At 63.8% G+C, this 115,343-nt stretch carries 105 protein-coding genes (2 of these 105 only partly in view); 41 read left to right on the top strand and 64 right to left on the bottom strand.

The window, feature by feature from the left end; genetic code table 11:
* On the bottom strand, positions 1-949 hold the 5' portion of the coding sequence (locus NE850_RS07745) for an LLM class flavin-dependent oxidoreductase (RefSeq protein ID WP_007177139.1). The gene continues 407 nt to the left of window position 1, outside the view; only the first 949 of its 1,356 coding nucleotides appear in the window; its start codon is at positions 947-949; its stop codon lies off the left edge, out of view.
* 337 nt (positions 950-1,286) lie between these two features.
* On the opposite strand from NE850_RS07745, the gene NE850_RS07740 reads away from it, so the two are divergent.
* The 8 genes from NE850_RS07740 to ssuD all read left to right on the top strand — a co-directional run bounded on the left by NE850_RS07740 (position 1,287) and on the right by ssuD (position 9,455).
* Complete coding sequence (locus NE850_RS07740) at positions 1,287-1,598, top strand: hypothetical protein (RefSeq protein ID WP_232064341.1); 312 nt, start codon at positions 1,287-1,289, stop codon at positions 1,596-1,598.
* Positions 1,599-1,757: 159 nt separating this feature from the next.
* On the top strand, positions 1,758-2,576 hold the full coding sequence (locus tag NE850_RS07735) for an ABC transporter substrate-binding protein (protein WP_007177141.1): 819 nt from the start codon (positions 1,758-1,760) through the stop codon (positions 2,574-2,576).
* A gap of 94 nt (positions 2,577-2,670) precedes the next feature.
* Complete coding sequence (locus tag NE850_RS07730) at positions 2,671-3,411, top strand: amino acid ABC transporter permease (protein WP_007177142.1); 741 nt, start codon at positions 2,671-2,673, stop codon at positions 3,409-3,411.
* Positions 3,408-4,151, top strand: a complete 744-nt coding sequence (locus NE850_RS07725) for an amino acid ABC transporter permease (protein ID WP_007177143.1) — start codon at positions 3,408-3,410, stop codon at positions 4,149-4,151. Before NE850_RS07730 ends, NE850_RS07725 begins: the two co-directional genes overlap by 4 nt.
* 204 nt (positions 4,152-4,355) lie before the next feature.
* The gene (locus tag NE850_RS07720) at positions 4,356-5,606 is read left to right on the top strand and encodes an SfnB family sulfur acquisition oxidoreductase (RefSeq protein ID WP_007177144.1); all 1,251 of its coding nucleotides are present in this window, start codon (positions 4,356-4,358) and stop codon (positions 5,604-5,606) included.
* A 3-nt stretch (positions 5,607-5,609) separates the two neighbouring features.
* A complete protein-coding gene (locus tag NE850_RS07715; protein ID WP_165188339.1) occupies positions 5,610-6,872 on the top strand; it encodes an SfnB family sulfur acquisition oxidoreductase in 1,263 nt (420 codons plus the stop codon).
* Entirely contained in the window at positions 6,872-8,242 is a 1,371-nt protein-coding gene (locus tag NE850_RS07710) for an LLM class flavin-dependent oxidoreductase (protein WP_007177146.1), read from the top strand. The genes NE850_RS07715 and NE850_RS07710 overlap by 1 nt, the downstream gene beginning before the upstream one ends.
* Positions 8,243-8,291: 49 nt before the next feature.
* Positions 8,292-9,455, top strand: coding sequence for an FMNH2-dependent alkanesulfonate monooxygenase (gene ssuD, locus NE850_RS07705; RefSeq protein WP_007177147.1), 1,164 nt, complete (start codon positions 8,292-8,294; stop codon positions 9,453-9,455).
* Positions 9,456-9,570: 115 nt separating this feature from the next.
* Here ssuD and NE850_RS07700 read toward each other — a convergent pair whose 3' ends face one another.
* The 7 genes from NE850_RS07700 to NE850_RS07670 all read right to left on the bottom strand — a co-directional run bounded on the left by NE850_RS07700 (position 9,571) and on the right by NE850_RS07670 (position 15,578).
* Positions 9,571-10,407, bottom strand: coding sequence for an ABC transporter permease (locus NE850_RS07700; RefSeq protein ID WP_007177148.1), 837 nt, complete (start codon positions 10,405-10,407; stop codon positions 9,571-9,573).
* Positions 10,400-11,590 (bottom strand): ABC transporter substrate-binding protein, encoded by a 1,191-nt coding sequence (locus NE850_RS07695; protein ID WP_007177149.1) that lies wholly within the window; start codon positions 11,588-11,590, stop codon positions 10,400-10,402. Before NE850_RS07695 ends, NE850_RS07700 begins: the two co-directional genes overlap by 8 nt.
* An 18-nt stretch (positions 11,591-11,608) precedes the next feature.
* Positions 11,609-12,403 carry an ABC transporter ATP-binding protein gene (locus tag NE850_RS07690; protein ID WP_007177150.1) on the bottom strand — a complete coding sequence of 265 codons (795 nt, stop codon included), beginning with the start codon at positions 12,401-12,403 and terminating at the stop codon, positions 11,609-11,611.
* Entirely contained in the window at positions 12,400-13,503 is a 1,104-nt protein-coding gene (locus NE850_RS07685) for an acyl-CoA dehydrogenase family protein (protein WP_310698594.1), read from the bottom strand. Before NE850_RS07685 ends, NE850_RS07690 begins: the two co-directional genes overlap by 4 nt.
* Positions 13,500-14,069 (bottom strand): carboxymuconolactone decarboxylase family protein, encoded by a 570-nt coding sequence (locus NE850_RS07680; RefSeq protein WP_007177152.1) that lies wholly within the window; start codon positions 14,067-14,069, stop codon positions 13,500-13,502. Before NE850_RS07680 ends, NE850_RS07685 begins: the two co-directional genes overlap by 4 nt.
* Positions 14,070-14,193: 124 nt before the next feature.
* Entirely contained in the window at positions 14,194-15,213 is a 1,020-nt protein-coding gene (locus tag NE850_RS07675; protein WP_035517178.1) for an AraC family transcriptional regulator, read from the bottom strand.
* A 164-nt stretch (positions 15,214-15,377) separates the two neighbouring features.
* Entirely contained in the window at positions 15,378-15,578 is a 201-nt protein-coding gene (locus tag NE850_RS07670; RefSeq protein ID WP_007177154.1) for a hypothetical protein, read from the bottom strand.
* A gap of 337 nt (positions 15,579-15,915) precedes the next feature.
* Here NE850_RS07670 and NE850_RS07665 point away from each other — a divergent pair, with 337 nt between their 5' ends.
* Positions 15,916-17,013 (top strand): alpha/beta hydrolase, encoded by a 1,098-nt coding sequence (locus NE850_RS07665; protein ID WP_310698593.1) that lies wholly within the window; start codon positions 15,916-15,918, stop codon positions 17,011-17,013.
* A 280-nt stretch (positions 17,014-17,293) separates the two neighbouring features.
* Here the strand turns inward: NE850_RS07665 and NE850_RS07660 are convergent, their stop codons facing one another.
* From NE850_RS07660 to NE850_RS07600, 13 genes are all read right to left on the bottom strand, one after another.
* Positions 17,294-17,686 (bottom strand): DUF3331 domain-containing protein, encoded by a 393-nt coding sequence (locus NE850_RS07660; protein ID WP_007177156.1) that lies wholly within the window; start codon positions 17,684-17,686, stop codon positions 17,294-17,296.
* A 51-nt stretch (positions 17,687-17,737) separates the two neighbouring features.
* Positions 17,738-17,905 carry a hypothetical protein gene (locus NE850_RS07655; protein ID WP_007177157.1) on the bottom strand — a complete coding sequence of 56 codons (168 nt, stop codon included), beginning with the start codon at positions 17,903-17,905 and terminating at the stop codon, positions 17,738-17,740.
* Complete coding sequence (locus NE850_RS07650) at positions 17,892-18,848, bottom strand: helix-turn-helix domain-containing protein (RefSeq protein ID WP_007177158.1); 957 nt, start codon at positions 18,846-18,848, stop codon at positions 17,892-17,894. The genes NE850_RS07655 and NE850_RS07650 overlap by 14 nt, the downstream gene beginning before the upstream one ends.
* A 288-nt stretch (positions 18,849-19,136) precedes the next feature.
* A complete protein-coding gene (locus NE850_RS07645; RefSeq protein ID WP_405044805.1) occupies positions 19,137-19,826 on the bottom strand; it encodes a response regulator transcription factor in 690 nt (229 codons plus the stop codon).
* Positions 19,801-22,002: a PAS domain S-box protein gene (locus NE850_RS07640; RefSeq protein ID WP_310698592.1), complete on the bottom strand. Its 2,202-nt coding sequence runs from the start codon at positions 22,000-22,002 to the stop codon at positions 19,801-19,803. Before NE850_RS07640 ends, NE850_RS07645 begins: the two co-directional genes overlap by 26 nt.
* A 220-nt stretch (positions 22,003-22,222) precedes the next feature.
* Positions 22,223-22,606, bottom strand: a complete 384-nt coding sequence (locus NE850_RS07635; RefSeq protein WP_007177161.1) for a response regulator transcription factor — start codon at positions 22,604-22,606, stop codon at positions 22,223-22,225.
* Between the two features lie 182 nt (positions 22,607-22,788).
* Entirely contained in the window at positions 22,789-23,928 is a 1,140-nt protein-coding gene (locus NE850_RS07630; protein WP_007177162.1) for a HoxN/HupN/NixA family nickel/cobalt transporter, read from the bottom strand.
* A 96-nt stretch (positions 23,929-24,024) separates the two neighbouring features.
* A complete protein-coding gene (locus tag NE850_RS07625) occupies positions 24,025-25,056 on the bottom strand; it encodes a DUF4331 family protein (protein WP_007177163.1) in 1,032 nt (343 codons plus the stop codon).
* A 316-nt stretch (positions 25,057-25,372) separates the two neighbouring features.
* Positions 25,373-26,656, bottom strand: a complete 1,284-nt coding sequence (locus NE850_RS07620) for an MFS transporter (protein ID WP_310698591.1) — start codon at positions 26,654-26,656, stop codon at positions 25,373-25,375.
* Positions 26,657-26,737: 81 nt separating this feature from the next.
* On the bottom strand, positions 26,738-28,051 hold the full coding sequence (locus NE850_RS07615) for a HAMP domain-containing sensor histidine kinase (protein ID WP_165188345.1): 1,314 nt from the start codon (positions 28,049-28,051) through the stop codon (positions 26,738-26,740).
* Positions 28,052-28,423: 372 nt separating this feature from the next.
* Positions 28,424-29,296, bottom strand: coding sequence for an SDR family oxidoreductase (locus NE850_RS07610; protein WP_007177166.1), 873 nt, complete (start codon positions 29,294-29,296; stop codon positions 28,424-28,426).
* Positions 29,297-29,342: 46 nt separating this feature from the next.
* Positions 29,343-30,236 carry an alpha/beta fold hydrolase gene (locus tag NE850_RS07605; protein WP_007177167.1) on the bottom strand — a complete coding sequence of 298 codons (894 nt, stop codon included), beginning with the start codon at positions 30,234-30,236 and terminating at the stop codon, positions 29,343-29,345.
* 47 nt (positions 30,237-30,283) lie between these two features.
* Entirely contained in the window at positions 30,284-31,138 is an 855-nt protein-coding gene (locus NE850_RS07600; RefSeq protein WP_007177168.1) for a type 1 glutamine amidotransferase domain-containing protein, read from the bottom strand.
* 349 nt (positions 31,139-31,487) lie between these two features.
* Here NE850_RS07600 and NE850_RS07595 point away from each other — a divergent pair, with 349 nt between their 5' ends.
* Positions 31,488-32,075, top strand: a complete 588-nt coding sequence (locus NE850_RS07595) for a TetR/AcrR family transcriptional regulator (RefSeq protein ID WP_007177169.1) — start codon at positions 31,488-31,490, stop codon at positions 32,073-32,075.
* A 387-nt stretch (positions 32,076-32,462) separates the two neighbouring features.
* Here NE850_RS07595 and acnB read toward each other — a convergent pair whose 3' ends face one another.
* Positions 32,463-35,048, bottom strand: a complete 2,586-nt coding sequence (gene acnB / locus NE850_RS07590; RefSeq protein WP_007177170.1) for a bifunctional aconitate hydratase 2/2-methylisocitrate dehydratase — start codon at positions 35,046-35,048, stop codon at positions 32,463-32,465.
* Between the two features lie 256 nt (positions 35,049-35,304).
* Here acnB and NE850_RS07585 point away from each other — a divergent pair, with 256 nt between their 5' ends.
* Complete coding sequence (locus NE850_RS07585; protein ID WP_007177171.1) at positions 35,305-35,754, top strand: ribonuclease; 450 nt, start codon at positions 35,305-35,307, stop codon at positions 35,752-35,754.
* A gap of 488 nt (positions 35,755-36,242) precedes the next feature.
* Here NE850_RS07585 and NE850_RS07580 read toward each other — a convergent pair whose 3' ends face one another.
* The 3 genes from NE850_RS07580 to NE850_RS07570 all read right to left on the bottom strand — a co-directional run bounded on the left by NE850_RS07580 (position 36,243) and on the right by NE850_RS07570 (position 37,775).
* Positions 36,243-36,677: a hypothetical protein gene (locus NE850_RS07580; protein WP_310698627.1), complete on the bottom strand. Its 435-nt coding sequence runs from the start codon at positions 36,675-36,677 to the stop codon at positions 36,243-36,245.
* A gap of 344 nt (positions 36,678-37,021) precedes the next feature.
* Positions 37,022-37,420, bottom strand: a complete 399-nt coding sequence (locus NE850_RS07575; RefSeq protein WP_007177173.1) for an RcnB family protein — start codon at positions 37,418-37,420, stop codon at positions 37,022-37,024.
* Positions 37,421-37,502: 82 nt separating this feature from the next.
* Positions 37,503-37,775: a hypothetical protein gene (locus NE850_RS07570; protein WP_007177174.1), complete on the bottom strand. Its 273-nt coding sequence runs from the start codon at positions 37,773-37,775 to the stop codon at positions 37,503-37,505.
* 261 nt (positions 37,776-38,036) lie between these two features.
* On the opposite strand from NE850_RS07570, the gene NE850_RS07565 reads away from it, so the two are divergent.
* Positions 38,037-38,567, top strand: coding sequence for a hypothetical protein (locus tag NE850_RS07565; protein WP_310698590.1), 531 nt, complete (start codon positions 38,037-38,039; stop codon positions 38,565-38,567).
* Positions 38,568-38,618: 51 nt separating this feature from the next.
* Here NE850_RS07565 and NE850_RS07560 read toward each other — a convergent pair whose 3' ends face one another.
* Positions 38,619-39,599: a LysR family transcriptional regulator gene (locus NE850_RS07560; protein WP_007177176.1), complete on the bottom strand. Its 981-nt coding sequence runs from the start codon at positions 39,597-39,599 to the stop codon at positions 38,619-38,621.
* Between the two features lie 189 nt (positions 39,600-39,788).
* Between NE850_RS07560 and NE850_RS07555 the strand changes: the two genes are divergently transcribed.
* The 5 genes from NE850_RS07555 to NE850_RS07535 all read left to right on the top strand — a co-directional run bounded on the left by NE850_RS07555 (position 39,789) and on the right by NE850_RS07535 (position 46,125).
* Positions 39,789-41,144, top strand: coding sequence for an MFS transporter (locus tag NE850_RS07555; protein WP_007177177.1), 1,356 nt, complete (start codon positions 39,789-39,791; stop codon positions 41,142-41,144).
* Between the two features lie 2 nt (positions 41,145-41,146).
* Entirely contained in the window at positions 41,147-41,947 is an 801-nt protein-coding gene (locus NE850_RS07550; RefSeq protein ID WP_007177178.1) for an SDR family NAD(P)-dependent oxidoreductase, read from the top strand.
* Between the two features lie 114 nt (positions 41,948-42,061).
* Entirely contained in the window at positions 42,062-43,828 is a 1,767-nt protein-coding gene (gene ilvD / locus NE850_RS07545) for a dihydroxy-acid dehydratase (protein ID WP_007177179.1), read from the top strand.
* On the top strand, positions 43,825-44,718 hold the full coding sequence (locus tag NE850_RS07540) for an NAD(P)-dependent oxidoreductase (protein WP_007177180.1): 894 nt from the start codon (positions 43,825-43,827) through the stop codon (positions 44,716-44,718). The genes ilvD and NE850_RS07540 overlap by 4 nt, the downstream gene beginning before the upstream one ends.
* A gap of 90 nt (positions 44,719-44,808) precedes the next feature.
* The gene (locus tag NE850_RS07535) at positions 44,809-46,125 is read left to right on the top strand and encodes an MFS transporter (protein WP_007177181.1); all 1,317 of its coding nucleotides are present in this window, start codon (positions 44,809-44,811) and stop codon (positions 46,123-46,125) included.
* 397 nt (positions 46,126-46,522) lie between these two features.
* Here NE850_RS07535 and NE850_RS07530 read toward each other — a convergent pair whose 3' ends face one another.
* The gene (locus NE850_RS07530) at positions 46,523-50,557 is read right to left on the bottom strand and encodes a chemotaxis protein CheB (protein WP_310698589.1); all 4,035 of its coding nucleotides are present in this window, start codon (positions 50,555-50,557) and stop codon (positions 46,523-46,525) included.
* A gap of 262 nt (positions 50,558-50,819) precedes the next feature.
* Between NE850_RS07530 and NE850_RS07525 the strand changes: the two genes are divergently transcribed.
* The 5 genes from NE850_RS07525 (at position 50,820) to NE850_RS07505 (ending at position 64,713) form a co-directional block, all read left to right on the top strand.
* Positions 50,820-51,539, top strand: coding sequence for a Crp/Fnr family transcriptional regulator (locus NE850_RS07525; protein ID WP_007177184.1), 720 nt, complete (start codon positions 50,820-50,822; stop codon positions 51,537-51,539).
* 450 nt (positions 51,540-51,989) lie between these two features.
* A complete protein-coding gene (gene pgm / locus NE850_RS07520; RefSeq protein ID WP_007177186.1) occupies positions 51,990-53,648 on the top strand; it encodes a phosphoglucomutase (alpha-D-glucose-1,6-bisphosphate-dependent) in 1,659 nt (552 codons plus the stop codon).
* A 227-nt stretch (positions 53,649-53,875) separates the two neighbouring features.
* Entirely contained in the window at positions 53,876-54,049 is a 174-nt protein-coding gene (locus NE850_RS07515) for a hypothetical protein (protein WP_310698588.1), read from the top strand.
* A gap of 51 nt (positions 54,050-54,100) precedes the next feature.
* Complete coding sequence (locus tag NE850_RS07510) at positions 54,101-62,806, top strand: GH36-type glycosyl hydrolase domain-containing protein (protein ID WP_310698587.1); 8,706 nt, start codon at positions 54,101-54,103, stop codon at positions 62,804-62,806.
* 173 nt (positions 62,807-62,979) lie between these two features.
* Positions 62,980-64,713: a Na+/H+ antiporter gene (locus tag NE850_RS07505; RefSeq protein WP_007177189.1), complete on the top strand. Its 1,734-nt coding sequence runs from the start codon at positions 62,980-62,982 to the stop codon at positions 64,711-64,713.
* 82 nt (positions 64,714-64,795) lie between these two features.
* Here the strand turns inward: NE850_RS07505 and NE850_RS07500 are convergent, their stop codons facing one another.
* Positions 64,796-67,147 carry an HAD-IC family P-type ATPase gene (locus NE850_RS07500; protein WP_310698586.1) on the bottom strand — a complete coding sequence of 784 codons (2,352 nt, stop codon included), beginning with the start codon at positions 67,145-67,147 and terminating at the stop codon, positions 64,796-64,798.
* Between the two features lie 447 nt (positions 67,148-67,594).
* Here NE850_RS07500 and NE850_RS07495 point away from each other — a divergent pair, with 447 nt between their 5' ends.
* Positions 67,595-68,524: a histone deacetylase family protein gene (locus NE850_RS07495; RefSeq protein WP_007177191.1), complete on the top strand. Its 930-nt coding sequence runs from the start codon at positions 67,595-67,597 to the stop codon at positions 68,522-68,524.
* A gap of 9 nt (positions 68,525-68,533) precedes the next feature.
* Positions 68,534-71,212 (top strand): bifunctional acetate--CoA ligase family protein/GNAT family N-acetyltransferase, encoded by a 2,679-nt coding sequence (locus NE850_RS07490; RefSeq protein WP_310698585.1) that lies wholly within the window; start codon positions 68,534-68,536, stop codon positions 71,210-71,212.
* 103 nt (positions 71,213-71,315) lie between these two features.
* Here NE850_RS07490 and NE850_RS07485 read toward each other — a convergent pair whose 3' ends face one another.
* On the bottom strand, positions 71,316-72,347 hold the full coding sequence (locus NE850_RS07485; protein ID WP_007177193.1) for a LysR family transcriptional regulator: 1,032 nt from the start codon (positions 72,345-72,347) through the stop codon (positions 71,316-71,318).
* Between the two features lie 101 nt (positions 72,348-72,448).
* On the opposite strand from NE850_RS07485, the gene NE850_RS07480 reads away from it, so the two are divergent.
* From NE850_RS07480 to NE850_RS07460, 5 genes are all read left to right on the top strand, one after another.
* Positions 72,449-73,525 (top strand): ABC transporter ATP-binding protein, encoded by a 1,077-nt coding sequence (locus tag NE850_RS07480; protein ID WP_007177194.1) that lies wholly within the window; start codon positions 72,449-72,451, stop codon positions 73,523-73,525.
* A gap of 83 nt (positions 73,526-73,608) precedes the next feature.
* Positions 73,609-74,322 (top strand): HAD-IA family hydrolase, encoded by a 714-nt coding sequence (locus NE850_RS07475; RefSeq protein ID WP_007177195.1) that lies wholly within the window; start codon positions 73,609-73,611, stop codon positions 74,320-74,322.
* A gap of 4 nt (positions 74,323-74,326) precedes the next feature.
* Positions 74,327-75,664, top strand: coding sequence for an FAD-binding oxidoreductase (locus NE850_RS07470; RefSeq protein ID WP_007177196.1), 1,338 nt, complete (start codon positions 74,327-74,329; stop codon positions 75,662-75,664).
* Positions 75,664-76,569: an ABC transporter permease gene (locus NE850_RS07465; RefSeq protein ID WP_007177197.1), complete on the top strand. Its 906-nt coding sequence runs from the start codon at positions 75,664-75,666 to the stop codon at positions 76,567-76,569. Before NE850_RS07470 ends, NE850_RS07465 begins: the two co-directional genes overlap by 1 nt.
* A complete protein-coding gene (locus NE850_RS07460; RefSeq protein ID WP_007177198.1) occupies positions 76,566-77,360 on the top strand; it encodes an ABC transporter permease in 795 nt (264 codons plus the stop codon). The genes NE850_RS07465 and NE850_RS07460 overlap by 4 nt, the downstream gene beginning before the upstream one ends.
* Before the next feature lie 86 nt (positions 77,361-77,446).
* Here the strand turns inward: NE850_RS07460 and NE850_RS07455 are convergent, their stop codons facing one another.
* The 6 genes from NE850_RS07455 to NE850_RS07430 all read right to left on the bottom strand — a co-directional run bounded on the left by NE850_RS07455 (position 77,447) and on the right by NE850_RS07430 (position 82,750).
* Positions 77,447-78,796 carry a type II toxin-antitoxin system HipA family toxin gene (locus NE850_RS07455; RefSeq protein ID WP_007177199.1) on the bottom strand — a complete coding sequence of 450 codons (1,350 nt, stop codon included), beginning with the start codon at positions 78,794-78,796 and terminating at the stop codon, positions 77,447-77,449.
* A 2-nt stretch (positions 78,797-78,798) separates the two neighbouring features.
* A complete protein-coding gene (locus tag NE850_RS07450; protein ID WP_007177200.1) occupies positions 78,799-79,062 on the bottom strand; it encodes a helix-turn-helix domain-containing protein in 264 nt (87 codons plus the stop codon).
* Positions 79,063-79,195: 133 nt separating this feature from the next.
* Positions 79,196-80,893, bottom strand: a complete 1,698-nt coding sequence (locus tag NE850_RS07445) for a GMC family oxidoreductase N-terminal domain-containing protein (protein WP_310698584.1) — start codon at positions 80,891-80,893, stop codon at positions 79,196-79,198.
* Positions 80,894-81,010: 117 nt separating this feature from the next.
* Complete coding sequence (locus NE850_RS07440) at positions 81,011-82,069, bottom strand: ABC transporter substrate-binding protein (RefSeq protein WP_007177202.1); 1,059 nt, start codon at positions 82,067-82,069, stop codon at positions 81,011-81,013.
* A gap of 121 nt (positions 82,070-82,190) precedes the next feature.
* On the bottom strand, positions 82,191-82,583 hold the full coding sequence (locus NE850_RS07435) for a helix-turn-helix domain-containing protein (protein WP_007177203.1): 393 nt from the start codon (positions 82,581-82,583) through the stop codon (positions 82,191-82,193).
* A complete protein-coding gene (locus NE850_RS07430; RefSeq protein ID WP_157187702.1) occupies positions 82,580-82,750 on the bottom strand; it encodes a hypothetical protein in 171 nt (56 codons plus the stop codon). Before NE850_RS07430 ends, NE850_RS07435 begins: the two co-directional genes overlap by 4 nt.
* 212 nt (positions 82,751-82,962) lie before the next feature.
* Between NE850_RS07430 and NE850_RS07425 the strand changes: the two genes are divergently transcribed.
* From NE850_RS07425 to NE850_RS07410, 4 genes are all read left to right on the top strand, one after another.
* On the top strand, positions 82,963-83,835 hold the full coding sequence (locus NE850_RS07425; RefSeq protein WP_007177205.1) for a GNAT family N-acetyltransferase: 873 nt from the start codon (positions 82,963-82,965) through the stop codon (positions 83,833-83,835).
* Positions 83,836-83,840: 5 nt separating this feature from the next.
* Positions 83,841-84,767 (top strand): glyoxylate/hydroxypyruvate reductase A, encoded by a 927-nt coding sequence (locus NE850_RS07420; RefSeq protein ID WP_007177206.1) that lies wholly within the window; start codon positions 83,841-83,843, stop codon positions 84,765-84,767.
* 202 nt (positions 84,768-84,969) lie between these two features.
* A complete protein-coding gene (locus NE850_RS07415) occupies positions 84,970-86,367 on the top strand; it encodes an aspartate aminotransferase family protein (RefSeq protein WP_007177207.1) in 1,398 nt (465 codons plus the stop codon).
* A gap of 51 nt (positions 86,368-86,418) precedes the next feature.
* Positions 86,419-86,916, top strand: coding sequence for an Lrp/AsnC family transcriptional regulator (locus NE850_RS07410; RefSeq protein WP_035517188.1), 498 nt, complete (start codon positions 86,419-86,421; stop codon positions 86,914-86,916).
* A gap of 46 nt (positions 86,917-86,962) precedes the next feature.
* Here the strand turns inward: NE850_RS07410 and NE850_RS07405 are convergent, their stop codons facing one another.
* The gene (locus tag NE850_RS07405; protein ID WP_165188366.1) at positions 86,963-87,919 is read right to left on the bottom strand and encodes a LysR substrate-binding domain-containing protein; all 957 of its coding nucleotides are present in this window, start codon (positions 87,917-87,919) and stop codon (positions 86,963-86,965) included.
* A gap of 123 nt (positions 87,920-88,042) precedes the next feature.
* Here NE850_RS07405 and NE850_RS07400 point away from each other — a divergent pair, with 123 nt between their 5' ends.
* A complete protein-coding gene (locus NE850_RS07400) occupies positions 88,043-89,125 on the top strand; it encodes a tartrate dehydrogenase (protein ID WP_007177210.1) in 1,083 nt (360 codons plus the stop codon).
* An 18-nt stretch (positions 89,126-89,143) separates the two neighbouring features.
* The gene (locus NE850_RS07395) at positions 89,144-90,616 is read left to right on the top strand and encodes an NAD-dependent succinate-semialdehyde dehydrogenase (RefSeq protein ID WP_007177211.1); all 1,473 of its coding nucleotides are present in this window, start codon (positions 89,144-89,146) and stop codon (positions 90,614-90,616) included.
* A gap of 126 nt (positions 90,617-90,742) precedes the next feature.
* Here the strand turns inward: NE850_RS07395 and NE850_RS07390 are convergent, their stop codons facing one another.
* The 18 genes from NE850_RS07390 to nifH form a co-directional block, all read right to left on the bottom strand.
* Positions 90,743-91,537 (bottom strand): TOBE domain-containing protein, encoded by a 795-nt coding sequence (locus NE850_RS07390; protein WP_007177213.1) that lies wholly within the window; start codon positions 91,535-91,537, stop codon positions 90,743-90,745.
* A 16-nt stretch (positions 91,538-91,553) separates the two neighbouring features.
* Complete coding sequence (locus NE850_RS07385) at positions 91,554-92,345, bottom strand: ATP-binding cassette domain-containing protein (RefSeq protein ID WP_165188368.1); 792 nt, start codon at positions 92,343-92,345, stop codon at positions 91,554-91,556.
* 12 nt (positions 92,346-92,357) lie between these two features.
* Positions 92,358-93,107, bottom strand: a complete 750-nt coding sequence (gene modA, locus NE850_RS07380; protein WP_007177215.1) for a molybdate ABC transporter substrate-binding protein — start codon at positions 93,105-93,107, stop codon at positions 92,358-92,360.
* Positions 93,108-93,126: 19 nt separating this feature from the next.
* Positions 93,127-93,801, bottom strand: coding sequence for a molybdate ABC transporter permease subunit (gene modB, locus NE850_RS07375; protein ID WP_007177216.1), 675 nt, complete (start codon positions 93,799-93,801; stop codon positions 93,127-93,129).
* Between the two features lie 88 nt (positions 93,802-93,889).
* Positions 93,890-94,882 (bottom strand): LLM class flavin-dependent oxidoreductase, encoded by a 993-nt coding sequence (locus NE850_RS07370; protein ID WP_007177217.1) that lies wholly within the window; start codon positions 94,880-94,882, stop codon positions 93,890-93,892.
* Positions 94,883-94,991: 109 nt separating this feature from the next.
* A complete protein-coding gene (locus NE850_RS07365; RefSeq protein WP_197740281.1) occupies positions 94,992-95,621 on the bottom strand; it encodes a hypothetical protein in 630 nt (209 codons plus the stop codon).
* 220 nt (positions 95,622-95,841) lie between these two features.
* Positions 95,842-96,420: a nitrogen fixation protein NifQ gene (locus NE850_RS07360; RefSeq protein ID WP_007177219.1), complete on the bottom strand. Its 579-nt coding sequence runs from the start codon at positions 96,418-96,420 to the stop codon at positions 95,842-95,844.
* Positions 96,421-96,431: 11 nt separating this feature from the next.
* On the bottom strand, positions 96,432-96,737 hold the full coding sequence (gene fdxB, locus NE850_RS07355) for a ferredoxin III, nif-specific (RefSeq protein WP_007177220.1): 306 nt from the start codon (positions 96,735-96,737) through the stop codon (positions 96,432-96,434).
* A 25-nt stretch (positions 96,738-96,762) separates the two neighbouring features.
* Complete coding sequence (locus NE850_RS07350; protein ID WP_310698581.1) at positions 96,763-96,987, bottom strand: CCE_0567 family metalloprotein; 225 nt, start codon at positions 96,985-96,987, stop codon at positions 96,763-96,765.
* A 24-nt stretch (positions 96,988-97,011) separates the two neighbouring features.
* Entirely contained in the window at positions 97,012-97,509 is a 498-nt protein-coding gene (locus tag NE850_RS07345) for a NifX-associated nitrogen fixation protein (RefSeq protein ID WP_007177222.1), read from the bottom strand.
* A complete protein-coding gene (gene nifX, locus NE850_RS07340; protein WP_007177223.1) occupies positions 97,502-97,915 on the bottom strand; it encodes a nitrogen fixation protein NifX in 414 nt (137 codons plus the stop codon). The genes NE850_RS07345 and nifX overlap by 8 nt, the downstream gene beginning before the upstream one ends.
* A 22-nt stretch (positions 97,916-97,937) precedes the next feature.
* Positions 97,938-99,329, bottom strand: coding sequence for a nitrogenase iron-molybdenum cofactor biosynthesis protein NifN (nifN, locus tag NE850_RS07335; protein WP_310698580.1), 1,392 nt, complete (start codon positions 99,327-99,329; stop codon positions 97,938-97,940).
* A 22-nt stretch (positions 99,330-99,351) separates the two neighbouring features.
* Positions 99,352-100,833 carry a nitrogenase iron-molybdenum cofactor biosynthesis protein NifE gene (gene nifE / locus NE850_RS07330; protein WP_007177225.1) on the bottom strand — a complete coding sequence of 494 codons (1,482 nt, stop codon included), beginning with the start codon at positions 100,831-100,833 and terminating at the stop codon, positions 99,352-99,354.
* Between the two features lie 275 nt (positions 100,834-101,108).
* Positions 101,109-101,621 carry a hypothetical protein gene (locus NE850_RS07325; protein WP_232292837.1) on the bottom strand — a complete coding sequence of 171 codons (513 nt, stop codon included), beginning with the start codon at positions 101,619-101,621 and terminating at the stop codon, positions 101,109-101,111.
* A gap of 55 nt (positions 101,622-101,676) precedes the next feature.
* The gene (locus tag NE850_RS07320; protein WP_007177227.1) at positions 101,677-102,024 is read right to left on the bottom strand and encodes a hypothetical protein; all 348 of its coding nucleotides are present in this window, start codon (positions 102,022-102,024) and stop codon (positions 101,677-101,679) included.
* Between the two features lie 15 nt (positions 102,025-102,039).
* Complete coding sequence (gene nifK, locus NE850_RS07315) at positions 102,040-103,599, bottom strand: nitrogenase molybdenum-iron protein subunit beta (protein WP_310698579.1); 1,560 nt, start codon at positions 103,597-103,599, stop codon at positions 102,040-102,042.
* Between the two features lie 55 nt (positions 103,600-103,654).
* Positions 103,655-105,118, bottom strand: a complete 1,464-nt coding sequence (gene nifD / locus NE850_RS07310) for a nitrogenase molybdenum-iron protein alpha chain (RefSeq protein WP_095423385.1) — start codon at positions 105,116-105,118, stop codon at positions 103,655-103,657.
* 102 nt (positions 105,119-105,220) lie between these two features.
* On the bottom strand, positions 105,221-106,102 hold the full coding sequence (gene nifH, locus NE850_RS07305) for a nitrogenase iron protein (protein WP_007177230.1): 882 nt from the start codon (positions 106,100-106,102) through the stop codon (positions 105,221-105,223).
* A 435-nt stretch (positions 106,103-106,537) separates the two neighbouring features.
* Here nifH and NE850_RS07300 point away from each other — a divergent pair, with 435 nt between their 5' ends.
* From NE850_RS07300 to NE850_RS07275, 6 genes are all read left to right on the top strand, one after another.
* Entirely contained in the window at positions 106,538-106,951 is a 414-nt protein-coding gene (locus NE850_RS07300) for a group II truncated hemoglobin (protein ID WP_051058916.1), read from the top strand.
* Positions 106,952-106,993: 42 nt separating this feature from the next.
* Positions 106,994-107,602: a hypothetical protein gene (locus NE850_RS07295; RefSeq protein ID WP_007177232.1), complete on the top strand. Its 609-nt coding sequence runs from the start codon at positions 106,994-106,996 to the stop codon at positions 107,600-107,602.
* 75 nt (positions 107,603-107,677) lie between these two features.
* A complete protein-coding gene (locus NE850_RS07290) occupies positions 107,678-108,259 on the top strand; it encodes an ankyrin repeat domain-containing protein (RefSeq protein ID WP_165188376.1) in 582 nt (193 codons plus the stop codon).
* A gap of 75 nt (positions 108,260-108,334) precedes the next feature.
* Complete coding sequence (locus tag NE850_RS07285) at positions 108,335-109,111, top strand: ankyrin repeat domain-containing protein (protein ID WP_310698578.1); 777 nt, start codon at positions 108,335-108,337, stop codon at positions 109,109-109,111.
* A gap of 2 nt (positions 109,112-109,113) precedes the next feature.
* A complete protein-coding gene (locus NE850_RS07280; protein WP_007177235.1) occupies positions 109,114-109,587 on the top strand; it encodes an ArsC/Spx/MgsR family protein in 474 nt (157 codons plus the stop codon).
* 18 nt (positions 109,588-109,605) lie between these two features.
* Positions 109,606-109,842: a zinc ribbon domain-containing protein gene (locus tag NE850_RS07275; RefSeq protein WP_007177236.1), complete on the top strand. Its 237-nt coding sequence runs from the start codon at positions 109,606-109,608 to the stop codon at positions 109,840-109,842.
* 67 nt (positions 109,843-109,909) lie between these two features.
* Here NE850_RS07275 and NE850_RS07270 read toward each other — a convergent pair whose 3' ends face one another.
* The 10 genes in view from NE850_RS07270 to NE850_RS07225 are tightly spaced (at most 56 nt apart) and all read right to left on the bottom strand, a layout consistent with a single transcriptional unit that may run on beyond the window.
* On the bottom strand, positions 109,910-110,206 hold the full coding sequence (locus NE850_RS07270; RefSeq protein ID WP_007177237.1) for a 2Fe-2S iron-sulfur cluster-binding protein: 297 nt from the start codon (positions 110,204-110,206) through the stop codon (positions 109,910-109,912).
* A 56-nt stretch (positions 110,207-110,262) separates the two neighbouring features.
* Positions 110,263-111,114 (bottom strand): SIR2 family protein, encoded by an 852-nt coding sequence (locus NE850_RS07265; RefSeq protein WP_165188378.1) that lies wholly within the window; start codon positions 111,112-111,114, stop codon positions 110,263-110,265.
* Between the two features lie 10 nt (positions 111,115-111,124).
* Positions 111,125-112,288: a DegT/DnrJ/EryC1/StrS aminotransferase family protein gene (locus tag NE850_RS07260; protein ID WP_165188379.1), complete on the bottom strand. Its 1,164-nt coding sequence runs from the start codon at positions 112,286-112,288 to the stop codon at positions 111,125-111,127.
* On the bottom strand, positions 112,275-112,553 hold the full coding sequence (locus NE850_RS07255; protein ID WP_007177240.1) for a hypothetical protein: 279 nt from the start codon (positions 112,551-112,553) through the stop codon (positions 112,275-112,277). Before NE850_RS07255 ends, NE850_RS07260 begins: the two co-directional genes overlap by 14 nt.
* 1 nt (position 112,554) lies before the next feature.
* On the bottom strand, positions 112,555-112,773 hold the full coding sequence (gene nifT, locus NE850_RS07250) for a putative nitrogen fixation protein NifT (RefSeq protein WP_007177241.1): 219 nt from the start codon (positions 112,771-112,773) through the stop codon (positions 112,555-112,557).
* 41 nt (positions 112,774-112,814) lie between these two features.
* A complete protein-coding gene (locus tag NE850_RS07245; RefSeq protein WP_310698576.1) occupies positions 112,815-113,960 on the bottom strand; it encodes a cysteine desulfurase family protein in 1,146 nt (381 codons plus the stop codon).
* 22 nt (positions 113,961-113,982) lie between these two features.
* Positions 113,983-114,354 (bottom strand): hypothetical protein, encoded by a 372-nt coding sequence (locus NE850_RS07240; RefSeq protein ID WP_007177243.1) that lies wholly within the window; start codon positions 114,352-114,354, stop codon positions 113,983-113,985.
* The gene (locus tag NE850_RS07235) at positions 114,351-114,626 is read right to left on the bottom strand and encodes a nitrogen fixation protein NifZ (protein WP_007177244.1); all 276 of its coding nucleotides are present in this window, start codon (positions 114,624-114,626) and stop codon (positions 114,351-114,353) included. Before NE850_RS07235 ends, NE850_RS07240 begins: the two co-directional genes overlap by 4 nt.
* Entirely contained in the window at positions 114,623-115,003 is a 381-nt protein-coding gene (locus NE850_RS07230) for a nitrogen fixation protein NifZ (protein ID WP_165188383.1), read from the bottom strand. Before NE850_RS07230 ends, NE850_RS07235 begins: the two co-directional genes overlap by 4 nt.
* Positions 114,996-115,343, bottom strand: partial view of a 4Fe4S-binding leucine-rich repeat protein gene (locus NE850_RS07225; RefSeq protein WP_007177246.1) — the 3' portion only. It continues 486 nt past the right edge of the window; 348 of the gene's 834 nt are visible here — the last part of the coding sequence; the start codon falls outside the window, past its right edge — the gene reads right to left on this strand; the stop codon is at positions 114,996-114,998. Before NE850_RS07225 ends, NE850_RS07230 begins: the two co-directional genes overlap by 8 nt.

Below are 115,343 nucleotides of genomic sequence, written 5' to 3'. Positions count from 1 at the left end.
GCTTCAGCCGGTCGACGCTCACGCCCAATATGCCTGCCAGCCGGGTGAGGCTGTAAGTCCACGGAATCAGATCGACCAGTTCATCGCGACGGCGCAGGGCTTCTGCCTCCGTTGCACCGATGATGGTGGTCAGACCGGGCAGCACGCGGATCGCATCGTCGCCACGTCCCAACGCCGCGGCGCGCGACTTGAGTTCGCGAGCATAAGAGGCCGCTTCGTCGAACGACTGGGACGCGGAGAATACCGCTTCCGCGTGGCGTGACGCGAGTTCGCGCCCGTCCGCCGAGCCGCCGGCCTGAACCAGCACCGGCTGACCCTGAGCACTGCGCGGCAGATTGAACGGGCCGTCCACGCTGAAGTATTTGCCGCGATGGTCGATGCGATGCACCTTCGCCGGGTCGACGAAACGCCCGCCCACCTTGTCGCCGATAAATGCGTCGTCTTCCCAGCTATCCCACAGCGCCTTCACGACGTCCGTGAATTCGGTGGCGCGCTCATAGCGCTCGGCATGATTGGGCACCGCCTCGCGGCCGAAATTGCGCGCCGAGCCGAGATCGGCGGTCGTCACGATGTTCCAGCCTGCGCGGCCCGCACTGAGGTGATCGAGCGTGGCAAAGCGCCGCGCGATGTTATACGGCTCGTTGTAACTCGTCGACGCCGTGCCGATCACGCCGATATGCGTAGTGGCCGACGCAATGCCCGCGAGCAGCACGGTCGGCTCCAGCGCCGTGATTGGCCGGAAGTCGATCTGATCGGCGATCGACGCATTGTCGGCGAGAAACACCGCGTCGAACTTCGCCGCCTCGGCGATCCGCGCGACGCGCACGTAGTGGGCGATATCGACGAAAGCGCGGGGATCCGCGTCCTCGGTGCGCCATGCGGATGGGACAAAGCCCGAGTGAAGGATATTGACGTTCAGATGGAGCTGGCGCGGCGGGTCGGTTCTCATGGTCTTTTCGGATGCAGGAGTTTCGAATGCAGGAGGGGCCGGCAACGAAGGGGCAAAAGCATCTGGCCGGCGCTTCAATTGTCGATTGACCGGCCGTTCGAGACCACTAATGAATTCTGGCATCGATATGTCGGCAAAGACTAAGGTTGGCTGACAGCAGCCACCGTTCGGGATGTGCCGTGCCATTCATAACCATATCGGAACACGGTCTTTCCAAATTTCTGCGAACGCTGCCATGCTTTCACTCAGGCTGTGCGCGAGTTCGCCGCGCGACGTTTAATTTCATAACCGTAGTGACCAACCTTTATCGAGTATGGATCCGCTGATCGAGAGTCTGATGCTGAAAATGAGGCACAACCGCGTCTACACGGCTGTGACTTTCGCCCGTCTGTTCGGCGTATCGGAGAAGGCCGTCGAAGCCGCACTCGCCACGCTGATCGCAAGCGGCAAGGTGCGCACGTGTATCAACGCGCGGCGCGATGTCGGCTATTGCTTATCCGGTGCCACGCCGATCTCCGGTGCGCCGCTGCTGGCGGATGCCACCACCGTTGCCACGCCGCCTTTGACGCGCCGCGTCGATGGCGCGCTGGCGGGCTACGACAGGCAGCTCGACGCGCACCGCTCGCTCGCCATGCTGGTGCGCCGCTGACGTTTTCACGGTGCCGGGCATTATCAGCAAGGCAGCTTAGCACCTGAGAATTGCTTGGTTTGCGGCCTGCGCGAGCGTTGGTAGAGTCGGCGGCTCACGCTCAGGGCAAGCGCCGCTCAGCGCCGTGCGCAGCCCATCAAAACAACAGGAACCACCGCTATGAACCTCAGAGTACTCGGCGCCGTCATTGCCGGCAGTCTGCTTGTCATGTCCGCTGCCGCGCATGCGGATCGCCTCGACGACATCAAGAAAGCAGGCGTGCTGCGCGTGGCGGCATTCGACAGCAATCCGCCGTTCGGCTTCGTCGATCCGAAGAGCAACCAGATTGTCGGACTCGACATCGACTATGCGCGCGCGGTCGCGAACCGCCTTGGCGTCAAGCTCGAGATCCAGCCGACCAATCCGGCCAACCGCATTGCTTTCCTGAAGTCGGGCAAGGTGGATCTGGTGTTCGCCAACTTTACGATTACCGACGATCGCAAGAAGGAAGTGGATTTCAGCATTCCCTATTTTGCGTCGGGCACGCAATTCATCGCGAAGAAGGGCACGCTTACCTCGCCGCAGCAATTGAACGGCTTGCGGATCGGCGCGGACAAAGGCACGACCAATGAGCAGCAGGTGCGTGCGCAATTCCCGGGCGCCACGATCATTGCTTACGACGATACGCCGTTCGCATTCGCCGCGCTGCGCACGGGCAACGTGCAGGCGATCACGCAGGACGGACCGAAGCTCGTCGCGTTGCTGGCGAAAGTGCCGGACAAGGCGAACTACGAGATCCCGCCGTTCACGATCTCCAACGACTACGAAGGCGTGGGCGTGCCGAAGGGCGAGACACGTCTGCTGAATGTCGTCAACGACACCTTGAAGGATCTCGAGGCCAAAGGCACCGCAGGCCAGATCTACGACACGTGGTTCGGTCCGAAGAGCGCCGCGCCGCTGCCGCGTCTGTTCAGGATCGGCGACCCGCAGAAGAGCTGACGCGCGTCGCTTCACCGCCGCCTCGATATGGCCCGGTCATTGCTCGAAACGAGCGATCGGGCCTTCCTGCTGATACAGCACCGCGTTTTCTCGAATGCATCTCATGAACTTCTGGCTGGACCCTCGATATCTCGGCTGGCTCGCGCACGGCTTTCTCATCACGCTGATCCTTTCGGCGTGCGTGAGCGTATGCGCGACGCTGCTCGGATTCGGGCTGGCAATGGCCCAGATCGCCCAGCAGCGCAGCGTTGCTGCGGCGGCAAGACTCTATGTCCTCGTGTTCCGCAATTCTCCGCTGCTGGTGCAATTGCTGTTCTGGTACTTCGGCGCGGCGACGCTGCTGCCGCAGCCGTGGATGACATGGCTGAACACGCCGCATGTCCTGAGCGCCGGGCCCTTTGCGCTGCACTGGCCGAGCTTCGAACTGTTCGCCGGCTGGCTTGGCCTGACCTGCTACAGCACGGCTTTTATCGCGGAAGAGTTTCGCGCCGGGATTCGCGGCGTGGGCATCGCGCAATATCAGGCGGGCGCCGCATTGGGGATGACGCGTTACACCGCCTTGCGGCACGTCATCCTGCCGCAAGCGGTGCGTATCGCCACGCCGCCGCTTGCGGGGCAATACATGAATATCGTGAAGAATTCGTCGCTGACGATGGCGATCGGCGTGGCCGAACTGTCCTACATGTCGCGTCAGGTCGACACGGAAAGTTTCCGGACGTTTCAGGCGTTCGGCACGGCTACGGTGCTGTATATCGGCACCATCGCGTTGATCGAAATCGCCCTGGTGATCTGGCAGAACACCGGTGTGCGCGCGTTGCAGCGGGGGCAGGCATGACCGTGCCCGAGTGGCTGCCGACACTGCGCTATCTGCTGCTCGGTTCATTCCCCAATGGACCGCTTGGCGGCGCGGCGCTGACTGTCGTGCTGTCGGTGGTGTCGGCGTTGCTGTCCGCGGCCGTGGGTCTGGCGGGCGGCGTGGCGCTCTCGCTGACACGCGGCGGCGCGCGTCTGCTGCTGATCGGAATCGTCGCGTTTTTCAGGGCGATTCCGGTGCTGATGCTGATCTTCTGGACGTTCTTCCTGATGCCGATCCTGCTGCATATCGACGTGCCGGGTCTGGCGGCGGTGGTGTGCGCGCTGTCGCTGATCGGCGGCGCGTATCTGTCGCATGCCGTGCATGCGGGCATCGCCTCGGTCGGCGCGGCCCAGCAGCAGGCCGCGCTGTCGCTCGGGCTGACGCGCTGGCAGGCGTTGCGTTATGTGGTGCTGCCGCAAGCGGTGCGCATCATGATGCCGTCGTTCGTCAATCAATGGGTGTCGCTGGTCAAGGATACGTCGCTCGCGTATATCGTCGGCGTGCCGGAATTCACGTTTCTCGCCAATCAGGTCAACAGCCGCCTGATGATTTACCCCGCGCAGATTTTCGTATTCGTCGGCATCGTCTATCTGCTTTTGTGCTCCGCGTTGCAATGGTTCGCTTATCGCGTCCTGCTGCGCGCACCGTCCACTCGCGCGACGCAGCCGCAGGATGAGAAACAGGTGACACCACTGCCGCTCGGCGAATTCGGCGAATGAAAAACCGCGTGGCAATCCGGCGGGCAATATCGGCAAATCGGAACGCGTCATAAGCAAGTTCCAATTCGATAGTAGGCGTGGCGCGCGGGTACTGGTCCAATAGATGATTAGCCCTTCCGTGGCGAGCCGGGTGCGTGCCGCTGCCCTCTGGCACAGGCCGAAACGCCGCGAGCGGACGGGTCTCCACTGTCTGTATGAACCATCATGTCCAGCCCCACATCCAACCCTGCCGTGTCGCGACTGCCGACGCGTCCCGATTCCGCACGCGTCACGCGGATCGCCGATGACGCACAGGCGCTCGCAGCCTCCCGCACACTTGCCGGCGTGTTCGCGTCGGGCGCAGCCGAACGTGACCGCAATCGCGTGTTGCCGTGGACCGAACTCGATCTATGGTCGCAAAGCGGTCTCGGCGCGATTACCGTGCCGCGCGAATATGGCGGCGCCGGCGTGTCGTTCGCGACGCTCGCCGAAGTCTTCGTGAATCTCTGCGCGGCCGATCCGGCGCTGGGGCAGATTCCGCAGAACCATTTCGGCGTGCTGGGCGTGCTGCGCGAAGTCGGCACCCCGGCGCAGAAAGAGCGCCTGTACGGCGAAGTGCTGGCGGGCCACCGGCTTGGCAATGCCGGCCCGGAACGTCGCTCGGCCGCGGCCGCAACGATCCTGCAGGGCTCGACGCGTCTGCGCACCACGCCGGACGGCTTGCGTCTGGACGGCAAGCGGTTCTACTCGACCGGCGCACTGTTCGCACACCGTGTCCCGACGCGCGCAGCCGACGACGAAGGACGCGCCGTGCAGGTCTGGGTGCCGCGCGATGCGCCGGGCCTCACCGTGGTCGACGACTGGAGCTCCTTCGGCCAGCGCACCACGGCGAGCGGCACCGTGACCTTCGAGAACGTGCCGGTCGATCCGCAGGACGTGCTGCCGATCTGGCAACTGGCCGACCGTCCCGGTCTGTTCGGCCCGGTCTCGCAACTGCTCCAGGCGGCGATCGACCAGGGTATTGCGCAGGCCGCCGTCGCCGACGCGCTCGCCTTCGTGCGCGAACGCGCGCGACCGTGGGTCGATTCGGGCCTCGAACACGCAACCGACGACCCGTACATCATCGCCGATGTCGGCCGTCTGGAGATCGACCTGCATGCAGCGCATGAAGTGCTGCTGGAAACCGGCCGTACGCTGGATGCCATCGCGGCCCAGCCGATCGATGCCGAGGCCAGCGCACGAGCTTCCGTCGCCGTTGCCGAGGCAAAGGTGCTGACCACGCGCATCGCGCTCGAAGCAAGCGAAAAGCTGTTCGAGCTGGCCGGTTCCGCGTCGACTCGCGCCGTCCACAATCTCGACCGCCATTGGCGCAACGCCCGCACCCATACACTGCATGACCCGGTGCGCTGGAAACTGCATCTGCTTGGCAACTATCACCTGAATCAGGTGCTTCCCGCGCGGCACTCGTGGAACTGAAACATGACTATCGATCTTTCTCCCGCAGCTAGCGGCAGCGCCGCGCCGGCCGCGCTGCCTCGCGAACTGCGTTCGCTACCCACCCCCGATCTGATCGCAGACGACGCGCAGGCGCTTCTCGCCGCACGGCGTCTCGCCGAGGCGTTTGCACCAGACGCCGCGCTGCGCGATCGCGAACGGCGGCTTCCGTGGGCCGAGCTCGACGCGTTCGTGGCGAGCGGCCTGTGGGGCATCACCGTGCCGCGCGAATTCGGCGGCGCGGGTGTGAGCAACGGCACGCTCGCCGAAGTCACCGCGACGATCGCCGTGGCCGACGGCTCGCTCGGCCAGATCCCGCAAAACCATTTCTATGCACTGGAGGTGTTGCGCGTCGGCGGCAGTGTTGAACAGCAGCGCTTTTTCTACGGACGCGTACTCGCCGGCGAGCGTTTCGGCAACGCGCTCGCCGAAATCGGCCACAAGGATTTCAAACGCCGCACACGGCTCACGCGCGAGGCGGCCGGCTGGCATATCGACGGCCGGAAGTTCTATTGCACGGGCGCGCTTTACGCCCACTGGATTCCCACGCTGGTCGTGGCCGAAGAGCAGGGCCGCGACGTCACCTATCTGGCGTTCGTGCCGCGCGACACGCCGGGCGTTACCGTAACGGACGACTGGGATGGTTTCGGCCAGCGCGTCACCGGCAGCGGTTCGGTGCAGTTCGATCACGTGCGGGTCGAGCCCGAATGGATCGTGCCGTTTCAGGCGTCGTTCGAGCGCCCCACGACGATCGGACCGCTTGCGCAGATCATTCACGCGGCGATCGATCTGGGTCAGGCGCGTGGCGCGTTCGAAGCCGGCCTGAAGTTCGTGCGGGAGCGCTCGCGCCCGTGGATCGACGCGAAGGTGGAACGTGCCGCCGACGATCCGCTGACCATTGCGCAGTTCGGCGACATTTCGGTGCGGCTGCGCGCGGCAGAAGCGTTGCTGCGCCGCGCGGGCCGCTTCGTCGACGCGGCGCAGGCGCAGCTCACCGAGCAATCGGTGGCGCAGGCGTCGATCGCCGTGGCCGAGGCGCGCGCGCTCACCACCACCGCGTCGCTGGATGCCGGCTCGCGTCTGTTCGAACTCGCCGGCACCGCCGCGACGCTCGACGGTCTCGGCCTCGACCGCTTCTGGCGCAATGCCCGCACTCATACGCTGCATGACCCGGTGCGCTGGAAGTATCACGCCGTGGGCAACTTCTACCTCAACGACAAGCTGCCGCCGCGGCATGGAGCCTTGTGATGGCGAAAAAACAGATCCTGCTCAACGCGTTCAACATGAACTGCGTGGGCCACATCAACCACGGTTTGTGGACGCATCCGCGCGACCGTTCGAGCGACTATCGGCTGCTGCCGTACTGGACCAATCTCGCGCGTACGCTGGAGCGCGGACTGTTCGACGGGCTCTTTCTCGCCGATATCGTCGGCGTGTACGACGTCTATCAGCACAACGTGGACGTGACGTTGCGCGAGTCGATCCAACTGCCCGTCAACGATCCCACGCTGCTGGTGTCGGCAATGGCCGCCGTGACCGAGCACCTTGGTTTCGGCGTGACGGTCAATCTCACCTACGAGCAGCCGTATCTTCTCGCGCGCCGCTTTTCGACGCTGGATCATCTGACGCAAGGCCGTGTGGGCTGGAATATCGTCACGGGATACCTCGACAGCGCGGCACGCGCAATGGGGCTCAGCGAGCAACTCCCGCACGACGAACGATACGACCGCGCGGACGAATACCTGGAGGTTCTCTACAAGCTGTGGGAAGGCAGCTGGGAGCAGGGCGCGGTGCTGCGCGACAAGGCGGGGCGCGTCTATGCGGACCCGGCTAAGGTTCATCAGGTGCGGCACGCGGGCCGGTACTACAACGTCGAAGGCTATCACCTCGCCGAGCCGTCGCCGCAACGCACGCCGGTGCTGTTCCAGGCCGGCAGTTCCGGGCGCGGCCAGCGTTTTGGGGCGCGTCATGCCGAGTGCGTGTTCATCTCGCCGCCGAACCGGCAGGTCGCGCGCGAGACCGTGCGCACGTTGCGCGAGCAACTGGTGCAGGCCGGCCGCCAGCCCGACGACGTCAAGGTATTCGTCGGCGCGGCGGTGGTTGCGGGCGCAACCGAACAACAGGCCCGCGAGAAATACGCGGACTATCTGCAATACGCGAGCCGCGAAGCGGGCCTCGCGCACTTCGCGGCCAGCACGGGCATCGATTACTCGCAATACGATCTCGACGCCCCCGTGGACTACGCGCCCGGCAACGCAATCGAATCGGCCACGCGCACGGCCAAACAGCACGGCTGGACACGCCGCAAGCTGCTGGAGATGTTCGAACTCGGCGGCCGCTATCCGGCCATTGTCGGCAGCGCGGCTCAGGTGGCCGACGAACTGCAGGCATGGATCGAGGAAACGGGCGTCGACGGCTTCAATCTGAGCCGCACGGTGGTCCCGGAAAGCTACGAGGATTTCATCGATCTGGTCGTGCCGGAATTGCAGAATCGCGGCCTCTACAAGACTGCTTATGCCGACGGTACGCTGCGCCACAAGCTGTTCGGGCAGGGCGATCAGTTACCGGCACGGCATGCGGCAGCAAGCTTCAGACAGCACACCGCGGAGGCGGTATGAACACACACACCATCAGCATGGCCCAACGTTCGTCACAGGAGCAGCACGTATGAGTCTCGATATCTTCTGGTTTTTGCCGACCTCGGGCGATACGCGCTATCTCGGCAAGTCCGATTTCGGCCGGCCGCCCACCAACGAATATATGCGTCAGATCGCGGTCACGGCCGAGAATCTGGGCTATGACGGTTTGCTGATTCCGACCGGCAGCAGCTGTCAGGATCCGTGGGTGACCGCCGCGAGCCTCGTGCCGGTGACACAGCGCATCAAACTTCTGGTCGCGTTGCGCACCTCGGTCAGCGGCCCGACCGCCGCCGCCCGCCAGGCCGCCACGCTCGACCAGGCGTTGCATGGACGCCTGCTGCTCAACGTGGTGCCAGGCGGCGACGCCACCGAACTTGCCGCCGACGGCGTATTTCTCCCGCACGACGAGCGCTATGCGGCAGCCGATGAGTTCCTCACCGTCTGGCGCGATCTGCTTGCCGGCGAGACGGTGGACTTCAAGGGCAAATACGTTCACGTGGAGCAGGCGCGCAACTTTCATCCGCCTGTGCAGCAGCCCGCGCCGGCGCTGTATTTCGGCGGGTCGTCGCCGGCCGCGCATGAGCTGGCGGCCAAGCATGTGGACGCCTATCTGACGTGGGGCGAACCGCCCGCCGCCGTAGCCGAAAAATTCGCCGATGTGCAGCGGCGCGCGGCCGCCCACGGCCGCAAGCTGCGACTCGGGGTGCGTCTGCATGTGATCGTGCGCGAGACCAATGAGGAAGCATGGGCCGAAGCCGACCGCCTCATCAGCAAGCTCGACGACGATGACATCCGCCGTGCGCAGGAGAACTATGCGCGCATGGATTCGGTCGGACAGCGCCGGATGGCGGAACTGCACGGCGGGCGCCGCGACAAGCTGGAGATCAGCCCGAACCTGTGGGCCGGCGTCGGTCTGGTGCGCGGCGGGGCCGGCACGGCTCTGGTCGGCGATGCGCAGACGGTCGCCGCGCGGCTGCAGGAATACGTCGACGCGGGCGCGGATAGCTTCGTGCTGTCCGGCTATCCGCATCTCGAGGAGTCGATCCGTTTTGCGGAACTCGTGTTCCCGCTGTTGCCCGGCAAGAAACCGGTCACCTTGCGCGATCAGGTTCTGACGGGCGGCGCCTTCGATGTGCGGGCAAACGCCGGCGCGAGCAAGGAAAGTGAAGCTCGACCCAAGGCGCACGTGTAAAGCAGTCGAAGAGGGCGTGAGTTAGTGCACCGGAATCCCGCGAAGGCGCGGGATTCCGGCAACCGCATCAAGCAGCCGCATATAGCAACCGCATATAGCAACCGCGCTATCGCTCCTACTCGACCCGGCCGAGGCCGAAACGGCGATAAGCCAGGCGCGCGGCGAAGTCGAGCAGAAACCCGAGCGCACCGATAACCAGAATCACCGCAGTCAGCTCGGAATACGCGAGGCGGTCGCGGGTATCGAGAATCAGATAGCCCAGGCCTGAGCTCACGCCGAGCATTTCCGCCGGCACCAGCACGATCCACAGAATACCGATGGCAAGCCGCACGCCGGTCAGCACATGCGCGGCGATGCCGGGCACATACACATGCCAGAGCATTTCGCCGCGCGTGGCCGCGAGACTTTCGCCGAGCTGCAACCAGCGCTTGTCGATGTGCGCGACGCCGGCGGCGGTGCTCATCATCAGTGGCCACACGGCGGCGAACGCCAGCAGGAAATACACCGCGCGGTCGCCGACGCCGAGCGACATCACGGCGATCGGCATCCACGACAGCGGCGAGATCATGCGCAAAAATTGAAGCGTGGGCGACAAGGCCGTATCGAGCGCTTTCACGCGGCCGATCAGAAAACCGAGCGGCACGCCGACCAGCAACGCCCACAGCAGACCGATGGCGATGCGCCGCAGGCTCGTGACGATGTGGACGGCGAGACGATCGTCGGTGATCAGCGCCGGCAGCGTTTCGAACGCGCGGGCCGGCGAAAACTGCGCGGCGAGCGTGCCGGGCGCGGCGAAAACGGCGACCGCCAGCCACCATATCGCGACGATGCCCACGAGGCCTCCCAGCCCGAGTGCGGCGCGACCCAGCCAGCCCGACGATACGGCGCCGTTCGCGCGCGCGGCTGGGTTGACGGCAGGCGCGGGAGCAGGGCGCGTCGACAGGCTAGACAACGATCGTCTCCGTGCGCGAAAACCCTTCCGGCAAACCAAACGCCTGCATCCCGCCAACTGACTTGATGCTGTTTTTCACGAAACGGTCGTCCACCAGGTCGCGCGCGACGAATGCCGGATCGAGTTGACCCAGGAACTGCGCATTGCCTTCGAGCTGGGTCGTTTTCAGGCGGCGAACCAGCTCTTCCGTATAGGCAGGATAGGGATATGGCTGGAAATCGATCCGCTTCGCGTGCCAGTCCGCATGGATGATCGCGCGATCGGCCAGATAGCGGCCCTGATCGCCGGGCGCAGGGGCCAGCACTTCGGTCAATACGGCGGCCGTGTGCGGCGTGTAATGGTTCTGGCCGGTTTTCGACAGCAGCTGCGCGGCCTCTTGCGGATGAGCGCGCGTCCACAACTGCGCCTTCACCACCGAATCGACCACCTTCTGCGACCACGCGGCGCGTTCGGTCAGATCCCGCTCGTGCATGAACACGACGCAGCATGCATGGTTCTTCCAGACGTCGCCGGTAAAGCGCAGCACCTTGCCGATTTTTAGCCCTTCGGCCGCCGCATTGAACGGCTCGGCGACGATAAACCCGGCGATCTGTTTCGACGCCAGCGCCGGCGGCATGTCCGACGGCGCCATGACGATGAGTCTCACTTCGTTCGGCTTGAGCTCGCCGTCTTTCTTCAAGACGGGCACGAGTCCCTGCGTGCGCAACATGTCCTGTACGACGACGTTATGGATCGAGTACCAGAAGGGCACCGCCACTGTTTTTCCGCCGAGGTCCGCGACCTTGTCGATGTCGGGCGACACGGTCAGCGCCGAGCCATTGACGTGATTCCACGCGACCACCTTCGCCGGCGCCTGGCTGCCGTAGCGCGCCCAGATCGTCATCGGCGCGAGCAGGTGCACTACGTTGACCTGACCCGACAGAAACGCTTCGACCAGTTGCGCCCAGCTGCGCAGCAGCGTCGGCTTCTCGACGGCCAGGCCGGCCGCTTCGAAATAGCCGTTGTTATGGGCGACCAGTAAAGGCGTGGCGTCGGTGATCGGCAGATAGCCGATGCGCACGGGTGCGTTCGGGTCCGTGGCGGCTCGCGCGTTGAGCGCGCCAAGCAACGGCGCGGCGCCGGCGACGGTGAACATCGAAGCGAGCTTGAGCCACTCGCGGCGGGACATCGGAAGCTGGCACATGCGTTTTTTGCCTTCTTTCTATATGGGGGCGGTGAGGGCCGCGCGCGACATCGAATCGCGCAGCGCCTGAAGAATCCGGATGCGCAACGCGCCGAGCGCCTCGAGGTGCATCTCGCGCGGCGACGGGACATCCACGGTCAGTTGCAGGATCAGCTTGCCGCGATTGCCCAGCACCACGATGCGATTGGAGACGAGCAACGCCTCGTCGATATCGTGTGTGACGAGGAGGGTCGCGGCGTCCGTCTCGCGTACCACGTCCACGAGTAGCTGTTGCATCTCGGCACGCGTGACTTCGTCGAGCGCGCCGAATGGTTCGTCCAGCAGCAGCGTGCGCGGTTTGCGGGCCAGGCAGCGCGCGAGCGCCGCGCGCTGCGCCATGCCGCCGGACAACTGGCGCGGCGCGTAGTGACGGGCATGCGCCAGCCCAACCTGGTTCAAAGCCGTGGTGACGCGCTCGCGCCGCGTGCCACGCGACAATTCCGGCTGACGTGAAAAGCCGAGCCCGAACGCCACGTTCTTTTCGACCGACAGCCACGGCAGCAGACACGGATCCTGAAACGCCAGCGCGACGTCGGGCCGCGGACCGCGCAGGGCGACTCCGTCCACCGCGACGTAGCCGGATTCGGCTTGCTGCAGTCCGGCGACGATACGCAGCAACGTCGACTTTCCGCAGCCGCTCGGTCCCAGCACGGAAACGAGTTCTCCGGCGCGCACGCTGAGATCGATACCGTCCAGCACGCGACGCCCCGCGTAGCTGAGTCCGACTTCGCGCACCTCCACGCGCGCCGCGCTCGTGCTGATGGCGTTGCTCATGCGGCCTTGGTCCGTTGATGCTGTGCCAACTGGTTTTTCAGCTGCACGATGCTCGGCGTGACGATCGGCACGAAGGCCGCTTCACGCGTGCGCCGTGCGGTGCCGCCCTGTTCTCGCAGATAGCCGCGTCCGCCCGCGGTCACGACTTCGAGGCGCACGGCGCGATCGACCGCGGCCGCGAGGCCGATCCGCACTTCGAACAGCGCGGCAGGCGCCGAAACGAAGGTGCCGTGTTGAACACCGTCGAATAGCCGGTTTGTCAGCGCGTCGAGTTCGTGTGCGAGCGGGGCGACTTCGTCCTCCACGGCCGCGCGGGCCGGCGCGCTGCTTTCATTGATTGCGGCAAGCGCACGGCGGGCGAGACCGATCGACAATCCGCATTGAAAACCCAGAAACGCCGGGCGCACGCGCGCAAGAAAGGCGGGCGCGTCGGCGGTGATCTGCCAGCTTGCGTCGAGCGCGGCGCGCTCCACCGTGAGGGCTGCTGTGTTGCTCGAACGCAGGGCAATCAGGTCGAGATCGTCGCTGCGTACGACACCCGCTGCGTCGTGGGGAATCGCGAAGATCGAAGGCGGTGCGCCGTCGCTGTGATCGAACGCGGCGGCGGCAAGGAAACCCTCGCGGCGCAGGTTCGTGATCCACGGCAGCTTGCCGTTGAGCGTCCAGCCCGCGGCGACTCCGTGGATGGAGCGGGGTGTCGCATTCATCTGCAGAGGCTCGATGTTCGACAGATACTTCATCGCGTTCGAGAGGCCCGTTGCGCCGGCCAGTTCGCCGCGCAACAACGCGGGCAGCCAGCGCGCGCGCAGCGCTTCGTTCGGGCTCTGCAGCAGATATTCGATGAACGTGCGCTGACCCCAGAACACGAATGCCGCCGTCAGCGAATGGGCGGCAACGCTGGTGATGGCTTCGATCGCGTCGACCGCCGTGCCGTCCAGACCGCCTTCATGCGCCGGCACGCCGATCCGGAAAAGATCCGCGCGCCCGAGCCGCGGCAGGATCTCGTGCGCCAGATCTTGCCTGGTGTCGATAGCCTCGGCGTTAGCGTCGAGCCATGTTGCGAGATCCGGTGCTGTGGTAGTCAGCGGCTGTGGTTTCATGCGGCGTGCGCGCCCGCTTCCCAGCGATAGGCGGCTAGTTGTGGATTGAGTTCGTTCTGCGCGAGATTGTTGGCGAAATTGCACAGCGTGGCAAGACTCACGCCGAGCACGACTTCGAGTGCGTTCGCGTCGCTGAATCCCGCTGCGCGGAACGCGGCGAGTGCGTCGTCGGGCACGGCGCCGCGTGTGGCGATCACCGCGCGCGTGAAGATCGCGACTGCATTCAGACGAGGGTCGGGCAGCGGTTGTTGCTGCTCGCGGATCGCTTCGACCAGTTGCGGATCGAGTTGAGCTTTTTTCAATGCAACAGCCGTATGCCCTGCAACACAGAACCCGCAGCCGTGTATGCCGGCCGCCGTGATCTGCACTGTCTCGCGTTCGGCGAGCGTAAGGCCGCTGCGGCCGTTGATTTCGGCGACCGTCAGGTATGTTTCGAGCGCGGTCGGCGCATTCGCCAGCGAAGCGACGAGGTTCGGCAGGAAGCCGTTGGCCGCCTGTGCGCGTTCGAGGTAAGGGCGGCTCGCTTCGGGCGCGCTTTCGAGGGTATGCAGCGGTAGACGGCTCATGTCGATTCATTCCTCACAGATAGGCGTTCATTGTGGCTGCGGGATTGTGTCCGCACAATGCGCGGCTGTCTGCGATTTCTGCGAGTTTGTCTTGCCGATGACGGAGTGCGGCAGAGTGTCGCGCTTAATGCAGCGCGGCGGCGCCGGCGGCTGATGCGTGCGTCTCGATGGAATCGTGCGCGGTGCAGGCGCGTCGCCATGCGCCGGGTTGAACGCCCGTCACACGCTTGAATGCCTGGGAGAAGGCAGACTCGGACTGGTAGCCGACCCGCTCGGCCGCGTCCGGCGTACGCGCGCCGCTTCTGAGCATCGCCGCGGCCAGCTTCATCCGGATCAGCGTGACGAATTGCGCGGGCGGTTGCCCGGCAATGTCGACGAACTGCTTGCAGAAGCGCGCCCGCGACATGTGGACGAACTGCGCCATTGTCCCGGTTGTCCAGCGTTCGCCCGGTGATTCGATAATCGCGGTTACGAGCGGCGCGAATTCCGCCCGGCGCATCAGCGACCAGAAACACGGGACGATTTCGTCCCGGGCGCCCAACGCCCGCAGCGCGTAGACGAACAGCAGATCGGTGAGACGCGCGATGAGCGGCGAGGGCGTTTGCGCATCGCGCAGCGCTTCGACGCGGATCAGGTCGAAAATGGCGCGCGCGCCGTCGAGGGACGGGTTGTTGCGCCGCGCGACGATATGGTCGGGCAGCAGGCTGAGCAGCATGTCGTCGAGCGCCGAGTTGAACTCGAAGAATCCGCATGCAATGCCGACGCTGCCGGTCGCCGTAGCTGGCGCGGTTGGCGAAGTTGTTGGCGCAGCGGGCGACGGAGCCAGCGGCGACATGGTGCCGAAACGTGCGCTCTCGTGGCCGCTCGCGGGCGGACGGGAGTCGGGGGAAAGACAATGCGGCATGTCGCGCAGCAGGAACACGGCGTCACCGCTGGATAGGCGCAGGCTGTGTGCTTCGCGTTCCGCGCTGGCGGGAAGATGCAGCCAGCATTCACCGTGCAGCACGACGTGGAAGCTCGCGCGCCGACGTCCGGCCGTGGACGCCTGCCATGTTCCGCAATACTGGCCGACGTGAAAAACCGTGCTCTTCAGTTCGAGGCTGGAGAGCAGCCAGTCGGCTAGCTTGTCGGGATTTTGCGGCATGACTTCCAAAGGGTAATGGCGGATGCGTGGGGCTGCACGCTGGCTCATTACGTTAGCGGACTCGCGCGTGGGGGCAACCAATATTTTGTTCTTAGCTTATGGGGTGGTGGCCGGGCGTGTGGATGTTTGATTTGACATAAGATAAATTATCAACAAATTGTCTGTCAGAGCTTTTTAGTAATGTCTGGTTCTGGCTCATTAGAAATGTCCAGTTTCCTGCTCCGGGCCGGCTGCTGCGGCGCATGCAGCAGCAACCCAGCCAGCCCGGAAACGGCATGCGCGAACTCGACCTTGTGTGAACTCGGCGCACACGCTTTGAAGGTCTTATACCAAAGCAAAAGTGGCCCGGTGAAGTGGCCAGCCATGTGTCGATCCGGTGATCGTGCGATTGTGAAACCGCACCTGTATCACTAAAGATGCGCGCATCGTGGATTGATATCTTGGACGGACTGGGACGTGTCTGAAAACCTGTGAATCGGTCAACCGTGGCAAGCGTTTCATTGGCGACTATCTGAACCGTTGCAACCAGAAACAGCCCCATTCGAGTCTGTCCGATCAGGCACCGGATGAGGCGTACTTCGCGACACTGCCAGCGATTAAATCGGCAGCTTGATGACCCCGGACGCTGCCACTTATTAACTCGATCCGACTGTCTGACCGAACGGGGCCACCTCTTTCACCGGGAGCTGAATGATGCATGAAATGAAAAATGTCTTAGCGGGAGCCGTCTTCGTGGGGTCCGCCCTGAGTCTCACGACGGCTCATGCACAGGACGTCAAGGACAACGACGCGCCGTACGTGCCAACACCATGTTCTGCGCATGTCACCGAAGCGCCTTCGAACGTCGCAGACGATCAAAATATTGATCCGGCAGTCCGCCAGTTCCTGTTGCCACTTAATAAAGATCCAAGCCCGTTCTGGGAACAGCCTCAACCCAAACCCCAGGAGGTACTTACCGGCCTGCAGAATAAGACTCCCGTCGATATGTCGGGCGTGACGATCTCGGAGAAATCGCTGACCGTCGACGGACGCACCATAAAGTTGTTCATCATGAAACCCAACCATATGGCTGCGCATCCCGGCGTCATCCTCTTTCTCCACGGTGCTGTCTGGCTTGCCGGCAACTTCGAGAATCATAAGCGGCTGGTGCGCGACCTCGTCGTTGAATCCGGCCAGCCGGCCGTGTTCCCGGAAATTACGAATCTCCCGGAAGGAAAGTTTCCGGTGCCACTGAACCAGGCTTACGCGACACTCGAGTGGGTAAGCTCACATGCATCCGAGTTCGGCGCTGATCCACGGCGTATCGCGGTGGCCGGCAACTCGGTTGGCGGTAATATGACCGCAGCCCTAAACCTGATGGACAAGGACCGAAACGGACCAAAGATCAGCTATCAAGTGTTGCTTTGGCCGGCAACCAATGCGGGAGTCGATACTTGCTCTTACCAGGAATATGCGAATAACCGTTTCTTGAGCAGATCTTTTATGCAGTACGGCTGGGATCACTATGCGCCGACCGAGAAAGAACGGGAGAACCCGTACGTCTCACCTTTGCGCGCCAGTACGGCTGAGTTGCAGGGACTTCCGCCAACCCTGGTCATCACCGAGGAAAATGACGTGCTCCGGGACGAAGGCGAAGCTTACGCGCATCGCCTCCAGGACGCGGGCGTGTCAACGGTGTTCGTGCGCTATAACGGAACCATTCACGATTTCGCCCTGCTCAATGGGCTGAGGGATCTGCCAGCCACCAAGGCTGCTATCCGGCAGATCGCGGATGGCATCCGCGAACACATTGGCAAGTAAGGAACGGCTGCTGAAGGCGGGCTTGCCCGCCTTCACATCGCTTATCGCCAGCACGGCCCGCAAAGACGGGCATGCCAGGGGGCAAATAAGCGGTGATGCCGGGAAGTTCGAGAGCGGCCATGCGCCGTTCCCGATGTAGCGAACAAGCTTTAGCCATTGACCCTGCGGGTAGCGCAGCGTTTTTCAGACTGCAAAGTGTTGCGCAATCAATCAGGCTCGCGAGCATCGATCTCGACTACCCGAACGAACGCTGATGCAGCCGGCGTATTAACCACACCCATCAACCACACCCGTCGTCGAGAACGGACGCCAGGATCATTGCGTCGGCATTGCGCGGCGCACGGCCGCAGGCGCGTGGCTTGTACACCGCGTCGCCGCGACGAATCGGCTGCCTGCTCATCGCGCAGACGCCCTCGGTGTAGGCCCGCGACGCGCACCAGACCTGGTCGCCATAGCAACAGCGGGTCGAGTCGCGCCAGGAGATCGTCGCCGTCGTCGGCGACGGCCGGTCGATCAGGCTTACCGTGACGGTGTGAAGCGACGTGCCGTAAACATGGCGCGCCCCGTTGCCTCCATTCAGCCAACTATCACGGCCTTTCGGCCCGCCCGCAGGCGCGGACAACAAGCCAATGGTTTGCATCCACGGATCGATGATGTTTGCGTTTGCCAGCATGGCGCGACTCCTGTTGAAGCGTTACCTGATCGAACGGCTTTTCTATTCGGTCTAGCGCCGCGAGTCGCGGCATTCATCGACTACTTCGCCGTGTACATGGGCCATCACAAGGGGTTCGTCGGCTTCGCGGCAGTCGTCGATAGACAATGAATCGCCGGCATGCGTCAGAAACGCCTTGCTGATCGCGAGAAATGAATGGACGTGCTCATCGAGCGGCATTCGCTTTCATCCTCCAGCAGCAAGGGGTCTCGCCGACAAAGCGCTTGAACACAGTCGTGAAATGCGCTTGCGAGCGAAAGCCGCAGCTCAGCGCGACATCGACGACGTTGTGCTTCGAGCTCAGCAACAGATGCTGTGCGTGTTCGATCCGGCGGCGCAGCAGGTATTCATGCGGACGCAAGCCCGTCGCGCGCCGGAACTGTGCGGCGAAATGCATGCGGGTGAGGCCGGCACTCGCGGCAATGTCGGCAAGGCCGATCGTCTCGGACAGATGCGCGTCGATGTACTCGACCACACGGTTCATGCGCCACTGCGGCAGCGCCGCCCCTTCGCGGTTCTGCGCGTTCGATACAGTGAATTGACGCGCGACAATGCGCGACACGATGGCGAGACTGACACTTTCAGTAAAAACCTTGCCCAACGCGGCGTCGCTGGTCTGTGAAACGGCCAGCGCCTGACCAAGCCGGTCGAGTGTGGGATCACGCACGAGCTTCGGGTCGCCAAGCACGATGTCGCCCGCATGTGGATGCTGAAACAGGTCTTCGTAGCACTCCGCGAGAACTTGCTGCGACGCGAACAGATGCAGCACATCGACGGACGATTCGAAGACGGCACTGACGGGTACGGCGGGCGCTGTAACCTGGACCACACCCGCAGTCAGCCGCCCTTGCGTGAGCCTGCGGCCCGCGTGATTGAAGGTCAGCGACACGCATTTCAGAGCCAGGCCGATGCAGTGATCGGACTCGTTGCCGTGATTGACCACTTCGACCGGTGTGGTGATGTTGCGCGTCCAGCGCGACACCAGCACATTGTCGTGCTGCCGGTGCGGCTGCGCGTGATGCGCGCGTGGGCTGCGCCATTGATGCTCGGCGTCGATTGGGCCGGCGATGCCTGGCGAAGCGATGTCGGCACCGGTTTCAGGATACGAGAGCAGCGAGCGCATGATATGTCCGTCCGATAGAGTGATCTTCCTGCGGTCAAAACACCGGCACCGCGATGACTCAAAGTTAATCAAACGGAGCCCACGTGCCTAGCCGTACAGACGGTTGCCTACGGCGTCGAATGGGTGGGTCAACCTATATGAAGGTTTAATGCGGACGAGAATGCGCAGGTGCAAAAACGCGCGACGGCCCACGGGGGGCGTCAAATTGCGAGGGATTCGAGGGATTGCAGGGAAAAGCGAACGGCGATGTGATTGTCGCCGTTCGGGGGTAAAGATACCCGTGCGGGTTCAGTCGTGCTGAACGCGCGGTGGCGTAGGGGTGCTTTTTGGCGATTTGACGCCGAGCGCTTCCGCCTTTAGCACGAAGTCGGCAAGCGAGCGCGACTCCATCTTCTTCATTGCCTGTCCGCGGTGAATCTTCACCGTGATTTCGCTCAGGTTCATTTCGCCGGCAATCTGCTTGTTCATCAAGCCTCCCGCGACAAAGGCCATCACTTCGCGCTCGCGCGGCGTGAGCGACCCGTAGCGGCGGCGCAGATCCGCGACCGAGCGATCCACTTCGCGCCGTTCTTCGTCCTTGCCGAGAGCAGTCGCCACGGCGTCCAGCATGTCCTGGTCGCGAAACGGCTTGGAGAGAAAGTCCGTCGCGCCGGCCTTCATCGCCTTGACCGTCATGGCAATGTCGCCATGCGCGGTCATGAAAATAATCGGCACGCGCAATTCGCCTGCCGCAATCTGTTCCTGCACGGCAAGACCGCTCTGCCCTTTGAGCCGCACATCCAGAATCAGACAGCTCGGCACATCCGGCTTCTGGAACGCAAGAAATTCCTGTGCGGCCGCGAACGCTTCAACCCGCAAGCCGACCGAGCGTAGCAACATGCTGACCGCTTCACGCATCGACTCATCGTCGTCGATGATATAGACGATCGAGTGACTCGCCGCGTTGCCCGGTTCACTGCTCACGGCAGATTTCCTCATCGAGCGGCAGAGTGAACTGCAGCACAGCCCCCCTTCCCTCTTCCGATTCCGCCCAGATCCGGCCACCGTGCGCCTCGACAATCGAGCGGCAGATCGACAATCCCATTCCCATGCCTTCCGCCTTGGTCGTAAAGAATGCGTTGAAAAGCCGCCCGGCGTTCTCTGCGCTGATGCCGGTGCCGGAGTCTTCTACGAGGACTTGCGCATGTCGCGCATCGAAGCGGTGCGTGCGGATCCACAGTTTCCGCGGCCGCCCCGTGATGCCCGACATCGCCTGCATGCCGTTCATTATCAGGTTGATGATGACCTGCTGCAACTGCACACGGTCGGCACACACTTGCAGTGGCGGACATGCGTAGTCGGCATCCACTTCGACGCGGTGCCCATCCAGTTCGCGGCGCACCAGTTCGATGGAGTCTCTTACTATGCCGTTCAGATCGAGCATAGTATGACTCGGATCGCGCTTTTGCGCCATCGAGCGTATCTGGCGAATCACATCGCTCGCGTGCCTGGCGTCGCGGATCATCTGGTTAATCGACTGCCCGACTTCCTTCAGGTCGGGCTGCGGACGGTTCAGCCAGCGCTGGGCAGCGTCGCCGCACGTGACGATCGCCGCAAGCGGCTGCGTTACCTCGTGCGCGATCGTCGCCGCCAGTTCGCCGAGCATCGTCACGCGCGTCACGCGCGCGAGTTCGGCTGTCGAGCGGTCGAGTGCTTCCTGCGACACCCGCCGTTCCGTCACGTCCATCAGCGCGCCGACGTACTCGGGATGGGCCGACTGCGGTGCTGCAAGACGCGCGACGTAATGCACGTATTTGATGCGTCCATCGGGCATCGCGAGACGATGTTCGACATCGACGATGGGCTCACCCGCGAGGCTCTGATGATAAGCGTGCCTGACGAGCGCGATGTCTTCGGGATGCGAGCGCTCGAGGATCAGGTGGAAACCGGGTGTGACGAGCTTCGAATAGCCGAAGATCTGATACGTTTCGTCAGACCACCACATCTCGCCCTCTGGCAGTTTCGTCGCAATGGTGCCGGTGCGGCTCAGGCGCTGTGCGTCGGACAGGAACGCTTCGCTGCGCGCGAGCGCCTGCTCCGCCTGCTTGCGTTCTTCGATATCCGTGTTCACGCCGTACCAGCGCAAAATATTGTCGCCCTTATCGCGCAGCGGTTCCGCGCCGATATGCATCCATCGGTACACCCCGTCGCTGCGCCGGATGCGCGAGACGTTTTCGAACGGCGCGCCCGTTGCAATGGCTTCGTGCCAGGCGTGCTGTACGGCGGCGTAGTCGTCGGGATGAACGATCGAGCGCCAGATGTCGCCGCCATTTTCGGCAAGCGTCACGCCCAGTTCGTTCCAGCGCCGGTTGATGAAGCTCAGGCGCCCGTCGCTCGACGAACTCCAGACCATGCCCGGAATCGTATCGATGGTCGCGCGCAATTCGTCCTTCTGGCGCTGCAACTCGCCTTCCATCTGCTTGCGGACGGTGACGTCGTTGTTAGTGGCGAGCACGGCGCGCGGTTTGCCCTTCGCATCGCGCCACAGCGCCATGCGGCTCGAAATGACGACGGCGGTGCCGTCATTGCGCACGCGCTGCAATTCGCCATGCCAACGGCCAGAACGCAACATCTCGATACGAATCTCGTCGAGCGGAACAGACGAGTGTGTTTGCGTCAACTCATGAATCGACTGGCCGATCGCCTGCTGCGCGGTCCATCCGTAGACCTCTTCCGCGCCGTGATTCCAGAACGTGATCAGATCATTCATGTCGTACACGACGATTGCGTCGTGCGTCAGATCAAGCAACTGCACCTGCTCTCGCAGCGTCGCGGTGTTCTTCTGATTGCGCGACGCCAGCACCGACGTCGTGGCGATGGCGAGCAGGCTGACGGCACAGCGCGCAATCGCGCCGACCGAGTAATGCTCGTCATGCGACATAAAAAACGCGATCACCGTGAGCGCCACGCAGCTCCATGCGGTGAGGATCGTAGCGAGCCGCGACGTTGTCGATGAGACAAGCAGCACCACGACGACATACAGCACTGCAATGGCGATATCGAGTGGCGTGAACGCGTCGATCAGGAATACGATCAGCGCCATGGCACCCGCGAGAGCGAACAGCACGCGCGCGTCATGCCGCATTGGTTGGTCGGCGCGTGAGCGGAATATCATGATGTCGATTGAGCGCGCCGCGCGGGAACGGGGCAGACGAAACGGCGCGATGTTGGCATAGGCATTCGAGGCAAACGTTCGTTGACGAGTACCGGAAGCCTGTGTGGTGCCGCAAGAACGGCACACCGAAGGAAGACACGCAGGACTCCGGCCCATTCAATCCGGTACATAGTATCCGAGTCGTTCAATATTAAACAATCAAGGCCCGCCGCGAGCGGGCTTAATGAATTTCGCCGCCTCTTGCCTGGAGCGTTTCGAGGCAACGCGACACGACTGCGCCATCGACAGGTTTGCTGAGCACGCACATCGCTCCGTTGTCCAGCGCCTGGCGGCGCACCACTTCCGATGCGAAAGCGGAGATAAAGATGATCGGCAGCGTAATTCCGCCGTCGAGCAGGTGCCGCTGCATCTCGAGCCCGCTCATGCCGGGCATCTGCACGTCGGAGATGATGCACGCGACGTCACCGATCTGGCCGGAGGCGAGGAAATCTTCGGCGGACGCATAAAGCCGCACGCCCCAACCCAGTGAACGAACGAGCATTGATGTGGCGATGCGGACGGATTCGTCGTCATCGATGATGGAAACTATCGGATGGGTATGCAAGCGACTTATCCTCTGCCATACATTCGGTTACGACGGCACGATGCTGTTTGGCTCGCCGCCCGGATATCCCCATGTTATGGAAAAATCCCTACCGTGAAAATCATATGTGTGTATAGGGGCCGGCCGGGGAAACCGGAAAGACAGGCTGGAAAGCGGCCCGCACAAAGACAGGCCCCCTCCTGTCACTCCCCCATCTGCTGCTTGATGATGCCCGAATGGCTGCGAACAGGCGCCCATTTTTCCTCGATCCGACCGAACTTCCAGATTGCCACGGAGACGAGCCATGTCGCGACGAAGAGTCCGACGATTGCGAAGCCGAGACTGTTCAGATCGATGCCGGATGCCCACGACCAGAATGCGCCGTGTGCATTCAGTGCATTGCTGAACAGTCCGAGGATCTCAATGGTGCCGATCACCACTCCGACTGCGACAGACAGGCCGGTCACCACCAGGTTGTAGTAAATTTTGCGCACTGGCTTCGCCAATGCCCACCCATACGCGACGTTCATGAACGAACCGTCGATCGTGTCGAACAGCAGCATGCCCGCCGCAAATAACACGGGGAGGCAGAGTGTTGCGTACCACGGCAGCCCCGCAGCAGCACCGGACCCTGTCAGGACCAGCAGCGCGATCTCGGTTGCCGTGTCGAAGCCCATGCCGAACAGCAGTCCGACAAAGTACATTTGTCCAGGCTTGCGCACGATCCTCATCAGAGGCGCGAGAAGACGATTCACCACGCCACGGTTCTCAAGCCGATGCTCCAGATAAGCCTCGTCATAGCGCCCGGACTTCATGCGCCGGAACACCTTGTAGATCGCGAAGAACGAGACGATGTTCAACGCCGCAATCAGATAGAGAAAGCCGCTGGAGATACAGGTGCCGATGAGTCCCGCGACTGCGTGAAAGCCCGAATCGGCGTTCGCCACATGACCCGAGAGCGAACGCACGCCCAGTGCGACGAGAAGGGTGAGTCCGAACACGATGGTCGAGTGACCGAAAGAAAACCAGAAGCCGATCGAATGAGCCGGTTTGCCTTCTCCGACCAGCTTGCGCGTCGTATTGTCGATGGCGGCGATATGGTCCGCATCGAACGCATGGCGCATGCCGAGTGCGTATGCCGTCACGCCGATGCCGACTCCAAACACTCTGGAGTCCACGCTCAAATGCAGCGGTACGACAATGGCGATCAACGTAGTCCATCCGACGATATGCAACAAGGCAATGACCACTATCATGGCGATCGCGGTGGTATCGAAATGCAACGGCCGCGAGAATAAGGGTGTCTTGACCGACAGTTGACGGTGACCGGAACGTAAAGGCATAGTGGTCTCTGTTAATGACGACATCGGATGGGCAGACACAGCTCGCCAGGGCTATGTCTGCACGGGCGGCATATCTGTCGGCGAGCAGACAGACGGCTAGACCTTCGGCACGTACGGAAAAGTCGACGAAGGCTTCGACGTGACCGACTCTTTGCCGATGCCGAGCGCGATCGGCGTGTTCGCGGCAATCGTGAACATCACGTCCGCCACGTTGTCGGTCAGCGACCGTCCGTTCCACCCTGCCATGCCGAATACGGCTTGCGTGCCAATCGTGTAGGGAAGCATGTTGGGCAGAAAGCGATGTGCCACGAGCGTCGCATAGCCCTCAGGATCTTCCGCCGTGCCGTTGGCTTTTATAGCGCCTGCGACCGCCCCGATGATAGTCGGACCGTATGTGTCGAAATCGTCGGCCGGGCGTCCTGCATTCAGGCGATTGCCGAGATCCTCGTTGTACTGCGTGAACAGCGGATGGATCATTGGAAGTCCGACCCGGTTGATCGATCTCCAGTCTCCAGCGTCCGTGGCCAGCGTCGCGACAGCCCACACGCCGACGCGACGGTTGTGGCCGGCGTCTGCCAGCAGATGTGCGTCGGGCACCTCCAATACGATGGAATAGACCGTGTGGCCGGCAAAAAGGTTACGAGCCTGCTTCGGATCCCAGCCTGCCAGATCGAGCGGCGTGCCGTCCTGAAAGACGTGGCCAACCGCGTGCAGGACATCGGGCTCGATCCAGAACGGATCGCCCGCCTTGCCGGCCCATACGCGCACGCCGGAGGGCGTCATGACGATTTCATCCGTGCTGCCTTCGGCAATCTGTTCCCCTTGCGCATGCGGATCCGTCGCATCGGCGCCTGCAATGCGGCGCACAACGAAACGCTGCTTGCCTTGCAGGTCGCGCTCGTCGAATGAGATGCGATAGGTCAGTTCCTCCACGGCATTTCCGTCGATATCGATCTTGAATTCGTACATGCCTTCGGGGTGATAGCCTGGAGCGGGTATCTCACCGGCGATGGAATGACAGACGTTGATGACGAAAACCGTACCCGTTTCTCCCCGGAAGCAATACAGATCGGTGATGTCGAGCCGGATATCCTGTCGTGCGAGCGGCGAATCAAGATGGTGGGACATGAGTTGCTCCTTTCGTTGATGTAGCTATCAATGGGCGACGGTTGGTCCGTAAGACGATCATGAAGCCGCCGCGTATGAATCGCTTTCCAGAACGAATGGAATATTTCTGATTCGCACGCCTTGTTTCTTCACACCGTGAAATCATGGCGCAGGCGCGCGGGATGGGAGTGGGATACGCCGTCCGCATGCCTCGAAGGGGGCGTGGCAGAGCCGGTCAGCGCGATGGGTGGCGACGCGAGTCAGGCGATGGTCAGGCGATGATCTGTTGCTCGCTACCGCATGTGTCGCGAACCCGGACGGTTGACGTTCCTGCCGGTCAACGAGCGAAAGTTCGAATGCCGATGAACCGGATAGCCAGCACCGTGATCATCGAAGAACAAAAGATATACCAGGCGCCGGCGAGATGTCCGCCCGTCCAGAAGTCAAATGAGGCAACGACGAGCGGCGCGGTGCCGCCGAAAAGCGCAACGCCGGTCGCGTACACCAGGGACATCGCGAGAACACGCCCTCGAACCGGAAACATCTCGAGGATTGCGATGATGCCTGGTCCGCCACCGAGCGCGGACAGACCCGCAAACAATGCGACCACACAAAGCAGCGTGGTCGAATCGTTGTGAACGGATGCGAGGTGGAAGGCCGGTAGAACGACGACCATCGTCAGAACACGCGAGACGACGATGATCTTCAGCCGACCCAGGCGATCCGCAAGCCAGCCACCGAAGACTGAAAGTATGAATGTGACGACGCCGACAGCGATGGTCGTCACAAACGCCGCGAACGCAGTTGGACGCGAGCCCGTGACGCCGAAGGTGGCGGTGTAGGTCGCTACGTAGGTAGGAACCGTGCCACCGAAGATCAGCACGATCGCCATCGCCCAATCGCGACGCTGCCGGAAAAACACATCGCGATACGGAGCCTGGCCGGGATCCGCCGTGAGCCGTGTCTCGCGGATATGCCGGCGCAAGAAAATCTGCACGGGGATCAGCGCACTCGCGAGCGCGAACGGCAGTCGCCAGCCCCATTGTTCGATCTGCAGGGGCGACAAAAACTGATACAGCGCAATGCCGCAACCGCCCGCCACAGTCAGCGCAAGCCCCTGCCCCGCCATCAGGCAACCTGCATAAAAGCCCTTGCGCGCACGGTCGCCATGCTCAAGCAGCAACGCACCGGACGACCCTATTTCTCCTCCGATAGCCACGCCTTGCGCAACACGGCAGAGTAAGATCAACAATGGTGCGTAGACGCCGAGCACACCGTAACCCGGCATGATGGCCACGCCGAGGGTTCCGGCCGTGACCAACGACGAAGTGAGCAGGAGTGCGGGTTTGCGCCCTACACGATCGGCATATCGTCCAATGAAACAGGCACCGATTGGCCGTGAAAGGAAGCCGGCCGCAAAGGTGCCGAGCGTCAGAAGCGGGCCGAGCTTATGCGCCTCTTGCGGAAAATACGCGCGGGCGATGAACGCGCTAAAGGTCGCGTAGGCGAAGAAATCGAAGAATTCCAGTGCGTTGGCGAGAACGATAGTCGCTAGTGTCCCCGCCTCCAACTTGTGAGACTGGCGGACAACTGTCTCACCTTCGTCGAATGGAACCTGCATGCTGGCCGATGCTTCTCTTAAGGATTCGAATTTTCGGGCATGAGTTCACGCCCTCGTGCACGGGTACGCGACGGCATTAACTCACAGCTGGTTTTGCCGGGTACGCTCCGCACTTGAACTGGCTGAACACCCCATTGCGGAGCGTGCCAATGTGAAACAGAAACGGGTGCCTTTGCTACCCGTCGCCGCGATCCATATCTTCCCGCCATGTGCTTCCACGATCGCTCTCGAGATGGGGAGGCCCATGCCCATGCCATCGTCCTTTGTCGTGGCGAAAGGCTGAAAGATCGTATCCGGCTCGGCCGCCTTGATGCCACAACCCGTATCGCTCACCTCGAAAAGAGTGTGTTCATCACCGCTCGCGCCAGCACGAATGGTCAGGATGCGCTCGCGCCCCTCGCAGGTGGTCGCATCTATTGCGTGTATGCCGTTAATCAACAGATTGGTCAGAACCTGTTGCAACTGAATGCGATCCGCAAACGCCGTGCCATCGGATTCGACCTCTTTGACGATCGTGATCTGTTTCGAATCCGCTTCCGGGGCGATCAAAAGCACCGCGGAATCGACGATGTCACCACAATTGAGTACCGTCGCCTGGATGGGTGCGCTGACGAGAAAACTACGTAGCCGGTGACATATTTCTGACATGTCGTACGTCCACCGCATTGCGTGCCGCAACGAGGAAAGCGCCTCGTCGACCTCGGGTTGCGGACGATCCAGCCAGCGTATGGTTGCATCCAGGGCGGTGCGCACGGCCGCCAATGGCTGACCTATTTCATGTGTGATGGATGCCGCGAGCTGTCCGACCATCGAGACTCGTGCGGTGCGAGCCATCTGGGCTCGCAAGGTTTGCAACCTGTTGCTATTCTCCTTGTATTCCGTGACATCGAACGCAAAGAAACGAAGCCGGCGATATTTGTGATTTTCTTCAGGAAGCGAACATCTCCATACAATAGGAACCTTAATTCCACTAAGTGTAGTGAGGATACGCTCGCCCTCGCACGATGTGCGTTGCTCGAACATCGCGCCAAGAACTTTGGAATTGCTGAGCCTGTTTGCCGGCAGCAGATCACGCGCCCACGAGAAGAACGTCTGTTTCGACTCCGCACCGAAGAGCGCCAGAGTCGCTTCGTTCGCGTCCACGAACGAATGTAATGAACGAAGTTCCTCAATGACATGAGGATGCTCGTCGAGATACGTTTCGAGATCCTCTACGCCGCTTTGCCTAAGGGAATCAATGCGTTCCTTGATGCCGGACCAATCTTCTATCAGGATGGGGATAGGCGCGGACTGAAATGTTTCGTCAAGGCACGAGGTCAAATTGCTGCGGGGAAGGTGAGCCGAGGTTATATCTATTTCGGCAGAGTCCTCCGGCGTTGCTTTTCGATCTTTCATCGTGAGTGATCCGTGAGGCGGGCGTTGGGCGACTCCCGTGCTACTGGCAACAGGAAGTCTCGGCAAAACGTCCGAACGATTATACAAGCACAATAATTTCCAGGAGGGCCGTTGAACTCGCATTCGGTGAGTGCAATCCGGCGCCCACGTTCAGCCCTTGCCTTTCCAGTAGAATCCGCCTTCCCTCCACGAACGCCACGCCATCCAGCAACCAGACAGAACCATTGACGCCGATAGAGCGAACAGCGCCGCCGGCCCAGGTTGGAACGATGCGCCGTGTGGCGATCACTGCATCGTCGCGGCGCTTTTGGGGCGATGACCGGCCCCGAACCTGTCCTTCATCGCTGCTGGCACGCGCACTGTGCGGATAGGTTAGCGTTGGCCTGACGGTTGCTGGCGCCAGCTCGCCGCATAGTCCGCCGCGAACTTCTCGAAGGTGTTGGGGGCTCGCCCAAGCAGCCTCTCCACATCCGGGCTGACCGCCGCCGGATGGCCGGCCGCGATCACGCGGTTCAGGCTCATGACCGTTTCGATCGACCACTCGTCCATCCCCGCCTCCCGCATTGATGCGACCGCCGCATCATCCGGGACGGCCACGTAACCGATGTTGCGCCCCAGCGCCGCGCCGATGCATTGAGTCACCTCGGTGTTGGAAAGAGCCTTGCCGCCCGTCAGCGTATACGTCTTGCCGGCGTGCGCGGCCGGGTGCTGCAGGATCGAAGCGTTGACGGCCGCTACATCGCGAACGTCGACGAACGATGCCTTTCCGTCGCCCTGCGGAAGATAAAGCGTGCCCGCGCGGATCATGTCTCCATAGAACGTCAGATAGTTCTGCATGAAGCAATTCGGCCGCGTCAACGTGTATGGCACACCGGACTGCATCACCAACTGGTCGATCTCGCCCTGGACGCGACCAATCGCGGAAGCGCTTGCCGGATCGGCTTCCGCTCCCGACGAACGAACGATGTGCCTGACGCCGGCCGCCCTGGCCGTGGCGACGGCGTTGCGGGCCAGCTCGACCATGTTGGCCTGCAGCGGGAGCAGCAGGAACAGCGTATCGATGCCGCGGAATGCGCCAGCGAGGCTCGCGGGGTCAGCCAGATCGGCGACCCGGCTTTCGACGCCCTCGACCACCTTGCCTGTGGACGACATGGCAATGACGTCGGCTCCGGCCACTGTGAGCGCTTTGACGAGTTCGCGGCCGACCGTGCCGGTGGCGCCTGTAACGAGAATGGTGTTGGACATGCGGTACTTCTCCGGGTTAGGACATGAATAAATGTCCACTTCTACCTTAAGCGGCGAAGCGGGCTGTTGACTGGGTCTCGGTGAGAATGCGGGCGAACTCTTCCGGGCTTTCCAGCGAAGAAATGTGACCTGTATCGTTGAGGACGATCATCTTTGCATCCTTGATGAGAGCCCGGTTCGCTTCGCGCTCGGCCGGCCGCGACCAATCGTGATCGCCATAGACCAGTGTCACCGGGGCGTCGATCCGGGCGTAATGCGGTCTTGCCGCGACGTAGCTCGGAAGGGCTCGATAAACGGCACGCGCAACGTTTGAGTAGCCCGGCCGTTTCCCGCCTTTCACCAGTTCGTCAATAAAGTCCGGCGGCAAATTGCGCGGATCGCGCAGCCCGCCGCTCAAGATACCGGCGAGCGTGGCCCGGCTTTCCATGGCGGCGAAAGTCGACCCGATTATGGGCGCGCGTACGCTTTTGATAATGATCGACGCGAGCAGGTTCGCCCGCTCCACACCTGGCAAATAGTCATAAGTGTTGAAGGCGACGACCTGTTTCACGCGATCGCCAAGCTCCGCTGCCGCAGTCAATGCCAGGGTGGCGCCCATCGACTCGCCGGCCAGCGTGATGTCGTGCAAATCCAGTCGTCTGATGAAATTGACGACATGCTCGCGCATCGCCGGCTCCCGATAATCGGCGCCTGGCACGATTTCCGACCAGCCAAACCCCGGGTAGTCGAACACGTACACGGTAAAGTGATCGACGAGTTTTGGGATCACCCGTTGAAACAGGTCCAGTTGGGTACGGATGCTATGCAGCAGGACCAGCGCCGGGCCGTGGCCAGCCCGCAGATAGCGGACCTTTGGACCGCCGTTGGCTAACGTCAGAAACTCCGGCTTCTGATCGGGCCACCAGCGGTGCGTATAGCTGACTGCATTCTGACTCACCATGTTTTCCTCGGTCGTTATGTCTGGAAGTTGAGCGGAAGGATGCTGCGTCATTGCTCGAGTACCGCGGCGAATGTGCGAGCAAAGCTATGGACGTCGCCGGGCCAGCGCGCCGAGACGTAATTCTCATCTCGCACCACCCAGGCGGGGCGATCATCCGTCGCCGTATCGCGCACTGTGCCGCTCGTCTTGCGCCTGAATTCGGGATCGCTCTCGCGAACGTCGATGAAATCCGCAGAGCTGGCGAGTGCGCGCGTGACCTCCTGCTGCACGGACATGTATCCCGTAGGTTGGTCCGCTGCCTCTGTATACGTGCGGTAATAGTTGCGGTCCCAAAAGCGCCCGACATGAGCGAGCGTGCTGGCCTTGCGTTCCAGCGCCCAGGTCAGCGCCGTGGTTTTCCGGCCATGCAGCACGGACAGGCCGTCGGCACGCGTGCTGCGGGCGGCCAGCAGCACGCCATGGCAGATCGCTGCCACAGGCTTTTCCGCAGCGAAGAATTCGGCGGTGATCCGCTGAAGAACCGTGCTTTCGAGATATTCGCGCATGCCGCGCGCCCAGTGCCCACCACCTAACAGCAGGCCGTCGAAGTCCGTGGACTCGATCCGGTCCCAGCGCAGCGGGCTCGCAAAGGCCGGATCCCGCAGCATCTCGACATAGGCGCTCCTGGCGTCGGTATTGGCGCTGAGCAGGAAGCCCAGGACACGGACATTGCGAAGCACCGGGATGCCGCTCCAAGGGTCGAGTCCAATGCCAGAGAGCATGATCGGGTCGCAAGCGCCTTGCTTGCCGTCGGGCGTCGCAAAAACGACCCGATGACCGCGCTGCGTCAATATCTTCCAACTCACCGCGACTTCGGAGGGATCGAAATCGCGACTGGGGATCGGTAATAGAACGAGGCTCATGGCGAGAGTCACTTTGATGGAAAACGGTTGTCTTTGGTTACGCCGACGATCAGGTTTGGGCCCGTTATCGATGTGATGACCTATAACATATAGGTGCTTTGATCAGTCGTCAAGCAAAATGTTATATGTCATCACATTGGTGCGAACTCAAACGGAAAGACCTCTACCGGGCCGGTGAGCATCACGGCGATCTTCGGAGAACGCTGGTGCGGATCGCACGCCGCCAAACCGGTGCTGACTGGGCATTTTGTTGATTGCCCGCAATGTGATGAGCTATCATTTCACTAACCTGTGAAACCCGGAGCCAAGCAAACGTCATGACCTGTCACATTCACTTCGATACACATCGATGAGCAAAGGCACGGCAATAAAGACGCCCGGAAAGCAGTCGCACGGCCGGAAGAGCTATCACCACGGCGATTTACGACGTGCGCTGCTCGACGCCGCGCGGGAAGAGATCGCAGCGAACGGCGCCCAAAGTCTGACCCTTGCTTCGCTTGCGCGGCGTGCCGGCGTTGCTCAGTCGGCGCCGTACCGTCACTTTGCGGACCGGGATGACCTACTGTTTGCCGTGGGGGAAGAGGGATTCAGGGAGCTTTCGGCGGCACTGAGCAGCGCGGCGGAATCGGGAGGCGAAGAGGGTTACGTAAGGCGCATGGCGGCAGCATATCTGCAGTTCGGAGAACGAAACGTGGAACGTTATCGCTTGATGTTTGCCTCGCGTCTGGTTCCTGATGCTCTACAGGATAGCCCGCTGAGCAAAGCGGCAAAGGAAAGCTACGACCTCCTCCTCGCGGGCATCTCGGCTCGTGGTCGGAGCGGGCCATATGGGTCCGCCACGGCGGTGTGGGCTCAGTTGCACGGGCTGGTGATGCTGAAGGCTGACGGCTTCGTGACCGAACCGCTCGATGCATTGCTTTCGGAGCTTGCACTTTAAGCTTTCCAGGCAAATGCCTGCCCGACTGTCGGTGCGTGTCCGAAGGGCTCGTAAAGGGTGAAGAATTCGGGATTGACGCGAGCATCATCGGACTCGACGCGAGTTCTGTTCGGGTGTTCCGGGTTCCGAATCAATCAGCTTGACGTGCGGGCGGCCGTCCCGCCAATGCCAGTTCAAGCAGGTCCAGCAGATTCATTTCCCCTGCTCTCTTTCGCACGGACTCCTCCATCGCTTCACGAGACTTATGTGCAGACCCGTGCCTTTCCGAACGGCTGTCAATGGTCCCATTTCTGTGTCGAAAAAAAATGGCGCTGCCGGCATTCAGCCAGCAGCGCCATTCTTGTAGCGGCTACGACCAGATCAACACGCCGTAGCCCGACAGCACGCTTACATCTCTACAGTGTCCGCCACTTCCTTGAAGTCTTCGATCTGATCGAAGTTCATGTATTGGTAGATCTTGTCGCTGTTGGCGGTGAGCACGCCCATGTCAGCCATGTACTCTTCCTTGCTCGGAATCTTGCCCAGACGCGAGCAGATTGCGGCCAGTTCCGCCGAGCCGAGATACACGTTCGTGTTCTTGCCCAGACGATTCGGGAAGTTGCGGGTCGAGGTCGACATGACCGTCGCGCCTTCGCGCACCTGTGCCTGGTTGCCCATGCACAACGAGCAGCCCGGCATTTCGGTACGGGCGCCGGCTGTGCCGAAGACGCCGTAGTGGCCCTCCTCGGTCAACTGTTTCTGGTCCATCTTGGTCGGCGGGGCCACCCACAGTTTGACCGGGATATCGCGCTTGCCTTCCAGCAGCTTCGACGCGGCACGGAAGTGACCGATGTTGGTCATGCACGAGCCGATGAACACTTCGTCGATCTTCGCACCGGCCACGTCCGACAGCGTCTTCACGTCGTCTGGATCATTCGGGCAGGCCACGATCGGCTCGTGAATGTCGGCCAGGTCGATTTCGATGACGGCTGCGTATTCGGCATCGGCATCCGGCGACAGCAGTTGCGGGTCGGCCAGCCACTGCTCCATTGCCTTGATGCGGCGCTGCAGGCTGCGCGGATCCTGGTAGCCCTGGGCGATCATCCACTTCAGCAGCGTGATGTTGCTGTTGAGGTATTCAATGATCGGCTCCTTGTTGAGGTGGACCGTGCAACCGGCGGCCGAGCGCTCGGCGGAAGCATCCGACAATTCGAACGCTTGCTCGACCTTCAGTTCGGGCAAGCCTTCGATTTCGAGAATGCGGCCCGAGAAGATGTTCTTCTTGCCTTGCTTGGCCACCGTCAGCATGCCTTGCTTGATGGCATACAGCGGAATCGCGTTGACCAGGTCGCGCAGGGTCACACCGGGCTGCATCTTGCCCTTGAAGCGGACCAGCACCGACTCCGGCATGTCCAGCGGCATCGTGCCGGTGGCGGCCGCAAAGGCGACCAGACCCGAACCGGCCGGGAAGCTGATGCCGATCGGGAAGCGAGTGTGCGAGTCGCCGCCGGTGCCCACGGTGTCGGGCAGCAGCATGCGGTTCAGCCACGAGTGGATCACGCCGTCGCCCGGGCGCAGCGCGATGCCGCCACGGGTGCTGATGAAGTTCGGCAGGGTCTGGTGGGTCTTCACGTCCACCGGCTTCGGATAGGCAGCGGTGTGGCAGAACGACTGCATGACGAGGTCGGCCGAAAAGCCCAGGCACGCGAGGTCTTTGAGTTCGTCGCGGGTCATGGGGCCCGTGGTGTCCTGCGAGCCGACCGAGGTCATTTTCGGTTCGCAATACGCGCCCGGCCGGACGCCCTTGCCTTCCGGCAGGCCGCAAGCACGGCCCACCATCTTCTGGGCCAGCGAGAAGCCTTTGCCGCTGTCGGCCGGCAACTGCGGCAGGCGGAACAGGGTCGACGGGGCCAGGCCCAGCGCTTCACGTGCCTTGGCAGTTAATCCGCGGCCGATGATCAGCGGAATGCGGCCGCCGGCGCGCACTTCGTCGAACAGCACCTCGGACTTGACCTGAAACTCGGCGATCACCTCGCCGTTCTTCAGGGCTTTGCCCTCGTATGGGCGCAGTTCGACCACGTCGCCCATTTCCATCTTCGACACGTCGAGTTCGATCGGCAGGGCGCCGGCGTCTTCCATCGTGTTGTAGAAGATCGGGGCGATCTTGCTGCCGAGGCACACGCCGCCAAAGCGCTTGTTCGGAATGAAGGGAATGTCTTCACCCGTGAACCACAGCACCGAATTGGTGGCCGACTTGCGCGAGGAGCCGGTGCCGACCACGTCGCCCACGTATGCGACCAGGTGGCCTTTTTCCCGCAACGACTCGATGAACTTGACCGGACCACGCTTGCCGTCCTCTTCCGGGGTAATACCGGCACGGGCGTTCTTCAGCATCGCCAGCGCGTGCAGCGGGATGTCCGGGCGGGTGGTGGCATCCGGGGCCGGCGACAGGTCGTCGGTGTTGGTTTCGCCCGTCACCTTGAAGACGGTGATGGTCAGGCTTTGCGGCACTTCCGGACGGCTGGTGAACCATTCGGCGTCGGCCCAGCTTTGCAGCACGGCGCGGGCATTGGCGTTGCCCTTGTCGGCCAGTTCCTTGACGTCGTGGAACTGGTCGAACATCAGCAGGGTTTTCTTCAGCGCTTCGGCGGCAACGGTGCCCACTTCAGCGTCGGACAGCAACTCGATCAGCGGCTGGATGTTGTAGCCGCCCAGCATCGTACCGAGCAGTTCGGTGGCGCGGGCGCGCGAGATCAGCGCGCAGGCGGTCTCGCCTTTGGCCACGGCGGCCAGGAAACCTGCCTTCACGCGGGCCGCTTCGTCCACGCCCGCAGGCACGCGATTGGTGATCAGGTCGAGCAGTGTCTGCTCTTCGCCGGCCGGCGGATTCGTCATGAGCTCCACCAGTTCGGCGGTCTGCTGAGCCGTCAGCGGCAGGGGAGGAATGCCGAGTGCGGCGCGTTCGGCCGCATGAATGCGATAGTTTTCAAGCATGGGGACCTGCTGTATTTGCGTTTCAGGGACAGCTTGCAAGGCACGCCGAGACTGTGCCGCGCACTGCTCTCACCCCGATTTTAGATGCAACACCCTACGCAGGTCAAATGTCTTATGTCTTATATAAGAGTAAAAAATACAAAAAGTGTCGATTGCTGCTCTGGACGCGGCCGAACATTGATTCACCCCGCCATTAGCGCTACCCTTGAATCGGTCGTGATCGTCGAGTGCTGGTCAACCCGGAGGCAACCGTTTCGTGAAGCGAGCGTGGGCTTTCTCCTGCATCGTCGCCATAAGCGCGATCCTCGGCGGATGCGACAAGGACGGATCGCGAAATGCCACTCAGGAGCCGGGCGCATCCGCGAGTCAGGCCCAACTTGCGCCGGCCGCGAGCGAGACACCCTCCGCATCGGGCGCGCAGGCTACCGTCACCAAGGCGCAGTTGCCGGGGGAAGCCGCCGAAACACTGCGTCTGATCAAAGCGGGCGGCCCTTTCCCTTTCGGCGAGGACGGTGTCCTGTTCCGCAACAGCGCGGCATTGCTGCCGCAGCATCCGCGCGGCTATTACCACGCCTATACAGTTCGCACGCCTGGCTCGGCGGATCGCGGGCAGCGCCGTATCGTATGTGGTGGACCGCGCAGGCAGACCGGCAACTGCTATTACACCGACGATTACTACGCCAGTTTCAAACGCATTGCGGAATAGCTGAGCCGGTTAAAAACGCCCTGCGCCTCCTGTATGGGAGACGCAGGGGCGTTGTGTTTTCAGGCCGATGCGCCGTGTTCCAGTCACCTTCGGTATACGGCAGTCGATCGGCTTTTGCCGCCGTTCGGCGATTGGGGCAGTGCGTCGGATGCAGGTGGGTTTAGTGCTATTCGCAAACTGGCGGCGGCGAAGCACTTCTTAGTCAATGAATGAGTCTTACTGACTTATTTCACGCCGACGTGGCCACCCGGGCAATCATCAGTTACAGGTCAATCTGCGCCCTCAGGCCCTGGCGCTGATCCGCGAGCGCTACGCCGATTTCGCCCCGACACTGCCTGCGAGTCCCTGCATCCGACGCCTCACGCCCGTCAGATTCAGCGGTAGCACATTCTTGACATGCGTCAATGGGGATGCGACAGGACGCCACAGATTTGCCCCAAGTTGCGATGTAGCATTAACCCATTGCTACGCGGAACCCCAATGTTTGGTCAGATCATCCATCCGGGTAAAGCGGCTGCGTATTCAAAACCGTTATTCAAACCTTTAGGAATCCAAATGTTACCCGTTAGCGCTGTTCTGATCAGTCTGGCTCCGATGTGGGCAATCTTGCTCGCCGTATCCGGTGCATCCGCATACATGCTCTTCTGGCGTAAGGCGATCAAATAGTTTCGGCCCGTGGCCAATCGAAAGCCGATGTGCATACTGGCACGGTTTTGACATTCGCCTGAACTTGACGTTGGTTGGTTGGCGGCGAAGCGACGCACAACGCCTGCTGAACGAATCACCGGCCAACTCTGGCCATCCCGCACGGACGGCGGGGTCGGCTGCACATAAAGGCGGTCGATCACGGCAGTGAGCGGCGCGCGCACGACGAACGGATCCTTGGGCGTGACCTCGGCGGTCGCGAGCACCGTGAGTCGCACGGGAATCACGCATGCCACGGAGTTGTTTGTCGATGGTGGTATAGCGCAGGTTTAACAAGCGGTTACAAGCGATATAGCCAACTGGGCGCCGCCGGCAAGATCACGCCGCCGTACGGTATGGGACGCCATGCGCCGATTTCAGCCGAGGATCAGGCCTAACTGGTCGCCACCGTCCTCACAGAAGCCGTCCTGCCATATCAGGAAGATCTATCCGATGTTCGGGCCTGTCGAACCGGATACGACACAGCCAAGACCGTGAGCAATAACGCCGGGCACGGTCCTGTTTATCCACCGAACGGATAACGCCAGGCGGTTCCGAATGTGATTGATTCCAACCCGGCCAGTTAATGCCCGGAAAGCAGAACGTTCGCGATAACGCCCGTCGCGATGGCAGCGAGTACGTAGTCCCCGTTCACGCCCACCCACTGATATCCGCGCGGCGGCGCTTGCAGTCCATGCCCGTGCCAGTCGTCGACGACATAGTTACGATCGCGGTACTCCGCCGGAAGCCGCTCGCCCTTGTGCCAGTCGTTATGCGGAATAGGGCCGCCTGGACCTCCGCGCGACGCGTCGTGGAAAGCAGGCCCGTGACCATTTCCATGCGGCGCCCCGTGGCCAGGGTTCGGCCTGTTGTGCGAAGGCTGGCCGCCGCCGTGGTCGTCATGGTGTGATTGTGCGAAAGTGGCAGCCGACGTGCCAAAGAGTGAAGCGATCAAAAACGGTACGATGACTCTCGACTTCATGTCTGTATTCCAGAGAGAACGGCGGGATATGGGTTGGGATATGGGTTGGGGTTGGCGGCCTGGAGTGCTTCTGACCGGCTTGCTATTGCGTGGCCGTGAGCTTAAGTCCCGGACGCGACCCTTGTGACGTTTCCTGTTGACCTTTGCGCTGGTCCGCTACCTGCTCGATGCCGTTTTTTATGACCTCCTCGCAAAACGCCAGACGTGCACGGTAGTAATCTGCATGCATTTGCGCGTCGAGGATTCGTTGCTCCGCCTGGAAAAGCGCCAGACGAAGTTCGCGCAGTGCTTTTTCGGCCTGTTTCTCCGGCGTGAGCGCGTTGTGCACGGCCCAGTTCGCGATCCATCTCAGCATAGCGAAGTCCTCCTCTCGTTGGATGCTCTTCCTCTGCCACGGCAAAGACTATCAAAATACGATGGCGGTGTGTGTTAAATAATGTTTGTGCGTCAGCGGTCACAAGAACGAAGCGTTTGGGTCGGCAGTTCGGCCTTGGGTTCGGCCGCTTTCGCGTGGAACGTGTCGAGAGCTTTGGGCAGGCCGGTAGCCGCCATAGTGCCCGGATACGGCGTCGCCGACGTCATCTACCAGGCTCTTGGCGGATGGTTCGGATTCGGCATGTACAGTTATGAAATGAAGCAGCCCATACAGGAATGGCTGGCGCACACGGCGCGCGCCGTTGCGTCGATTGGGCGGGGCCTGCTGAAGACCGTGCCCGGTCACGCGGAAGCAAGCACAGGCGTGCCTGTTTTCAGACACGGCAGCGGCTCCTCGGATGTGCTTCACGCAATCCTCAAGGAGTCGGACAGTTTCAAGCGCGTTTTTGGTCACAGCAAGGGCGCATTGGTGATCAGCAACGCGATGCTCGATCTGCCTGCGGAGAAAACGAGAAACATCGAGGTCGTCACTTTCGGCTGTCCGGTAGATGAAAGCACGCCATCAGCCGGATATGAGCAATTTCTCGGCGTGTGGGATTGGCTCGGGAGCCTGAACGCATGGGGTAACAAAGCAGAACACCATCCGTGGACCAGCCACAGCACCAACACTGGCTGGCCCTTGTCGATGGAGATAGCGCAACTCAGTCACGACCTTCAGAAAATGAGCAAACCACAGCGCGAGGATCCTGTTTCGCAAGCTTTTCCGGGTTAGCGATGCCGGCATCGGAACGCACCGACTGGTCCGCCGCCAGATAACAGAGGTCTAGGAACCATCCAGCCCCGCCGCCCCCGTCTGATCATGCATCAACTCCCCCGCTACCTCCCGCAAACACGCATAGAACAACTGCGCCGCAGGCAAACTCGAATCACCGCGCCAATACGCAACAATCTCACCCAACGGTTCCAGCGGCGGCAACGGCAGCACGCGCATGCCACCGCGCATCACGTGAGGCCGGGCAATCGACATCGGCAGGATCGACACGAAATCGCCGCTGCGTATCAACGCGATATTCAACGCCAGTGCACTCGATTCGACCGCCCCGCCGCCCACCGCAATATCGTTCGCGCCGAGCGTCTCGATCAGCGTCGCGTACGCGGGGGAGCCATGCATCGGCGTGATCCAGCGGGACGCGCGCAGATCGGCCCACGTCACCTGACGGTCGGGATCGCCGAGCGGATGATGCGCACCGACCACGAACACGAAAGGCTCGCGATGGACGATCTCCTGCCGTAGCGTCGTCTGCGTTGCGGGAATGCGGTTGCGGCCAAGAGCGAGATCGAGGTCGCCGTCATCGAGCATCTTGATCAGGCGGTCGAGCGTCGCCTCCGCGAACGATAGCGAAGCCGACGGCGCGCGACGCATGAACAGTTGCACCGAATTCGCGATCAGCGGTTCGGGAATCGTCACCACCGCGCCGACCCGCACATGACCGCCGGTGCCGGACGCGAGCGCGCTGACATCGCGTCGCGCGAGTTCGATATGGCGCAACACTTCGCGCCCGCATGCAACGATCACCTGGCCGATCCCGGTCAACTCCAGCGCATTACCGACCCGGTTCACCACCGGCACGCCGAGGGCATCTTCGATCTCCGCGATCTGTTTCGAAATGGCCGGCTGCGTGACATGGAACGCAGCCGCCACACGCGTAACCTGGCCAAGCTCAGCAAGGCCCACGAGGATACGCAGATGCGGCAGCTTGAGTCCGCTGCGAAAGAAACGCTCAATCGGATCACTGTTCTGCATGGCAAGGGTTTTCCCGGAAACATGGATCGGCATAACTATTCAGTTATAACTTTCGCCGAAATCGTGATTTGCGGCAACGCCCGCGACGCGACTACCCTTTCGACACTGCCACTAGAAGGCAGCGGTCCGCAGCACGGGCAAACACAAACGATGAGACAGCGCGCTGACGGCGCGCACTGGAGACAGACCATGAGCGTCCCTTCATACGGACCCGAATCCGGCAGCGCGGCCGATCCTCACAACGCTGCGCTCTACGCCAAACTCACGCGGCGCATCGTGCCGTTTCTGTTTCTGGCATTCGTCGTCGCGTATATCGACCGCGTGAACGTCAGCTTCGCAAAACTGCAGATGCTGAGCGACCTGTCGCTGAGCGAAACGGTGTACGGCGCGGGCGCGGGGATTTTCTTCGTCGGCTATTTCTTCTTCGAAGTGCCGAGCAATCTGATCCTGAACCGGGTCGGCGCGCGCCGCTGGATCGCGCGGATCATGGTCACGTGGGCGATCGTGTCGGCCCTGACGATGTTCGTCAGCGGCCCGACATCGTTCTACGTCATGCGCTTTCTGCTCGGCGTCGCCGAAGCGGGATTTTTCCCCGGCATTCTGCTGTACCTGTCCAACTGGTTTCCGTCGACGCGGCGCTCGCAGATCATCGCGCTTTTCATGACCGCGATTCCGGTGTCCGGCGCGATCGGCGGCCCGTTGTCGGGCTGGCTGATGGCGCATTTCGCGGGCACCTACGGTCTTGCCGGATGGCGCTGGCTGTTCGTGGTCGAAGGCCTCGGTTCGCTAGCGGTCGGCATTGCCGCATTCTTCGTACTGCACGACCGGATCGACAACGTGCGCTGGCTGAACGCCGACGAAAAATCGCGCCTTGCCGCCGATCTCGCCCGCGACGCGAGCACGCGCACCGAAACCTCGGCGCGCGGCGCCTTCGCCAGCAAGCGCGTGTGGTTGCTCGGGCTGCTGTACTTCTGCATCGCAATGGGCAATTACGGTCTCGCGTTCTGGGTGCCGACCATCATCAAGGCGAGCGGCGTTGCCAGCGTGAGCAACATTGGCTGGCTGTCGGCGGTGCCGTCGCTGATCAGCGCGGTCGCGATGGTGCTGATCGCGCGTCACGCGGACCGTCACGACGAACGCCGCGTACATGTCGCGGTCTGCTGCGCGATCGGCGCGCTCGGTTTGCTGGCGTCGGTGCTGTTTGCGTCGAACGTCGCAGTGTCGATCGCGGCGCTGATCATCGCGGCTATCGGCATCAATTCGATCGCGCCGGTGTTCTGGGGCATTCCGACCGCCCTGCTCGGCGGCGCGGGCGCGGCGGCGGGCATCGCCGTGATCAATTGCACCGGCAACCTGGCCGGCTTCGTGAGTCCGTTCATCGTCGGGCGGCTGTCCGATCTGAGCGGCGGCAAGCTGTTGCCGGGCATGCTCGCCATCGCCGTAGCGCTGTTGATCGGCGCGGCGATCGTGCTGCGCATGCCACTCAGGCGCGCTTCCGCTTCTGCGGCGAGCGCGCCTAACTCCAGCATTCCACAGAGGACTTGAATATGACGCAATCGAGCAGCCCCGTCTGCGTGGTGACGGGCTCGGCTTCGGGTATCGGCGCGGCGACCGCGCTGCGCTTCGCGCAGGCGGGCTGGTCGGTGGCGCTAGGCAATTTCGACGACAGCACGCGCGAAGCCGCGCTGGCAGTCGAAGCGGCCTGCCGGGACGCCGGCGCGCACACGCTGATATTCGACGCGGATGTCGGCAACGACGCGCACTGCCGCCGCGCGATGGATACCGTGGCGAGCCGCTGGCAACGCGTCGACGCGCTGATCAATTGCGCGGGCACGACCCGCGTGATTGCGCACAACGCCTTCGACGAAATCGACGATGTCGAGTTCGAACGCGTGTACCGCGTGAACCTGATCGGGCTGTATCAGATGACCCGCGCAGCCGTGCCGCTGCTGCGCGAATCGGCCGGTATATCGACGGTGAAACGCAGTACCAGCGTGGTCAATATTTCGTCGCTGGCGGGCCTGAACGGCACCGGGTCGTCGATTGCATATGCGGCGTCGAAGGGCGCGGTGAATACGCTGACGCTCTCGCTCGCGCGCAGTCTCGCGCCGCATGTCCGCGTCAACGCGATCGCGCCCGGCATGGTCGACGACGGGCTGCTGCTGCACGTGCTCGACCCGCAAGCCTATGACGGCGTGCTCGCCAGAATGACCGCACAGGCGCCGCTCAAACGGGTGTCGATGCCGGCCGAAGTCGCCGACCTCGCGTGGTTTCTGTCGACGCAGGCACCGGCAATGACCGGCCAGGTGATCGCCGCGGAAAACGGCTTGCTGCTGAACGGCGGCTGAACGGCGGCTGAACGACGACTGAGCGGCGGCTGAGCGGCAGTCAACGGCGCGCGCGGTGGACCAAACCATCGCCGCAGCACTGCATGAGTTTCAAAAGAAAACGGACTTTCCCACATGACCAATCTGCACAAACATCGCTCGCGCAGGGTGACCGACGGCGTCACGCGGGCGCCGCATCGCGCGTTCCTGCGCGCCACCGGTCTCGACGACGAATCGATGCAAAAGCCGTTCGTCGCAATCGTCGATACGTTCGGCGAGAACACGCCGTGTTCGATGTCGCTGAACCAGGTCTCCGACAACGCGCGGCTCGGCATTGCCGCGGGCGGCGGCGTGCCGATCCGCGGTTCGGCGATCTCGGTGTCGGACGGCACGTCGATGAATCATTCGGGCATGAGGATGAGCCTCGTGTCGCGCGAAGTGGTGGCGGACAGCGTCGAACTGTTCGTGCGCGCGCACAGCTACGATGCGTTGATCGGCGTCGCCGGTTGCGACAAGACCTTGCCCGGCATCCTGATGGGCATGGTGCGCGTCAACGTGCCCGGCGTGTTCCTGTTCGGCGGCGCGATGCTGCCCGGCGTCGCGCCCGGCCAACTGCCCGGCGGTGCAGGTCACGGCCTGCGCCGCCAGGCGACGATTCTCAGCACGATCGAAGCGGTCGGCACCGCGCAGCGCGGCGACATTAGCCGCGCGCAACTCGACGCGATCGAAAAGCAATGCACGCCGACCGCCGGCTCGTGTCCCGGCCAGTTCACCGCGAATACGATGGCGATGGTCGCGGAAACGCTCGGCCTCGCGCCGCTCGGCTCCGCGATGGTGCCGGCCGTCTACAGCGAACGGATTGCGATTGCGCGTCGCGCGGGCGAAACGGTGATGCGCATCCTCAAACAGGGCGGCCCGTTGCCGCGCGACCTCGTCACGCTGGAAAGCCTCGAAAACGCCTGCGCGGCGGTCGCGGCAACCGGCGGTTCGACCAACGCCGCGCTGCATATTCCGGCAATCGCGAACGAAGCCGGCATCCGTTTCACGCTGGACGACGTGCAGCGCGTGTTCGCGAAGATTCCGCTGATCGGCGATCTGCAACCGGGCGGCCGCTATCTCGCACAGGATCTGCACCATGCGGGCGGCGTGCCGGCCGTGCTGAATGCGCTGCTGGAAGGCGGTTTTCTGCATGGCGACGCACCCGCGCTCGGCGGCGGCACGCTGGCCGAGGCACTGAATGCGTACGACGGACCGGACGGTACGGTGGTGCGTCCGTGCAGCGAACCGCTCGGCGAGAACGGCGGCCTCGTGATCCTGCGTGGCAATCTCGCGCCGGACGGCGCATGCCTGAAGATCGCCGGATTGAAGTCGCTGACGTTCACGGGCGCGGTGCGAATTTTCGAGTGCGAAGAGGATTGCATGGCGGTGGTCGCGGCGCGCGATTATCGCGAGGGCGACGTATTGGTGATCCGCAACGAAGGCCCGAAAGGCGGTCCCGGCATGCGCGAAATGTTGAGCGTCACGGCGGCAATCTACGGTCAGGGCATGGGCGAAAAAGTGGCGCTGTTGACCGACGGCCGTTTCTCGGGCGCGACACGCGGCATGTGCATCGGCTACGTGGGGCCGGAGGCGGCAGCCGGCGGACCGATCGGCCTGTTGCGCAACGGTGATCGCGTGCATATCGACGCGCGCGAAGGCATTCTGCGCGTCGATCTGTCCGACGACGAACTCGCCCGGCGCCGCGCCGGCGCGCCCGCGCGCCCGCCGCGCAGGCTCGCCGGCGTGCTCGAAAAATACGAAGCACTGGTGCGGCCCGCGCATCTCGGCGCGGTCACGCATTCGGGCAATGTCGAATGGCCGTACGATGCGCCGACGCCCGGCGACGACGGAGCCGCCGAATGACGCGCGCCCTTCTCGGCTTTTGCGGACTCGGCAAGATGGGCGCGCCGATGGCGCAACGTCTCGCCAATGCCGGTCATCCGCTGCGGGTATGGAATCGTTCCGGCGACAAGGCCGAGGCATTGCAGGCATCGGCGGGAAATTGCATTGCGTGCGATTCGCCGGCGAACCTCGCTGCCGGCGCCGAAATCGTCATGCTCTGTCTCGCGGATGCGGCGGCGGTCGAAACGGTCGCGTTCGGTGCCGACGGCCTCACGCGCCTGGCGCGCCCAGGCACCACACTGGTCGATCATTCGACCCTCGCGCCGTCGCAAACCCGATTGTTCGCACAACGCTGGCACGAGCGAACCGGCGGCAGATGGATCGACGCCCCGGTGTCGGGCGGTACGGCCGGCGCGGCGGCAGGCACGCTTGCGATCATGGCGGGCGGCGACGCGGCGCTGATCGACACGCTGACGCCGGTCCTACGCGCGTACGCCGCGCGCGTCACGCGCATGGGCGACAGCGGTGCGGGGCAGTCCACCAAACTCGCCAACCAGACCATCGTGATGACGACCATTGCCGCGCTTGCCGAAGCGACGCGGCTGGCACGCCACGCGGGGATCGACGCGACGCGGATTCCCGCGGCGCTCGAAGGCGGCTGGGCGGATTCCGTGCTGCTGCAAACGCTGATGCCGCGCATGATCGCGCCACCCGCGCACGCGTCCGGCACGATTCGCACGATGCTCAAAGACCTCGATGCGGTCGAGTCGCTCGCGCGAGAAAGCGGTGCGGCGATGCCGGTCGCGTCGCTGGTGCGGCGCTGGTTGAGCGAGGCGGTCGCGCAGGGTCTCGGCGACGCCGATATCTCGCAGATCGTGACGGTCGAAATGCACATGGCCGATGTCGAATGAGCTAACGTAGCCCGATTTTGCAAGAACACCGGCCGTCGCTGCATGGCGGACGCGCCGGAACGACAGATAAGCCATGCGCCAGGAGACATGATGCAAAACCTCGAATCGGCGAACGCGCGCGATGCGTCGTTCGACAGCCTGACCCGCAGCCAGTGGCGGCTGATCATTCTGGCGAGTCTCGGCGGCGCGCTGGAGTTTTACGACTTCGTTGTCTACGGCGTGTTCGCGCAATTCATCGGCCGCGCGTTTTTTTCGATGCTCGATCCGATGATGGCGCTGGTGCTGTCGTTCGCGGTGTTCGCAATCGGCTATCTGTCCCGGCCGCTCGGCGGCGCGGTGCTCAGCTGGTTCGGCGATCGCTATGGGCGGCGCCGCGTGTTCATCGTCTCGGTGATCGTCGTATCGCTATCGACGATCGGCATGGGGCTCGTGCCGACCTACGCCAGTTGGGGCCTCGCCGCGACCTTCACGATGATCCTGCTGCGGTTGGTGCAAGGCTTCTGTTTGGGCGGCGAGTTGCCCGGCTCGATCACCTATGTGGTCGAAACCGTGCCGCGTCGCGCGGGGTTCGTCTGCGGGATCGTGTTCTTCTGCGTGAACTCGGGTGTGCTGCTCGCCGCAGCGGTGAACCTCGGCGTGCACGCGGTGCTGACACCGGACGACGTCGCTGCTTACGGCTGGCGCTTCGCGTTTATCTTCGGCGGCGTGATCGGGCTGCTCGGTTTCTGGCTGCGTCGCAAGCTCGAAGAGACGCCGGAATTCGCGCATATGAAGCATATCGCCTCGAAGCATCCATTTGCCGAACTGATGCAGGAGCACTGGCGGCCGGTATTGCTCGGCATTCTGACGACAGCCGCGACAGCGGGCTACAACGGTCTGCTGTTCGCGCATATGCCTGCGTATCTGGACAAGGTGCTGCACTATGATCCGCACGAGGTCGCGCTCGGGCAGAACGTGGCGCTCGCCACCGCATCGATCGGCATCCTGATCATCGGTCGGATCGGCGACAGCATGCCGCGCCGTCATCTGATGCGCGCGGGCGCGCTGCTGCTGATCGTGCTGACAATGCCGTTCTATCACGCCGCGGTCAGCCACCGGATGGATCTGATCGTGCTGATGCTGCTCGGCGGCTTGGGCGCGGCGCTGATCAACGGCACCTTTGCGTGCATCATCGCGGATATGTTTCCCACGCGCGTGCGCTTTAGCGGCGTTGCGCTCGCGTTCAACCTGAGCTTTACCATTTTCAGCGGCACCGCGCCGCTGATCGGCACATGGTTGATCGCGCGCACGGGCAATCTCGCGGCGCCCGGCTATTTCATGGTCGCGTGCGCGGTGTTGACGTTCGTTGCCACCTTCGGTCTGAAAGCGTTGAGTGGGAAAATTGCGGCATTGCCCGCGGCGGCGTGAGCTTTGAGGGCGAACAGGTGGGACTTCGCGCTCTCATGCGTCGGTCATGGAATAGCGAGGCAAATTAAGGCGGAAACATCCTTTGCGCGTCGCCCGGCGCAAGCCCTCCGCAATTGTCCTTCACATCGCGGGTCCAGATTTCCGGCTTTCACGGCGGTGAACGCGAGCGTTGCCGCGCCCGGCAGATTGCGCAGTTCATGTGCAAAAAATCCACGCCGTTCGTTCATCTCCGCAGTCTGCTTGCCTGCGAGGATGAAGTCGCGCTAATTCTCGCACGCTTTCAGGCATGCGAGGCCACGCCCAGCACCAGTCCGTGGCGACGCGTGTTCCGAAGTCGTCGTGTGCGATGGCCCGCACCGGGGTCACGCAAGGCGGAGTGCTGCGTGACTCTTCTTATTTACGCATCCCGGGGTTTCATTTTCGCAGCGAGCAGACCTTTCAACGCCTCGATATCCACCGGCTTGACCAGGTGGTGATCAAATCCCGCCGCTGCGGATCTGAGTTGGTCGCCCGGCTGCCCGTAGCCGGTGACGGCTATCAACAGCGTGTCTCGCGTCGCGGCAGACCCGCGTAATTTCTGCGCGACCTCATAGCCGTCCATTCCGGGCAATCCAATATCGAGGAGCACGACGTCCGGCCTGAAAGTGGCGGAGGCTTCGAGCCCCTGCTGGCCATCCAGCCGTGTCGCCACCACGTGCCCTTCGCTCGCCAGAATCATGGCCAGCGCCTCGCTGGCGTCGGCGTTATCGTCGATGATGAGGATCCTGCGGGGGAGCGCCTTGACCGGATTCTGCGGTGAACCGGCCTGGTCCGGGCCGGGCGGGATCAAGCCCAGCGGAAGATCGACGATGAACTCGCTGCCTGTCTTGCCGTCACTGACAGCCTCGACCGACCCGCCATGCAACTCGACCAGCCGCCGGACCACGGACAGGCCTACCCCGAGCCCGTTATGAAGCTGGCCGTAGGGCAACGGACCCTGGACGAACATGTCAAAAAGCGTGTTGAGCATCGAAGGGGCGATCCCCGCGCCGTTATCCTTGACTCGAAGCGAAAGCCGACGGCCGTTTTTTGTCGCGGTGAGATCGATTTTCCCGCCAGGCTCCGTGTACTTGGCCGCGTTGATCACGATGTTCTCAATGACCTGCGATAGCCTCGTGGGGTCGACATACATCAGCACCGGCTCTTCCGGCAGCGCAACCGACAAGGTGTGATGCCGTTCTTCGACAATCGGCCGGCAAACCTCGAGCGCGCTCTGGACGACCGTTTCCAGCGTCACTGCCTGGCGATTCAGCTTGATGCTGCCGCTCGTAATGCGCGTGAGATCCAGCATTTCGTTGACCAGTTGGGTCATTGCCCGACCTTGCCGCTGTATGACGCCGACAGCCCAGGCTTTCTGGCGCACATCGACGGTTTCCGAGGCGAGCAGGTCGCCGGCTGAACACAGCGCGGCAAGCGGATTGCGCAGTTCGTGGCCAAGCATGGCCAGGAATTCGTTCTTGCGCCGGTCGGCCTGTGCCAGACGTTCGGCGCGCTCCCGAAGCTGGGTGTTACTCAGACTGCGATCGGTGAGTTCGCGCTCGGTCGTGGCAATAGCCACGGCGTGACCCTGATCGTCCGAGAGAATCGACAGAGTGATCCAGATGTCGAGCACGCGACCGCTTTTAGTGACCCGCTGGGTTTCATAGGAATGCAGCGCCTCGTTGTGCTCGGCGTAGCGGATGAAATCGAGGTGATCCTGTCTGGCGCCCGGCGGCAGCATATCGGACACCGTCATGCATAAAGCTTCGGCCTCCGTATAGCCGTAAATCGCGGTCGCGGCCCGGTTCCAGGCAATCAGGCGGCCACTCAGATCGAACACCGTCATGGCGTCGTTCGAATCCTGGACGACCGCGGCGAGGCGCCGGGACCGTTCGTCGGAGGCCTTCACATGGGTAATGTCGTTCCACGTCACCACCACCCCCGCGGGCGGTGTTCCCTGAACCGCGATATACGGCGTGATACGTCGAACGTACCACTCTCCCGTCAACGTCTGGATTTCCTTTTCGGCCTGGCCGGTCTGCGCCGACACTACCCGCTGGACATCCTCCAGCAGGGCGTCGCCCAGCGGATTGCCGAGAACATTCGTGATCGGGCGGTCAATGTCGGCTAACGCCAGACCGAAGATCCGCGCCGCACTCGGAGTAAAACGTTTGATCACCGCGTGCCGGTCGAGCAGCAACGTGGCGATTTCAGTGCTGGCCAGAAGGTTCGTCACGTCTTCGCTGAGCACCTCCAACTGGCGGACCTTCTGCCCGAGTTGGGAGTTGACCAGATTCAACTGCTCGTTGAGCGCCTGCAGTTCTTCTTTCGATGTCTCGAGCTCCTCGTTGGCCGAGCGCAGTTCCTCGTTCATTGAAAGGATTTCTTCGTTCGACACCCGCAATTCGCTATTGCTTTCTTCCAGTTCCTCGATCGTGCTGCCAAGCTCGACTTGCGTGGTGCGAAGTTCGCTCTCCAAGTGCCAGAGATCGGAGTCCACACCGGTTGGCGCCAGCGAGGCAGGCCGCTCGGCCACCGGAGCCCGCGCGAAGATGACGAGCAATGCCTTGCCCGTGTGCGCCGTGTCGAATGGCCGGGTCACCGTGATCTTCACCGCGGGCGCGCCACCGTCCGATACGACTTCACTGACCGGCGCGGCGGCCTCGTCCTGGGTCGCGCGGCGCAACACGATCCTCAGCTTCAGACGCAGCCCTTCGCGCGCCATGTCGAGAATGTTGCCTGTCGGCTCGCCAGTGGGTTGTCTGAGGTACTCGTCGGTCGAACCGCTCGCATAGAGCACCTGGTGCGCGGCATTGATCAGCACTGATGCCGCGTGGTGCTCTTCGAGCAGCGTGTTGTTGACCAGTTCCGCGTAGCCCTTGCTACGGTTGCCGCCACGACTCGCGGAGGGGAACTCCTCCCGCCTTCCCCCTGGTGCGGAGAACCGGTAGCCGGACACGACCGCGGTGGTGACCGGACTGCGCTGGTAGATGCGCCAGGCCCTGGAGACTTCCTGAAACTGGCCGGAGTCCGGATCGGTACTTTCCGATCGGCCCAGAAACAGATAGCGCTTCGGGTTGAGCGCAAAATGAAACACCTCGAACACGCGCTGCTGCGCCTCGGGTTCGAGGTAGATCAGCAGATTGCGGCAGCTGATCAGGTCGACCCGGGAAAACGGTGGATCGGCAATCAGGTTCTGCGGTGTGAACAGGATCGTTTCGCGCAGCGCCTGGTCGATCTGATAATCATTGCCGTGTGGGCGAAAAAAGCGCTCGAGCCGTTCTTCACCAACAGGCAACGCGACACCCGGTGGATAGATTCCCTGGCGGGCACGCGCGAGGGCTACCCGGTTCACGTCGGACGCGAGAATCATGAATGACCGGGTGAGCTTACGTTTCTCGATCTGCTCCGTGAGCAGCATGCCCATCGAATAGGCCTCTTCCCCCGTCGCGCATCCGGGCACCCAGACCCGCAGGGGCTGATCGCCTCCCGGCTCGTCGAGAAGCGGGCCGAGGACGCGTTCAGCAAGAGCACGCCAAGCCTCCGGATCGCGAAAGAATTCCGTCACGCCGATCATCATGTCAAGACTCAGCGCCTGGGCTTCCTCGACCGAGGTTCTCAATACTGCGCAATACGCGTCGAGGCTGTCCACCTGATTGACCGTCATGCGCCGGGCAATACGGCGCTCGAGCGTCCCCCGTTTGTAGCCCCTGAAATCGGAGCCGGCTGCGGCCAGTGCCCTGAGCACCGGCTCCAGGTCGACCATTGCCCCGGATTTGCCGGACACCGGCAACATTCCCTCGCTGGAGCGCGCGATGTAATCGAACAGCACAGCGGGCATTTTTTCGATCGGCAGCACGTAGTCGACCAGTCCCGTCGCGACCGCATGCGCCGGCATCGAATCGTGTTCGGCCGTATCGGGCGCCTGCGCCATCACCATTCCGCCTGCGGCCTTGATGGCTCTCAGGCCTGCCGAACCGTCCGCGTTCGCGCCCGTGAGCACGATCCCGATCGCGCGATCGTGTTGGTCCGCAGCCAGCGAAGTGAAGAACTCGTCGATCGGCATCGGAATGGTGGGACGCTCGACCGCGGGCCGCAGCCTGAACATGGCCTGCTCGATCACGACGGATACTTTCGGCGGGATAACATAGACATGGCCCGCGCGCAGCGTGACGCCGTCCTCGATGGCCGATACGGTCAGAGAGGTGTCTTTGGCCAGCAGTTCCGGAAGGTGGCTTTCGGCGCCGGGCGCGAGGTGGACCACGATGGCGAAGGCAATATCGTGAGGGATGGTAGACGCCGCACGAAAAAACAGGCTCAACGCATGAAGAGCGCCGGCTGATGCGCCGATGGCGACGATGCGTGGAACAGTAGCAGCCCCAAGTGTCGGAGAAATATTATTGGCATCATTCATGACACGTCGCTTTAGACTGCTGAAGCGTCAGTGTAGCCGGTTACGGCTGGCGGCTGGAAGAAAGTCAGGCACGCGGGCGTCGTGCCAGGACGCTTTTACAAGGCCGGCGCATGAAAAAAACGGGCTTGACGCAAGTCAAACCCGCCGCCATTCCCGCGACGCACCATGTTGCATGCTTCGGCTGCTTTGTGCCGTGGATCACCAACATGAACAGGTCGGAAAAAGCGATGTGGCCGCGAGGCCCTGCGCAGGGGATGCCTTAATGTTGAAGGAAGACCATCGGAGCAGCAATCACCTTCTCGCGGTGTTGCCCCAGGCAGAGTGGACGCGCCTCGCCCCTCACCTGGTGCCGGTAGATCTGGCGTTGGGGCAGGTCGTGTATGAGTCGGGCGACCGGCTCGATCACGTTTATTTTCCGTCGACCGCTATCGTCTCGCTGCTCTATGTGATGAAGGACGGCGCGTCCGCGGAGATTGCGATCGTGGGCAACGAAGGGTTGGTTGGCATTGCGCTTTTCATGGGTGGCGAAACCATGCCGAACCGGGCGGTCGTACAAAGCGCGGGGCGCGCGTACCGGCTGGAGGCCCGTTTTCTGAAAGAGGAATTCCATCGCGCCGGCCCCGTGCAGCGACTGCTGCTGCGCTACACCCAGGCATTGATCACGCAGATGGCCCAGACCGTGGTTTGCAACCGGCACCACTCGATCGACCAGCAGCTGTGCCGGTGGCTGCTGCTCAGCCTCGACCGTCTGCCGTCGAACGAGTTGAACATGACGCAGGAACTGATCGCCAACATGCTGGGCGTACGCCGGGCCGGCGTCACAGAAGCGGCGGTCAAGCTGCAGGACGCGGGGCTGATCCGTTACAGCTATGGGCATATCGAGGTGCTGGATCGGGCAGGACTCGAAAAACGCGTGTGCGAATGCTACGGCGTCGTGAAGCGTGAATGCGACCGGCTGTTACCCGACATCCCGGCATCATAGGCGAATCGCAGGCTGGTGGGCGAGCGCCCTGCCCTTGGGAGCGGACCGTCCGCGGTACGCCACCGTACCGACTTCCGTGCCGGTCGCGCGCAACGTGTGGTGCATATGCGATGGTTCTGTCTACGCGAACTTTTCTGACATGCGTCGAGAACGTCAATCCTTGACGGACTTCCGCGACGAAATCAATATCCGGATGAGGCACTTCCATGAATGCGGTTTTCCCTTTGTTTTACTTCATGCTCTTCGTGACAGGCCTTGCCTTCAATGAGTTCATGAACGCAGCCAGGGCTCGCCCGGTTCCCGTCATGGCGAGTTTTCCGCGCGGCGTGCGCGCTGCGTCGAGGTTTCCTTTGCGGTTTTGAGCGGCTTCTTCGCTGACAGATGGCGCAAATTTCGCGGGACCGAACTTTTCCGAAGCGTCTCGACTTTGCCGATCAGGGTGATACCGCGATGAATATCAGTTCTCTTGCCGGCAAGCCGCTCCCACCGGCGATGCTGGTCAACGTGCCGCGCCTCGTCACGAGCTATTACACCGGGACGCCCGACCCGTCGCTCGCCGCCGAACGCGTTAAATTCGGTACTTCGGGACACCGCGGATCTTCGTTCCAGCGCAGCTTCAACGAGTGGCATGTGCTCGCGATTACACAAGCTATCTGCCGATACCGGAAATCACAGGGAATCGACGGACCGCTGTTTCTCGGTATCGACACACATGCATTGTCGGAGCCGGCCTCGACCAGTGCGCTCGAAGTGCTGGCGGCCAACGGCGTGGAGGTCATGATCGCGCCGGGTGGCGAATATACGCCCACCCCGGTCGTGTCGCATGCCATCCTGACATACAACCGCGGTCGTTCGTCAGGGCTGGCGGACGGTATCGTCATCACGCCTTCGCACAATCCGCCGGGTGACGGCGGCTTCAAATACAACCCGCCCAACGGCGGACCCGCGGACGAAACGGTGACAGGCTGGATCGAAGCCGCGGCGAACAGCCTGCTCGAGAACCGGCTCGACGGCGTCGTGCGCATGCCGCTCGCAAAGGCGCTGCGTGCATCGACCACTCACTATCACGACTTCCTCAGAATCTACGTCGCCGATCTCGACAGCGTCATCGACATGAGCGTGCTGCGCGGTGCGCCAATCCGCCTCGGCGTCGATCCGCTGGGCGGCGCAGGCGTGCACTATTGGGCCGCGATCGCGGAACGCTATCGCCTGAACCTCACGGTGATAGACGACGACGTCGATCCGACTTTCCGCTTCATGAGCGCGGATTGGGACGGGCAGATACGCATGGACCCGTCGTCGCCGTATGCGATGCAGACGTTGATCGGCAAGGCGGATCGCTTCGATACCGCGTTTGCATGCGATACCGATCACGACCGGCATGGCATCGTCACGCCCACGGCCGGGCTATTGCCGCCGAATCACTATCTCGCGGTCATGATCGACTATCTGTGCGCGCACCGTCCGGATTGGCCCGCGCATGCCGCCATCGGCAAGACAATGGTCAGCAGCCGGCTGATCGACCATGTGGCGGCAAAGCATGGCCGCGCGCTCTACGAAGTGCCGGTGGGTTTCAAATGGTTCGTGGGCGGCCTGCTCGACGGCTCGCTCGGTTTTGCCGGCGAGGAAAGCGCGGGCGCGACCTGTCTGAGGCTCGACGGCCGCGCCTGGACGACCGACAAGGACGGCATGGTGCCCGCGCTGCTATCGGCGGAGATCGCAACGCGCACCGGCCGCGATGTCGCGGAGCATTACCGTGCACTCGCCGAATGCCTCGGTGAGCCGCGCGAGCGTCGCGTGCAGGCAGCGGCGAGTGCGTCCCAACGCGCGCTGCTCGGGCAATTGTCGCCGTCGCAGTTCGCTCAGACCGAGCTTGCCGGCGAAAAAATCGATTCCGTGCTCGACCGCGCACCGGCCAACCAGGCGCCGCTGGGCGGCATCAAGGTGAGTACGAAGAGCGGCTGGTTCGCTGCGCGACCGTCGGGTACCGAGAATATCTACAAGATTTACGCCGAGAGTTTTCTTGGCGATGACCACCTGGCGCGCATTGTCGGCGAAGCGCAGACCATGGTCGACAACGCGCTGGCGGCGTCCGGCAGCGATGCCTGACAGCCGATCAGCGCCTTTTCGCGCGGCCTGCAGCAGCGCCGTTTGCGAGGGTAAGCGCAGGCGCGCCGGAATGCGGTACGACAGCGTACAGACGCCCGCCTCCATTTGACCGCACTATCCGCGTACGCCCCCACTCACGTCGCATCGTCGCCGAAACCTCGTATCACGCTTCGGACGACACTTCGGGTGACACGCGTGTCGCGGCCGACTTCGACGGGGAGAGAACTATGACAAATGCAATCTGGGGCATCGTGATCGCAATGGCGCTGATGTTCGGCATTGCGTTCTATCGGTCCACTCATCAGCGCCAGCCTGCCGCGCATCCTCGCGGCTCGATCCGGCAGCAGACACAGACCGCTTGCGCGAGCGCTACGGTTTATAGGCCGAAGGCAGTCCGATGAGCGGCACGCGATGGTCCGATCGTATCCGCACGCTCAAAATAAGGCTTCTCGATGTCTGTTTTTTCACGCCGTCCAGGGAATCGCGACCTGCCTTCCCCGTGGGATAGTCACGAACCGATCCGTGAAGAACTATTCGGCGAGGAACGGCTCGCTCAACATGCGCGCAGCCTCGCCGATGCACAGAATATTTCGCCCGGCGCACCGCGCGGCCGTTCGCTGACCAGCCGCCTGAAGGACAACGCCCACTACCTGATGCAGGCGTACAAGGCGACGCTCGCCGCCGCGGCCAACGACGAGGCCATCACGCCGGCGGCGGAATGGCTGCTCGACAACTACTACCTGGTCGACGAACAGATCGGTAAAATCCGCGACGATCTGCCGCCGAGCTATTACCGGCAATTGCCCAAGCTCAGCGGCGGGCCGTTCGCAGGCTACCCGCGCGTATTCGGCCTCGCGTGGGCGTTCGTTGCCCACACCGACAGCCGCTTCGATCCCGACCAGTTGTGCCGCTTCGTGCACGCCTATCAGACGGTTCAACCGTTGACGATCGGCGAACTGTGGGCCGTGGCGATCACGTTGCGCATCGTGCTGATCGAAAACCTTCGGCGTCTCGCGGACCAGATCGATCATGGCCGCACTGCGCGTCTCGATGCCGATGCAATGGCCGATCGTCTGCTCGGCGTGGGCGGGCGTGCGCCGGAACCGGCGACCGCACTGTTCGCGCAATTCGGCGGCTCGGCGTTGAGCGATAACTTTGCGGTGCAATTGATCCAGCGCCTGCACGATCACGACCCCGACGTGACGCCGGCCGTCGTGTGGCTGCATGAACGCCTTGCCGGGCAGCACACCACGCCCGACCGGATCGTGGCCGACGTACATCAGCAACAGGGCGCGGCCAGCGTGACCGTGCGCAACGTGATCACGAGCATGCGCCTGATCTCGGATGTCGACTGGACCGAACTGTTCGAACGGATCAGTCCCGTCGACGAGGTATTGCGCACGCATCCCATCTTCGTGCAGATGGACTTCGCGACGCGCAACCTCTATCGCGGTTCGATCGAGGTACTGGCGCGCGGCTCGCGTTTCACCGAACTCGACATCGCGCGGCGTGCCGTCGCGGCCGCCCAGATCGCCGCAGATCGCGCCGCACGCAATGCGGCCGGTCTCGCGAGCGAGGCGCCACCTCGCGAGGCTGATCCGGGCTACCACCTGCTGGCGGGCGGACGTGACGCGCTCGAAGCGTCGATCGGCTACCGGCCGCCCGTGTCCGTATGGCTGCACCGCTTCACCCGCCGCGCCGGGCTTGCCGGCTATCTCGGCCGCATCCTGTTGCTGGCCGCGTTATTGCTGGCCGGCATGGTCACATGGCTCGGCGGCCCGATGCGCTATCCAGGCATATGGATCTGGCTCGCGCTCGCCGGCCTGCTGCCCGCCGTGGATCTCGCGGTGGCAATCGTCAATCGCAGCGTGATGCGCAACGTCGGAGCAATCGTCCTGCCAGGGCTCGCGTTACGCGACGGTATCCCGGCAAGCCTGCGCACCGTGGTGGCCGTACCGACCTTGCTGACCACGCCCGACGCGTTGGCGGCGCAGATCGAGCGGCTCGAGATTCATCACCTGGCGAGCGCGGGCGGCGAGCTTTATTACGTGCTTCTTTCCGACTGGACCGACGCGCCGCATGCGCATGCCGAAGGCGACGACGCACTGCTGGCCGCGGCCGCCGCGGGCATCGCCGGGCTTAATCGCCGGCATCCCGGCACCGACGGACACGAGCGTTTCATGCTGCTGCACCGGCGGCGGCTATGGAACGCCGAAGAGGACCGGTGGATGGGTTGGGAACGCAAACGCGGCAAGCTGCACGAGTTGAACCGGCTGCTGCGCGGCGCGCCGGACACGTCGTTCATCGCGCCGCCCGGACAGACGCTCGCGACGCCGCCGAACGTGCGCTATGTCATCACGCTCGATGCCGACACGCGCCTGCCGCGCGACACGGTGCGCCGCCTGATCGGCAAGATGGCTCATCCGCTCAATCGTCCTGTATTCGATCCCGCGAGTCAGCGCATCGTCGAAGGCTATGGCGTGCTGCAGCCGCGCGTGACGCCTTCGCTGCCGGTCGGCGCGGAAGGCTCGCTGTTCCAGCGGGTGTCGTCGAGTCCGAGCGGAATCGATCCGTACGTCGCGGCGGTTTCGGATGTCTATCAGGATCTGTTCGACGAAGGGTCGTACGCGGGCAAGGGCATCTACGATATCGACGCCTTCGAGATTTCGCTCGCGGGCCGCGTGCCGGAAAACACGATGCTCAGCCATGATCTGTTCGAAGGCATCTTTGCACGGGCGGGACTCGCTTCGGATATCGAAGTGGTTGAAGAATTCCCCGCGCGTTACGACGTCTCCGAAGCGCGGCAGCATCGCTGGGCGCGCGGCGACTGGCAGTTGCTGCCGTGGCTCGTCAGTGTGCGGCGGCTCCCCGCGCGGGCGTTGCTGGCGACCGGCCGCTGGAAGATGCTGGACAATCTGCGCCGAACGCTGATAGCGCCGGCGGCCTTCATTGCATTACTCGCCGGGTGGACCCTGCCGTTCAGCGACGCGCTGCTCTGGACGTGCTTCGTGCTCGCAACCATTGCCGTGCCCGTGCTACTGCCCACGCTGAGCGCACTGGTGCCGCGCTGGCAGCGGGCACATGTGAAAATGACCGCGCGCAGCCTGCTCGGTGTGTGGCTGGCGGACCTGCGGCTTGCATTGGCGCGCTGCGCCATGTCGATCGCTTTTGTCGCGCAGCAAACCTGGTCCATGAGCGACGCGATCGGACGCACGCTGTTCCGCCTGCTGGTTACGCGCCGCCATCTGCTGGAATGGACCACCGCCGCCGAGGCAAGCGCGCGCGGACGTCTGACGCTGCCCAGTACCTATACGCGGATGTCCGGCGGGATTGCGCTGGCCCTCGCGGCAGGTCTGGCGATCCTGCTCGTGGCGACGCAAACCGGTAACCTCGGCGCATGGGTCGGCCTGCCTTTCGTCCTGTTGTGGCTCGCCTCGCCGTTGCTGGCCTACTGGTCGAGTCTGGCGCCGCACCCGGCCAGCGACCTCGACGTCAGCGCCGCGGACGCGCAACAACTGCGCCGCCATGCACGCCGTACGTGGCGCTATTTCGAAACCTTCGTCACGGCCGCCGACCAGATGCTGCCGCCGGACAATTTCCAGGAAGACCCGCGACCGGTCATCGCTCATCGAACCTCGCCCACCAATCTCGGGCTCTATCTGCTCGCGACGGTGAGCGCCCGCGAGTTCGGCTGGATCGGCACGCTCGACGCCGTCGAACGCCTCGAGGCGACGCTCGCCACGATGGAGCGTATGCCGCGTTATCGCGGGCATTTCTACAACTGGTACGACACCCAGGATTTGCGGCCGCTCGACCCGAAGTACGTTTCCTCCGTCGACAGCGGCAACCTTGCCGGCCATCTGATCGCACTGGGCAATGCATGCCGTGCGTGGTCGGCCCAGCCTGCAGATGCACAGAGCGCCGTTGCGTTCGCCGGCATCGACGACTGCCTTGCGCTACTGAGCGAAAGCGTATGCGGCGGGCGCGCCGATCCGCTGCGAGCCGCGACGCTTCGCGAGTTCGAACAGGCGGCGGCAGCGCTGCGAACGGCACTCGACGGCGTGAAAACCGCAGCGCCCGCCAACGGCACATTGGGCGCCGGGCCGGTCTGGCCGACCGTGGTACTACTCGCCGCCACGGTGACGAACGCCGCGCGCGCGCTCGTCGGAATCAAGCCGGCCGTATCCGGTCAACCCAACCAGGGCGGCCATGACCAGGACACGCTGTTCTGGTCGGACGCATTGGAGCGCACGCTTCGCGGTCATTGCCGGGATCTGGCGTGCGCGTCCGAAGGAGCGGTTGCGTTGCGCGAGCGCTTCGCGCGACTGATCGACGCCACGTTGCAGATGGCCTACGCAATGGAGTTCGGCTTTCTGCTCGACCCCCTGCGCAATTTGCTGTCGATCGGCTACGCGGTCGCCGACGGCAAGCTCGATCCGAGCAGCTACGATCTGCTGGCGTCGGAGGCGCGGCTCGCGAGCTTCGTCGCCATTGCGAAAGGCGATATTCCCGCGCGCCACTGGTTCCGGCTCGGACGCGTGGCGACGCCGGTTGCCGGCGGCGCCGCGCTGGTGTCGTGGTCCGGCTCCATGTTCGAATACCTGATGCCGTCGCTCGTCATGTGCGCGCCGGCCAACAGCCTGATCGCGCGGACCAACGCGCTGGTGGTGCGGCGGCAGATCGCCTATGGCTCGACGCTAGGCTCGCCGTGGGGCATCTCCGAATCGGCGTATAACGCGCGCGACCTCGAATTCACTTACCAGTATTCCAGCTTCGGCATTCCGGACCTCGGGCTCAAGCGCGGCCTCGGCAACAATGCCGTGATCGCGCCGTATGCGACTGCGTTGGCCGCGATGGTTTCGCCGGCGGCCGCCAGCCGCAATTTCGAGCGGCTGGCTACCGCAGGCGCGAACGGACGCTACGGCTTTTACGAGGCGCTGGACTATACGCCCGCCCGTGTACCGGAGGGACAGCCGGTCGCCATCGTGCGCGCCTTCATGGCGCACCATCAGGGCATGTCGATCGTGTCGATCGCCAATGCGCTGCTGGCGGGCCGCATCCGCCAGTTTTTCCATGCGGAACCGGCCGTTCAGGCGACCGAGCTGCTGCTCCAGGAGCGCATGCCGGGACGGGTCGCGGTGGCCCATTCGCGTGTCGACGAAGAGCGCGGCGCCGGCCGTCCGCGCGGTGTCGAACCGGCGGTGGCGCGGCATCTGCGGTCCGCGGACACGCCCACGCCGGCGACCCATCTGTTGAGCAACGGACGCTATGCGGTCATGCTGACCGCCGCCGGATCTGGTTACAGCCGCTGGGGCGAGCTGGCGATCACGCGCTGGCGCGAGGACGCCACCCGCGACGACTGGGGCAGCTACGTCTATTTGCGTGATACAGACAGCGGCAAATTCTGGTCGGCCACATGGCAACCCGCTGGCATGAGCCCGGATAGCTACGACGTGACGTTCACGGAAGACCGCGCCGAGTTCGTCCGGCTCGACGGTACGCTGACCACCTCGCTCGACGTGATGGTCTCCGCCGAAGACGACGCCGAGGTGCGCCGTGTGTCGGTGGCCAACGGTGGCGTGCACGCACGCACCATCGAATTCACGTCGTATGCGGAACTCGCGCTGGCGACCCAGGCCGCCGACCAGGCTCACCCGGCGTTCAGCAAACTGTTCGTCGAAACCGAGTATCTCCCCGAGATCAATGTCATTCTCGCGACCCGGCGCCGTCGCGCGCCCGACGAGCCGGAAGTGTGGGCCGCTCATCTCGCGGTGATCGACGGACATGCGCTCGGCGCCGTCGAGATCGAGACCGATCGCGCGCGCTTTGTCGGCCGCGGCCGGCAGGTTCGTTCGCCGCGCGGCCTGGTCGAGGCGCGGCCATTGAGCAATTCAGCGGGCGTCGTGCTCGATGCCGCATTCACGATACGCCGGCGGCTGACCATCGCGCCGGGCGCCACCGCGAGTGTCGCGTTCTGGACCATCGTGGCCGACTCCCGCGCCCGTTTGCTGGACCTGGTCGACAAGCATCGCGACGATGCGTCGTATGCGCGGGCGACCATGCTGGCGTGGACTCAGGCGCAGGTGCAACTGCGCCATAACGGCGTGACGGCGGACGAGGCCGTACAGTTCCAGCGCATGGCCAGCTACATGCTATACAGCGACCCGTCGATGCGACCGGCCTCGGCCGCCTTGCTGCGCGGCGCGGCGCAAGTGTCGGCGGCCGGCGGTACGGGCGCCGTCCCGCTGTGGAAGCATGGCGTATCGGGCGATTTGCCGATCCTGCTGGTGCGTATCGACGATATCGAGCACATGGCGCTGGTGCAGCAACTGGTGCATGCGCATGCCTATTGGCGCATGAAACGGTTCGCGGTCGATCTCGTCATCATCAACGAGCGCGCCGCTTCATACGTGCAGGATTTGCAGACCGCACTGGAAACGCTGGTGCGTTCGGGGCAGCGGTCCGCACCCGACGGCACCGCGCGCGGCGAAATCTTCGTACTGCGCGCAGACCTGATGTCGGCCGATTCCCGCGCGCTGTTTCCGGTTGTCGCCCGCGCGGTACTGGCGGCGCGCAATGGCCGTCTGGCGGATCAGTTAAAGCGTGTCGCGAGGCCGCCCACGAGCGCCTTGCCGCGACCGAAACGCACACCTGAGCCGACGCTCACGCAGATTCCGGAAAAAACCGTTCGCGTGGAAGCCGGGCTCGACTATTTCAACGGTCTGGGCGGTTTTGCCGATGACGGCCGCGAGTACGTCGTCGTGCTGGGGCCTGGCCAGTGCACGCCAATGCCGTGGGTCAACGTAATTGCCAATCGTCACTGCGGCTTTCTTGTGTCGGCGGAAGGCAGCGGCTACACATGGGCGTCGAATAGCCGCGAGCACCAGTTGACGGCATGGTCGAATGACCCGGTCAGCGACCCGGCTTCGGAAGCGTTCTATGTTCGCGACGACGACACGGGTGCGCTATTTGGCCCGCTTGCGAACCCTTTGCGCGACAACTCGCCCGCCGCGGCGCCGTATATCGCCCGTCACGGTCAGGGCTACAGCCGCTTCACGCACACCGCTCACGATATCGCACTCGAACTGCTGCAATTCGTGCCGCTCGATGACCCGCTGAAAATCTCCCGGATGACCTTGCGCAATCTATCCGGCAGAACCCGACGGCTTTCGGTGACGGCCTATGTGGAATGGGCGCTGGGGGCGTCGCGCAGCATCGCCGCGCCGCATACCGTCAGCGAAATCGACGCGGCCACCGGCGCGCTGTTCGCGCGCAACGACTGGTCGCAAACCTATCGCGGCCGCGTGGCCTTCGCCGATATGAACGGCGTGCAGACGTCGTGGAGCGCGGACCGGCGTGAATTCGTCGGTCGCAATGGCAACCTGAGCGAGCCCGCTGCGCTTTCCGGCAGCGCGGGCCACGCGACACTGTCGGGCAAGATCGGTGCGGGCCTCGATCCGTGCGCGGCACTCCTCACCACGATCGAACTCGAACCCGGCGAGGCGATGTCGGTGGTGTTTCTGCTGGGCGAATCGGACTCGGCCGACGCCGCGCGCCAGTTGATCGAGCGCTATCGCGCAGCGGATCTGGACGCCGTGCTCGCCACCGTAGCGGCGTTCTGGAACGACACGCTCGGCACCGTGCAGGTGAAAACGCCCGACCGTGAGATGGATCTGATGCTCAACCGTTGGCTGTTGTATCAGACGCTCGCCTGTCGCATCTGGGCGCGCGCGGGCTTCTATCAGGCAAGCGGCGCTTACGGCTTTCGCGATCAGTTGCAGGACGGCATGGCGCTCGCCGCCGTCCGTCCCGAGTTGACTCGCGAGCACCTGCTGCGAGCGGCGGGACGGCAATTCCGCGAGGGCGACGTGCAGCACTGGTGGCTGCCGCAAGGCGGCGACGGCGTGCGCACGCACATTTCCGACGACCGTGCGTGGCTGGCCTACTCAGTAGCGCAATACGTCGACGTGAGCGGAGACCGCGCGATTCTCGATGTCGACGTGCCCTTTCTCGAAGGACGCACACTCGGCCAGGACGAATACGATGCCTACTTCGTGCCGACGGTGTCGGACCTCGGCGCGACGCTGTTCGAGCACTGCGCGCTGGCGCTTGACCAGAGTCTCGAACTGTTCGGCGCCCACGGCCTGCCGTTGATGGGCACGGGCGACTGGAACGACGGCATGAACCGCGTGGGCGAAGCCGGGCGCGGCGAAAGTGTCTGGCTCGGCTGGTTTCTGATCGCGGCGTTGACGAATTTCGCGCCGCTGGCGCGCGAGCGAAACGACGACGCGCGGGCGGATCGCTGGACCGGGCGCGCCGCCGAACTGAAGATCGCGCTGGAAAACGCGGGCTGGGACGGCGCATGGTATCGGCGCGGCTATTTCGACGACGGCACGCCGCTCGGTTCGAGCAGCAACGACGAATGCTCGATCGACGCCATCGCGCAATCGTGGAGTGTCCTGTCGGGCGCGGCCGGTCCCGGGCGGGCCGAACAGGCGATGGCGGAACTCGACCGCCGCCTGATCCGCCGCGACGAGAGCCTCGCGCTGCTGTTCACGCCGCCCTTCGACCGCACGGTGCTCGACCCGGGCTATATCAAAGGTTATCCGCCGGGCGTGCGTGAAAATGGCGGCCAATATACTCATGCTGCAATGTGGTCGGTGCTGGCGTTCGCGCAGATGGGCGACGGCGACCGGGCCGCGGAGCTATTCGCGCTGCTGAATCCGGTGAATCGCGGCCGCACCCGGAGTGCCGTGAACCGCTACAAGGTCGAACCTTATGTGGTCGCCGCCGACGTGTATTCAGTCGCGCCGCACGTGGGTCGCGGCGGATGGACCTGGTACACGGGATCGGCCGGATGGATGTATCGCGCGGGTATGGAGGGCATTCTGGGAATTCGCAGACACGGCGACGTATTGTCGATTCAGCCGTGTGTGCCGGGAGCATGGCCCGGCTTCACCGCCGTTCTGCATTACGGCGCGAGCCGCTATGACATTGCCGTGCGAAACCCGCACGGGGTGAGCCGCGGTGTGATTGACGTGCTGGTGGACGGCGCTCAGCGGCAACCCGGTAATGTAGACGTGCGGCTCATCGACGACGGTGCAACGCATACCGTCACCGTCACCCTCGGCCGCACGGGGTCGGTTTTCAAGGTCTGACCAGGCCCGCAAATCTCACGTCGCCGTATGCTCAACGAGGCTCCCGAGCATCCGGCGAATCAGGATTGCATGTTTTTCACCGTATCATGACTGACCCATTGCGTTAGCACGTCCCGGTGCGCAGTGAAGGCGTCCAGAAAACAGACGAAGTCCATTCTTGCTAAAGTCTGCCGATGCACACCGTTGAAACCGTACTCCTGGTACTGATGTTAGGGGCGCTTACCGGCGTCGCTTCCCGCTACATCCGCACCATTCCCCTGCCGTTGATCCAGATTCTTCTCGGGGCCGCGCTATCCTGGCCTCGTCAGGGTCTGCACATCGTATTCGACCCGGATCTGTTCCTGCTCCTGTTCATCCCGCCACTGCTATTCGCCGATGGCTGGCGTATTCCGAAGCGCGAATTCTTCGCGCTTTACAAGCCCATACTAAAGCTCGCATTCGGCCTCGTCCTGTTCACCGTGGTCGGCCTGGGCTATCTGATCCACTGGCTGATCCCGGAGATGCCGCTGACAGTTGCGTTCGCGCTCGCCGCCGTGGTGTCCCCCACGGACGCGGTCGCCGTCTCGGCGATCACGCGCAATCTGGGCATGCCTTCGCAGACCATGCGCGTGCTGGAAGGCGAGTCGCTATTGAACGACGCATCGGGCCTGGTGGCTTTGAAGTTCGCCATTGCGGCCACGCTCACCGGCTTGTTCTCGTGGACCCATGTCGCGCGGGACTTCATCTGGATCGCCTTCGGCGGAATCGGCGCGGGAGCGCTCATCGGCTGGGGCTTCTCCGTGGCACGCGACACCGTGACGCGGCGCCTGGGCGACGTGGCCGCCACCCAGATGGCGCTCCTGCTGGTGCTGCTGCCTTTCGCAGCCTATATCGTGGGCGATCGGCTCGGCGTCTCGGGCATTCTGGCTGCCGTGGCCGCCGGCGTCATGACGAATTTCGCCGATCTCGATCGCAGCGAGTTCGTGGCGGAACGCATGCAGACGGAAGGCACATGGACCATGGTCGAATCCGCCTTCAACGGCGCGATCTTCCTGCTTCTCGGCCTGCAGTTACCGTCCATCATCGGGACACCGTTGCGGGAAGCCGGCCATCAATGGTGGATTCTCGCGGGTTACGCGGTCGCCATCTCGTCGGCGCTATTGTTGCTGCGCTGGATCTGGCTGACGCTCGGCGTCCAGGGCAGCCTGTGGCGCGCGCATGCGGAAGGGAAACTGGTCGAGAAGCCCTCGTACCTGCTGACGCTTGCAAGCACGCTGGCCGGCATCCGCGGCGCGGTGACGCTCGCCGGCGCTCTCTCGCTGCCACTGCTGCTCAACGACGGCGCACCTTTTCCGGCCCGCGACCTGCTGATTTTCCTCGCGACGGGCACGATTCTCTTCACGCTGGTGGTCGGGACCATCGGTCTGCCGCTGGTTCTCAAGCGCATGCCGGCGGGTGGCGAGCCGGCATCGGCCCGGGAGGAACGCCGTGCGCGGGTCGCCGCCTGTAAAGCCGCGATCGCCAGCATGGTGCTCGGCAAGGAACAGGCGGAATCCGTCGATCCGCAATGGCTCGCGCAGTATCAGGAATCGGCTGGGCGCCTGACCCAGGAGTATCGCAAACGCATCGATCTGCTGGAGGATCCTGCGCCGCCCGCTACACCCGAGGCACTTGCGGAAGCCCCCGACGTGGTTCGCCAGCGCCGTCATCGCTATGTGGTGGAACTCGAATTGCGCCTGAAGTCGCTGCACGTCGAACGCAATGCGCTTTACGCGGAAAGGCATGAACAGCGTATCAACGACGAATCGCTGCGCAGTCTGGTCGCTGAACTCGACCTCGCCGAAGCCTCGCTGCGCAAACGGCTCGATGTGGCTCGCCGGGCGGCAGGCTTGACAGGCGCACGCGATTCCGTGAAGCAGGACACGTGAGGGTTGCGACGCTTCGATGCCGGCGCAATGAATGAAGTCGACTCTTGAGGCCGCACTACATCGTAAACGCGATCGCGAAGCCCTATACCATCTTCAGACGGGCAAACGCGGCCACCTTCACGAAATCCAGGACGAATGCGAAGACGATGGCCGCGCCCAACATGGCGCCGATCCACTGCAGCGGTATCGGCGACATCAGTATTCCCCGTGTTGCCAGGGTCGCAATGATCGACACGTCCGCAATCGACGACACGATCAGCCACCGTCCCGGCCGGGAACTCCACAGACGCCGGCGTTCACGTACCACGTACAGGACCGCCTGGCCGCTGAACACCAGAATGACCGCCGCGAGCGTTTGCAACTGGCCGGTGCCCAGCTGCAGCCAGAACTTGCCGAGGGCGAGGATCGAGCTGCAAAACAGCAGATTGCAGGACGCCAGCACAATGCCCGCGATCGTCAGGTTGTTGATCCGCCAGGCATTGGGCCTGGACGACGGCCGCACGTTATCTGTCGTCGACGACATCGCGAGGAAATCGCCGGTTGTCATGAGCACGACCATCAGCATCGGTGTCAGGACCGCATGGCCGGTCATGATCAGGCCAACCGTCAGGAACAGCATCTGATCGATTTTGCGCGTCACCGATCGCAACGTGTAGGTGAGGATGCGCTGGAAAGTGACCCGCCCCTCGCGCACCGCGGCAACGACACCGCCCAGGCCCGGCTCGGTCAGCACGATACCGGCCGCCGACTTGGCGACATCGGTGGCCGTCGAGACGGCAATTCCCATTTGCGCCTGACGCAGCGCCGGGGCATCGTTCGCGCCGTCGCCACACATGCCGACAATATGGCCGCCGCTCTGGAACGCCTTGACGATGTGGAACTTGTCGTCGGGGAACACGCCCGCGAAAACGGCAAACTCTTCCGGACGCAATTGCTCGGGGAGCGGCCCCGGCGGACAGACCGCGCCATCGAGCCCGACCGTATGGGCTACTACGCCGGCGGTCGCCACGGCATCGCCGGTCACCATCACGGTGTGCACGCCCATTCCGAGCAGGTCCGTGATCAGCCTCGCGGAATCGTCTCTGGGCGGATCGCTCAACGCGATCAGGCCGGCCACCTTGAGCTCATCCGGAGCGCCGACTCCGACCGCCAATACGCGAAATCCTTTGGCTTCGAGAGCCTGCTCAGCGACGGCCGCTTCCGGCGACGATTGCGTCAGGGCACTTACACGCGCGAACGCGCCTTTGACAATGCGAACTGTGCGATCGTCCTTATCCGTTGCGAGCGCCTCGGACATCTTTTCCGCCGGGTCAAACGGCACGAACCTGACAAGCCTGGGCAAATCCGCCGCGCAAGCGGGCCGGGACGCGTTGCGGATCGCCGCATCGACCGGGTCCTGGCCGCCCTCGGAGCTGGCCAGCGCGGCAAGCGCGAGCACATGCGGCTCATCGAAACCCGGCATTGCGTGCACCGCGGTCACCGCCAGTTCGTTGCGCGTCAACGTGCCCGTCTTGTCGGCGCAGAGAACGTCTATCGAGGCCGCTTCATCGATCGCGGACAAGCGGGTGGGAAGAACGCCCAGCTTCGCGAGTACCCTGGCGCCCAAGGCGGTCGCGAGCGTGAAGGTGGCCGGCAACGCCACGGGAATCGCTGCCAGGATAGCGGTGAGTGCGAGCGGCACGATCTCGACCAGCGGCATCCGCAGCGAGGCCGCATAGCCGATCTGCACGAGAACGATCACGCCATTGAACATGGCAAGATTTCGCACCACCCGCATCACGGCCTGCTGCTGCGAGCTGGGAACGCGGGCGATACGAACCAGCTCGGCGGTTTGGCCGAATTTCGTGCGGCTGCCCGTTGCGGTGACTTCCGCAACCGCTTCGCCGCGCCGCACGAGCGCACCGGCGTAAGTCTGCAACCCAGGACCGCCTTCGACGGGCAGAGACTCGCCCGTGAGGGTCGATTGATCGAGCAGCACCTCGCCTTCGATCAGGCGGACATCGGCGCCCACAATGCAGCCAAGCGAAAGCTTCACGATGTCGCCCGGCACCAGTTGCCCGACCGGCACCGTCTTCCATGCGCCGTCGCGTCGGACCGGTGTGACCAGAGCGAGGCGGGACTTGAGCGCGTCGAGCGTTGCTTGCGCCCGGCTCTCCTGGAAGAAGCCCAAGGCGGCGTTGAATATCAGGAGCGCGGCGATCACGCCGGCTTCGACGTACTCGCCCAGCACGAGCTGCAGCACGATTGCGGCTTCCAGCATCCACGGCACCGGCGCCCATAACTTGCCCAATGCGCGGCTCCACGGAGACGTCGCCGTGTCGGGCACACCGTTCGGGCCGAAAACTTTCAGCCGGCGCTGCGCTTCGTCGCTTGTCAAACCGCCGGATGGCCGATCTTCGACACTGTGTTCAGAAGTTTCAGGTAAGGAACTCATCGCAAACCAGTTGAGGTTGGTAGAAAAGGAGGCAGCCGCCCTCGCCTCCAGCCAACGAAGCTTGCATACCGGACCGCGCCCGGACCGCGCCGTTCAGCGCCAAAAGACAGAACAATCGTAGGAGGTCATGGGCGCGTCCTGTTGATACAGGTCAGTCCGCAACGCGTCCCTTCCGGCGAATATTTTCAGGCATGCTCACCGGATCGGTATGACGAACTTGGCGAAACGCAATCCGCGGCCGCGCCAGGCTGCAATCAACGTCGTCAGGCCCGTTTGTTCGTTGATTTGCATCAATCCGTCACTGCGATGTGCGGCGCCTGATAGAGCCATCTCCCCTCGCACGGCGAGGCCTTACAGCAGCGTGACGCGAGGGTGCAGAAAGAACGCTGCTGGCAGCCTGTGCAGGTGCCTATTGGCAGCAGCCAGTGTCACCACGGTCGAACCAGAATGCTACCCGCCTATATATCGCATCGCGATTGCGTCAAACACGAAATGGGACACATGCATCCCGAGTCGCCCGATCGCATCGGCGCGATTCACGACATGTTGCTGATCAAAGGCCTGCTCGACTGCATGCAAACGTACGAGGCACCGCTGGCAACGGAGGAGCAGCTCGCGCAGGCGCATTCCCTGCCGTATATCCGCGGCATTGCCGACATGGCTCCGCTGGAAGGCTACGTGCGTGTCGATCCCGACACCAGCATGAACCCTTATACGTACCAGGCGGCCTTGCGTGCGGCCGGCGCGGCCGTGCTGGCGACCGATCTGGTACTTGCCGGCGACGCCTGTTGCGCCTTTTGCAACATCAGGCCGCCGGGACACCATGCGAAATATGCGGCGGCGGGTGGGTTCTGCTTCTTCAACAACGTCGTGGTCGGCATCCGGCATGCGCTGAACGTGCATGGACTCGCGCGCGTGGCGCTGATCGATTTCGACGCTCATCACGGCGATGGCAGCGAAGACATTCTCCACGCCGACGCACGGGTTCTGATGTGCTCGATCTTCGAGGACAAGCTGTACCCGTTCTGCGGTAACGAGCCTCGCGGTGACAATATGGTGAACGTGCCGCTGCCCACGCGCTCGTACGGCGACGTATTCCGCGCGGCCGTCACCGAGAAATGGCTGCCGGCGCTCGAAGCGTTCAGGCCGGAGATGATTTTCATCTCAGCCGGCTTCGACGGTCATCGTGAAGACGACATGGGCAACCTCGGCCTCGTCGAAGCGGATTATGCGTGGGTCACCGAGCGTCTTGTCGACGTCGCCAGGCGTCACGCCAGGGGGCGTATCGTGTCCTGCCTCGAAGGCGGCTACGAACTCTCGTCGCTCGCACGCGGCGTGGCCGCGCATGTGAGAGAACTCATTGGTATGGATTGCTGAGCGCATCTCATGGATAAACATTACCTGACGCCGCTGTTCTCCCCCAACTCGATCGTGGTGTTCGTCGGCAAGGCCGACGAACCGGACAGTCAAACCCATTACGGCCGGGCCGTGAGCGCCCTGATACGGGAGAGCGGCTTCGCCGGACCGGTCACGTTTCTCGACGTGGGCATGACCGGCACGCTCGGCGAACTGGCCCATTCGCGCGCCGATCTGGCGGTCATCGCCCTGCCGGACGACGAGTTGCCGTCCGCTCTGGAAGTCGCCGGACGTATTCAATGCCAGGCGGCACTGATCATTTCAACCGGTGTCGATCAGGCGCATGCCAAAGATCTGCACGCCATTGCGCGCAAACACGGCATTCAGTTGCTAGGGCCGAACTGTCTCGGCTATCAACGCCCACGGCTGAACATCAACGTCGGCGTCGTGGGACCGCTGGCGCAGCAGGGACCGCTCGCCCTCGTTTCGCAGTCGGGTGCGCTGACCTCTTCGATACTCGACTGGGCCGACAAGAATGCAGTCGGCTTCTCGACCGTGGTATCGCTCGGGCCGAATACCGCCGTGGATCTCGCGCAAACCCTGGATTTCCTCGCAACCGACCCGGCCACCCATAGCATCGTGATCTACATGGAAGGCATCACGAACGCGCGCCGGTTTCTCAGCGCCCTGCGCGCGGCGGCCATTACCAAGCCCGTGGTGGTGCTCAAGGCTGGCCGCAAGGCCGCTGCGTCGCAGGCGGCGCTCACCCATTCGGGCAACATCATCGGCAGCGACGAGGTCTTCGATGCGGCTTTGCGCCGCGCCGGCGCAGTGCGCGTGAGATCGTTCGCCCAGTTGTTTTCCGCCGCGAAGTGTCTTGCCTCGCGCTATCGTCCGGTCGGCTCACGGCTGGCGATCGTGACCAATGGCGGCGGGCCCGGCGTGCTGGCCGTCGACTGGCTCACCGAACTGGGCCTCGTCCTCGCGCGACTCTCGCCCGACACGAGCGCGGCACTCGCGCCGCAATTGCCGCGGCTCGCGACCATTGCCAACCTGCTCGATCTGTCCGAAGAGGCCGGTCCGCAACACTACCGGGCCGCCGCCGCGGCCTGCGCCGCGGATAGCGAGGTGGACGGTATCCTGGTGATCTATTCGCCCAAGCTGGGCGTGGATCCGACCGCGGTGGCACAGGAACTGGTGCTCGCCAGCGCCAACATCGGCAAGCCGCTTCTGACCTGCTGGATGGGCGACCAGAAGGTCGCCGAGGCGCGCGAAATCATCAACGGCGCCGGCATCGCCACCTTCCGTTCACCCGAAGCGGCTGTCGATGCCTTCAGCAATATCGCCTCCTTCTATCAGAATCAGCAACTGCTGCAGCAGACTCCGCCTCCGCTGTCGCAACTGGCCAAACCGGATCTGGCGGGCGCGCACATCCTGATTGAAAGCGTGCTGGCCGAACGGCGCAAAGTGCTGACGGAAATGGAATCGAAAGCGCTGCTGGCGGCTTTCCATATTCCGATCACGCAAACCATCCTCGCCCACAACGCCAACGAAGCGATGCTGATTGCCAGCCAGATCGGCTATCCGGTCGCGCTGAAAATCGACTCGCCCGACATTGCGCACAAATCCGACGTTCAGGGCGTCGTCCTCAACGTGCTCAACGCCACCAGCGTGCGCGATATCTACAACGACATGATCGCGACCGTGCGCCGGCTCAGGCCGGACGCACGGATCAACGGCGTGACCATTCAGAAAATGTCCGGCAAGAAGCACGGGCGCGAGCTGTATATCGGAGTGGTCACGGATCAGCCGTTCGGTCCGGTTATCACGTTCGGCGCGGGCGGCACCATGATCGAGCTGATCAACGACCGCGCGGTCGAATTGCCGCCGCTCAACCAGTTCCTCTCGCAACGCCTGATCCAGCGGGTGCGTTCGGCTGAAACGCTGGGTGAGTGGCGCGGCGCGCCGGCCGTGCGCAGCGAGGCGATCGAGCACGTGCTGTTGCGCGTATCGGAGATGGTGTGCGCACTGCCGCAACTGCGCGAGATGGACATCAATCCGCTGATCGTGGACGAAGCCGGCGCGCTGGCGGTCGATGCGCGCGTGGTGATCGACAACGCGCAACCGCTGCTGCACAGCTACGACCATCTGTCGATCCTGCCGTACCCTTCCAGCTACACGCAGGAATGGCCCATGCGCGGGGGCGGACAATACACGTTGCGCCCGATCCAGCCGGACGACGCCGAAATGCTGCAGGCCTTCGTGCGCAAGCTGTCGGACCGGTCGCGCTATTACCGCTTCGTGTCGTCGCTGCGCGAACTTTCCGTGCCCATGCTGGCGCGTTACACGCTGATCGACTACGACCGTGAAATGGCGCTGGTGGCGGTCTGCAAGGAGCGTACCGCGACCGGCGACGGCGAGTTCACCGAAACCGAGCGCATGATCGGCGTTTCACGCTACATTGCCAACCCCGACCTCACGAGTTGCGAGTTTTCGCTAGTCGTGGATGACGACTTCAGCGGCCAGGGACTCGGCTCGCGTCTGATGCTGTCGATCATGGAGGTTGCGCGCCACAAAGGCCTGAGTGAAATCGACGGCCTCGTGCTGGTCAAGAATACCAACATGCTGAAACTGATGAAAAACCTCGGCTTCCATGTGCAGACCTACGCCGAAGATCCTGATTTCAAACTCTGCAGCAAGACCTTGTAATGAATCCGTGCGCGGGCCTTCGTGCCCGGTTGACCGGTAGTCGTCCGCAGCGGTTGGCGTGGGTCGGCGTCGGTCGGCGTGGGTCGGCGTGGGTCGGCATATCTCACGCGCCTGGCGGCGTGACTGAGCGGGCCGCCGCATCGCTTCGCGCTTCATCCCGGGCCGGACCGATCGCGAGGCCCGCCTGCGCCAGCACGCGCCGCAGCCCCAGCTTCGGATACTGCCGGTCCACCGCGCGCACGTCGGCGCGCGTCTCGTCGAGAATCCAGTCGCGCACGTCGGCAGCCACGGGCCGCAACGGCCGACTCTCCGGCCACACCAGGCAGCAGCGCCGGTTCGTCACGATCAGTTCCTCTTCGGCCGGCAGCAGCGCGCCTTCGAGAAGCCAATGCGACACCACGTTGAGCCAGCCGAGCGCGACGCCCTGCCCAAGCAACGCCGCCTGCACGACGATGGCGTAGTCGTTGAAACTCAGCATGCTCGCGGCGTGCCGCCCCTGTGCCGCGAACGCGGCGAACCGGTCATGCCAGCCGCGCTCGCCGTCGTCCATCACGATCACCGTGTCGCCGTGCTTGCGGCCCGCCTCGGTCGCCGCTGTCTCGTGATAGCGGCGGTTGCACACCGGCAGCAGCGTCTCCGGCATCACGAGCATGCTGTTCTCGCCGATCTCGTCCTCGCGCAGAAAGCGCATGCCGAGATCCACGTCGACGAGCGGGCCGCCGATTCGCCCCGAGATCAGTTGAAACCGCAAGTCCACATTCGGAAACGCCTGGTTCAGACGGCTCATGCGCGGCATCAGCCAGTGCGTGGTGAACGCGGTGGACACCGACAGCGTGACCGACTCGACACCGGTTGCGCGCGCCTCGATCTCGCGTATCGCGCTTTCTATGCCGTTGAAGCCTTCGGATATCTTCCGGTAGAGGATTCTGCCGTTTTCGGTCAGTTCGATTCCACCTCGCACGCGCTCGAACAGGCGCACGCCGAGATGGTCTTCCATGCGCGAGAGCATGCGGCTCACCGCGGGCTGGCTGACATATAACTCCTGCGCCGCGCGCGTGAAGTTGCCGCAGCGCGCGGCCGCTTCGAACACGAACAGCGCGTTGGCGCTAGGCAGTTTTTTGCGAAGGTTGGGCATGACCTGATGTTATGCCCTATCCAACAATTTGGGAATTGCCGCCAAAAATGGCACGACCTATATTTTCCCTAACGCAGGCTTCTACAGCGAGACAGGACGCAATGGACGCACGAGCGAAAACAGGTGTTTCAATCCGATCGGCAGCGAAACGTTATGGCCACGTGGTGGCCCTCGACGACGTTTCGCTCGACATCGCCCCCGGCGAATTCGTCTCGCTGCTCGGTCCCTCGGGGTCGGGCAAGACCACCCTGCTCGGCATTCTCGGCGGCTTCGTGCAGCCCAGTTCGGGGGCGGTCTGGGTCGGCGAGCGCGACATTACATTTGCGCCGCCGCACAAGCGGGACATCGGCATCGTGTTTCAGAACTACGCGCTGTTTCCGCATATGAGCGTGGGCGAGAACGTGGCGTTTCCGCTGCGCGCGCGGCGTCAGCCGAAAGCGACGTGGGCCAGGAAGGTTGCCGACGCGCTCGCGATGGTCGAGCTCCCCGGCTACGAGAATCGCGGTATCGGCCAGTTGTCGGGCGGCCAGCGCCAGCGCGTGGCGCTCGCCCGCGCGATGGTGTTCGAGCCGCAACTGATCCTGATGGACGAGCCGCTCTCCGCGCTCGACAAGCAGCTACGCGAAACCATGCAGATCGAGTTGCGGCGGTTGCATCGCAAGCTCGGCGCGACGATCGTCTATGTGACGCACGACCAGCGCGAGGCGCTCACCATGAGCGACCGCGTGGCCGTGCTGAAGAACGGCCGGCTCGTGCAGATCGATACGCCCGAGCGGCTCTACGACCGCCCCTGCGACGCGTTCGTGGCGAGCTTCATCGGCGAAGCGACACTGCTCGCCGTAACGCGCGCCGGCGACGATGCCGTGCGTCTCGGCGATACGGTGCTGCGCACCGCGCACCCGCTGCCGCACGGCGACAGGCTGCTGCTCGCGGTGCAGACCGAGAAGCTCGTGATCGATAGCGGCGAGCCGCACGCGGGCGTCAACCGTCTGTCGTGCCGGGTCACCGAGGTGCTGTATCAGGGCGAAAGCCTGCGCGTGTTCGCGACCCTCGCCGACGGCACCGCCATCAGCCTCAGACAGCCCGGCGGACACGACGCGCGCCGCCGCATTCCCGAGCCCGGCGCGCCGATGAACGTCGTACTCGATCCGCAGGACACGATTGTCGTGCCCGCCTGATTCCGCTCCGATAGTCCCTGCCCACGTCCGGGCAAACCCTCTCCCGATTCACTATTCACAGCACACTGCAAAAGGATGATTTCATGAACCTCACCGATTTCAAGGTCCTGACGTTCGACGTCGTCGGCACGCTCATCGACTTCGAGCGCGGCGTACTCGGCTCCGTGCGCCGCCTTGGCGGCCCGGCCGCGAAAGACCTGACCGACGACCAGATCTTCGAGCCGTACCTGCGCGGCCGTGCGGCCCATCCGGGCCGTTCGAGCCATGAAATGGCGAACGTCTATCTGTCGCTGGCCAGGGAACTCGGTCTGCCCGACGACCCGCAATCGGCTGCCGCCTTTCAGCGCGACGTACTCGAATGGCCGGCGTTCGCGGATTCGGTCGCGGCGCTCAAGCGTCTGCGCAAACACTTCCGGCTGGTTGCCATGACCAATGCGGACCGCGTGGCGCTGTCGGCCTACGCGCACACGCTCGGCGACCCGTTCGACGACACCGTCTGCTGCGACGAAACCGGCGTCGCCAAGCCCGATCCGCAATTCTTCGCGTACAACCGCGGCCGTCAGGCGGCGTTCGGCTACAAGTTTGGTGAAATCCTGCATACCGCGCAGAGCCAGTATCACGACATCGGCGTCGCCACCCGGCTTGGCTATGCGACCTGCTGGATCGAACGCCGCCAGGGCGTGAAAGGCTTCGGCGGCACGCCCGTGCCGGAAGCCGTCACCACGCCGACTTTCAAGTTTGCGACGCTCGGCGCGCTCGCGGACGCCGTCGAAGCCGAAGCACGCCTCGCCGCCTGAGCCGATGCTCGCGCCGCCGACATCCCACACGCCCCCGCCTGATTCGCTCTGGCGGGCGCTCCTCGCCGCCTCGCCCGGCGCCGGTGCGGCGCTCAGCACCGGCGTGCCGCTCGCGCGCGATCTCGAGGTCGAGGTCGCGGTGATCGGCGCGGGCTATTCGGGCCTTGCCGCCGCGTATGCGCTGCAAAAGCGCGGCGTCGACTGTGTGGTGCTCGATGCGAACCCGGTGGGCTGGGGCGCGAGCGGGCGCAACGGCGGCGTGGTGTCGTCCAAGTTCAGACTGTCGTTTCCCACGATCGACAGGCTGCATGGCCTCGACACCGCGAAACGCATGCACCGCCTCGCGCACGAAGGCGTGCGGGTGGTCGAGACGCTGGTCGATGAATTCCAACTCACGCGCGCCCGCTTCGAACAGACCGGCAGCCTGCGCTGCGCTCACACGGAGGCTGCGTTCGCCGCGATTCGCGCCGAAGCCGACTGGGTTCGCGCGAATCTCGGCGATACCTCGATGACCGTGCAAGCGCGCGCCGAGATCGAACACGAGACCGGTTCGAAGGGCTTTGTCGGCGGCGTGCTGAGCGCGGACGCCGGCACCATTCTGCCGCTCGAATACGTGCGCGGACTCGCGCGCGGCCTTACGCTGCGCGGTGTGCCGATCTACGAATCGACGCCGGTGCAGCAGATGCATCGCGCACCCGGCGAGACGCGCGTGACGCTGCGCACGCCCGGCGGCACGGTGCGCGCGAAGCAGGTCGTCGTCGCGACCAATGCGTATTCGGATCTCACGGCGGCGACCTCGGCATATCAGCGCGAACTCGTACCGTTTCGCAGTGCGATGATCGCCACCGAGCGCCTTTCCGCCGAACTCGATGCGCGCCTGATGGTCGAGCGCCGCAGCTACACCGAAACGCGGCGCATGATGAAGTGGTTCCGCAAGGTGGACGGCCGCATGCTGTTTGGCGGACGCGACGCGTTCGGCAAGGAAGGGCAAACCAGCGGCTTCGACGCGCTGCAGCGTGCGATGGTCGCGCTCTTTCCGGATCTCGCGGACGTGCGCGTGGAATATCGCTGGTCGGGCTATGTGGGCATGACGTTCAACTCGTTGCCGCACGTTGGGCGCAGCGACGACGCCACGACCTTTTGTCTGGGGTATAACGGAGCAGGCGTTGCGATGGCGAGCCTGCTCGGCCAGCATGCCGCCGCGCTCGCGCTCGGCGAAACACCCGAGCTTTCGCTGCTCGGCGCACCCGGCTTGCGGCCCGTGCCCTTTCATTCGCTGCGCGCGCCGGGTGTGAGACTCGTTGCGGCGTGGTATCAGTTTCTCGACGCCGTAGGTGCATGATGACAACCGCCAAACGGATGCTCCAGGGCACCACCTCGATGCAAGCCACCGGGTCCGATCCCGCCGCGTGCTATCAGCGCCGCGAGGACCGCACGATGCTTCTGCTGATGGCGCCGGCGCTCCTCGTGATCGTCGTGCTGCTGGTCGTGCCGCTCGCGTGGCTGTCGTGGCAGTCCATCTATCACGACGGCTTCACGTTCGAAAACTACCGGCGCATGTTCACGGGCGCGTACCTCGAAACGTTTCTGCTGACCTTCAAGCTGAGCATCATCGTGACCGTCGTCACGCTGCTGCTCGGCTATCCGGTTGCCTACTTCGCCGCGTCGTTGCCACCCAGGCTGAGCGCGCTCGTGCTCGGCATGGTGATTCTGCCGTTCTGGACCAGCGTCCTGGTGCGTACCTACGCATGGCTCGTGCTGCTACAGCGCACGGGGTTGGTCAACAAGGCGCTGATCGCTTCGGGCCTGATCGACCGGCCGGTGCAACTCGCCTATAACCAGTTCGGCACGGTGATCGCGATGGTTCACATCCTGCTGCCGTTCATGGTGCTGCCGCTCTATTCGGCGATGCAGAAAATCCCGTCGAATCTTTCGCAAGCCGGCGCGAGCCTGGGCGGCTCGCCGCTGCACGTATTCCTTCGCGTGTTCCTGCCGCTCTCGATGAGCGGTGTCTTCGCCGGCGTGACGCTCGTGTTCGTGCTGTGCCTCGGCTTCTACATCACGCCCGAACTGATGGGCGGCGGCAAGTCGATCATGGTGTCGATGGTGGTGAGCCGCAACATCGAGATCTACAACAGCTGGGGCGCGGCGAGCGCGGTGAGCGTCGTGCTGCTGATCTGCGTGTTCGCGATCTTCTATGCCGCGAGCCGCGTGGTGCCACTCGAAAAGACCCTGGGCGCGAAATGAGCAAACTCCCGTTCGGACGGATCGTCCTCGGCGCGGTCGTCGTGCTGATCCTGCTGTTCCTGATGGTGCCGGTGCTGATCGTCGTGCCGCTGTCGTTCTCCGATACGCGCTTCATGACCTTCCCGCCGCCGGCCTACTCGCTGCGCTGGTATCACTCGTTCTTCGACAACCCCGCGTGGATCGACGCCGCGCGCACGACGCTGACCGCTTCGATCAGCGCCGCGCTGATCGCCACGCCGCTCGGCGTGGCCGCCGCGTACGCGATCCAGAACGGCACCCACTGGATCATGCGCTATCTGCGCACATTGCTGATGTTGCCGCTGATGGTGCCGATCATCATCGTCGCGGTGGGGGTGTTTTTCGTGTACTCGCAGGCCGGCTACGTGAACACGCTCGGCGGCCTGATTCTCGCCGACACGATGCTCGGCCTGCCGTACGTGCTGATCTCGGTCGGCGCCGATCTGCGGACCTTCGACCGCACTCAGGAGATGGTCGCGCGCAGCCTCGGCATGAATCGCTTTCGTAGTTTCATGGCCGTGACGCTGCCGCAGATCAAGGCGAGCGTGGTTTCCGGCGCGGTATTCGTGTTCATTCAGGCACTCGATGAAACGGTGGTCGCGCTGTTCGTGTCGGGCGGCTCGAACCAGACACTCACACGCCGCATGTTCGTCACGCTGCGCGACGAGATCGACCCGACCATCGCCGCGATCAGCACCATGTTGACCGCGCTCACGCTCTGCCTCGTAATGATCGTCGTGGTGAGCCGCCGTTCGGGCGCGGCACGCGCCTGATTTCTTCGCTCAAGACACCGATTGGGTATTGCGGGTTTGGCGACCGGGCCGATTCGTTAGAGTCGACCTTTTCGAGGGTCGATGCATTAGCTCGCCGGCTGGCTCTCCAGCACGCGCGCCGCCGCCAGCATGCCGCCCAGAATCTTGTCTGCCACCTGCTCCGGGAACCCTGCGGGCAGTTCGGCGCGGACTTTCTCTACGACCTCGGGCGTGCGGGCGATAATCTCCTGCAGGAGCGGCTCCGCATTGTCGCCATAACCGACCTTCCTGGCCGTGCTATTGAAGTGCCGCCGCTCGATTTTATGCACCTGATAGTGCTTATTCTTGCCGAGCAAGGCCATCGCCAGTTTGATTTCCTGGTCCGCCCACTGACTCGGCCCCTCGCCGACGACCGGGTAGGCGGACATCACGTCATACATTGGCGTCAGCCTGAAGCGTCCCGCGCCGCCGGCAAGCAGCTGGATACTAAAATTTTTGGCATGACCGTCCGGCGCCCGCATCATCCAGAAAATGATCTGCGAGGCCATGAGCGTGCGCATGTCTTCCGCCGCCTGCTGCGACTGCTGCAAAAGCGTGAACATCTGCTGGAGTCCCGGGCCGCCCTCATTCTCGTACCTGACCAGGGGTGACGTGCCGGTTGCCTGGCAGAAGTCCTCCTGGATAAGCCGGAACAACTGCTTTCCACTGCGCGAGAGCACCCGGTCGAAACGCTCGACGACGAGCACCCGCTGTGAGCCAAACGTCTCGATGCGCGCCTCTGCCGTGGGCAACCCGTACTCCTTGAACAACCGCAGGCACAGCCACTCGTTGTCGACCGAGGTGCTGAAGTCAGCCTTGCGCCCGCCCACCGTGCCGATAGGCAGCTTGAAGATGTGCGTTGTCGGCGTCGTGCCGCGCGGCTTCATCCATTGACCGTTCCACCTCAGAAAGGCGTCCTTCTCCTGCGCGCCGGCCAGCGAAATGCGGAAGTCGTCATCGGGATCTCGCGCGGCAGCGAAACGGTCCGGAGTGACGACTTCGAGCAGGTGCCGCTCGATGGCCTCTTCGTCGACGACGATACCCTCGACCGTGTCTATCCCTTCCGGTACAGCCTCGTCCGGCAAGAGCTGTATGGCCCCTACGCAGTCGCGGCCAATCGCGGCCAGGAGGTCGAATGCTTCGATGGAGCCCGTCTTGAACCGCGCCGCCACCCGCTTTCGGATAGTCTCGCTATCCGGCAGCAGGCCGTCGAAGTAATGGGAGACACTGTCTCCCTTCAGCGGCTCGTTGTGGAGGTTGAATGGCAGCGACAGGGATATCGGGCGCCCACGCGCCGATTCGCACCACGCCTTGTCGTACTGCAGCTCGGACTCCCCATTGGCATTGACCGTCCAACGCCCGACGAAATCGCCGTTGGCCCAAAGGGAGAGGGTTTGGCTGTGCGAGCGGCGCCCCATGCTCACCACTCCGAGATGTTTTTCGACTCGACCCCGCCCCGCTCGCCGAGGCGCAACTCAAGCCCGATGGCCGAGCACCAGCTGAGCAACTGCTTGAAGCTGAGCTCATCCGGGTTCTTTTCCAGGTACGATATGCGGTTCTGACTCAAGCCGACGCGCTGCGCTACTTCCGCCTGCGTGAGCTTGCGCCGCTTGCGTGATGCAACGAGCAACTGACCGAGCTGGGGCGCGGTCACGAGGGCTTGGGAGGAGAGAACGGCGGGCATAAGAAATATCCGTTATTCGGCTATATCCATTTTAGCCGAAATACGGATAAAGTCAATTTAGCTGATATACGGATATTTTTGATTTATCCGATATACGGCTATTTCACGGTAGGCATCGCCACTCCGGGCTTGTTCAAGGAGCCGCCGCAGTGCCCGCCCGTCCCCGCAGCATATCCGCGATCCGCTCCGCGATCATGATGGTCGGCACATTCGTGTTCGCGCAAGGGATCGACGGCATCAACGACGCATCGCCTACATAAAGTCCGCTGACGCCATATACCGCGCCGCGCGCGTCGCAGACGGCGAGCGGATCGTCGGCGGCACCCATGCGACAGGTTCCGGACGGATGCCAGGTGCCGCCCACCGAGCGCGTCACGAAACGCGTCAACGCGTGATCGTCGGCGAGCAGTTCGTCGAGCGTCACGCCTTGCGTGACCACGCGGCGCACCAGCCACCCGCGCAACGGCCCGGCAATGTCGAGCAGCGCGCTCAGCAGGCCGCGTTGCAACGCGTTCCACACGCCCGGCACGGCCACGCTCGCGACGCGCGGCGAATAGCTCGAAGGCAGCAGCGTGGCGCGGTGCTTCGCCATCATCGGATCGGCCAGCGTCTGGGCGCCGAAGCGCAGCGCGAGTTTCAGCCGTTCGAGATCGCGCGCGTCGGACAGCATGTTGAAGTCGACGGCGGGTTCGTCGTGCGCACTGGCCGAGGTCAGGCTCACGCGGCCGCGCGAGTACGACTTGTTCACCCAGAAAAACAGCGTGCCGAGCCGGTAGCCGACTGAATGCCAGCCCGATCGCGACAGGATCGCGCCGTGCATGTCGCCCGGCACCGCTCCGCTCACGCCCGAGGAAAAACGCACGATCGCCTGCTCGTGATGCTCGTCGGGATATAACGCGCGGGCCGCGCGCGGCAGAACCGCCGACACGGCGATCGACGGATGCTCCATCAGATTGCCGCCCACGCCGCCGCGATCCGCCAGCACCTCGATACCGAGTGCGGCGAGTTCGGACGCCGGCCCGATGCCGCTTCGCATCAGAAGCGCGGGGCTGTGAATCGCGCCCGCACAAACGATCACCTGTCTGGCGTGCAACGTTTCACTCGCACCGTCCTCGCCGACAACCCGCGCGCCGATCGCGCGCTTGCCGTCGAACAGCAGGTGTTCGACGAGCGTTTGCGTACGGATGGTGAGATTCGGCCGGGCACGCACGGCGTCGTCGAGATAGCAGACCGAAGTCGGGATGCGCTCGCCCGCTTCGCTCACCGCGATCGAGCCGATGAACGTGCCGTCCTGCCATTCGCCGTTCTGGTCGTCACGCCGCGTGTGGCCGCGCGCGTCGAGCGTGGCGAGCACCGCCCGTACGAATGGCGAGATACGCGCCCACGGCGTGCGCTGGATGCGCACCGGTCCGCTCGTGCCATGCAGCGCCCCGCCGAAGTCGTGATCGGTTTCGAGCTTGCGGAAGTACGGCAGACACGCGTCCCAGTTCCAGCCGTGTGCGCCGTGCGCGTGCCATTCGTCGTAGTCGGCCGGCGCGCCGCGGTTCGCCATCAGCGCATTGATCGCCGACCCGCCGCCGAGCAGGCGCGCCTGTTCGTAACGGCGTGTCGCGGCCGGGGTGCTCATGCGTGCCTTCAGGCGCTGCCAGATGTTCGAGGTGTCGAGATAGGCGCGGCCGGGATAGCGGCTGCGCACCGTGGCGGGCATGTCCGTTCGCGAGATATTGCGGCCGGCCTCGACGAGGCAGACGGTCTTACCCTCGTCTTGGGAAAGGCGCGCGGCCAGCACACAGCCGGCCGAGCCGCCGCCGAGAATCAGATAGTCGATCATGTTCGATGAATGGCGCGGACGATGCGCCGTGCGGGACGCGCAAAAAGCGCTGGGATTTGCGCGCGGGTTTCGCGTTCAACTACCCGCAAACCCGCGCGCAGGAAAAACGACTTCCGCTTACTGCATGAACTTGAGCCAACGCGCCTTAGCCTGAATGCCGGCGTCCGATGCCCACCACTCCTCCGACATCAACACCTGCTTCGACGCATTCTCCGGCGAGCTCGGCAGCTCGCTCGCACGTTTGGCGTCGATCTTGCCGGTCTTGAACGCGGCCGGATTGCCCGGACCGTAGTCGATATAAAGCGGCAGGTTGGCCTGCAGGTCGGGCGAGACGGCCGCGTTGACGAACCTGATCGCATCAGGCAGGTTCGGCGCGTTCTTCAGCACGCAGAGTTGCGTGTTCTGCAAAATGCCGTCGTTGAACGTGAAGTCGACGTCGGGATTGTCCTTGCGTACGGCGCTCGCGCGGCCGTTCCAGATCATCGTCATGTCGACTTCGCCGTCATGCAGCAGTTGCGCAGACTGGCCGCCCGAAGTCCACCAGACCGTCACGTCCGGCTTGATCTGCTGCAGCTTCCTGAAGGCACGATCGACGTCGAGCGGATAGAGCTTGTCGCGCGGCACACCGTCGGCGAGCAGCGCGGCTTCGAGCACGGTCTGCGGATCGTTGCGCAGCGCGCGCGTGCCTGGAAACGCCTTCACGTTCCAGAAATCGGCCCAGCTCTGCGGCACCTTCTTCAATGTTTTCTTGTTATAGCCGATCACCGTCGAATAGAACTCATAGGCAACCGAATACGGCGTGCGGTATTTCTCGGGCATCGCAGCCGCGTTGGGCATTCTGGAAAAATCGAGTTTCTCCAGCAGGCCTTCATGTCCGCCGCGCAAGCAGTTGGACGTGGGCGTATCGACCACGTCCCAGATCGGCTTGCCGGTTGCGGCCTGCGCCTTGATCTGCGGCCACGCGTCCGGAATGCTGTCCTGGTTCACGGTGATGTTCAGCAGCTTCGCAGCCGGATCGAGGATGGCTTTGGTCTGTGCTTCCTGATACGTCCCGCCTTGAGAGACAAAGGTAATCTTCCCGGCAGCAAAAGCAGGCGTCAGACATGCGGGCACGAGACCCGCGACGCCAAGAATCAGAACAGCGGCAAGCGGGCGCAACGTTGGCTTCTTGATCACGAATATGTCCTCGAAACGGTTAAGCGAAAGATATCGTGGATGTAATGCGCGTTGAGCCCAATATAGTGAATCTGTTTATTGGCGACAACGCCGCAATTGTTGTGGGGTCCATGACATCACGTTATGGCCAACATGTCGCGTTGTGTGCCGGGAGCGCGGTACTACCCTGCTCGACCGCATGGGCTGCATTCGCCGCCGCGCGCTGTATGAACATACTGGGCGTCATCCCACAGCACTTCTTGAAATGCCGGCCAAAATGGCTTTGATCGAAGAAACCCACCTCGGTCGCAACCACCGATCCGGGAACGCCTTCCAGCAACAGCGTTTGCGCGCGCTGAATCCGCAGGCCGCACAGATAGCGGTATGGCGACGATCCGTATTGTTGCCGGAATACCGTGGCAAAGCGCGACACGCTGAGCGCGGAGAGCTCGGCGAGTTGCGCGAGCGTCACGGGTTCGTCGAAATGGGCTTCAATGAAGGCCCTGGCGGCATTGAGGCTGATGGACTGTTTCACGGCGCGCCAGCCGCGACGATGTCGCCGCGCGAAATCCGCCGGGAACGAATGCTCTCTTCGTTGATCGACGTGAACACGCCCATCGACGATTTGAACACCATGAGAGAGGTTTCCTGTGTGGCTGGCTGTTGGTCGCGTACGGCGCGTTTCGGCAACGCCGCCGCCATGACAAAATCGTAGCGCGCGGCCGCGGCATATGTCGCCGACAAAAATCGCCGCGCAGCAGAACTCACCCGTAATGCGTGCCCAGACCTGGCGTTTTGCATCGAATTTCACTGCGGCCCGTTCCGGCGCCCGCGATAAAAAGATCGTCCTAGTCACACCGCCCACCGGATGACACAGTGACGGCGTCAGCCTTCAGTCAATCAGGGAGTACGGTGTGTCCGATTCGATCACCTATAGACGCTTCACCCTCGACGACATCGTCGCCGCGCACGCGTTGACGGTCGAACTCAAATGGCCGCATCGCACGGACGACTGGAGATTCGTGGCGCTTCTGGGCGAGGGTTTCGTCGCGGAAGACGCAAGCGGCGTGATCGGCACCGCGCTGTGCTGGAAATACGGCGCCGGGCACGCCTCGCTCGGCATGGTGATCGTCTCGCCGGCAAGCCAGGGGCGCGGCATCGGCAGAAAGTTGATGGAACTGGTGCTGGAAGAACTGGGCGGCCGGGTCACGTTCCTGCACGCCACCACCGCGGGCCAGCCGCTGTATGAAAAGCTGGGCTTTCGCGTGGCCGGCACGCTCGACCAGCATCGGGGCGCGGCGTTCCAGCCGCCGCTCGTGTCGTTGCCGCCCGGCGAGCGCTTGCGTCCGCTCGGTTCGAGCGATACCGCGCGGCTGGTCGAACTGGCGTCGCGAGCCAGCGGTCTGGATCGCGGCAAGGTGTTGCCCGCGCTGCTGGAGAGCGCCGACGGCATCGCGCTCGACCGCGACGGCGAACTGATCGGCTTCGCGCTGTTTCGCCGCTTCGGACGCGGCTTTGCGATCGGTCCGGTGGTCGCGCCCGCCTCGGAAGATTCGAGCCGCGCCAAGGCGCTCATCAGCCACTGGCTGGCGCTGAACGAAGGCGTGTTCGTGCGTATCGATACACCCGGCGTAAGCGGTCTGACCGGGTGGCTGGAACAGTTGGGGTTGCCACGCGTGGATACGGTGGTCAAAATGGTCCGCCCTGCCACACCGGGCGAGCCCGCGAGCGGCGCACAGGATACTCATTACCTGCAATACGGCATCATCAACCAGGCAATCTGCTGACCATCATGGCCTTCCTCTACAAAGCCGACCCGGCGCGCGGCGCCCAGTGGGCGAAACTCTTCGCGCAGAAGGCGCCGGAACTGCCGTTTCATATCTGGCCCGACCTCGGCGATCCGGCCGCGATCCGCTACCTCGCCGCCTGGCAGCCGCCTGAAGATCCGACGCGCACCTTCCCCAATCTGGAAGTCGTGTTCTCGGTCGGCGCCGGCGTCGATCAGTTCGATCTGTCGGGCGTGCCGGACCATGTGCCTGTAGTGCGCATGATCGAGCCGGGAATTGTCGAAGGAATGGTCGAATACGTCACGCAGACTGTGCTGACCATTCATCGCGATCTGTTCGATTACGCGCTTCAGCAACGGCGGCAGGTCTGGCGCGAGTTGCCGCTCAAGCCCGCCAGCCAGCGTCGCGTCGGTGTGCTTGGGCTCGGTATATTGGGCACCGCGGTGCTGGAAAGGCTGCGCCTGTTCGGCTTTGACTGTGCGGGATGGAGCCGTTCGGCGCGCGAGATCGAAGGCGTGGCCTGTTATGCGGGTGAAGGCGCACGGGATGCGTTTCTCGCGCGCACCGACATCCTGATCTGCCTGCTGCCGCTCACGCCCGCCACGCGCGGGCTGCTCGACGCGCAGTTGTTCGCGAAGTTGCCGCGCGGCGCGTCGCTGATTCAAACGGGCCGCGGGCCACATCTGAATCAGCAGGATTTGCTCGCGGCGCTGGAAAGCGGTCAATTGCAGAATGCCATTCTCGACGTCACCGATCCCGAGCCGTTGCCCGCCGGTCATGCGTTGTGGACGCATCCGCGCGTGCGCATCACGCCGCATATCGCCAGTGCGACGCGGCCGGAAACCGCCGTCGAAGTGGTGCTGGAGAATCTGCGCCGCCATCGCGAAGGCTTGCCGATGCTCGGCCAGATCGACCGCGCTCAGGGCTATTGAGCGTATTGAACATAGCGGGCGCGGTGCCGAACGAAAAGGCCCGCGCGGCGCCGTTTTTTAGCGCCCGCAGCAGAAAATGCCGAGACCGTGCATCAAAACGAGTCGCGCGCGCTTTTCCGGCAATTGTTTAGGTGAGCAGGCGATCGCCGCTGATCAGTAGTATGTGACGGTCAACCACCCCTTCCCGCGACGAGAAACCACCATGCCGATTCAATCGCTCATCGAAGCCGACCGCAAGCATCTGATTCACCCGGTCATCAACTACCGCGCGCACGAAGCACGCGGCGTCACCGTCATCGAATCCGCCAGCGGCGCGTTTCTGCGCGACGCGGCCGGCAACGAACTGCTCGACGCGTTTTCCGGACTCTGGTGCGTGAACGTCGGCTACGGTCAGCAGAGCATTGTCGAGGCCGCCACCGCACAGATGCAGAAACTGCCCTATGCGACCGGCTATTTCCATTTCGGCTCGGAACCGGCCATCGAACTCGCGCAAAAGCTGGTGGAGGTGTCGCCCGCTTCGCTGCAACACGTGTACTTCACGCTCGGCGGTTCCGACGCGGTGGACTCGGCACTACGCTTCATCACGCATTACTTCAACGCCACGGGCCGGCCGTCGAAGAAGCACGTGATCGCGCTGCAACGCGGCTACCACGGCTCGTCGACGACCGGCGCCGGTCTCACCGCGCTGCCCGCGTTCCACCGCAACTTCGATCTGCCGCTGCCGAACCAGCATCATCTGCCCTCGCCGTACGCGTACCGCAGCGATTTCGCCGACGACGCCGCGCTGATCGCCGCCTCGGTGGCCGCGCTCGAAGCGAAGGTGGCCGAACTCGGTGCCGACAACGTCGCCGCGTTTTTCTGCGAACCGATCCAGGGCTCGGGCGGCGTGATCGTGCCGCCGGCCGGCTGGCTCAAGGCGATGCGTGAAAGTTGCCGCAAGCTGGGCATCCTGTTCGTCGCCGACGAAGTCATTACGGGTTTCGGCCGCACCGGTCCGCTGTTCGCCTGCCAGGGCGAAAACGTCGAACCGGACCTGATGACGGTAGCGAAGGGGTTGACCGCAGGCTATGCGCCGATGGGCGCCGTGCTGATGTCGGACGAAATCTATCAGGGCATTGCGGACGGCGACGCCGAAGCGGTGGTCGGTCACGGCCACACATATTCGGCGCACCCGGTGAGCGCGGCCATCGGCCTCGAAGTGCTGCGCCTCTATCACGAAGGCGGACTGCTGGCGAACGGCGTGGCGCGTGCGCCGCGTTTCGCGCGCGGCCTCGACGCGTTGCTCGCGCATCCGCTGGTGGGCGACTCGCGCCACCGCGGCCTGCTCGGCGCGCTCGAACTCGTCGCCGACAAGGACAGCAAGGCGCGCTTCGACCCGGCGCTGAAACTGTCGGAACGGATCGCCGCCGCCGCGTATGAAAACCGCCTGATTTTCCGCGCCTTCGGCGACAACATTCTCGGCTTCGCACCGGCGCTCTCGTACACCGAGGGCGAGTTCGATCTGATGTTCGAACGGCTTGAAAAAACCCTCGACGACGTTCTGGCGCAAGCCGATGTGCGTGCCGCGTTGAAGCTCGGAACGCACGCCGCTGCATGCTAGAGTAGAGGGCCCCCCAGCCCCATGCCCCACCGCCAGAGCGACAACGTTACGATGAGCAGCGACTGCAAGCTAGACCGGATTGACCTGCGCATACTTTCCCAATTGCAGAAGAAAGGCCGCATAACCAACGTCGAGCTTGCCGACGCGGTCGGCCTGTCGCCCAGTCCTTGCCTGATCCGTGTCAAGCGTCTGGAAAAAGCGGGCTACATCATCGGCTACGGTGCGCAGATCCAGCTCGAAAAGCTCGGCGACGTGCAGATCGTGTTCACCGAAGTCACGCTCGCCGATCATCGGCGGGAAGACTTCATCAAGTTCGTGAATGCGATTCGCGACGTCGACGAGATCGTCGAGTGCCATCTGGCGAGCGGCGGCTACGATTACCTGCTGAAGTTCGTCACACGCAGCGTGAGCCATTACCAGAGCATCGTGGAAGGTCTGCTCGAACGCGACATCGGCATCGAGAAGTACTTCAGCTACGTGATCATCAAATCGCCGATCGTGAAGAGCCACTATCCGCTCGAAACGCTGTTCTCGCAAAACCATCACTAGGCGTTGCGTGGTGTTCGATCCGCCGGGTCTTACCGGCGCTCGGCCTTCAACGTTCGGTAACTCCGGCCATGTCCACGGCTGCCGCACCATCGGCCGGCGGGCTCCACTGCGCGAACTCCTCGCTCAGAAAATCGACGCACACCCGCACCTTGGCCGATTGCGCGAGCCGTGCCGGATACACCGCCCACAGATTCGCCGGTTGCGTGACCTCGGGCAGCACCTGCTGCAACTGCCCGGTTTCGAGCAGCGGCCGCACGTCCCACATGGAACGCAGCACGATGCCGCGTCCGGCCAGCGCCCACTCCACCGCCACTTCGCCGTGATTGGTCGACAACGGTCCCGTGACCTTGATCGAGGCCGTCTCGCCGCGCACCGTCAAACGCCACAGACCGAACGGATGGTCGCGCTCCTTGATCGCGAGACACGCATGCGAGGACAGATCGGCAAGCTGGCGTGGCGCGCCATGCCGCGCAAGATAGCCGGGCGACGCGCACAGCACGCGATGATTCGAAGCGAGCCGCCGCGCGATCAGATGCGGCGCGATCTCGTCGCCGATGCGCACATCCAGGTCGAAACCTTCGCCCGCTACATCGACGAGACGGTCGAACAGATCGAGCCGCACGCTCAATTGCGGATAGCGCTCGGAAAAGCGCGCCAGCGCGGGTGCGACGAAACGGCGGCCGAAGCCGAAGCTGCTGGAAATGCGCAGCTTGCCGCCGGGAATGCGGCGCGTGGTGGACACGTCTTCCACCAGTTGATCGACGTCGTCGAGGATCTTTTCGGCCCACGTGTAGACGCGCTCGCCCGCCTCGGTGATCGCGACCCGCCGCGTGGAGCGGTGCAATAAACGCGTACCCAGCGTAGTCTCGAGCACATTGATGCGTTTGCTGACATACGCCGCGGATACCGACAGGGCCTCCGCAGCCGCGCTGAAACTCGATTTGCGCGCCACTTCGCAAAACACGCGTAAATCGCCGAGATCCGGTGACGGGAGAGCGTTCATAGAGTGGTTCTTTGTACACGAATCGTGCACAGTGGCTTAACCAAAGCGATCATTTTAGTCTCAAACAGCAGGAATAAAATAACCGTCGTTGAATCGTCGAAAGTCCCACGGAGGAGCAGGAACATGTCGAAGAAATATCGGATCGCGGTCATTCCCGGCGACGGCATCGGTGTCGAAGTCATGCCGGAAGCCATTCGCGTGCTCGAAGCGGTGAAAGCGCGCTTCGGCATCGAGCTGGAGTATCAGCACATCGAATGGGCGAGCTGCGAGTACTACGCGAAGCACGGCAAGATGATGCCGGACGACTGGAAAGCGCAACTGCTGTCCGCCGACGCGATCCTGTTCGGGGCGGTGGGCTGGCCCGACACGGTGCCCGACCATATTTCCCTGTGGGGGTCGCTGCTGAAATTCCGCCGCGAATTCGACCAGTACATCAACCTGCGCCCCGCGCGCCTCTTTGCCGGCGTGCCTTCGCCGCTCGCGGGCCGCAAGGCCGGCGACATCGATTTCTGGATCGTGCGCGAGAACACCGAGGGCGAATACTCGTCGGTGGGCGGCGTGATGTTCGAAGGCACGGAGCGCGAATTCGTGCTGCAGGAATCCGTTTTCACGCGGCATGGCAGCGAGCGCGTGCTGAAGTTCGCCTTCGACCTCGCGCAGCGGCGCGAGCGCAAGAAGATCACGGTGGCCACCAAGAGCAACGGCATCGCGATCAGCATGCCGTGGTGGGACAAAGTCGCGGCCGGCATCGCCGCGCAGTATCCGGACGTGACGTGGGACAAGCAGCACATCGACATTCTCTGTGCGCGCTTCGTGCTGAACCCGGATCGCTTCGACGTGGTGGTGGCCACCAATCTGTTCGGCGACATCCTGTCCGACCTCGGCCCCGCCTGCACCGGCACGATCGGTCTCGCGCCGTCGGGCAATCTGAATCCCGACCGCAAGTTTCCGTCGCTGTTCGAACCGGTGCACGGCTCGGCGCCGGACATCGCGGGCAAGAACATCGCCAATCCGATCGCGATGATCTGGTCGGCCGCGATGATGCTCGACTTCCTCGGCAATCACGCAGGCAAGGAGCGCGAGGCGCACGACGCGATTCTCGCCGCGATCGAAGCAACGCTGATCGAAGGCCCGCATACCGGCGACCTGGGCGGCAAGGCGAACACGACCGAGGTCGGCCAGGCAATCGCGAAGAAACTCGCTTAAAGCAAAGGATTTCCGCACATGACACGCACATTCGAACTGGGCGAACTGATCCGCTCCGACAATTTCATCGACGGCACATGGGCGCCCGCGCAAGACAACGTCCGCTTTGCCGTCACCAATCCCGCGAGCGGCGAGATCATCGCTGAAGTGGCCGACAGCAGCCCCGCCGACGCCCGCGCCGCCACCGACGCCGCCGCGCGCGCCCTGCCCGCGTGGCGCGCGCGCCTGCCGAAGGAACGCGCTGCCGTGCTGCACCGCTGGCACGCGCTGATCATGGCGAATCTGGATGCGCTCGGCGCGCTGATCTCGCTCGAACAGGGCAAGCCGCTCGTGGAAGGCAAAGGCGAAGTCGCCTACGGCGCGTCGTATGTCGCGTGGTTCGCGGAAGAAGCCACGCGCATCTACGGCGATCTGATTCCGCAGCAGCAGCGCGGCAAGCGCATGACGGCCGTGAAGGAACCGGTCGGCATTGTCGCCGCCATCACGCCGTGGAATTTCCCGCTCGCCATGATCGCGCGCAAGATCGCGCCGGCGCTCGCCGCCGGCTGCACGGTGGTGGCCAAACCGGCGGAAGATACGCCGCTCACCGCCTCGGCGCTGGTCCTGCTCGCGCACGAAGCCGGCGTGCCGCCGGGCGTACTGAACCTCATCACGGCCTCGCGCGATCACGCGGTCGCCGCCGTCGCCGAGTGGCTGCATGACGCGCGCGTGCGCAAGATCACCTTCACCGGCTCCACGCCGGTCGGCAAATATCTGGCGCGCGAGTCGGCGGAAACACTCAAGAAACTGTCGCTGGAATTGGGCGGCAACGCCCCCTTCATCGTATTCGACGACGCCGACCTGGACGCCGCCGTCGCCGGACTCATGGCGGCCAAATTCCGCAACGGCGGGCAGACCTGTGTGTGCCCGAACCGCGTGTATGTGCAAGCCGGCGTCTACGAACGGTTCGGCGCGTTGCTGGCCGAGCGGGTCGGCGCGCTGAAGGTCGCGCCCGCCACCGACCCGGCCGCGCAGATCGGCCCGATGATCAACAGCCGTGCGCTCGACAAGATCGCCCGCCATGTGGACGACGCCGTTGCGCACGGCGCGCGCGTGCTGACCGGCGGCAAGCGCCTTGCCGAACTGGGCCCGCACTATTACGCGCCCACGGTCCTCGCCGACGCCACCGCCGCGATGCAGTTGAATAGCGAAGAGACCTTCGGCCCGATCGTGCCGCTGTTCCGTTTCGAAGACGAAGCCGAAGCGGTCAACGCCGCTAACGACACGCCATTTGGCCTCGCCGCGTATTTCTACAGTGAAGGCGTGAAACGGATCGACCGTGTGGCGCGCGCGCTGGAAGCGGGCATTGTCGGCATCAATGAAGGCGCGGTCGCAAGCGAAGCCGCCCCGTTCGGCGGCGTAAAGGAATCGGGCTATGGTCGCGAAGGCTCGAAGTACGGTCTCGACGACTATCTGTCGATCAAATACCTCTGCCAGGGCAACCTCGAATGAGTGCGGAGGCGAACACGAAGGCCTATCCCATCGACGATATTTCCACGCACGAGCAATCGTCATCGGGTATCGCGTACGTGCATACGTTCGACTCGGGCCTGCCCGGACCGGATAAAGGCACCTGTGTCACGCCGCCGCGACAGCCACCATCACCGAGTAGGCCTTGAATACCGCTGTCGCCTGTTGCCCGACGGCCAGCGCGAGCGCGTCGACTGCGTCGTTCGTCACGCTGGCCGTCAGATTCACGCCCCCCGGAAGCGTCAGGACCACCAGCGACGACACCGCGCCACGCTCGAGCCGCGAAATGGTCCCGGCGAACTGATTCCTCGCCGACAACAAGTAACCCGCAAAATCGACCACGAGCACGACGGCCGACGACTTGATCAGCGCAATGGCCTCCTTGCCTACCGCGAGCTTGAGGCGATTGGCCGCGGAGGTGGTCATCGTCGCGACGATCTGCTGGCCGCCGGCAATCGTCACGGATACCTGGGTGGTGACCGGCCCCTTGTCGATCGCGTCAATGGTGCCGACAAACTGGTTGCGTGCGGTCGTTTTCATTGCAATTCTCCTGAGAAGGCCGGCCAGTGCCGGCAGTTGGTTGAGCCACGCGTCCTGCTCGCGCAGGAAATGCTGATTGTTGGTCCGGAGCTTGCGCCAAACCCCCAGAAGATCCACGGCAACGGGCGTAAGCCGGGTCCCGCCGCCGCCCTTGCCGCCGGTCGCCGTTTCGATCAACGGCTGATTGGCCAGATTGGCCGCGTTCTCCAGCAGCAACCAGGCTCCCTTGTAGCTGTAGCCCGCAGTGCGTGCGGCGCGATTGATGGAACCCGTGTTGTCGATTGCCTCGAGCAATGCGAAGAAGCGCGCGTCGAGCCGGCCGGCCAGTTTCAGTTCGCTGCTCAAGAGTGATGAATCGGCCATGATCGACTCGTTCGCTTCAACCGTCCGCGGGAACGTGGAGCAGCGCACGCACACGCCGTTCGCGCGCCGTAAGCGGCGCGACATCGAGGTCCGGCACCAGTGCCCGGCGCGTGAGCTCACGCCCTTCGCCGCTTCGCAGGTCGACCTCGCGGACCACCTCGCCGTGCTCGACCACGAATGCAACGTCGGCGAGCGCGAGCACGTCGTCGACGTCGTGCGTGATCATGACGACGGGCATCTGCCAGCGCCTGAACACTTCGGCGAGTTGTCCGCGCAGATCGTGGCGCAGCAGCGGGTTCAGCGCGGCAAAGGGCTCATCCAGCAGCAACAGTTCCGGCCCGCAGGCAAGCGCGCGGGCCAACGCCACGCGCTGCTGCTGTCCGCCCGACAATCCCGCCGGACGGCTGCGCGCGAGTTCGGTAAGATCGAAGCTGTGCAGCAGCGCGTCGACCCGCACGGCACGATCGCCGGACAGGCCGCGCCGCCACCAGTTGGTCAATCCGAAGGCCACGTTCTCGCGCACCGACAGATGCGGAAACAACGCGTAGTGCTGGAACAGATAGCCCACACCGCGCCGGTCCGGCGGCAGGTCGACACCGCGTGCCGAATCGAACAGCACGCGCCCGCCGACCCGCACGTGCCCCCGGTCGGGCCGCAACAGCCCCGCGATCGCCTGCAGCGTGAGCGACTTGCCGGCACCCGAGGCGCCATACAGCGCCACCACCGGCGCTTCGGATGCGAAGCGCGTCGCCAGCGTGAAGCGGCGCGTGTTATCCGACACGGTGGCGGTCAGATCGATGTCGATCATTCGCGCGCCTCGTCAGGATTTGACGAAGCCGTAGCGCGCCAGCACGTTCTGCGCTGCCGGTGTCGACAGATAGGCGATGAAGTCTCTCGCGAGCGGCTGCTGGCGGCTCGCGCTAACCACGATCACCGGATAGGTCACCGGCTCGTGGCCTTCCACGGTCAGCGCGATGCGCACCTTGCCGGGCGCCAGCAGGGCGTCCGTGCGATAGACGAAGCCGGCCTCCGCTTCGCCGCGCGACACGTAGTCGAGCACCTGGCGCACGCTCTCCGCCTGCACGAATTTCAGCTGCAGCGCGCCCCACTGCCCGGCACTTTCCAGAGCCTGCTGCGTGTAGCGCCCAACGGGCACGGTGGCCGCTTTGCCGAGCGCAATGCGCTTCACCGCGGGATTCGACAGATCGGCCAGCGTCTTCACCAGCGGCGCGCCCTCCGCCGGTACGATCAGCACCACCGAGTTGGCGGCGAAGTCCTGCTTCGTGCCCGCGTCGAGCAGTTGGGCATCGATGCCGAGCGCGACGGTTTCCTGATCCGCGCTGGCGAACACATCGACGGGCGCGCCTTGCCTGATCTGCTGAAGCAATACCCCCGACGCAGCGAAATTGAAGCGCACGGTCACGCCCGGATGGACCGCCGCGAACTTCGCGCCGATCTCGTTGAACGCATCGGTCAGGCTCGCGGCGGCGGAAACGGTAAGTTGCTGGGCCGAAGCGAGCAGCGGCAGCGCCGCGAGCAGCGCGACGGCAAGGGAACGGACAAAGCGCATCGGAAGATTTCCTCGAAGGTCAGCGAAGGGAGAAGAAGCGGTTCGACACCAGCATCACCGCGATGGACAACCCGGACGTCACCAGCACGAGCAGCAGCGCGGTGTGGTCCTGGCCGCTTTGCATCGCGTCGTAGATCGCCATCGAAAGGGTCTGGGTTTGCCGGGGAATATCGCCGGCCACCATCAGGGTCGCGCCGAACTCGCCCAGGGCGCGGGCAAACGCGAGCAGCGTGCCGGCCAGAATGCCGGGCCACGCGAGCGGCAACGTGATGCGGACGAATACGGACAGCGGCGACTGCCGAAGCGTGCGCGCGGCCGCTTCGAGCGTAGGGTCGACGCCGGCGAACGAAGCGCTGGCCGACTTCAGCACCAGCGGCAGTGCCACCACGGCTGCCGCCGCAACCGCGCCGTGCCAGTTGAACACAATGGTGTAGTCGAAGTGTTCGTAAAGCCATGCGCCGACCACACTGCGCCGGCCCGCCGCGACCAGCAGGCCATAGCCGATCACGGTCGGCGGCAGCACCAGCGGCAACATGCACACGGCCTCCAGCACCGCGCTGCCGGGAAAGCGCCGGCGCGCAAAGATCCAGCCGAGCGCAATGCCCGCGGCAAGCGCGAGCACGGTGGCGACCCCTGCCACTTTCAGCGACAGCAGCAACGGCGACCAGTCCATGTTTTGTAGGGAATCCGACATTGGCGACACGGTTCGTTGTGAAGTGAACGACGTAACGCCGTGAACGCAAGTTATAAGCCAGTGCGCCGAGCGCTCGAGCGCGCACGGCTTACTTGCCGCTCAGTCCCAGTTCCTGCGCGAACAGCGCCAATGCGGAGCGCGCCTTGACCGGATCGTGCGTGGCGGGCTTGAGCAGCAGGCGGTGCGGTCCCAACCGCTCGTTCAACAGACGCACCTGGGCCGCGCAATGCGCGGGGTCGCCGATCACTGCATTCGCGAGGATCACCTCGTCGCTCGCATCAGCTGCGAACATTGGCGGCAACGAACCCGTAGCGAACCGCACCTGCATGAGTCGGGGATAAGAGCGCACGCAGGCCACGCCATGTTCGAGCGCATTGCGGTGGTCAGGCTCGCAGTGAAAAAAGCGCGCAATCGCAAACGGAAAATCACCGCGCTGCGCACGCTGCGTCGCCACCTGGTCGGCGACGCGCGCGAGGTCGGCCGACGGCGTCGCCATCAGTCCATAGCCGTGCGCGGCGGCGAGGCGCAGCGAATCGTCGCTGAGGCTCGCCAGCCAGACCGGCACCGGCTGCTGCAGCGGGCGCGGCTGCAGCGCAATGTCGTTGCAATGGTAGAAACGCCCGTCGAAGCTGGTGGTGGGCTCACTCCATAAACGCTGGATCAACGCGAGCGCCTCGTGCATCCGCGCGCGGGCGTCATCCGCCGACGGGATTCCCGCAGCCCGGTACTGCACCGGAAACGGGCCGCCGCGCGCCACGCCGAATTCAATGCGCCCTCCGCTCAGCAGATCGAGCGTGGCGACGTCTTCCGCGACGCGCAGCGGGTCGTTCAGCGGGAGCAGCGAGGCGCCGGTGCCGAGACGGATCGTGGAGGTGCGAGCCGCGATGTGGGCGAGCAGCACCGTCAGCGCACTGCCGATCGCGTACGAACTGTAGTGGTGTTCCGCGACCCACACGTCGTGGTAGCCGAAGGCTTCGGCGGCGACGGCATGGCTCACGGTTTGCATCAGCGCGTCGCGCGCATCGCCGTCGGGATTCTCGACGTTGAGGAAAAGACCGTAGCGTTGTGCGGAATCCGACATGGCAGGTTCTCTCGTGGGAATAGATCGTGAAAGGCAAGTTTTGCGCTCATGACGGGCTGAGCTTCGGGCCGCACGGCTGCGGCTGCGGCATCGGCGGGCGGCATGGGTGTCATGGTGAGCGCCGCGTGTCATGGTCCGCAAGCGGTTCTCCCGCTGCTGGCGCGAGAAACCAGCTGCGCACCGTGTCGTACGGATAGCGCGTCAGGCCGGCATGGCGCGCGTGCGGCGCGAGCAGATGCACAGACAACGGCTCCGCCCAGCTCCAGAAATCGGCGCGCAGCGCGGGCGGAAACCCGACGTCGTCGAACGCATGCCATAGCTGTACCAGCCAGAGTTCGCGGCCCTCTTCGTCGAGCAGCAACGGCAGCCCGGAGCCCGCCTGCAGATGCGCACGCCGCTCGCTGTAGTACAGCGGACCGCCGCAGGACTCGACCACGAAGTCGGCCACGCGAGAAGCGACGCAATCGAAGCAATGCCCGGCACGCGCGAACAGCGGTGTGAGTCTGAGCCGCCGCATGTGACACAGCACCAGATCGCGCAACCCCGCCTCATCGCAGATCGCCAACAGCCGGTGCGGCGGCTGCGGCAGCGCGGGCACGCAGGCGGGCGGCAGTGCCCGGGCCCGCGGCCCTTGCTGCGAGTCCACCACCGGCCATTGCAGCGTCAGATAGCAGGCCCGGGTGCAGGGTGTCCAGCGGGCGCGGGGCGCCGGAGGCGCGGCAGATCGGAGCGAATCCATATGTGTGTCGGGTTGATGGTTCGGTTTGTCGGTTGTGTACCTGAATACATAACGGTAGGCATGATTAAGCAAGTCCCGCGCCTTCGTCGCTGCGGAGCCCCTCAAGGCTCCGATCACGGTGAACCGCGTCACGCAGTTGTTCGATGGGTTCCGTGCGTGGCCGGTGGTGTGCCTGCTCGGACTACTTGCGCCCATTCGCGCCCATTCGCGCCGATTGCGCCTACTCCGTTCCGAAGCAAAGCGCGTGATCGGCACAGACACCGCAACTCGGCGCCTTGCAGATAAACAAGTCCTCCCGCTCACACAACTGCTTGTAGAAGAACTTTTTCCACTTCATGTCGTGCGTATTCTTCGCCGCCAGCCGCGGAAACCAGCGGCCGATCAACGCCGACAGTTCACGCCGCGACGGCAGAAGCAGGTCTTGCCAAAGGTGGTTCTGTCCGAGGCTCGCACAGGCCAGCGCGTGCGCGACGCAGTTCGCTTCTTCCGGGGAACCCGCGTGCGGATCGGCGTGGTCATTGAGCAGCGCCACCAGATCGTCGAGCTCGTCGTCGCGCGGTTCCTCGCGGCGCCTGCTCGCCGGCGCGGACCACGAAAGCCACGCGAGGCCGAGCGCCGGCCCTGCGCCCGGGAACCAGCGGGCGAACATCCGGCGAGTCTGGTCGGCATCCAGGCCGGGCATCGGCAACGCATCCAGACCGTGGCGCTCGAACGCGCCGGACATCACGCCGGCCAGTGCAAGGACGGTCGGATCGTCTGCGTCCGCCGCGCACGCCATCAAGGTTGCATAGGTATCCATGCCGGCACCGCCTAGAGTACGGCCGCCGCGTGCGTGTAGCACTTTTTCGGGCATATCTTCGCGCATGCGGTGCAGCCGATGCACAGCTCCCGATGCGCGATCGTCATCACTTTCTTTTCGTACTCGTCGTCTTCGTCCTCGCCGTCCAGCGCGATATGCGCGCCCTCCTCGTCAAGTCCGACGAGTTCCAGCACGCCGCGTGGGCAGACGCGAAAACAGCGTCCGCAACCAATGCATTTTTCTTCATCGAGCGTGTTGACGAAGGTCGGCGTCCAGGTGGCGCCGCTCGGCAGCGTAACGCTGAAGGTATCGCTCATGGTTTGCCTCCGTGGTTCCGCTGCTTCAGGCTGCGGCCGCCGCCGCCGCAGCAGCAGCAGCAGCAGCAGCGGCCGCGCGAGCCGCCATTAGCGCGGCATGCGCGTCATGGCAGCGCTGGGCGACAGCAAGAATGTTCTCCCAGTTGGTCGGCAGTTCCTCGGAGAGGTCGTGCAGATCCATCTTTGCCTGCGTCGCTTGCGCGTTGAGCTTCTTCAGGCGCGCCTTCAGTTCGTCGGCATCGGTACTCATCGTCATGCTCCCTTCATGATCACTTCAGGCGCCGTACTGCGCGACGGCGGGATACGTCCTGATCATCTCGACCGCTTCGTCGAGAAACTTTCCGCCCGCCTCGGCGAGCTTCTGCAGCGAAGCAAAGCCAAAACGATGCACGTCGCGCAGCTGCTTGTTGACGACAATGAGCCGACCGGCAATCAACACCATGCGGCCGAACCCTTCGTGGCTCATCTTCATCATCGGCGAGACCATCTGGCCGGTCTGACGCTCGATCGCCACCGCGATCGCGTTGTAGAAAATCTCGAGCCGCCACAGCGTTTCGGGATCGGGGTCGCCCATGATCGGAATCGCGCGGCGTTCCTCCGGCGTGTGAATGTACGGCTTGAGCAGTTGCAGGTCGGACTTGCCGTCCCATGCGCCGTGCGTGTCCTGCGCGCGTAACTGCTTGACCAGTTGTTGCACGAACGGCGCCGCCAGCAGCGTTTCGTCGCTGGCCGTGCCCGGAACTACGGATGATTCAGCGGTGGCTTCAGCCATGAGGTACCTCGTCGTCTTCAAAGTCGTACACGCGTTCGCCGTCTTTCGCGAGCGCCTTGCGCAGCCACGGCGGCGGCGTGCCCTTCAATACCTGCTGCAACTTGCCGAGAATTTCCTCGATGGACTCGGGCTGCGGCACCTTGATCGGATGAATCTTCAGCGCGACCACGCGGGCCGCGCCGGAACCGCCGATCGCGGCGACGTACAGGATCGCGCAGTCCTTCACGGCTTCGAGTTTGGGCGCGAGCTTGTCCTCGTCGCCGTCCTCTTCGAGCTTGCCGCCGAAGTCGAACGCCTCGACGAACCGGTAGCCGTCCGGCGTGACGTCGTAAGTGACGATGCTTTTCGCCCAGCCAAAATGCGCGTCGACGTACTGCCTGTCCTGAGTGGCGAATGCGATCTTCATGCTGTGTGCTCCTTGAGGTGGATCAGGCGCCGGCCGCGACGACAGGAATGTTCACTTCCCGCGCCGGATCGCGCGCGGCCAGATCGATCGAGGCCTGCGGCAACGGCCAGTCGCCCGGATGGTGATGCGCAATCTGCTCGATCATCAGATTGGCGATCTCGAAGATCAGGTTCATCGTGCCGCGGTAGCCGACGTAGAGGCGATGCGCATTGCCGACCCGGTCGAACACGGGAAAGCCGATCCGCAGCAGCGGCTTTTGCAGATGCGCGGCCATCTGGCGGCCGTGCGAATGGGTAATCAACAGGTCGCAGTCCGTCGCGGCCTGTTCCATGTCTTCGAGATCGCCGATCACGACCCGTTCGGCGGGCAGCAACGCATGCGCGGGCGAGCGCGTGGTGCTGATGCAGCAGTGCAATTGCGCGCCCATCTCGTGCAGCAGGCAGCCGAGCGCAAGCAGCAGATCGGGCTCCGCGCCGATCGCGACCTTGATGCCGCCGGTGTGGAAATGCCCGTCGAGCATCGCGTCGAGCAACTGGCTGCGCTGCCGCCGGTATTTCGCGGGAACCGGCCGCCCGGAGCGCTGCGACAGCAATTGCAGCAGACGATCGTTGGGTTCGAGTCCCGTGAGCCGCTCGAAGATGTCGAACGGTGTGCCGGCGATCGCCTGCAACGCCAGCGCGCCGTCACGCGTCTGCTCGCCGACGCCGATCGTGAACGCCGACGCGCCGGCGGCCCGGATCTGCGCGAGCGTGGTGCCGCCCAGCGTGGTGCCGCGCCAGTCCGGCGCGATGTGGCCGTCCAGCGAACCGGAAATGTCGGGCAGCACGATGACGTCAAAGCCGAACGCTTCGACGATTTCGCGCAGTTCGTCGATGTCGCCGGGCGACAGATGGCTGCCCGGCAGCAGCGTGACCTGACTGGCCACCTTGGGCAACGGCTTGACAAGCGCCTTGACGATGCCGGCGACGGCATGCCGGTAGCCGTCTTCGAATGCGCCGACATAGTCGGGGGTCGACACGTAGACGATTTCGGTGTCGTCGAGTTCGGGCTTGCGCTTGCGCACGGTGACGAGATAACCCTCCACGTCGTCGCCCTTGGTTTCGGTCAGGCCCGTTGAACAGATGGCGATGATCTTCGGTGCGGCACGCTTGCGGATGTTGAGCAGCGCCGCTTCGATGTTCTCGTAGCCGCCGAGCACGGTGGTGACTTCGTTCATCGCCGTGGTCTGTAGCGGGATCGCTTCCTTGAAGTGGCGCACGAGCAGCACGAGGCCGAACGACGTGCAGCCCTGCGAGCCATGCATCACCGGCATGCAGGCATCGAGCCCGAGGAACGCGAAGCTCGCGCCCAGCGGCTGGCTCATCTTGAGCGGATTGACCGCACAGGCTTTCTTTGATTCGACGACGTCGGCCACGGTATTTCCTCCAGGTCGGGCGTCAGCCCGGCACGCCAAGTTCCAGACCCATCACCCACGCCGCGGCCCCCGCCAGAGGGCGCGGGGCCTGCGCTTGCACTGCGCCCAGCGTCTCGCCGTCGTCGCCCCACGGCGCCGGGATGCGCACCTGCTGCCACACCGGGTTATAGATCGCGCGGTCGATCTCATGCACCAGTTCCACGATGCCTTCGTAGCCGCCATACGGGTGGTGGCGCTCCTGATTGATGTCGAGCCACGGCATGCGGGCTTTCAGCGCGACGAACTGCGAACGGCCGCCCGAGAGCATGATGTCGGCCTTTGCGTCCCTGAGCATTGCGTACATCTCGCGCGGCGTCATGTCGTCGATCATGTGCGCGTCGTCGCCCATGATCTCCTTGATTTTGTCCTTGTCTTCCTTCGTGCTTTTCTTGACGCTGGTGCCGACGATTTCGAGCCCGGCTTCCTGAAGCGCGGCCACCACCGACCACGACTTCACGCCGCCGGTGATCAGCAGCACGCGCTTGCCGGTGAGGCGCGCCTTGTAGTGCGCGATGCGCGCCCAGGCGCGGGCTTCCTCGGCGGCGATCAGACGCTCGGTGCGCTCGAGCAGATCGTCCGGCGCGCCCTGCTGCACCAGCAGGCCGGCGATCTGGCGCAGCGTGTCGCTCATGTCGCCGATCCCGTAGAACGAGCCTTCGAAGTAAGGAATGCCGTAGCGTTGCTGCATTTTCGTCGCGATGTTGATCATCGACTTCGAGCAGACCATCATGTTGACTTTGGCGCGATGCGAGCTCGCAATCTCGTTGTAGCGCCCGTCGCCGGAGATGCACGAGAGAATGCGGATGCCCAGCGCGTCGAGCAGCGGCCTCGTCTGCCACAGTTCGCCCGACAGGTTGTATTCGCCGATAATGTTGATGTCGTACGGCGTGGTGTACTCGGGCTCGCGCGTGCCGATCACGTAGTCGAGAAGCGCCTCGCCGCCGAGCTTGTTGCCGAGGTTCTTCGGCCCGGCGAAGCCTGGCGAATTGACCGGGATCACCGGCTTGCCGAATTTTTCGGCGGCACGCTTGCAGACTGCCTCGATGTCGTCGCCGATCAGCGCGGTCACGCAGGTCTGATAGACGAACACGGCCGGCGGATCGTATTTCTCGATGATCTCGCGCACGCTTCTGAAAAGCCGCTTCTCGCCGCCGTACACCACGTCGAGTTCGTTGATGTCGGTGGTGAAGCCGGTTCGATAGAGTTGCGAGCCGGACGAAGCAGCGTGCCGGTTGTCCCACGAATTGCCTTCGCAGGCAATCGGTCCGTGCACGAGGTGCGCGACATCCACCACCGGCTGCAAGGCGATCTTCGCGCCGTCGAATGCGCACCCGCCTGCGGCGGCGCCCGGCGAAAGCTGTTTCGTACAGCCTTTCTTGCGCTCCTTCTCGCTCTTGCCTTGATTCTTGTCGCAACCCGGTTCGTCGAATACCTCGGCGATCTTGGCGTTGAGCGAAGCGGACATGACAGGCTCCTGATGGATGGATGTTTCTCTAGTGGCAAGTTCCATACCACCGGGGAATACCGTGAATGCGGTTCAACCGGCCTTCGATCACGACACTCCCAGGCGTCGTCATGGCGGGTTTGAACGGTTTGCGACAGACGGTTTGCGACACATATAACGTGCGGCTCGGCGGGTTCTCCGCACCGCTGGGTGAAACAGTACGTCGGGTCCGGACAAGCGGGCATGTGCTGGTGGTTGCCTCACGCTGCACGACTCTTGCGCGATTCGTGCGCAACTCAGTTGTCGTCGGCCAGCACTTCCAGCGCCACCAGTTGCCCGTACAGCGCGCGCCGCGCCGACCAGTTCGATTCGCCGGCAAGGCGTGAGTCGGCGCCTTCGAACGCGCCGATTGCGTCACGGTCGTTCCAGTAAATCAGGCACCGCCCGCCGCGCGCGGCCAGCGCAGCCGCCTGCGCATCGCGTTCGGACACCGGCTCGCGCCGGCACACGCCCCGGCCGAGCAGATAATCGGCGCGGTAAAGCAAGGTGTCCCAACCATGCTCGTCACCTACCGCGCAGATCGCGGGATACGCCGCCCGTCCGCTCGCATCGGGAAGGTGATCGACCAGCGCGAGCAGTTCGCGCGGCGTGACTTTGTCGTAGATCTCGGCAGCGCTCAACGGATCGGACGCCGCCACCTTGCGCGCGAAGTCGTCGTCATCGTAGGCGAACCACGCGAGCGGCGGCGCTGAGTCTGATTGCTCGACAACATAGATCACGTTGTGCTCCTTCACTGGGAGTCGTCGCATCGGCTGGCGCCGGATAGCGCAGCAAGCCTGTTGTTCAGCGGTGTTCCCGTGCCGGCTACTCGACGCCCTCGGCGGCGGTCTTCGCCCACACCGCGCGGCGCAGCCGCTGCGCGATGCCGGCTGGGCTCGCGTCGAATTGACGCTGAGCCGCCGACATCGCCCCTTGGGCAATCGCCGTTTCCTCGTGTGTCAACGGCAGCCGGCCAGCCACATGCGTGGCCCCCGGCACCGAACGGGCGATCATCTGCCGGTTCGGGTGTTCAGCCAGCGCGACGAGATGGTCGGCCTCGCGCACACCGGCCAGACAGACCCAGCCGTCGATGACCTCGACCTTGCGGCCGTCCTGCGTCATCCTGACCAGAACCGCATCTGCCGAACCCGATGCATCTGCTATGTCTGTCATGGCCGTGCGCTCCCGTCAGCGGATGATGTCGTAGCTGTAGTCGGTCTTCGCCGCGACGATCGTGTTGGCGTCGAGCGCCTCGAAGAACTCGTCCAGCAGCGTAACCAGCACCCGCAACGCGCCTTCGTAGCCCCACGTCGGGAAGCGATGATAGTGGTGGCGATCGAAGATCGGGAACACCATGCGTATCAGCGGCGTTTTCGTATCGCGTTCGAGGTATTTGCCGTAGGTGTTGCCGATCAGGAAATCCACCGGCTCCGTGAACAGCAGCGAGCGCATATGCCACAGATCGCGTTTCGGATACACCTTGCAGCCCGCGCCGTACGGCGACGCGTCGAACAGCGCCCGCACCTTCGCAGCCCAGCTTTCGCCGCCGTTGGTCGCCAGCACGTGCGCCGGTTCGGCGCCCAGTTCGAGCAGGAACTGGGTGTAGCCGAGCATCTGGTCCGGGTCGCCGTAGAGCGCGAAACGCTTGCCGTGCAGATGCGCCTGGCTATCGGCCATCGCGTCGACGAGCTGGCCGCGCTCCTTCTCCAGCTGCGCCGGAATCGGCTTGCCGGTCACGCGCGAGATTTCCATCAGGAACTGATCGGTGCCCGCCACGCCGACCGGCGCATTCAGCACCACGACTTCCTGACCGTGCTCGGCGATGAACTTGCTGGTCTTCTCGCAGCAGTATTCCTGGAACACGAAGGTCGCCTTCGCGTTCAATGCGCGCTCCACCTCCTCCTTGGTCGTGCCGCCTTCGTACATGCGGAACTCGCGGTCCGTCGGCGTATTCCACGTTTCGGACGGATCGCAGAGGATGTTCACCTGCACGCCGAACAGATCGAAGATGCGGCGGATTTCCTTCATGTTGCCGACCACGTAGCCGTCGAACCCGCCGATGAAGTTGACGCTCTCATCGGCCACACGTTCGAGCGGCGCCGCCGTGCCGGCCTTGCCGTCCCAGAAGTGCTTGAGGATGCCGAGAAGCGCGTTGTCGTAGCCGGTGACATGGCTGCCCACGAAGGCCGGCGTGTGCGCGAACGGCACATCGTAGTCTTCCGGCACGCTGCCCTTCTGCTTGCTGTTCTTGATGAACGCGTCGAGGTCGTCGCCGATCACCTCCGCCATGCAGGTCGTCGAGACCGCGATCATCTCGGGCTTGTACAGGTTGTACGCGTTGGCGAGACCGTCGATCATGTTGTTCATACCGCCGAACACGGCCGCGTCCTCGGTCATCGACGAACTGACGCACGAGGTCGGCTCCTTGAAGTGACGCGAGAAGTGCGAGCGGTAATAGGCGACGCAACCCTGCGAGCCGTGCACGAAGCTCAGCGTCTTGTGAAAACCGTTGGCGACATACACCGCGCCGAGCGGCTGGCAAGCCTTGGCCGGGTTGACGGTCAGCGAGTCGCGCGCAAAGTTCTTCTGCTTGTAGTCCTCGGTTTTGGTCCATTCGACGATCTGCTTGACCTGCTCGTCGGGATGGTTGAATTCGAAGTTTTCCTTTTTCGTGCGGAAAATTTCCTGGTACTCGGGCTCACGGAACAGCAGTTCGTGGTCGAGAATCTTGTCTGCGGATTGGGGCATGGGATGCTCCTGATATTCAGTTCGATGGCTTCAATGGCCTGCCGGCCATCGGGGCTTAGGAGGTTTTCTTCCAGGGCGCCCTGGCGAGCCCCCAAACCGGGCTGGAAATGGCCATATCCATGTCGCGCGCGAAAATGGCGTAGCCGTCGTAGCCGTGGTACGGGCCGGAATAATCCCAGCTGTGCATCTGGCGAAATGGCACGCCCATCTTCTGGAATACGTACTTTTCCTTGATGCCGGAGCCGACCAGGTCGGGCTGGATCTGTTCGACGAACTTCTCGAACTCGTAGCCGGTCACGTCGTCGTAAATCAGCGTGCCGTCCTTCACGTAGTGCGTGGTGCGCTGATAGTCGTCGTTGTGGCCGAACTCGTAGCCCGTGCCCACCACGTTCATGCCGAGGTCTTCATAAGCACCGATCACGTGGCGCGGACGCAGCCCGCCGACGAACAGCATCACCGTCTTGTCCTGCAGGCGCGGCCTGAACTTCGCGTTCACCGCGTCGACGAGCGGACGATACTTCGCGATCACCTTCTCCGCATTGGCCTTGATGGTGTCGTCGAAATGGCTGGCGATTTCGCGCAGGCTCTTCTCGATCATCGTCGGGCCGAAGAAGTTGTATTCAACCCAGGGAATGCCGTACTTCTCTTCCATGTGCCGGCTGATGTAGTTCATCGAGCGATAGCAGTGCAGCACGTTGAGCTTGGCCTTCGGCGTGTTCTCGAGCTCGGCGATCGAGCCGTCGCCCGACCATTGCGCGATCACGCGCAGGCCGATTTCTTCGAGCAGAATCCGGCTCGACCAGGCATCGCCGCCGATGTTGTAGTCGCCGATAATCGCGACGTCGTACGGCGTCGACACGAAATCGGGGCGCTTGTCGGGATCGGTCTTGTCGAACACCCAGTCGCGGATCGCATCGTTGGCAAGATGGTGGCCGAGCGACTGGCTGACACCGCGAAAACCTTCGCAACGCACCGGCACGATGGTGTGCCCTTCATACTGCGCACTTTTTTTCTTCGAGACGGCCTCGATGTCGTCGCCGATCAGCCCGATCGGGCATTCGCTCTGGATCGAGATGCCCTTGTTCAGCGGAAACAGCACCTGAATCTCGTCGATGATCTTGTCGAGCTTCTTGTCGCCGCCGAAAACGATGTCCTTTTCCTGGAAGTCCGAGGTGAACTGCATCGTCACGAAGGTGTCGATGCCGGTGGTGCCGATGTAGTAGTTGCGGCGTGCCGCCCACGAGTACTGGCCGCAACCGACCGGGCCGTGGCTGATGTGGATCATGTCCTTGATCGGCCCCCACACGACGCCCTTCGAGCCGGCGTACGCGCAACCGCGAATGGTCATCACGCCCGGCAATGACTTGATGTTGGATTTCACGCCACAGTCGGGCTTGCCGTCCTCGAAGGTGCCTAAATGCTTGGCGCGCCGTTTGGCCATTTTCTCGGGATAGGCCTTCAGCACTTCATCGATCAGGGCCTTGTTCGCGGCCTTGCGCTCTTCAACAGTGACGCTCATGGGAATGCTCCATTGGGTGAATATCAGGCCTCGCGGCGGGTTGCATGCACGGCCCGGTCATTGCGTGAAGAACAACGCCGGGCCGCGCACTGCAACGCTCGCTCAGGCAGTCAGCTCCGCTGCGGTCTTGCCGACTTCGGATTCGTCGATGGACTTCATGATGCCGTGCTCCATCAGCAGGTCTTCCAGCTGATCCATCGTGATCGGCGTCGGGATCGTGCCGTTGCCCGCGTTGTTGTGTACCTTGGTGGCGAGCTGGCGATACTCTTCAGCCTGCTTCGACTCCGGCGCGAATTCGATCACCGTCATGCGGCGCAGCTCGGCGTGCTGCACGATGTTGTCGCGCGGAACGAAGTGGATGAGCCGCGAACCCAGCATCTTCGCCAGTGCTTCGGCGAGCTCGAGCTCCTTGTCGGTCTGACGTTCGTTGCACACCAGACCGCCCAGGCGCACACCGCCGCTGTTCGCGTACTTCAGAATGCCCTTCGAAATATTGTTGGCGGCGTACATGGCCATCATTTCGCCGGACATCACGATGTAGATTTCCTGGGCCTTGTTTTCGCGAATCGGCATGGCGAAGCCGCCGCACACCACGTCGCCGAGCACGTCGTACGAGACGTAGTCCACGCCGTCATAGGCGCCGTTTTCTTCGAGGAAGTTGATCGACGTGATCACGCCGCGGCCCGCGCAGCCGACGCCCGGTTCCGGGCCACCGGATTCCACGCAACGGATGTCGCGGTAACCGATCTTCATCACGTCCTCGAGTTCGAGGTCTTCCACCGAGCCGGCTTCGGCGGCCAGCGACAGGATGGTGTCCTGCGCCTTGGCGTGCAGGATCAGGCGGGTCGAGTCCGCCTTGGGATCGCAGCCGACGATCAGGATCTTCTGGCCGAGTTCGGTCAGGGCTGCCAGGGTGTTCTGCGAGGTGGTCGACTTGCCGATGCCACCTTTGCCGTAGAACGCGATTTGCCGAAGTTTGGACATTGCATTTCTCCATTCAGGAAGGAGGGTTGAAACCAGGGTTGCGTAACCGCGACCATGTCAGCCTGTCGTGCCTGTATGGGTCTTCTTATATCGAGTCACGCATCGGCCGGACCTGTGTCCGCGCTGGACCCCAAATGCAGCTTCCGTGCCATGTCGCCAGCGATGCCGTGTCGCGTCCGTGCTGCCGCACTGTGCGGTACGTTCGTGACTTTCCGGACTCCTGTGCTGTCTTGTCGGTTTCGCGACAAAGCTCGCGAACTTCGTCGCGAATCAAACCGTTCGGGCGCGTTTGTCGGGCCGTGTGTCGGGTCATTTGTCGGGCCATTTCTGTCGCGTTGGTCCGCATGCGTGCGGTCCGGTCGCCGCATGCGCGGCTGGCGGCGGCCTCGTGAGCGACTCGACTCAGCCTGGTTCGGTTATTGCATTGATCGCGCCATGAACACACCTGCCATCCCCTCTCCGCAACACATGCCGCGCGCGACGCATTTCGACCGTCTGGGCGGCGAGCCCGCCGTCATCCGTCTGGTCGACGCGTTCTACCGGCTCATGGATACGCGGCCCGACGCACAGCGCATTCGTGCGATGCATCACCCGGACCTGTCGTCGACGAAGGCGGTACTGGTGCTGTATCTGTGCGAATGGCTCGGCGGCGACAAGCAGTACTCGGCGCAGCGCGGCCATCCACGCTTGCGCATGCGTCATGCGGCTTTCGCCATCGGGCTCGCGGAACGCGACGCCTGGCTGGCCTGCATGCATGGCGCGCTCGACGAAACGGGAGTCGATCCAGTGTTGCGCGACGAACTGATGCAGTCGTTTTTCAAAACCGCCGACTGGATGCGCAACACGTAGACGTGAATTCCTCTTCAACGCTGTTCAACCCAAGGATCTGTGATGACCGAAACGCTCGCCCACAAGGAGATCGACGACACCGCGTTCGCCCGTCTCGAACACGAAGGCCGTCTGCTCAACCCGGTACTCAAGGGGCTGACGAACAAGTTCGGCCGGGTCGGCTTTCGCGGCGAACTCGCGCTGCGCTTTGCGCCGAAGCTCGCCGACGAGGCGCGTCCGCCGGAGCTGACCTGCGATCAGGTGATGGCCTGCGCGACGATCGGCGAAAAGCACCTGCCCTTTTTCGCCGGGTATCTGCTGAGTTTCGAATATCTGAAGGATGTGGCGGAGGTGCTGGGCGACACGCTGTCGGCGGGCGGCAAGTACTTTCTGTTCTGCGACAACATCGACCTGAGCAAGCGGTATCAGGTGCCGTACAAGGGCGCGATGTTCTATGTGCTGCCGATCCTCGAATCCACCGTGTACAACGAAATGCTCGAGCTGCTGTACCTGGAAAAGAACGAACTGAAGAAGAAGGACACAGGCGGCAAGCTCGATGCGGTAGCTGACGCGGCTATCAGGTTCGACGTGACCTTCGACACGATCACCTACAGCGAAGGGCTTGACCTGATGGGACCGGTGCGCAACCCCAACGAAAACCGCCCGGTCTGAAGCACGGGGCCGATGGCAGCCGCCCGCGCGGCTGCGTCGCCCGATATTCCCTTGCACCCGAACGCGAGCATGATCATGCACACCGACACTGCCCTCGCCGTCCGCGAACGCCTGCCGCGGCGAGTGGCCCAGAGCGCCGACGCACGCCTCGAAACGATCGCGCCCGCCGCACTTTCCACCTGGCTGGTATACCACGGCTTTCCCGATCTACATTCGCGCGGCGTGAACGGCGAGACCCCGCTGATGCGCGCCGCGCAGCACGGCGAAGACGCGGTGGTCGAAGCGTTGCTCGCATTCGGCGCGCGCGCCGGCGCGCTCGACGACGACGGCAACCATGCATTGTGGTTCGCGTGCCTGCACGGCGGGCCTGCGACGATCCTGCGGTTGATCGAAGCCGGCTCGCCCATCGACCATGCGAACGACGACGACATCACCTGCCTGATGCAAGCGGCCGCGAGCGGCCGCCTCGACATCCTGCGAATGTTGCTTGCGCACGGCGCGAGCGCTGAACTGTGCGCGCCCGACGGCCGCAGCGCGCTCGACATGGCGGCCGACCTCGGTCTGCAACTGCTGCGCGCGGCGCGCCACATGGGCCAGATGGGCCAGATTGAAGAAGCCGGCACGCAGCGTATCGCCGCGACGCCGGACTTCGTCTGACATGCGGGCCATCCGTCAACATGCGCAGCGTCGACGAAACCGGTACGAGCGACGTCGCCGGCGGGAGCTCGCACGATGAAAGGCCGACATGTGTTCCGTCGCCTCACGTTCGACGAGGTCCGCGCATGGCTCGCACGACGGCCGGATGCGCTGCTGCTCGACGCGCGCGACGCCGCCAGTTACTCACGCGACGGCTGGCCCGGCGCCGTGCGCCTCTCAGCCGACAACCAGGACGCACTGCTGCTGCGCACCGATCGGCAGCGGCCCGTGCTGATCTATTGCTACAAGGGCAACGCCAGCCAGGTGTGTGCGCAAATGTTCGCCGACTTCGGGTTTACCGATGTATGCGACCTGGTCGGCGGCCATCGCGCGTGGATGGCGGGCGCCGATGGCTCGAATCCGTCCGGTGAGGCGCTTGCGCCGGAACTCGCCGCGTGGCTCGCGCGCGAAGGCTTCATCGGCACGCAGGCACGCAGCGCGCACGGCAACACGCCGCTGATGAACGCCGCATGGCGCGGCGCGCCGGCCGTCGTCGAACAGTTGCTCGCATGCGGCGTCGCACTCGACGCCATCAACGAGGACGGCAACAACGCGCTGTGGTTCGCCTGTGTGAACGGCAATCCGTCGCTCGTCACGCGTCTCGTTGCGGCCGGTGTGCCGATCGATCATGCCAACGCGAACGGCGCGACCTGCCTGATGCTCGCGGCTTCGTCAGGCAAGGCCGAGGTGCTCCGCACGCTGCTCGCTTTGGGCGCCGATCCGGCGCTGCGCTCCGAGGACGGCTTCACGGCCGTCGACATGGCGGCCAGCGTCGACTGCCTGCAACTGCTGCGTCAACTCCGGGAAGCCTGACAATGGCCCACCTCGTCTTCTACGAAAAACCCGGCTGCGCCGGCAATGCCCGCCAGAAAGCCCTGCTGCGCGCGGCCGGTCACACGCTCGAGGTGCGCGACCTGCTGGGCTGGCCGTGGAGCGCCGACGCGCTGCTGGCATTCATCGCGCCGCTGCCGGTCAACGCGTGGTTCAACCGCGCGGCGCCGCGCATCAAGTCGGGCGAGATCGTGCCGGAAACGCTCGACGCCGATACCGCCTTGGCGCTGCTGCTAGCCGAGCCGCTGCTGATCCGCCGGCCGCTGATGCAGTGCGACGCGCGCCGCATGGTCGGCTTCGATGCAGCCCAGGTGCATGCGTGGGTCGGGCTCGGTGCGCATCCTCCGGCCCCGGACACGCCGCTCGAAGGCTGCGCCGCAACGGCGGCCCCCGGAGCGGACCAACGCACAGAACAGCGCACCGACCAACGGACAACTCGCTGCACCCCTTCCACCTGAAACGGAAATCCGAGCACCATGCCCCTCTACGACTACCACTGCACGGCCTGCGGCCACACATTCGAAACGCTGGTGCGCGGCGGCCATACGCCGGTCTGCCCGCAATGCGGCAGTACCGCGCTTGCGAGGCAGGTGAGCGCCCCTGTCGCGCCCGGCAAGAGCCGCGCGATCATCTCCTCGGCGCGGCGCCAGGCGGCGCGCGAAGGACACCTCAGCAACTTTTCGCCGGCTGAGCGCGGCAAACTGCTGCGCTGAGCCGCACGGATGCGGTCATGGATCCCGTCGATCGGGCCGCCCTGATGACGCAGGGCGGCCTTCCCGCTCAGACGAAGCTCAGCAGTTCGACGGTCACCGGCTCTTCGCCGAGCACGGCCTGACACGCGAGGCGCGACTTGGAGCCGATGCCGACAAGCGTATCGAGCTTGTCGTTTTCGAGCCGCTGGATCTTCGACAGGCTCTTGCGCCCTTCCTGCACGAACAGATGGCACGATCCGCAATCGGCCTTGCCGTCGCACTTGTGCGCGATGTGCTCGCCCACAGCGAGCAGTGCCTGCAACAGGGTCGCGCCGGCGGCGACGTCATAGGTCTTGCCTGAAGGCAATACGGTCAGTGTAGTCATGATGGTGAGCTTGATAGAAGGCGACAGGTAGAGAACAACGGATAGGCGGCCGCGCGTCACGCGGCCAACGCGGGTTGCAACGCATCCACCAACGCGTCGGCGAAACCGGCCAGCGGCATCGCGATGCGCTTGATGCGCTGCTCTTCGAGAAAGCGCGCTTCCATCCGCGTCGGCTCATCAGGCAGCACGGCCCAATGCGTGTCGGAAGAGCGCTTCATGATCTGGCGCGCGAAGCTGCGCGTGAGCTGGTCGTCGAAACGGCAACCCAGAAACAGAAAGCTGCGGCCGCTGCGCCATGCCTGCACCGCGGGCGGAATCGGCGTCTGGATGTCGATCTCGGTCAGCACTTCGACGAAGTCGCTGTCGGACACCAGATAGTTCGACGCGGGCGCGTGGCCGCCGATCGGCTTATAGAGCAGCGCGCCCGAGGCCGGCACCGCGTGCAGGAAAGTGCCGTCCGGCGCATACGCGCCAAACCACTGGCCGAAATGTTCCGACTGCGACAAACCCTGCACCTGAAACCAGCCGCCTTGTGGCCGCGCCTCGTCGAGGGCGACGGCAAACGTGTCGTCGTACCAGCAATCGACATACAGCCCCGCGCCGCTGGCCGCAAGCGCCCGGTGCAGCGCCGACGGCACCGGCGTGGTGGCGAACGCGCCGTTCATCAGGTTCACCACCGACTTGCGATGCTTGAAGTTCTCGATGAATTGCGCAGCCTGCGTGAGCCGCTTGCGGATCTTGTGCGGCACGCTCACTTTCGCGGTCATGATCTCGGCCAGCGCGCCCGGCGTGGCCGGCGTGGCCGGCACGGGCGAATCGGGACACAGCGCGAGCAGCCCCGGGCCGAGGTAGGGAATCACGCCGCCGCCCTGGAGCTGGCGGGCAATGGTCTGGACTGAAACGGTCATGGAGTGAGCCTCACAGATAAATGGCGGCACCCGCGCCCACGTTGGTCGCGGTGTCCTTCAGCGTCTTGACGATGTACCTGACCTGATCGGCGTCGAGCAGCGTGTGCAGCGGCAGCGCCAGCGCGCGGTCGCCGATGCGCTCGGTATCGGGCAGCAGACCGCGCTTGCGGCCGATCGCATCGCCCGTGTTCATGTAATGGAACTGCTGATGCAGCGGATGGCTGTAAGGCGCCGTCTCGATGCCGCAGGATTTCATGTCGTCGATCATCTGGGCGCGCGCGCTCTGCGTAAAACGCTTGCCCAGGTGGACGACATAGAGCATCCAGTGCACTTCCTCGACGTCCTCGGCCACATAGGGCGGCTTGATTCCCTCGAAGCTCTGCATCTCTTCGTGATACCAGCTCTCGACCTGTTTGCGCTGGGCGAGGCGCATGTCCAGTTCGGCCAGTTGCGCGAGGCCCAGCGCGGCGGTCAGATCGCTGATGCCGGCTTGCAGCGGCACCCACGAGCCAACCGAAACCGACGCGCGGTCCGTGACGCGCCGCTCGCGCAGATAGCGCAGTTCGTGCACGAGTTCGTCATCGTCGGTGACGAGCATGCCGCCCGCTCCCGTGCTCAGCGCGGACGGGCCGGAGAAGTCGAACACCGAGACGTCGCCGAAACAGCCGGTGTTGCGGCCGCGGTAGCGCGAGCCGAGCGCCTCGGTACTGTCTTCGATCAGGCGCACGCCATACGCGTCGGCCAGTTCGCGCAGCGGGCCCCAGGCGGCCGGGTGGCCGTTCGTATTGCCGGCGAGAATCGCACGCGTGCGAGGGCCGATCTTCTGCGCTGCTTTTTCGGCGCTCAGACATCCGCTCCAGTAGTCGATGTCGGCGAACACCGGCACGGCTCCCGCCAGCGTGATCGCCTGCGCCACCTGGTGCCAGGTATGCGATGCGCAGATCACCTCGTCGCCCGCACGGATCCCCATCGCGCGCAACGCGATCCAGGTGGCGAGCGTGCCGCTCGCCACCGCAACCGCATGCGTGCGGCCCACCCAGCCGGCGAACGCGCGCTCGAACGAGTCGAGCATCGGCCCGTCGCTCCAGCGCGACGATTGCAGCACGGCGTTGACGAAATCGATCTCGCGCGCCGCGCAAGCCGGTTCGCTCAGCGCGATCTCATCGATTTCCATGAGGCTCGTCCTCGGTCAGGATCAACGCGTCGGCCTCTTCAGGCCGCTGCGTGATCGACATGCAATGCCCATCCGACATCAGGAAGTAGACGCTGCGCGCACCGAGCCGCAGCGCCGCCGTCTCATCGCGCATGTCCAGTGCGTTGACCCGCATCGTGCGCACCGCCGGATAACGCTGCTGCCATTGCAGCGCGGCCTCGCGCAGCGTCGGTGCCGTGCGCAGCAGGTCAGCCGCGACGTCAAGCTGTTCGGCGTTCAGGCTCATCTCACTCCTCCACGCCGGCAATACGCCGGGCTTCGACGGTGATGGGTAGCGGCGTGTCGTCGGCCATCGCGGGCAATTCGAGCTGCCAGCCGTTGGCGAGCGTGACGAGACCGCCCCACATCCCGGGCTGAGCCATCGCGACAATGGGCTCCTCCAGGTCCTTCTTTGGCACGTAAGCGCTCAGCGCGCCCTTGCTGTCCTTGCGGATCATGACTTTCATGGTGACGGACTCCGGAGATTGACGACAGATTCAAACCAGGCTCAGGCGGAACATGCGGGTTGCTCCAGCAGCGGACGCAACAGCGGCGGCAAATGGGCGAGCAGATACTGAATGTCCTGTGCGGTGGTGGTTTCGCCGAGCGACAGCCGCACCGCCGCCAGCGCCTCGTCGCGCGGCACGCGCATCGCCGTGAGCACGTGCGAAGGCTCGCTGCCGCCCGACGAGCAGGCCGAGCCCGATGACGCGGCAACACCTAGCCGCCCGAGTCGCTGCAGCACGACCTCGGCGGGAAGCAAGCCGAAGCGCAGGTAGCTGGTGCCGGGCAGGCGCGCCGCCTGCGCAGAAAAAACGTGGACCTCCGGCAGCGCACGCTTCAACCCTTGCTCCAGCGCGTCGCGCAGCATGCCTATGCGCGCCGCTTCGCTCGCCACGTCGCCGAGACGTTCGAGCGCCGCCGCAAAGCCGGCAATGGCCGGCAGGTTCTCGGTGCCGCCGCGCCGATGCCGCTCCTGGCTGCCGTGTACCTGCGGCATCAGCGTCACGCCCTGGCGCACCAGCAGCGCGCCAATGCCTTTCGGCCCGCGCAGCTTGTGAGCCGACAGCGACACCGCATCGATCCCGCTCAGCGCGAAGTCGAACGGCAGCCTGCCGATGAACTGCGTCGCATCGACATGCAGGCGCGCGCCGGCCGCATGCGCGAGATCGCGCACTTCGGCGACCGGCATCACCACGCCGGTCTCGTTGTTGGCCGCCATCAGCGAGACCACGGCGACGTCGGGTCCGATCAGCGCGGCGGCACTGTCGAGGTCCAGCGAGCCGTCGGGCCGCACGGCAATGCAGTCGAGCGCAATGCCGCGCGCCGCCAGCGCACGCGCCAGCTTCAGATGCCCGGCATGCTCGACCGCGCTGAATACGACACGGTGCCGGCCATGCGGCGCCGCCGCGTGCAAGCCGCACACCGCCAGATGATTGGCTTCGGTCGCGCCGCTGGTGAAGACCAGTTCCGCCGGCTTGCAAGCGAGCGTTCGCGCGATGGTCGCGCGGGCCGCCGCGAGCGCCCCCTTCGCCTGCTGCCCGAGCGCATGCTGCGACGACGGGTTGCCCCATACATCGGTCAGGATGGACAGCATCGCCTGCACGACGGCGGGGGCCGGCGGCGTGGTTGCGTTGTGGTCGAGATAAATCATCGCCCAGCTCCGTTGATTGGCTTCACGGCCAGAACACACGTTCGCGATCGATGCACAGCGCGTCGAGCAGTTCGGCCAGATCGGTACTCTCGTGCTGGAGCATCCACCGGTGCAGCGCGTGATCGCGCGCGCTCAGGCGCCACACGCCGTCTTCGTCGCGCGTGAGCCAGGCGATATCGATCACCCCGCCGGTCGTGTCGACATTGCGCGAGCAGCACGGGCTCTCGATACGAAACCCCTGCCCCTCGCGCAGCACGCGCGGCGACACATAGCGGTAGCGGGTGCGCTCGCGCAACGCCCGCTCGATCTGGCGCAGGGTCAGGTCGACGAGGCAGCCCGCGTGCAGGCCGCCGCGTCGCGTCGCCGCTGCTGGCGCGTTAGCCCGCGCCGTCACGCCAGGCCACCCGGTTCGGCTAGCACGCCGGCGGGAACGGGCGCGATCTCGTCTTCCGTGCATCCGACCACGCAGTTGCCGAACTCCACCAGATAGACCGGCTCGCCGCTCTCCACCACTTGCCCCACATTGACGATTTCGCCGACCGTGCCCGCTTGCGCGAGACATTCGTCCGCGCCGCGCTCGGGGAAGCTGCCGTCGTTGCACAGGTCGTCCAGCGCGATCACGCGCATGCCCCATTGATATGCGGGCTGAACCGGTTCGATGCTCATGGCGAGGGCTCCTTGACTTGCGACGTATCCGGCTGGACCCGCGTGCCGATCTTGCGCAGCGCTTCGGCGCGCTCGCCCAGACCTTGCAGCACGTCATCGGGCAGGTTGTCGAGCGTGCACAGCTCTTTTGCGCGCATGCCGACACGGTGGCCGCTCTCGACGAAATCCACCGCGTAGATGTAGAACTGCTGCAGGAACGTGTTGATGCTGGTGACGTAGCCCATCTCGCCCTTGTTCACCAGCACTTCGCCGATGTCCTTGCCGTTGTACGTGCCGTCGTTGCGGATCACCGAGCGTGCGATCACGCGCTCGCCGTAGTTGAAGCGCGGAGGAAACGCGACCTCGATCAGGTCGTCGTCGCGGTTGATGTCAGCCATGATCCACTCCTGCTGGGCGTTGCATCTGTCCGCCGGTTGTCATGCCCCTGAGCGTGTCCGACTGCCGGCGCTGCCGCGCGAGCGCGCGCACCTCTTCGTCCGCGTCGTTCACCAGCGAGGCCGCGATGCCCGCCGCCGCGCGCCGCGCGACTTCCCAGCGCACCCGCCAGTCGGGATCGAAGGCGAGGCGCGACAGCAGCGGCGCGGGCAGACGCTCGGCGACGATGCGGCGCACCTCCGCGTCGCTGTCGTCGGCGAGGCGCAACAGCGCGGGCATTTCGAGGCGTTCGGCGACGCGCATCCTCACTACGCGATCGGGGTCGCGAATCATCTGCGGCAG

The sequence above is a fragment of the Paraburkholderia sp. USG1 genome, from assembly GCF_031570135.1.
Classification (GTDB): domain Bacteria; phylum Pseudomonadota; class Gammaproteobacteria; order Burkholderiales; family Burkholderiaceae; genus Paraburkholderia; species Paraburkholderia dioscoreae.
Note: the sequence above shows the minus strand (reverse complement) of the source record. Positions and strands in the feature narration are given on the sequence as shown.

Bases quoted from the DNA above. Each gene is read 5' to 3' on its own strand.
- NE850_RS07365 (WP_197740281.1), bottom strand. From the start codon at position 95,621: ATGGATTCGCTCCGATCTGCCGCGCCTCCGGCGCCCCGCGCCCGCTGG.
- NE850_RS07280 (WP_007177235.1), top strand. From the start codon at position 109,114: ATGGCCCACCTCGTCTTCTACGAAAAACCCGGCTGCGCCGGCAATGCC.
- NE850_RS07415 (WP_007177207.1), top strand. From the start codon at position 84,970: ATGCCGATTCAATCGCTCATCGAAGCCGACCGCAAGCATCTGATTCAC.
- NE850_RS07430 (WP_157187702.1), bottom strand. From the start codon at position 82,750: ATGGCGGCGGCGTTGCCGAAACGCGCCGTACGCGACCAACAGCCAGCC.
- NE850_RS07230 (WP_165188383.1), bottom strand. From the start codon at position 115,003: ATGGCTGACATCAACCGCGACGACGACCTGATCGAGGTCGCGTTTCCT.
- NE850_RS07570 (WP_007177174.1), bottom strand. From the start codon at position 37,775: ATGCTGAGATGGATCGCGAACTGGGCCGTGCACAACGCGCTCACGCCG.
- NE850_RS07465 (WP_007177197.1), top strand. From the start codon at position 75,664: ATGACAACCGCCAAACGGATGCTCCAGGGCACCACCTCGATGCAAGCC.
- NE850_RS07255 (WP_007177240.1), bottom strand. From the start codon at position 112,553: ATGAGCCTGAACGCCGAACAGCTTGACGTCGCGGCTGACCTGCTGCGC.
- NE850_RS07615 (WP_165188345.1), bottom strand. From the start codon at position 28,051: ATGAAAGATCGAAAAGCAACGCCGGAGGACTCTGCCGAAATAGATATA.
- NE850_RS07290 (WP_165188376.1), top strand. From the start codon at position 107,678: ATGCACACCGACACTGCCCTCGCCGTCCGCGAACGCCTGCCGCGGCGA.
- NE850_RS07605 (WP_007177167.1), bottom strand. From the start codon at position 30,236: ATGGTGAGTCAGAATGCAGTCAGCTATACGCACCGCTGGTGGCCCGAT.
- NE850_RS07390 (WP_007177213.1), bottom strand. From the start codon at position 91,537: ATGGCCGATTCATCACTCTTGAGCAGCGAACTGAAACTGGCCGGCCGG.
- NE850_RS07640 (WP_310698592.1), bottom strand. From the start codon at position 22,002: ATGATATTCCGCTCACGCGCCGACCAACCAATGCGGCATGACGCGCGC.
- NE850_RS07295 (WP_007177232.1), top strand. From the start codon at position 106,994: ATGACCGAAACGCTCGCCCACAAGGAGATCGACGACACCGCGTTCGCC.
- NE850_RS07480 (WP_007177194.1), top strand. From the start codon at position 72,449: ATGGACGCACGAGCGAAAACAGGTGTTTCAATCCGATCGGCAGCGAAA.
- NE850_RS07685 (WP_310698594.1), bottom strand. From the start codon at position 13,503: ATGAAACCACAGCCGCTGACTACCACAGCACCGGATCTCGCAACATGG.
- NE850_RS07650 (WP_007177158.1), bottom strand. From the start codon at position 18,848: ATGCGCTCGCTGCTCTCGTATCCTGAAACCGGTGCCGACATCGCTTCG.
- NE850_RS07725 (WP_007177143.1), top strand. From the start codon at position 3,408: ATGACCGTGCCCGAGTGGCTGCCGACACTGCGCTATCTGCTGCTCGGT.
- nifD (WP_095423385.1), bottom strand. From the start codon at position 105,118: ATGAGCGTCACTGTTGAAGAGCGCAAGGCCGCGAACAAGGCCCTGATC.
- NE850_RS07645 (WP_405044805.1), bottom strand. From the start codon at position 19,826: ATGAGGAAATCTGCCGTGAGCAGTGAACCGGGCAACGCGGCGAGTCAC.
- NE850_RS07385 (WP_165188368.1), bottom strand. From the start codon at position 92,345: ATGATCGACATCGATCTGACCGCCACCGTGTCGGATAACACGCGCCGC.
- NE850_RS07500 (WP_310698586.1), bottom strand. From the start codon at position 67,147: ATGAGTTCCTTACCTGAAACTTCTGAACACAGTGTCGAAGATCGGCCA.
- NE850_RS07740 (WP_232064341.1), top strand. From the start codon at position 1,287: ATGCTGAAAATGAGGCACAACCGCGTCTACACGGCTGTGACTTTCGCC.
- NE850_RS07505 (WP_007177189.1), top strand. From the start codon at position 62,980: ATGCACACCGTTGAAACCGTACTCCTGGTACTGATGTTAGGGGCGCTT.
- NE850_RS07360 (WP_007177219.1), bottom strand. From the start codon at position 96,420: ATGGATACCTATGCAACCTTGATGGCGTGCGCGGCGGACGCAGACGAT.
- NE850_RS07410 (WP_035517188.1), top strand. From the start codon at position 86,419: ATGAGCAGCGACTGCAAGCTAGACCGGATTGACCTGCGCATACTTTCC.
- NE850_RS07530 (WP_310698589.1), bottom strand. From the start codon at position 50,557: ATGAATGATGCCAATAATATTTCTCCGACACTTGGGGCTGCTACTGTT.
- NE850_RS07510 (WP_310698587.1), top strand. From the start codon at position 54,101: ATGTCTGTTTTTTCACGCCGTCCAGGGAATCGCGACCTGCCTTCCCCG.
- NE850_RS07270 (WP_007177237.1), bottom strand. From the start codon at position 110,206: ATGACTACACTGACCGTATTGCCTTCAGGCAAGACCTATGACGTCGCC.
- NE850_RS07575 (WP_007177173.1), bottom strand. From the start codon at position 37,420: ATGAAGTCGAGAGTCATCGTACCGTTTTTGATCGCTTCACTCTTTGGC.
- NE850_RS07245 (WP_310698576.1), bottom strand. From the start codon at position 113,960: ATGATTTATCTCGACCACAACGCAACCACGCCGCCGGCCCCCGCCGTC.
- NE850_RS07595 (WP_007177169.1), top strand. From the start codon at position 31,488: ATGAGCAAAGGCACGGCAATAAAGACGCCCGGAAAGCAGTCGCACGGC.
- nifX (WP_007177223.1), bottom strand. From the start codon at position 97,915: ATGAAGATCGCATTCGCCACTCAGGACAGGCAGTACGTCGACGCGCAT.
- NE850_RS07620 (WP_310698591.1), bottom strand. From the start codon at position 26,656: ATGCAGGTTCCATTCGACGAAGGTGAGACAGTTGTCCGCCAGTCTCAC.
- NE850_RS07665 (WP_310698593.1), top strand. From the start codon at position 15,916: ATGAAAAATGTCTTAGCGGGAGCCGTCTTCGTGGGGTCCGCCCTGAGT.
- NE850_RS07680 (WP_007177152.1), bottom strand. From the start codon at position 14,069: ATGAGCCGTCTACCGCTGCATACCCTCGAAAGCGCGCCCGAAGCGAGC.
- NE850_RS07350 (WP_310698581.1), bottom strand. From the start codon at position 96,987: ATGAGTACCGATGCCGACGAACTGAAGGCGCGCCTGAAGAAGCTCAAC.
- NE850_RS07690 (WP_007177150.1), bottom strand. From the start codon at position 12,403: ATGAGCAACGCCATCAGCACGAGCGCGGCGCGCGTGGAGGTGCGCGAA.
- ilvD (WP_007177179.1), top strand. From the start codon at position 42,062: ATGACCAATCTGCACAAACATCGCTCGCGCAGGGTGACCGACGGCGTC.
- NE850_RS07630 (WP_007177162.1), bottom strand. From the start codon at position 23,928: ATGCCTTTACGTTCCGGTCACCGTCAACTGTCGGTCAAGACACCCTTA.
- NE850_RS07320 (WP_007177227.1), bottom strand. From the start codon at position 102,024: ATGACAGACATAGCAGATGCATCGGGTTCGGCAGATGCGGTTCTGGTC.
- NE850_RS07660 (WP_007177156.1), bottom strand. From the start codon at position 17,686: ATGCTGGCAAACGCAAACATCATCGATCCGTGGATGCAAACCATTGGC.
- NE850_RS07445 (WP_310698584.1), bottom strand. From the start codon at position 80,893: ATGATCGACTATCTGATTCTCGGCGGCGGCTCGGCCGGCTGTGTGCTG.
- NE850_RS07555 (WP_007177177.1), top strand. From the start codon at position 39,789: ATGAGCGTCCCTTCATACGGACCCGAATCCGGCAGCGCGGCCGATCCT.
- NE850_RS07475 (WP_007177195.1), top strand. From the start codon at position 73,609: ATGAACCTCACCGATTTCAAGGTCCTGACGTTCGACGTCGTCGGCACG.
- NE850_RS07540 (WP_007177180.1), top strand. From the start codon at position 43,825: ATGACGCGCGCCCTTCTCGGCTTTTGCGGACTCGGCAAGATGGGCGCG.
- NE850_RS07235 (WP_007177244.1), bottom strand. From the start codon at position 114,626: ATGAGCATCGAACCGGTTCAGCCCGCATATCAATGGGGCATGCGCGTG.
- NE850_RS07655 (WP_007177157.1), bottom strand. From the start codon at position 17,905: ATGCCGCTCGATGAGCACGTCCATTCATTTCTCGCGATCAGCAAGGCG.
- NE850_RS07560 (WP_007177176.1), bottom strand. From the start codon at position 39,599: ATGCAGAACAGTGATCCGATTGAGCGTTTCTTTCGCAGCGGACTCAAG.
- NE850_RS07485 (WP_007177193.1), bottom strand. From the start codon at position 72,347: ATGCCCAACCTTCGCAAAAAACTGCCTAGCGCCAACGCGCTGTTCGTG.
- modA (WP_007177215.1), bottom strand. From the start codon at position 93,107: ATGCGCTTTGTCCGTTCCCTTGCCGTCGCGCTGCTCGCGGCGCTGCCG.
- NE850_RS07490 (WP_310698585.1), top strand. From the start codon at position 68,534: ATGGATAAACATTACCTGACGCCGCTGTTCTCCCCCAACTCGATCGTG.
- NE850_RS07345 (WP_007177222.1), bottom strand. From the start codon at position 97,509: ATGGCTGAAGCCACCGCTGAATCATCCGTAGTTCCGGGCACGGCCAGC.
- NE850_RS07275 (WP_007177236.1), top strand. From the start codon at position 109,606: ATGCCCCTCTACGACTACCACTGCACGGCCTGCGGCCACACATTCGAA.
- NE850_RS07325 (WP_232292837.1), bottom strand. From the start codon at position 101,621: ATGCGACGACTCCCAGTGAAGGAGCACAACGTGATCTATGTTGTCGAG.
- NE850_RS07600 (WP_007177168.1), bottom strand. From the start codon at position 31,138: ATGAGCCTCGTTCTATTACCGATCCCCAGTCGCGATTTCGATCCCTCC.
- NE850_RS07675 (WP_035517178.1), bottom strand. From the start codon at position 15,213: ATGCCGCAAAATCCCGACAAGCTAGCCGACTGGCTGCTCTCCAGCCTC.
- NE850_RS07300 (WP_051058916.1), top strand. From the start codon at position 106,538: ATGAACACACCTGCCATCCCCTCTCCGCAACACATGCCGCGCGCGACG.
- NE850_RS07460 (WP_007177198.1), top strand. From the start codon at position 76,566: ATGAGCAAACTCCCGTTCGGACGGATCGTCCTCGGCGCGGTCGTCGTG.
- NE850_RS07710 (WP_007177146.1), top strand. From the start codon at position 6,872: ATGGCGAAAAAACAGATCCTGCTCAACGCGTTCAACATGAACTGCGTG.
- NE850_RS07730 (WP_007177142.1), top strand. From the start codon at position 2,671: ATGCATCTCATGAACTTCTGGCTGGACCCTCGATATCTCGGCTGGCTC.
- NE850_RS07285 (WP_310698578.1), top strand. From the start codon at position 108,335: ATGAAAGGCCGACATGTGTTCCGTCGCCTCACGTTCGACGAGGTCCGC.
- fdxB (WP_007177220.1), bottom strand. From the start codon at position 96,737: ATGAGCGATACCTTCAGCGTTACGCTGCCGAGCGGCGCCACCTGGACG.
- NE850_RS07525 (WP_007177184.1), top strand. From the start codon at position 50,820: ATGTTGAAGGAAGACCATCGGAGCAGCAATCACCTTCTCGCGGTGTTG.
- nifK (WP_310698579.1), bottom strand. From the start codon at position 103,599: ATGCCCCAATCCGCAGACAAGATTCTCGACCACGAACTGCTGTTCCGT.
- NE850_RS07535 (WP_007177181.1), top strand. From the start codon at position 44,809: ATGCAAAACCTCGAATCGGCGAACGCGCGCGATGCGTCGTTCGACAGC.
- NE850_RS07260 (WP_165188379.1), bottom strand. From the start codon at position 112,288: ATGGAAATCGATGAGATCGCGCTGAGCGAACCGGCTTGCGCGGCGCGC.
- NE850_RS07550 (WP_007177178.1), top strand. From the start codon at position 41,147: ATGACGCAATCGAGCAGCCCCGTCTGCGTGGTGACGGGCTCGGCTTCG.
- NE850_RS07455 (WP_007177199.1), bottom strand. From the start codon at position 78,796: ATGGGGCGCCGCTCGCACAGCCAAACCCTCTCCCTTTGGGCCAACGGC.
- nifT (WP_007177241.1), bottom strand. From the start codon at position 112,773: ATGAAAGTCATGATCCGCAAGGACAGCAAGGGCGCGCTGAGCGCTTAC.
- NE850_RS07610 (WP_007177166.1), bottom strand. From the start codon at position 29,296: ATGTCCAACACCATTCTCGTTACAGGCGCCACCGGCACGGTCGGCCGC.
- NE850_RS07565 (WP_310698590.1), top strand. From the start codon at position 38,037: ATGTACAGTTATGAAATGAAGCAGCCCATACAGGAATGGCTGGCGCAC.
- NE850_RS07515 (WP_310698588.1), top strand. From the start codon at position 53,876: ATGACAAATGCAATCTGGGGCATCGTGATCGCAATGGCGCTGATGTTC.
- nifE (WP_007177225.1), bottom strand. From the start codon at position 100,833: ATGTCCGCTTCGCTCAACGCCAAGATCGCCGAGGTATTCGACGAACCG.
- NE850_RS07715 (WP_165188339.1), top strand. From the start codon at position 5,610: ATGACTATCGATCTTTCTCCCGCAGCTAGCGGCAGCGCCGCGCCGGCC.
- NE850_RS07470 (WP_007177196.1), top strand. From the start codon at position 74,327: ATGCTCGCGCCGCCGACATCCCACACGCCCCCGCCTGATTCGCTCTGG.
- modB (WP_007177216.1), bottom strand. From the start codon at position 93,801: ATGTCGGATTCCCTACAAAACATGGACTGGTCGCCGTTGCTGCTGTCG.
- NE850_RS07495 (WP_007177191.1), top strand. From the start codon at position 67,595: ATGCTACCCGCCTATATATCGCATCGCGATTGCGTCAAACACGAAATG.
- NE850_RS07400 (WP_007177210.1), top strand. From the start codon at position 88,043: ATGTCGAAGAAATATCGGATCGCGGTCATTCCCGGCGACGGCATCGGT.
- NE850_RS07695 (WP_007177149.1), bottom strand. From the start codon at position 11,590: ATGTGCCAGCTTCCGATGTCCCGCCGCGAGTGGCTCAAGCTCGCTTCG.
- NE850_RS07370 (WP_007177217.1), bottom strand. From the start codon at position 94,882: ATGTCGGATTCCGCACAACGCTACGGTCTTTTCCTCAACGTCGAGAAT.
- ssuD (WP_007177147.1), top strand. From the start codon at position 8,292: ATGAGTCTCGATATCTTCTGGTTTTTGCCGACCTCGGGCGATACGCGC.
- NE850_RS07735 (WP_007177141.1), top strand. From the start codon at position 1,758: ATGAACCTCAGAGTACTCGGCGCCGTCATTGCCGGCAGTCTGCTTGTC.
- NE850_RS07405 (WP_165188366.1), bottom strand. From the start codon at position 87,919: ATGAACGCTCTCCCGTCACCGGATCTCGGCGATTTACGCGTGTTTTGC.
- NE850_RS07395 (WP_007177211.1), top strand. From the start codon at position 89,144: ATGACACGCACATTCGAACTGGGCGAACTGATCCGCTCCGACAATTTC.
- NE850_RS07625 (WP_007177163.1), bottom strand. From the start codon at position 25,056: ATGTCCCACCATCTTGATTCGCCGCTCGCACGACAGGATATCCGGCTC.
- NE850_RS07720 (WP_007177144.1), top strand. From the start codon at position 4,356: ATGTCCAGCCCCACATCCAACCCTGCCGTGTCGCGACTGCCGACGCGT.
- NE850_RS07420 (WP_007177206.1), top strand. From the start codon at position 83,841: ATGGCCTTCCTCTACAAAGCCGACCCGGCGCGCGGCGCCCAGTGGGCG.
- pgm (WP_007177186.1), top strand. From the start codon at position 51,990: ATGAATATCAGTTCTCTTGCCGGCAAGCCGCTCCCACCGGCGATGCTG.
- acnB (WP_007177170.1), bottom strand. From the start codon at position 35,048: ATGCTTGAAAACTATCGCATTCATGCGGCCGAACGCGCCGCACTCGGC.
- NE850_RS07670 (WP_007177154.1), bottom strand. From the start codon at position 15,578: ATGGCTGGCCACTTCACCGGGCCACTTTTGCTTTGGTATAAGACCTTC.
- NE850_RS07265 (WP_165188378.1), bottom strand. From the start codon at position 111,114: ATGACCGTTTCAGTCCAGACCATTGCCCGCCAGCTCCAGGGCGGCGGC.
- nifH (WP_007177230.1), bottom strand. From the start codon at position 106,102: ATGTCCAAACTTCGGCAAATCGCGTTCTACGGCAAAGGTGGCATCGGC.
- NE850_RS07450 (WP_007177200.1), bottom strand. From the start codon at position 79,062: ATGCCCGCCGTTCTCTCCTCCCAAGCCCTCGTGACCGCGCCCCAGCTC.